117 protein-coding genes, 3 tRNA genes and 1 pseudogene (2 of these 121 running past the window's edge) are annotated in these 110,149 nt (G+C 68.3%); 62 read left to right on the forward strand and 59 right to left on the reverse strand.

All coding sequences use genetic code 11. The features are described 5' to 3' along the window. The 3 genes in view from ACTMTI_RS24960 to ACTMTI_RS24970 are tightly spaced (at most 43 nt apart) and all read left to right on the forward strand, a layout consistent with a single transcriptional unit that may run on beyond the window. A protein-coding gene (locus tag ACTMTI_RS24960; RefSeq protein ID WP_441122924.1) for an ArsO family NAD(P)H-dependent flavin-containing monooxygenase crosses the window boundary here: on the forward strand, positions 1–595 show its 3' portion. The gene continues 452 nt to the left of window position 1, outside the view; 595 of the gene's 1,047 nt are visible here — the last part of the coding sequence; the start codon falls outside the window, past its left edge; it ends in the stop codon at positions 593–595. 43 nt (positions 596–638) lie between these two features. Next, a complete protein-coding gene (locus tag ACTMTI_RS24965) occupies positions 639–950 on the forward strand; it encodes a hypothetical protein (RefSeq protein ID WP_441122925.1) in 312 nt (103 codons plus the stop codon). Further along, a complete protein-coding gene (locus tag ACTMTI_RS24970) occupies positions 947–1,396 on the forward strand; it encodes a MerR family transcriptional regulator (protein ID WP_441122926.1) in 450 nt (149 codons plus the stop codon). The genes ACTMTI_RS24965 and ACTMTI_RS24970 overlap by 4 nt, the downstream gene beginning before the upstream one ends. A gap of 182 nt (positions 1,397–1,578) precedes the next feature. Here the strand turns inward: ACTMTI_RS24970 and ACTMTI_RS24975 are convergent, their stop codons facing one another. The 6 genes from ACTMTI_RS24975 to ACTMTI_RS25000 all read right to left on the reverse strand — a co-directional run bounded on the left by ACTMTI_RS24975 (position 1,579) and on the right by ACTMTI_RS25000 (position 4,799). After that, on the reverse strand, positions 1,579–1,977 hold the full coding sequence (locus tag ACTMTI_RS24975) for an arsenate reductase ArsC (RefSeq protein WP_441122927.1): 399 nt from the start codon (positions 1,975–1,977) through the stop codon (positions 1,579–1,581). A 140-nt stretch (positions 1,978–2,117) separates the two neighbouring features. Continuing rightward, entirely contained in the window at positions 2,118–2,798 is a 681-nt protein-coding gene (locus ACTMTI_RS24980) for an arsenate reductase/protein-tyrosine-phosphatase family protein (RefSeq protein ID WP_441122928.1), read from the reverse strand. Positions 2,799–2,846: 48 nt separating this feature from the next. Then, a complete protein-coding gene (locus ACTMTI_RS24985) occupies positions 2,847–3,560 on the reverse strand; it encodes an MIP/aquaporin family protein (protein ID WP_441122929.1) in 714 nt (237 codons plus the stop codon). Continuing rightward, entirely contained in the window at positions 3,557–3,940 is a 384-nt protein-coding gene (locus ACTMTI_RS24990) for an ArsR/SmtB family transcription factor (protein WP_441122930.1), read from the reverse strand. Before ACTMTI_RS24990 ends, ACTMTI_RS24985 begins: the two co-directional genes overlap by 4 nt. Before the next feature lie 250 nt (positions 3,941–4,190). Continuing rightward, positions 4,191–4,424: a hypothetical protein gene (locus ACTMTI_RS24995; protein WP_441122931.1), complete on the reverse strand. Its 234-nt coding sequence runs from the start codon at positions 4,422–4,424 to the stop codon at positions 4,191–4,193. A 48-nt stretch (positions 4,425–4,472) separates the two neighbouring features. Next, a complete protein-coding gene (locus tag ACTMTI_RS25000; protein ID WP_441122932.1) occupies positions 4,473–4,799 on the reverse strand; it encodes a hypothetical protein in 327 nt (108 codons plus the stop codon). Between the two features lie 478 nt (positions 4,800–5,277). Between ACTMTI_RS25000 and ACTMTI_RS25005 the strand changes: the two genes are divergently transcribed. The 3 genes from ACTMTI_RS25005 to ACTMTI_RS25015 all read left to right on the forward strand — a co-directional run bounded on the left by ACTMTI_RS25005 (position 5,278) and on the right by ACTMTI_RS25015 (position 8,308). Beyond that, positions 5,278–5,901, forward strand: coding sequence for a DUF2975 domain-containing protein (locus ACTMTI_RS25005; protein ID WP_441122933.1), 624 nt, complete (start codon positions 5,278–5,280; stop codon positions 5,899–5,901). Continuing rightward, positions 5,901–6,134: a helix-turn-helix domain-containing protein gene (locus ACTMTI_RS25010; RefSeq protein ID WP_441122934.1), complete on the forward strand. Its 234-nt coding sequence runs from the start codon at positions 5,901–5,903 to the stop codon at positions 6,132–6,134. Before ACTMTI_RS25005 ends, ACTMTI_RS25010 begins: the two co-directional genes overlap by 1 nt. Positions 6,135–6,556: 422 nt before the next feature. Continuing rightward, complete coding sequence (locus ACTMTI_RS25015) at positions 6,557–8,308, forward strand: S1 family peptidase (RefSeq protein ID WP_441122935.1); 1,752 nt, start codon at positions 6,557–6,559, stop codon at positions 8,306–8,308. Positions 8,309–8,458: 150 nt separating this feature from the next. On the opposite strand, the gene ACTMTI_RS25020 is transcribed toward ACTMTI_RS25015, so the two are convergent. The 3 genes and pseudogenes from ACTMTI_RS25020 to ACTMTI_RS25030 all read right to left on the reverse strand — a co-directional run bounded on the left by ACTMTI_RS25020 (position 8,459) and on the right by ACTMTI_RS25030 (position 10,249). Further along, positions 8,459–9,337, reverse strand: coding sequence for a DUF72 domain-containing protein (locus ACTMTI_RS25020; RefSeq protein WP_441122936.1), 879 nt, complete (start codon positions 9,335–9,337; stop codon positions 8,459–8,461). A gap of 51 nt (positions 9,338–9,388) precedes the next feature. Continuing rightward, positions 9,389–9,667: pseudogene (locus ACTMTI_RS25025) on the reverse strand (GNAT family N-acetyltransferase); the annotation flags it as partial. Positions 9,668–9,742: 75 nt separating this feature from the next. Further along, the gene (locus ACTMTI_RS25030) at positions 9,743–10,249 is read right to left on the reverse strand and encodes an NUDIX hydrolase (RefSeq protein WP_441122937.1); all 507 of its coding nucleotides are present in this window, start codon (positions 10,247–10,249) and stop codon (positions 9,743–9,745) included. 130 nt (positions 10,250–10,379) lie between these two features. Between ACTMTI_RS25030 and ACTMTI_RS25035 the strand changes: the two genes are divergently transcribed. Continuing rightward, entirely contained in the window at positions 10,380–11,456 is a 1,077-nt protein-coding gene (locus tag ACTMTI_RS25035) for a calcium:proton antiporter (protein WP_441122938.1), read from the forward strand. On the opposite strand, the gene ACTMTI_RS25040 is transcribed toward ACTMTI_RS25035, so the two are convergent. Next, positions 11,457–12,203 (reverse strand): ABC transporter permease, encoded by a 747-nt coding sequence (locus ACTMTI_RS25040; RefSeq protein ID WP_441122939.1) that lies wholly within the window; start codon positions 12,201–12,203, stop codon positions 11,457–11,459. It lies immediately after the preceding gene. Beyond that, on the reverse strand, positions 12,184–13,125 hold the full coding sequence (locus tag ACTMTI_RS25045) for an ATP-binding cassette domain-containing protein (RefSeq protein WP_441122940.1): 942 nt from the start codon (positions 13,123–13,125) through the stop codon (positions 12,184–12,186). Before ACTMTI_RS25045 ends, ACTMTI_RS25040 begins: the two co-directional genes overlap by 20 nt. 530 nt (positions 13,126–13,655) lie before the next feature. Between ACTMTI_RS25045 and ACTMTI_RS25050 the strand changes: the two genes are divergently transcribed. The 4 genes from ACTMTI_RS25050 (at position 13,656) to ACTMTI_RS25065 (ending at position 15,651) form a co-directional block, all read left to right on the forward strand. Next, positions 13,656–14,660: a GH25 family lysozyme gene (locus ACTMTI_RS25050; protein WP_441122941.1), complete on the forward strand. Its 1,005-nt coding sequence runs from the start codon at positions 13,656–13,658 to the stop codon at positions 14,658–14,660. 44 nt (positions 14,661–14,704) lie between these two features. Continuing rightward, on the forward strand, positions 14,705–15,229 hold the full coding sequence (locus tag ACTMTI_RS25055) for a C40 family peptidase (RefSeq protein ID WP_441122942.1): 525 nt from the start codon (positions 14,705–14,707) through the stop codon (positions 15,227–15,229). Positions 15,230–15,308: 79 nt separating this feature from the next. After that, entirely contained in the window at positions 15,309–15,539 is a 231-nt protein-coding gene (locus tag ACTMTI_RS25060) for a transposase (RefSeq protein ID WP_441122943.1), read from the forward strand. Positions 15,540–15,578: 39 nt separating this feature from the next. Then, positions 15,579–15,651: transfer RNA gene (locus ACTMTI_RS25065), tRNA-Thr, on the forward strand. 342 nt (positions 15,652–15,993) lie between these two features. Here the strand turns inward: ACTMTI_RS25065 and ACTMTI_RS25070 are convergent. Both ACTMTI_RS25070 and ACTMTI_RS25075 read right to left on the reverse strand, forming a co-directional pair. After that, the gene (locus ACTMTI_RS25070) at positions 15,994–17,832 is read right to left on the reverse strand and encodes a nucleotide-binding protein (RefSeq protein ID WP_441122944.1); all 1,839 of its coding nucleotides are present in this window, start codon (positions 17,830–17,832) and stop codon (positions 15,994–15,996) included. Positions 17,833–18,165: 333 nt separating this feature from the next. After that, positions 18,166–18,663, reverse strand: a complete 498-nt coding sequence (locus tag ACTMTI_RS25075; protein WP_441122945.1) for a hypothetical protein — start codon at positions 18,661–18,663, stop codon at positions 18,166–18,168. 409 nt (positions 18,664–19,072) lie between these two features. Between ACTMTI_RS25075 and ACTMTI_RS25080 the strand changes: the two genes are divergently transcribed. The 12 genes from ACTMTI_RS25080 (at position 19,073) to ACTMTI_RS25135 (ending at position 27,767) form a co-directional block, all read left to right on the forward strand. Continuing rightward, positions 19,073–19,987 carry a hypothetical protein gene (locus ACTMTI_RS25080; protein WP_441122946.1) on the forward strand — a complete coding sequence of 305 codons (915 nt, stop codon included), beginning with the start codon at positions 19,073–19,075 and terminating at the stop codon, positions 19,985–19,987. Positions 19,988–20,087: 100 nt separating this feature from the next. Continuing rightward, entirely contained in the window at positions 20,088–21,122 is a 1,035-nt protein-coding gene (locus ACTMTI_RS25085) for a hypothetical protein (protein ID WP_441122947.1), read from the forward strand. A 60-nt stretch (positions 21,123–21,182) separates the two neighbouring features. Then, positions 21,183–22,097, forward strand: coding sequence for a methyltransferase domain-containing protein (locus tag ACTMTI_RS25090; RefSeq protein ID WP_441122948.1), 915 nt, complete (start codon positions 21,183–21,185; stop codon positions 22,095–22,097). A 12-nt stretch (positions 22,098–22,109) separates the two neighbouring features. Next, a complete protein-coding gene (locus tag ACTMTI_RS25095) occupies positions 22,110–22,607 on the forward strand; it encodes a DinB family protein (protein ID WP_441122949.1) in 498 nt (165 codons plus the stop codon). A 212-nt stretch (positions 22,608–22,819) separates the two neighbouring features. Further along, positions 22,820–22,893: transfer RNA gene (locus tag ACTMTI_RS25100), tRNA-Met, on the forward strand. Positions 22,894–22,963: 70 nt separating this feature from the next. Continuing rightward, positions 22,964–23,128 (forward strand): 50S ribosomal protein L33, encoded by a 165-nt coding sequence (gene rpmG / locus ACTMTI_RS25105; RefSeq protein WP_019632658.1) that lies wholly within the window; start codon positions 22,964–22,966, stop codon positions 23,126–23,128. 328 nt (positions 23,129–23,456) lie between these two features. Continuing rightward, positions 23,457–23,906, forward strand: a complete 450-nt coding sequence (locus ACTMTI_RS25110) for a MaoC family dehydratase N-terminal domain-containing protein (RefSeq protein WP_441122950.1) — start codon at positions 23,457–23,459, stop codon at positions 23,904–23,906. Further along, positions 23,906–24,334 (forward strand): MaoC family dehydratase, encoded by a 429-nt coding sequence (locus ACTMTI_RS25115; RefSeq protein ID WP_441122951.1) that lies wholly within the window; start codon positions 23,906–23,908, stop codon positions 24,332–24,334. Before ACTMTI_RS25110 ends, ACTMTI_RS25115 begins: the two co-directional genes overlap by 1 nt. A gap of 118 nt (positions 24,335–24,452) precedes the next feature. After that, entirely contained in the window at positions 24,453–25,475 is a 1,023-nt protein-coding gene (locus tag ACTMTI_RS25120; RefSeq protein WP_441122952.1) for a hypothetical protein, read from the forward strand. An 11-nt stretch (positions 25,476–25,486) separates the two neighbouring features. Next, positions 25,487–26,524: a UDP-N-acetylmuramate dehydrogenase gene (locus ACTMTI_RS25125; RefSeq protein ID WP_441122953.1), complete on the forward strand. Its 1,038-nt coding sequence runs from the start codon at positions 25,487–25,489 to the stop codon at positions 26,522–26,524. Between the two features lie 272 nt (positions 26,525–26,796). Beyond that, complete coding sequence (locus ACTMTI_RS25130) at positions 26,797–27,363, forward strand: TMEM165/GDT1 family protein (RefSeq protein WP_441122954.1); 567 nt, start codon at positions 26,797–26,799, stop codon at positions 27,361–27,363. A gap of 47 nt (positions 27,364–27,410) precedes the next feature. Continuing rightward, positions 27,411–27,767, forward strand: coding sequence for an arsenate reductase family protein (locus tag ACTMTI_RS25135; protein ID WP_441122955.1), 357 nt, complete (start codon positions 27,411–27,413; stop codon positions 27,765–27,767). An 11-nt stretch (positions 27,768–27,778) separates the two neighbouring features. Here the strand turns inward: ACTMTI_RS25135 and ACTMTI_RS25140 are convergent, their stop codons facing one another. Together ACTMTI_RS25140 and ACTMTI_RS25145 are read right to left on the reverse strand one after the other, a co-directional pair. Further along, positions 27,779–30,628 carry an ATP-binding protein gene (locus ACTMTI_RS25140; RefSeq protein ID WP_441122956.1) on the reverse strand — a complete coding sequence of 950 codons (2,850 nt, stop codon included), beginning with the start codon at positions 30,626–30,628 and terminating at the stop codon, positions 27,779–27,781. Positions 30,629–30,737: 109 nt separating this feature from the next. Further along, positions 30,738–30,884, reverse strand: coding sequence for a hypothetical protein (locus ACTMTI_RS25145; RefSeq protein WP_441122957.1), 147 nt, complete (start codon positions 30,882–30,884; stop codon positions 30,738–30,740). A gap of 198 nt (positions 30,885–31,082) precedes the next feature. Here ACTMTI_RS25145 and deoC point away from each other — a divergent pair, with 198 nt between their 5' ends. The 4 genes from deoC to ACTMTI_RS25165 are packed head-to-tail and all read left to right on the forward strand — an operon-like array spanning position 31,083 to position 34,465. Next, the gene (gene deoC / locus ACTMTI_RS25150) at positions 31,083–32,012 is read left to right on the forward strand and encodes a deoxyribose-phosphate aldolase (protein ID WP_441122958.1); all 930 of its coding nucleotides are present in this window, start codon (positions 31,083–31,085) and stop codon (positions 32,010–32,012) included. A gap of 3 nt (positions 32,013–32,015) precedes the next feature. Next, positions 32,016–33,440, forward strand: coding sequence for an aldehyde dehydrogenase family protein (locus tag ACTMTI_RS25155; RefSeq protein WP_441122959.1), 1,425 nt, complete (start codon positions 32,016–32,018; stop codon positions 33,438–33,440). Next, on the forward strand, positions 33,433–33,627 hold the full coding sequence (locus tag ACTMTI_RS25160; protein WP_441122960.1) for a hypothetical protein: 195 nt from the start codon (positions 33,433–33,435) through the stop codon (positions 33,625–33,627). Before ACTMTI_RS25155 ends, ACTMTI_RS25160 begins: the two co-directional genes overlap by 8 nt. Then, the gene (locus tag ACTMTI_RS25165) at positions 33,620–34,465 is read left to right on the forward strand and encodes an aldehyde dehydrogenase family protein (protein WP_441122961.1); all 846 of its coding nucleotides are present in this window, start codon (positions 33,620–33,622) and stop codon (positions 34,463–34,465) included. Before ACTMTI_RS25160 ends, ACTMTI_RS25165 begins: the two co-directional genes overlap by 8 nt. 14 nt (positions 34,466–34,479) lie before the next feature. On the opposite strand, the gene ACTMTI_RS25170 is transcribed toward ACTMTI_RS25165, so the two are convergent. Beyond that, positions 34,480–35,919 (reverse strand): amidase, encoded by a 1,440-nt coding sequence (locus ACTMTI_RS25170; protein ID WP_441122962.1) that lies wholly within the window; start codon positions 35,917–35,919, stop codon positions 34,480–34,482. 52 nt (positions 35,920–35,971) lie between these two features. Between ACTMTI_RS25170 and ACTMTI_RS25175 the strand changes: the two genes are divergently transcribed. Beyond that, positions 35,972–37,156: a threonine synthase gene (locus ACTMTI_RS25175; RefSeq protein ID WP_441122963.1), complete on the forward strand. Its 1,185-nt coding sequence runs from the start codon at positions 35,972–35,974 to the stop codon at positions 37,154–37,156. On the opposite strand, the gene ACTMTI_RS25180 is transcribed toward ACTMTI_RS25175, so the two are convergent. The 4 genes from ACTMTI_RS25180 to ACTMTI_RS25195 form a co-directional block, all read right to left on the reverse strand. Next, positions 37,153–37,824, reverse strand: coding sequence for a hypothetical protein (locus ACTMTI_RS25180; protein ID WP_441122964.1), 672 nt, complete (start codon positions 37,822–37,824; stop codon positions 37,153–37,155). The genes ACTMTI_RS25175 and ACTMTI_RS25180 overlap by 4 nt on opposite strands. After that, on the reverse strand, positions 37,821–40,259 hold the full coding sequence (gene hrpB, locus ACTMTI_RS25185; protein WP_441122965.1) for an ATP-dependent helicase HrpB: 2,439 nt from the start codon (positions 40,257–40,259) through the stop codon (positions 37,821–37,823). The genes ACTMTI_RS25180 and hrpB overlap by 4 nt, the downstream gene beginning before the upstream one ends. A gap of 198 nt (positions 40,260–40,457) precedes the next feature. Next, a complete protein-coding gene (locus tag ACTMTI_RS25190; protein WP_441122966.1) occupies positions 40,458–41,846 on the reverse strand; it encodes a pectate lyase family protein in 1,389 nt (462 codons plus the stop codon). Positions 41,847–42,302: 456 nt separating this feature from the next. Next, positions 42,303–42,665, reverse strand: coding sequence for an ArsR/SmtB family transcription factor (locus ACTMTI_RS25195; protein ID WP_441122967.1), 363 nt, complete (start codon positions 42,663–42,665; stop codon positions 42,303–42,305). 87 nt (positions 42,666–42,752) lie between these two features. Here ACTMTI_RS25195 and ACTMTI_RS25200 point away from each other — a divergent pair, with 87 nt between their 5' ends. Further along, positions 42,753–43,901 carry an MFS transporter gene (locus ACTMTI_RS25200; protein WP_441122968.1) on the forward strand — a complete coding sequence of 383 codons (1,149 nt, stop codon included), beginning with the start codon at positions 42,753–42,755 and terminating at the stop codon, positions 43,899–43,901. Positions 43,902–43,909: 8 nt separating this feature from the next. Here ACTMTI_RS25200 and ACTMTI_RS25205 read toward each other — a convergent pair whose 3' ends face one another. Next, positions 43,910–44,434 (reverse strand): helix-turn-helix transcriptional regulator, encoded by a 525-nt coding sequence (locus tag ACTMTI_RS25205; protein WP_441122969.1) that lies wholly within the window; start codon positions 44,432–44,434, stop codon positions 43,910–43,912. A 91-nt stretch (positions 44,435–44,525) separates the two neighbouring features. Here ACTMTI_RS25205 and ACTMTI_RS25210 point away from each other — a divergent pair, with 91 nt between their 5' ends. Continuing rightward, positions 44,526–45,797, forward strand: a complete 1,272-nt coding sequence (locus tag ACTMTI_RS25210; protein ID WP_441122970.1) for a serine hydrolase — start codon at positions 44,526–44,528, stop codon at positions 45,795–45,797. A gap of 80 nt (positions 45,798–45,877) precedes the next feature. After that, positions 45,878–46,558 (forward strand): hypothetical protein, encoded by a 681-nt coding sequence (locus ACTMTI_RS25215; RefSeq protein WP_441122971.1) that lies wholly within the window; start codon positions 45,878–45,880, stop codon positions 46,556–46,558. On the opposite strand, the gene ACTMTI_RS25220 is transcribed toward ACTMTI_RS25215, so the two are convergent. Together ACTMTI_RS25220 and ACTMTI_RS25225 are read right to left on the reverse strand one after the other, a co-directional pair. Further along, a complete protein-coding gene (locus tag ACTMTI_RS25220; protein WP_441122972.1) occupies positions 46,550–47,380 on the reverse strand; it encodes an undecaprenyl-diphosphate phosphatase in 831 nt (276 codons plus the stop codon). The genes ACTMTI_RS25215 and ACTMTI_RS25220 overlap by 9 nt on opposite strands. A 39-nt stretch (positions 47,381–47,419) precedes the next feature. Then, on the reverse strand, positions 47,420–48,124 hold the full coding sequence (locus ACTMTI_RS25225; RefSeq protein ID WP_441122973.1) for a MurR/RpiR family transcriptional regulator: 705 nt from the start codon (positions 48,122–48,124) through the stop codon (positions 47,420–47,422). 1,772 nt (positions 48,125–49,896) lie between these two features. Between ACTMTI_RS25225 and ACTMTI_RS25230 the strand changes: the two genes are divergently transcribed. Then, a complete protein-coding gene (locus ACTMTI_RS25230; RefSeq protein WP_441122974.1) occupies positions 49,897–50,088 on the forward strand; it encodes an ATP-binding cassette domain-containing protein in 192 nt (63 codons plus the stop codon). Positions 50,089–50,100: 12 nt separating this feature from the next. On the opposite strand, the gene ACTMTI_RS25235 is transcribed toward ACTMTI_RS25230, so the two are convergent. After that, positions 50,101–50,910, reverse strand: a complete 810-nt coding sequence (locus ACTMTI_RS25235; protein WP_441122975.1) for an NmrA family NAD(P)-binding protein — start codon at positions 50,908–50,910, stop codon at positions 50,101–50,103. A 74-nt stretch (positions 50,911–50,984) separates the two neighbouring features. Between ACTMTI_RS25235 and ACTMTI_RS25240 the strand changes: the two genes are divergently transcribed. The 7 genes from ACTMTI_RS25240 (at position 50,985) to lipB (ending at position 57,124) form a co-directional block, all read left to right on the forward strand. Then, positions 50,985–51,917, forward strand: coding sequence for an AraC family transcriptional regulator (locus tag ACTMTI_RS25240; RefSeq protein ID WP_441122976.1), 933 nt, complete (start codon positions 50,985–50,987; stop codon positions 51,915–51,917). After that, positions 51,914–52,423 (forward strand): HAD domain-containing protein, encoded by a 510-nt coding sequence (locus tag ACTMTI_RS25245; RefSeq protein ID WP_441122977.1) that lies wholly within the window; start codon positions 51,914–51,916, stop codon positions 52,421–52,423. The genes ACTMTI_RS25240 and ACTMTI_RS25245 overlap by 4 nt, the downstream gene beginning before the upstream one ends. A gap of 60 nt (positions 52,424–52,483) precedes the next feature. Continuing rightward, positions 52,484–52,675, forward strand: a complete 192-nt coding sequence (locus ACTMTI_RS25250) for a PspC domain-containing protein (protein WP_441122978.1) — start codon at positions 52,484–52,486, stop codon at positions 52,673–52,675. 983 nt (positions 52,676–53,658) lie between these two features. Next, the gene (locus tag ACTMTI_RS25255; protein WP_441122979.1) at positions 53,659–54,912 is read left to right on the forward strand and encodes an AAA family ATPase; all 1,254 of its coding nucleotides are present in this window, start codon (positions 53,659–53,661) and stop codon (positions 54,910–54,912) included. Beyond that, on the forward strand, positions 54,912–55,625 hold the full coding sequence (locus tag ACTMTI_RS25260) for an RloB family protein (RefSeq protein ID WP_441122980.1): 714 nt from the start codon (positions 54,912–54,914) through the stop codon (positions 55,623–55,625). Before ACTMTI_RS25255 ends, ACTMTI_RS25260 begins: the two co-directional genes overlap by 1 nt. 133 nt (positions 55,626–55,758) lie before the next feature. Further along, positions 55,759–56,424, forward strand: coding sequence for a class I SAM-dependent DNA methyltransferase (locus tag ACTMTI_RS25265; protein WP_441122981.1), 666 nt, complete (start codon positions 55,759–55,761; stop codon positions 56,422–56,424). A 64-nt stretch (positions 56,425–56,488) separates the two neighbouring features. After that, a complete protein-coding gene (gene lipB / locus ACTMTI_RS25270; RefSeq protein ID WP_441122982.1) occupies positions 56,489–57,124 on the forward strand; it encodes a lipoyl(octanoyl) transferase LipB in 636 nt (211 codons plus the stop codon). A gap of 48 nt (positions 57,125–57,172) precedes the next feature. Here the strand turns inward: lipB and ACTMTI_RS25275 are convergent, their stop codons facing one another. Both ACTMTI_RS25275 and ACTMTI_RS25280 read right to left on the reverse strand, forming a co-directional pair. Further along, positions 57,173–58,723, reverse strand: a complete 1,551-nt coding sequence (locus tag ACTMTI_RS25275) for an amino acid permease (RefSeq protein WP_441122983.1) — start codon at positions 58,721–58,723, stop codon at positions 57,173–57,175. Positions 58,724–58,860: 137 nt separating this feature from the next. Next, positions 58,861–59,406, reverse strand: a complete 546-nt coding sequence (locus ACTMTI_RS25280; RefSeq protein ID WP_441122984.1) for a type 1 glutamine amidotransferase domain-containing protein — start codon at positions 59,404–59,406, stop codon at positions 58,861–58,863. A gap of 116 nt (positions 59,407–59,522) precedes the next feature. Between ACTMTI_RS25280 and ACTMTI_RS25285 the strand changes: the two genes are divergently transcribed. After that, entirely contained in the window at positions 59,523–59,786 is a 264-nt protein-coding gene (locus ACTMTI_RS25285) for a heavy-metal-associated domain-containing protein (protein ID WP_441122985.1), read from the forward strand. A gap of 99 nt (positions 59,787–59,885) precedes the next feature. Here the strand turns inward: ACTMTI_RS25285 and ACTMTI_RS25290 are convergent, their stop codons facing one another. Further along, positions 59,886–60,248 (reverse strand): DUF2809 domain-containing protein, encoded by a 363-nt coding sequence (locus ACTMTI_RS25290; protein WP_441122986.1) that lies wholly within the window; start codon positions 60,246–60,248, stop codon positions 59,886–59,888. A 146-nt stretch (positions 60,249–60,394) separates the two neighbouring features. Here ACTMTI_RS25290 and ACTMTI_RS25295 point away from each other — a divergent pair, with 146 nt between their 5' ends. The 5 genes from ACTMTI_RS25295 (at position 60,395) to ACTMTI_RS25315 (ending at position 66,182) form a co-directional block, all read left to right on the forward strand. Next, the gene (locus ACTMTI_RS25295; RefSeq protein ID WP_441122987.1) at positions 60,395–62,209 is read left to right on the forward strand and encodes an ABC transporter substrate-binding protein; all 1,815 of its coding nucleotides are present in this window, start codon (positions 60,395–60,397) and stop codon (positions 62,207–62,209) included. Further along, entirely contained in the window at positions 62,206–63,261 is a 1,056-nt protein-coding gene (locus ACTMTI_RS25300) for an ABC transporter permease (RefSeq protein WP_441122988.1), read from the forward strand. The genes ACTMTI_RS25295 and ACTMTI_RS25300 overlap by 4 nt, the downstream gene beginning before the upstream one ends. Further along, a complete protein-coding gene (locus ACTMTI_RS25305; protein ID WP_441122989.1) occupies positions 63,258–64,139 on the forward strand; it encodes an ABC transporter permease in 882 nt (293 codons plus the stop codon). The genes ACTMTI_RS25300 and ACTMTI_RS25305 overlap by 4 nt, the downstream gene beginning before the upstream one ends. Positions 64,140–64,206: 67 nt before the next feature. Beyond that, positions 64,207–65,181 (forward strand): ABC transporter ATP-binding protein, encoded by a 975-nt coding sequence (locus ACTMTI_RS25310; protein ID WP_441122990.1) that lies wholly within the window; start codon positions 64,207–64,209, stop codon positions 65,179–65,181. Next, on the forward strand, positions 65,178–66,182 hold the full coding sequence (locus ACTMTI_RS25315) for an ABC transporter ATP-binding protein (RefSeq protein ID WP_441122991.1): 1,005 nt from the start codon (positions 65,178–65,180) through the stop codon (positions 66,180–66,182). The genes ACTMTI_RS25310 and ACTMTI_RS25315 overlap by 4 nt, the downstream gene beginning before the upstream one ends. A 7-nt stretch (positions 66,183–66,189) precedes the next feature. On the opposite strand, the gene ACTMTI_RS25320 is transcribed toward ACTMTI_RS25315, so the two are convergent. Genes ACTMTI_RS25320 through ACTMTI_RS25330 form a run of 3 tightly spaced genes read right to left on the reverse strand, consistent with a single transcriptional unit; the run spans position 66,190 to position 68,104 of the window. After that, complete coding sequence (locus ACTMTI_RS25320) at positions 66,190–66,834, reverse strand: response regulator (protein WP_441122992.1); 645 nt, start codon at positions 66,832–66,834, stop codon at positions 66,190–66,192. Continuing rightward, positions 66,831–67,019 carry a hypothetical protein gene (locus ACTMTI_RS25325; RefSeq protein WP_441122993.1) on the reverse strand — a complete coding sequence of 63 codons (189 nt, stop codon included), beginning with the start codon at positions 67,017–67,019 and terminating at the stop codon, positions 66,831–66,833. The genes ACTMTI_RS25320 and ACTMTI_RS25325 overlap by 4 nt, the downstream gene beginning before the upstream one ends. Then, complete coding sequence (locus tag ACTMTI_RS25330; protein ID WP_441122994.1) at positions 67,016–68,104, reverse strand: sensor histidine kinase; 1,089 nt, start codon at positions 68,102–68,104, stop codon at positions 67,016–67,018. The genes ACTMTI_RS25325 and ACTMTI_RS25330 overlap by 4 nt, the downstream gene beginning before the upstream one ends. Before the next feature lie 110 nt (positions 68,105–68,214). Between ACTMTI_RS25330 and ACTMTI_RS25335 the strand changes: the two genes are divergently transcribed. After that, positions 68,215–69,261: an alpha/beta hydrolase family protein gene (locus ACTMTI_RS25335; protein WP_441122995.1), complete on the forward strand. Its 1,047-nt coding sequence runs from the start codon at positions 68,215–68,217 to the stop codon at positions 69,259–69,261. Here ACTMTI_RS25335 and ACTMTI_RS25340 read toward each other — a convergent pair. From ACTMTI_RS25340 to ACTMTI_RS25355, 4 genes are all read right to left on the reverse strand, one after another. Beyond that, positions 69,252–70,076: an NmrA family NAD(P)-binding protein gene (locus ACTMTI_RS25340; protein WP_441122996.1), complete on the reverse strand. Its 825-nt coding sequence runs from the start codon at positions 70,074–70,076 to the stop codon at positions 69,252–69,254. The two genes, ACTMTI_RS25335 and ACTMTI_RS25340, sit on opposite strands and share 10 nt — an antisense overlap. Before the next feature lie 224 nt (positions 70,077–70,300). Continuing rightward, positions 70,301–70,939 carry a maleylpyruvate isomerase N-terminal domain-containing protein gene (locus ACTMTI_RS25345; protein ID WP_441122997.1) on the reverse strand — a complete coding sequence of 213 codons (639 nt, stop codon included), beginning with the start codon at positions 70,937–70,939 and terminating at the stop codon, positions 70,301–70,303. Positions 70,940–70,958: 19 nt separating this feature from the next. Beyond that, a complete protein-coding gene (locus tag ACTMTI_RS25350) occupies positions 70,959–71,273 on the reverse strand; it encodes a DMT family transporter (protein WP_441122998.1) in 315 nt (104 codons plus the stop codon). Continuing rightward, the gene (locus ACTMTI_RS25355; protein ID WP_441122999.1) at positions 71,270–71,896 is read right to left on the reverse strand and encodes an FMN-dependent NADH-azoreductase; all 627 of its coding nucleotides are present in this window, start codon (positions 71,894–71,896) and stop codon (positions 71,270–71,272) included. The genes ACTMTI_RS25350 and ACTMTI_RS25355 overlap by 4 nt, the downstream gene beginning before the upstream one ends. A gap of 71 nt (positions 71,897–71,967) precedes the next feature. Between ACTMTI_RS25355 and ACTMTI_RS25360 the strand changes: the two genes are divergently transcribed. Further along, the gene (locus ACTMTI_RS25360) at positions 71,968–72,528 is read left to right on the forward strand and encodes a TetR/AcrR family transcriptional regulator (protein WP_441123000.1); all 561 of its coding nucleotides are present in this window, start codon (positions 71,968–71,970) and stop codon (positions 72,526–72,528) included. A gap of 24 nt (positions 72,529–72,552) precedes the next feature. Here the strand turns inward: ACTMTI_RS25360 and ACTMTI_RS25365 are convergent, their stop codons facing one another. Continuing rightward, a complete protein-coding gene (locus ACTMTI_RS25365; RefSeq protein ID WP_441123001.1) occupies positions 72,553–73,284 on the reverse strand; it encodes a nucleotidyltransferase in 732 nt (243 codons plus the stop codon). Between the two features lie 10 nt (positions 73,285–73,294). Here ACTMTI_RS25365 and ACTMTI_RS25370 point away from each other — a divergent pair, with 10 nt between their 5' ends. Then, a complete protein-coding gene (locus tag ACTMTI_RS25370) occupies positions 73,295–74,062 on the forward strand; it encodes an SDR family oxidoreductase (RefSeq protein WP_441123002.1) in 768 nt (255 codons plus the stop codon). Positions 74,063–74,078: 16 nt separating this feature from the next. On the opposite strand, the gene ACTMTI_RS25375 is transcribed toward ACTMTI_RS25370, so the two are convergent. Continuing rightward, positions 74,079–75,017 carry a ribose-phosphate diphosphokinase gene (locus ACTMTI_RS25375; RefSeq protein WP_441123003.1) on the reverse strand — a complete coding sequence of 313 codons (939 nt, stop codon included), beginning with the start codon at positions 75,015–75,017 and terminating at the stop codon, positions 74,079–74,081. Positions 75,018–75,050: 33 nt separating this feature from the next. Further along, positions 75,051–75,689, reverse strand: a complete 639-nt coding sequence (locus ACTMTI_RS25380) for an HAD family hydrolase (protein ID WP_441123004.1) — start codon at positions 75,687–75,689, stop codon at positions 75,051–75,053. 117 nt (positions 75,690–75,806) lie between these two features. Here ACTMTI_RS25380 and ACTMTI_RS25385 point away from each other — a divergent pair, with 117 nt between their 5' ends. Continuing rightward, positions 75,807–77,594, forward strand: a complete 1,788-nt coding sequence (locus ACTMTI_RS25385) for an alkyl/aryl-sulfatase (protein WP_441123005.1) — start codon at positions 75,807–75,809, stop codon at positions 77,592–77,594. A 98-nt stretch (positions 77,595–77,692) separates the two neighbouring features. Here the strand turns inward: ACTMTI_RS25385 and ACTMTI_RS25390 are convergent, their stop codons facing one another. From ACTMTI_RS25390 to ACTMTI_RS25400, 3 genes are all read right to left on the reverse strand, one after another. Continuing rightward, positions 77,693–78,172 (reverse strand): hypothetical protein, encoded by a 480-nt coding sequence (locus ACTMTI_RS25390; protein ID WP_441123006.1) that lies wholly within the window; start codon positions 78,170–78,172, stop codon positions 77,693–77,695. 135 nt (positions 78,173–78,307) lie between these two features. Continuing rightward, positions 78,308–79,291 carry an NAD-dependent epimerase/dehydratase family protein gene (locus tag ACTMTI_RS25395; RefSeq protein ID WP_441123007.1) on the reverse strand — a complete coding sequence of 328 codons (984 nt, stop codon included), beginning with the start codon at positions 79,289–79,291 and terminating at the stop codon, positions 78,308–78,310. Positions 79,292–79,430: 139 nt separating this feature from the next. Further along, positions 79,431–79,601 carry a hypothetical protein gene (locus ACTMTI_RS25400; protein WP_441123008.1) on the reverse strand — a complete coding sequence of 57 codons (171 nt, stop codon included), beginning with the start codon at positions 79,599–79,601 and terminating at the stop codon, positions 79,431–79,433. Positions 79,602–79,846: 245 nt separating this feature from the next. On the opposite strand from ACTMTI_RS25400, the gene ACTMTI_RS25405 reads away from it, so the two are divergent. Further along, entirely contained in the window at positions 79,847–81,169 is a 1,323-nt protein-coding gene (locus ACTMTI_RS25405) for a sensor histidine kinase (RefSeq protein ID WP_441123009.1), read from the forward strand. 10 nt (positions 81,170–81,179) lie between these two features. Continuing rightward, positions 81,180–81,485, forward strand: coding sequence for a pyrophosphatase (locus tag ACTMTI_RS25410; protein WP_441123010.1), 306 nt, complete (start codon positions 81,180–81,182; stop codon positions 81,483–81,485). A 258-nt stretch (positions 81,486–81,743) separates the two neighbouring features. On the opposite strand, the gene ACTMTI_RS25415 is transcribed toward ACTMTI_RS25410, so the two are convergent. Beyond that, a complete protein-coding gene (locus tag ACTMTI_RS25415; RefSeq protein WP_441123011.1) occupies positions 81,744–83,528 on the reverse strand; it encodes a bifunctional metallophosphatase/5'-nucleotidase in 1,785 nt (594 codons plus the stop codon). Between the two features lie 108 nt (positions 83,529–83,636). Here ACTMTI_RS25415 and mshD point away from each other — a divergent pair, with 108 nt between their 5' ends. Continuing rightward, entirely contained in the window at positions 83,637–84,542 is a 906-nt protein-coding gene (gene mshD / locus ACTMTI_RS25420; RefSeq protein ID WP_441123012.1) for a mycothiol synthase, read from the forward strand. Between the two features lie 4 nt (positions 84,543–84,546). Here the strand turns inward: mshD and ACTMTI_RS25425 are convergent, their stop codons facing one another. From ACTMTI_RS25425 to dcd, 3 genes are all read right to left on the reverse strand, one after another. Beyond that, a complete protein-coding gene (locus ACTMTI_RS25425; protein ID WP_441123013.1) occupies positions 84,547–85,551 on the reverse strand; it encodes an anion permease in 1,005 nt (334 codons plus the stop codon). Between the two features lie 5 nt (positions 85,552–85,556). Next, entirely contained in the window at positions 85,557–86,174 is a 618-nt protein-coding gene (locus ACTMTI_RS25430; protein WP_090931583.1) for a DUF47 domain-containing protein, read from the reverse strand. A gap of 250 nt (positions 86,175–86,424) precedes the next feature. Next, entirely contained in the window at positions 86,425–87,000 is a 576-nt protein-coding gene (gene dcd / locus ACTMTI_RS25435) for a dCTP deaminase (protein ID WP_441123014.1), read from the reverse strand. 98 nt (positions 87,001–87,098) lie between these two features. On the opposite strand from dcd, the gene ACTMTI_RS25440 reads away from it, so the two are divergent. Both ACTMTI_RS25440 and ACTMTI_RS25445 read left to right on the forward strand, forming a co-directional pair. After that, a tRNA-Gly gene (locus ACTMTI_RS25440) sits at positions 87,099–87,169 on the forward strand. A gap of 104 nt (positions 87,170–87,273) precedes the next feature. Next, positions 87,274–87,582, forward strand: coding sequence for a DUF6980 family protein (locus tag ACTMTI_RS25445; RefSeq protein ID WP_441123015.1), 309 nt, complete (start codon positions 87,274–87,276; stop codon positions 87,580–87,582). Between the two features lie 27 nt (positions 87,583–87,609). Here ACTMTI_RS25445 and ACTMTI_RS25450 read toward each other — a convergent pair whose 3' ends face one another. From ACTMTI_RS25450 to ACTMTI_RS25480, 7 genes are all read right to left on the reverse strand, one after another. Next, positions 87,610–88,968 (reverse strand): tyrosine-type recombinase/integrase, encoded by a 1,359-nt coding sequence (locus ACTMTI_RS25450; RefSeq protein WP_441123016.1) that lies wholly within the window; start codon positions 88,966–88,968, stop codon positions 87,610–87,612. After that, positions 88,968–89,174: a helix-turn-helix domain-containing protein gene (locus ACTMTI_RS25455; protein WP_441123017.1), complete on the reverse strand. Its 207-nt coding sequence runs from the start codon at positions 89,172–89,174 to the stop codon at positions 88,968–88,970. The genes ACTMTI_RS25450 and ACTMTI_RS25455 overlap by 1 nt, the downstream gene beginning before the upstream one ends. Positions 89,175–89,186: 12 nt before the next feature. Next, a complete protein-coding gene (locus tag ACTMTI_RS25460; protein ID WP_441123155.1) occupies positions 89,187–90,728 on the reverse strand; it encodes a replication initiator in 1,542 nt (513 codons plus the stop codon). Positions 90,729–90,906: 178 nt separating this feature from the next. Then, positions 90,907–92,316: an FtsK/SpoIIIE domain-containing protein gene (locus ACTMTI_RS25465; RefSeq protein ID WP_441123018.1), complete on the reverse strand. Its 1,410-nt coding sequence runs from the start codon at positions 92,314–92,316 to the stop codon at positions 90,907–90,909. A gap of 89 nt (positions 92,317–92,405) precedes the next feature. Further along, positions 92,406–92,708, reverse strand: coding sequence for a hypothetical protein (locus ACTMTI_RS25470; RefSeq protein ID WP_127939421.1), 303 nt, complete (start codon positions 92,706–92,708; stop codon positions 92,406–92,408). After that, entirely contained in the window at positions 92,705–92,980 is a 276-nt protein-coding gene (locus tag ACTMTI_RS25475) for a hypothetical protein (RefSeq protein WP_441123019.1), read from the reverse strand. Before ACTMTI_RS25475 ends, ACTMTI_RS25470 begins: the two co-directional genes overlap by 4 nt. Beyond that, entirely contained in the window at positions 92,980–93,390 is a 411-nt protein-coding gene (locus ACTMTI_RS25480) for a plasmid replication, integration and excision activator (protein WP_441123020.1), read from the reverse strand. Before ACTMTI_RS25480 ends, ACTMTI_RS25475 begins: the two co-directional genes overlap by 1 nt. 168 nt (positions 93,391–93,558) lie before the next feature. Between ACTMTI_RS25480 and ACTMTI_RS25485 the strand changes: the two genes are divergently transcribed. Further along, positions 93,559–94,014 carry a hypothetical protein gene (locus tag ACTMTI_RS25485; protein WP_441123021.1) on the forward strand — a complete coding sequence of 152 codons (456 nt, stop codon included), beginning with the start codon at positions 93,559–93,561 and terminating at the stop codon, positions 94,012–94,014. 6 nt (positions 94,015–94,020) lie between these two features. On the opposite strand, the gene ACTMTI_RS25490 is transcribed toward ACTMTI_RS25485, so the two are convergent. Then, complete coding sequence (locus ACTMTI_RS25490; protein ID WP_441123022.1) at positions 94,021–94,752, reverse strand: GntR family transcriptional regulator; 732 nt, start codon at positions 94,750–94,752, stop codon at positions 94,021–94,023. A gap of 689 nt (positions 94,753–95,441) precedes the next feature. Here ACTMTI_RS25490 and ACTMTI_RS25495 point away from each other — a divergent pair. The 4 genes from ACTMTI_RS25495 to ACTMTI_RS25510 all read left to right on the forward strand — a co-directional run bounded on the left by ACTMTI_RS25495 (position 95,442) and on the right by ACTMTI_RS25510 (position 99,176). After that, positions 95,442–96,413, forward strand: a complete 972-nt coding sequence (locus tag ACTMTI_RS25495; protein WP_441123023.1) for a DUF5919 domain-containing protein — start codon at positions 95,442–95,444, stop codon at positions 96,411–96,413. Beyond that, on the forward strand, positions 96,410–97,234 hold the full coding sequence (locus ACTMTI_RS25500) for an inositol monophosphatase family protein (protein WP_441123024.1): 825 nt from the start codon (positions 96,410–96,412) through the stop codon (positions 97,232–97,234). The genes ACTMTI_RS25495 and ACTMTI_RS25500 overlap by 4 nt, the downstream gene beginning before the upstream one ends. Positions 97,235–97,611: 377 nt before the next feature. After that, positions 97,612–98,121, forward strand: coding sequence for a hypothetical protein (locus ACTMTI_RS25505; RefSeq protein ID WP_441123025.1), 510 nt, complete (start codon positions 97,612–97,614; stop codon positions 98,119–98,121). 179 nt (positions 98,122–98,300) lie between these two features. Then, on the forward strand, positions 98,301–99,176 hold the full coding sequence (locus ACTMTI_RS25510) for an Imm10 family immunity protein (protein WP_441123026.1): 876 nt from the start codon (positions 98,301–98,303) through the stop codon (positions 99,174–99,176). A gap of 720 nt (positions 99,177–99,896) precedes the next feature. On the opposite strand, the gene ACTMTI_RS25515 is transcribed toward ACTMTI_RS25510, so the two are convergent. From ACTMTI_RS25515 to ACTMTI_RS25540, 6 genes are all read right to left on the reverse strand, one after another. Then, positions 99,897–100,400: a hypothetical protein gene (locus ACTMTI_RS25515; RefSeq protein WP_441123027.1), complete on the reverse strand. Its 504-nt coding sequence runs from the start codon at positions 100,398–100,400 to the stop codon at positions 99,897–99,899. 299 nt (positions 100,401–100,699) lie between these two features. Next, complete coding sequence (locus tag ACTMTI_RS25520) at positions 100,700–100,858, reverse strand: hypothetical protein (RefSeq protein WP_441123028.1); 159 nt, start codon at positions 100,856–100,858, stop codon at positions 100,700–100,702. Between the two features lie 84 nt (positions 100,859–100,942). Continuing rightward, positions 100,943–101,809, reverse strand: coding sequence for a site-specific integrase (locus ACTMTI_RS25525; RefSeq protein ID WP_441123156.1), 867 nt, complete (start codon positions 101,807–101,809; stop codon positions 100,943–100,945). 101 nt (positions 101,810–101,910) lie between these two features. After that, positions 101,911–102,486 carry a GNAT family N-acetyltransferase gene (locus ACTMTI_RS25530; protein WP_441123029.1) on the reverse strand — a complete coding sequence of 192 codons (576 nt, stop codon included), beginning with the start codon at positions 102,484–102,486 and terminating at the stop codon, positions 101,911–101,913. Positions 102,487–103,132: 646 nt separating this feature from the next. Next, positions 103,133–104,137, reverse strand: a complete 1,005-nt coding sequence (locus ACTMTI_RS25535; RefSeq protein ID WP_441123030.1) for a CU044_5270 family protein — start codon at positions 104,135–104,137, stop codon at positions 103,133–103,135. Continuing rightward, positions 104,134–104,799, reverse strand: coding sequence for an RNA polymerase sigma factor (locus tag ACTMTI_RS25540; protein WP_441123031.1), 666 nt, complete (start codon positions 104,797–104,799; stop codon positions 104,134–104,136). Before ACTMTI_RS25540 ends, ACTMTI_RS25535 begins: the two co-directional genes overlap by 4 nt. A 232-nt stretch (positions 104,800–105,031) precedes the next feature. On the opposite strand from ACTMTI_RS25540, the gene ACTMTI_RS25545 reads away from it, so the two are divergent. After that, complete coding sequence (locus ACTMTI_RS25545; RefSeq protein ID WP_441123032.1) at positions 105,032–105,721, forward strand: flavoprotein; 690 nt, start codon at positions 105,032–105,034, stop codon at positions 105,719–105,721. After that, positions 105,687–106,211 (forward strand): GNAT family N-acetyltransferase, encoded by a 525-nt coding sequence (locus tag ACTMTI_RS25550; protein ID WP_441123033.1) that lies wholly within the window; start codon positions 105,687–105,689, stop codon positions 106,209–106,211. Before ACTMTI_RS25545 ends, ACTMTI_RS25550 begins: the two co-directional genes overlap by 35 nt. A gap of 1,349 nt (positions 106,212–107,560) precedes the next feature. On the opposite strand, the gene ACTMTI_RS25555 is transcribed toward ACTMTI_RS25550, so the two are convergent. After that, the gene (locus tag ACTMTI_RS25555) at positions 107,561–109,084 is read right to left on the reverse strand and encodes a leucine-rich repeat domain-containing protein (protein ID WP_441123034.1); all 1,524 of its coding nucleotides are present in this window, start codon (positions 109,082–109,084) and stop codon (positions 107,561–107,563) included. Between the two features lie 948 nt (positions 109,085–110,032). Between ACTMTI_RS25555 and ACTMTI_RS25560 the strand changes: the two genes are divergently transcribed. Continuing rightward, on the forward strand, positions 110,033–110,149 hold the start of the coding sequence (locus tag ACTMTI_RS25560; protein WP_441123035.1) for a hypothetical protein. 246 nt of this gene lie beyond the right edge of the window; only the first 117 of its 363 coding nucleotides appear in the window; its start codon is at positions 110,033–110,035; its stop codon lies off the right edge, out of view.

The raw sequence follows: 110,149 nt of genomic DNA on the forward strand, positions 1-110,149 counted from the left end.
CCACACCGTCGGCTACCGCGGCCCCGAGCCGTTCCACGGCCGACGCGTCGTGATCGTCGGCGGCGCCAACTCCGCCGCGCAGATCCTGGCCGAGGTCTCCACCGTCGCCGACACCACCTGGGTCACGCTGCGCCCGCCCCGCCTGCTGCCCGACGAGCTCGACGGGCGGGCGCTGTTCGCGCTGGCCACCCGCCGGACCCAGGGCGGGGACGGCATCGGCGACCTGGGCGACATCGTCGCCGTCCCACCCGTCCGCGAGGCCCGCGACCGCGGCGTGCTGAAGGCCGAGCCCATGTTCCGCCGGATCACCCGCGACGGCGTAGCCTGGCCCGACGGCACCAGCCTGGCCTGCGACGCCATCATCTGGTGCACCGGCTTCCGCCCCGCCCTCGGCCACCTGGCCCCGTTACGCCTGCGCGGCCCGGGCGGCCTCCTCCCGGTCGAGGGCACCCGCGCCATCGGCGAGCCCCGCCTGTACCTGCTCGGCTACGGCGACTGGACCGGCTCGGCCTCCGCCACCCTGATCGGCGCCGGCCGCACGGCTAGAGACACCGTCGCAGAGATCATGCGATCAGGGCTTGCATCCGGTACCTAGGTACAGCCTTACCGTCGAAGCAGGTCCACACAAGGAGGCACCGATGAACTGGGTCCCCGAAGACTGCACGCTTCCGACAGCGGAGCAGCCCCTGCGCGTCGCCGAGTTCGACGCGCTGTTCACCGAGGCGCTGCGCGGCGTCGAGCGGATCGACAATACGCACCTGCGGCTGCGCCTGGACGGAGCCGACCACGTCGAGCGCACGGCACGCGAGCTGACCGCCCGCGAGACATCATGCTGCTCCTTCTTCACCTTCACCTTCGACCGCACAGCAGAAGACCTCACCCTCGACGTGCAGGTCCCACCCGCGCACGCCGCGGTGCTCGATGGCCTGGTGGCACGGACGGCGTCATGAGCAGGAGCTGGCTGCGCACCAGCGAGGTCGCCGCGGCAGCAGGGGTGAACAACCAGACCCTGCGCTACTACCACCGGCGAGGTCTGCTGGCTGAGCCGGTGCGCAGCTCCGGCGGTCACCGGCTCTATCCACGCGAAGTTGTCACCGTTCTGCGTGTCATCAAGGCGGCCCAGCGGCTCGGCTTCACCCTGGAAGAGGTCGCGGAAGTGATCGACGCCGGTGCCCATCGCCACGGCCGGCGCGATCACGGGCTGCAGGCGCGCGCGGCGGCCAAGCTTACGGAGGTCGAGCAGAAGATCGCCGACCTGCAGACCATCCGCGAAACGCTGCTCGCGGCGGTCGATGCGGGCTGTGACGACCTGAGCGTCTGCGCCTCCAGCCCCTGTTGCCCCCTGCCGCTCGCCGATCTCGCGGAGAGCGCGGTCGACCATGAGGCCACCGCGTAAGAAGGCCGCCGGGCCCGCTTGATCAGACGGTCGTAGTCCAGACGCTGCCCGGAGTCGGTGGTGACGGTGCGCTCGGCAGGCTCGATGGTCACGGCTCGCTCGCCGAGCCGCAGGCTGAGGCCGGTCGCTTTCAGGTCGTCCTGAGTGCGGTGCGCGAGGTCGTACGCATGGAGGGTTCCCTCCTAGCCCAGTTCCTTGATCAGTTTCTCGATGCGGGCGCGGATCTCGTCGCGGATCGGGCGGACGGCCTCGATGCCCTGCCCGGCGGGGTCGTCGAGCTTCCAGTCCTCATACCGCTTGCCGGGGAAGATGGGGCAGGCGTCACCGCACCCCATGGTGATCACCACGTCGGAGGCCTCGACCGCGTCGACGGTGAGGATCTTGGGCTGCTCGGCGGTGATGTCGATGCCGACCTCGCGCATCGCCTCGATCGCGACCGGGTTGACCTGGTCGGCGGGCGCTGAGCCCGCGGAGCGGACCTCGATCCGGTCTCCCGCCAGATGGGCCAGCCAGCCGGCGGCCATCTGGGACCGGCCGGCGTTGTGGACGCAGACGAACAGGACGCTGGGCTTGTCGCTCACGCGGAGGACTCCTTCTCTTGCTGGTTCGGTCTTCAGGTTGCGGGGACGTTGAGTTCGTCGAGCAGCCGGCGGGTGGCGGTGAGCAGGGCGTGCTGCTGGTCGACGGACAGGTCCGGGTGGCGGTGGGCCTGCGGCATGGCTTATTCCTCGGGGGGATGGATGGCGGGTGCCAGCCGTTGGACGCGGTCTGCCAGGTCGGTGTAGGCGCGTTCGAAGGCCTCGTCGCTGCCGGTGCGTACCGGGTCCGGGATGGACCAGTGCAGCCGGTCGACGTCGGCGAGCTGCTCGTGAGCGGCGTCACAGACGGCCACGACCAGGTCGTCGGGGTGCAGTGTTTGATCCACGTGGCGGGTCGCGGCGTGGCCGAGGTCCAGGCCGTGGCGCGTGGCCAAGGCGAGGGCGCGGGGGTGGATTCCCGGTGCGGGCTGGGTGCCGGCCGAGGTGGCCGGCACGGCGCTGGTACGGCTCCACAGGGCGGCGGCCAGCTGGGAGCGGACGGCGTTGTGGGTGCAGACGAACACGATGCGGGGAGCAGGACGGGCCGCGGCGGGCACCAGGCCGGACAGCGATCGCGGGACGAGGCGCAGATAGGTGCGCCTGCGGTCGCCTTCTGACCGGCGGCGCTCGACGACGCCCGCCTCCTGCAGCAGTTTCAGGTGGTGGGCGAGCAGGTTAGTGGGCAGGCCGAGCACTCGGCCGAGCTCGCCCGGGGAGGCGTCGCCCAGCAGCAGCCGGTCCACGATGGCCAGGCGGCCCGGGTCTCCGAGCGCCGCGTGCACCTGAGCCCGGGTCCCCAGCGTGGAAGACCCGTCAATGTTCATTGAGTCAAGAATTATTGAGCTATCTGGTGGCGTCAAGTGGCCCGGTGCTCAGGGCGCGTCTTGATGGGGTACGACCGGCTCTGCGGTTCCCGGTGCAGGACGGCCGAACAGGCCGTGCACCAGCACCATCCCGATAACGCCGCCGACCGATTGCGCCGCGATGAAGCCGGGCAGCGAGGCCGGCGCGATGCCGGCGAAGGTGTCGGAGAAGGCCCGGCCGATGGTGACGGCGGGGTTGGCGAAGCTGGTGGAGGAGGTGAACCAGTAGGCCGCCCCGATGTAGCCGCCCACCGCCAGCGGGGCGGCGGCCGTGCGACCCGATCGGGTCAGGCAGAAGATCACCAGCACCAGGCCGGCGGTCGCGACCACCTCGCCCAGCCACAGATGCGGACTCGATCGCTGCGTGCCCGACCAGGCGATCACGGGCTTGTCGAACATCGCGTTGGCCAGGACCGCGCCGCCGATGGCCCCCAGCACCTGGGCGGCGACGTAGCCGCCGAGCTCGCTGCCGGACAGGCCTTGCCCGCTCTGGCGTCCCTGCCACCAGTCGGCCAGCGACACCACCGGGTTGAAGTGGGCACCGGAAACCGGACCCAGCACGACGATGAGGACGGCCAGGCCGAAGACGGTGGCGGTGGAGTTCTCCAGCAACTGAAGGCCCACATCGCGCGGGGACAGCGTCTGGGCCATGATGCCCGACCCCACCACCACCGTCACCAGCAGCGCGGTGCCGAGGAACTCGGCCAGCAGCCGGCGCTTCACCGATCCGCCTCAGCGGCCGCCTCCGCAGCAGCCTCCACGGGTGCCGCCGCGGGTGCCGCCAGTAGCGCCGACAACTCGGCGAGCCTTTCGGGCACGATCCGGTAGTACACCCAGGATGCCCGCCGCTCGCTGGTCAGTAGGCCGACGTCTTTGAGCACCTTGAGATGGTGGCTGATCGTTGGCTGGGCCAGCTCGAAACTCGCCGTCAGATCGCACACGCACGCCTCACCGCCCTGGTGGCTGGCCACGATCGACACGATGCGCAGCCGTACCGGATCGCCCAGCGCCTTGAACACCCGCGCCAGCCCCGCCGCCTGATCCTCGCTCAGCGGCTCGCGGGCCAGCGGCGAGCAGCAGTCCAGGACCCCCAACATATCCATAGGTGTCAATATTCACGCCCATGGATATCAGCAGGGACACGCCCTGATGAACCTCGGGTGGACAACGACGCCACGAACCCCGCCTGCTGTGTTCGCCGGACCATCCCGCTGCGGTGACGATTCCCTGCGCCGGGCGTGGAGCCGGATCGGCTCCCGCGGCTAGCCGGTGGTCAGTCGCATCCGGCACAGCGGGGCTCGCGAGGCCGTGTGGGCGGTGGTGTGCTCGTGCTCACGGTCGCATGCCGCCCAGCTACGGGCAGGAAACGCGGTCGACTTTCCAACCAAGGAAGTTCGGGACCAGATAGGTGTCGTAATGACGGCCGTCCCTGATTTCAGAACTGACGTATCGACCGCCGAACGGAGCCAGATCCGGGCAATAAGGCCCTTCGGTGCTCAGCGTCTGCGCGTGGGCGGCGTTTGCGGACACGATCAGGGTGATGAAAAGTGTTCCGATCGCGGAGCCGATTAGGCGTCTGGCCTTCATTTCCGAGCCTTTCCCTTGGAGTTCGAATATTTCATGGTGTGACGGTCGCTAGCGAGTGCCGGTCGCCGACGGGCTGCGAAGGACGTAGAGATTCCCGTACAGGAACAACACGTCGGCGTGTCGGCGCAGCACGTCATGACAGACATACGACGCCCACAGGCCTGCTTGAACCCCTCTTTGTCCTTCGTCCTCGCACCATTGGCCGCCGCCGAGGAAGGATTTTTCGTAGACGTATCCGGGTGGCGGTTCCCAAGCGGACACCGATGTCTGACGGTCGCCGGCCGTATCCATCGCGGCGCCGGCGGCGTGGCTTGATGCCGTCACGCCGGCGATGGAGGCGGCAAGGACGGCGAGAAATTTGCTAAGTTTGCGCACGGCTTTTCTCCTCTTTCAAGGAAGCAGATTTCTCTTTCCCCCGGAAGGTGTTGGATCTGCCTGAGATCGACTGTTGCATGCCGAAATATAAAAGTCCATGGAATGACAGGATGGTGGCAGGATTATGGCAGGATGATGCAGGTTTTCGCCGGGGTGATCGTCATCCCATTGTTTGAGCGATTCGCCGCTCTCGACGCGGTCGGTCCGTTACGAACTGCTCAGATTCCTGCCGGATGCCGAGATCGTGTTCGTGGCAGCGAGTCCAGTCCGGTGCGACCGCGGGACGGGTTCGTGACCTGTATCGGGACGACAGGGGCGGGGGTGGGGCGCCCTTGACGCCTTATCGTTTATCGGTACTATCGATCAACGATAACATCGATGAACGATGCGGAGCTGCACTATGTCTCTCGACAGATCCACCCCTCTGAGATGGACGGCGATCACCGTCCGTGTCGTCCTGGTCCTGTTCGCAGCAGTGATGATCTACGAGATCGGGCGCGCGGCCCTGACCGGCGGAGTGAACGCATGGGGCTCCCTCGGCACCCAAAGCCTGGTCTGTGCGCCCTCACCGGGTATCTCCCGCGTAGAGGGCAACATCACCGAGGATCCCGAACGCCTGAAGGCCGTGAAAGCGAGAGGGGACGTCGGCTACGACCACTACCCCGTGAACAAGGGGACCGAGTTCGCCCATCCGATGCCCCAGCTCTGCAAGGACGATTCCAGCTTCGCAACGCAACTGCTGTATCAGTCCGCACGCTTCGCCACCTCACTGGTACTACTTGTCGCGCTCTTCCTGCTCGACCGGCTGATCAGGGGCGCACGGCGGGAAAGTGGTTTCGATGAGGTGGTCGTCCACAGGCTGTGGTTCCTCGGCGTGTTCCTTGGCGCGGGCACGCTTGCGTCGTCGCTCTACACGACTGTTGTAGAGACCGGCCTGGCCCAGTCGATGGTGGCCGGCGCCATCAGGAATTTGTGGGAGATGGCCCTGGCCGGCTGGACGATCCCGTGGGCGTACCTGATCGCCGGGCTCGGGCTCGTGGTGATGGCAAAGGTCGTCCGCGTCGGCGCGCACATGCGCGAGGAACTCGAAGGAACCGTCTGATGGCCCCTGTGGAAAACCCCGAGCACGCCATCGAGGTGCACCTCGACCGGCTGCTCGAAGAGCGTGGCATGACGCTGGTCGAACTGGCCGACAAGGTCGGCATCACCAACGTGAACCTGTCGATCCTCAAGAACAACCGCGCCAAGGCGATCCGGTTCTCCACGCTGAGCAAGATCTGCGAAGTCCTCGGCTGCCAGCCCGGCGACCTGCTGTCCTTCACACCCCGCTCCTAGCGAGATGACGCGTGGCGCGCAGGCCCTGGAGAAATGGGGAGATCGTCGCCTGCGCCGGCGAGGACGGCGTCTTGCGCCTGGCCCCGAGCCCTTCCCCCGCACCCTCTGCCACGTGCCGTGAAGGGGAGAAGAGCGTTTCTCGGAACGCCGTCGGGCCGCAGGGCCCAGCAGGTCCGCCCGGTCCTGGGGCCGGTGAGACCTACCGGTCCGTCGCCAGAGGGGGCGCCTGACGGCGACGCGCGTTTCCAAGGTCACCTATTCCTCCAAAGCTAGTAGCATCCCCTCAGCGGCGCCCGCCGACAGTCTCGTACGGCGCGTTGGGGACCGGCTCGGCCCGGGCGCCCCCAAGTCGGCTCCAAGCCACCCACAAGAGCCGGCCTTCACCATTTCCGACTGTGAGCGGAAAATTTAGGAATAGGTTCATGAAGATCGCCGCAGCCGCGGCGGTTGTCATGGCGGTCATGCTGCCCGCGCTACCGGCTGCGGCTGACGAAGCGCCCGATGAGCGGCCCGACGTGCCTGTCGGCACGTGGCTGGCCGCGCGTACCCAGCCCGCGGTCCAGCTGACCAGCTTCACCTACACCGCCACGGTCTCGGTGCCGTCCAACGCGATCGACGAGGCCGCGTACAACCAGCTCATCCAGCGGGGCGCCGCCGCCGTGGCGGCCGGCAAGATCTCCTCGGACGAGCGCAGCATCGCCAAGTGGGTGTTCCAGGAGATCGCGGCCAACGTGGACACCTACGTCTCCGAGGCCACCCCACAGCGTACGGTCGAGGCCGAGGTCGGCGGCATGTGCACCGGCTGGTGGATCACTCCTGACGGGTACATGGTCACCGGAGCGCACTGCGTCCAGGTCGGCGAGACCGAGCTCAGTCAACTGTTCGCGCAGCAGGCGCTGAAGAAGTTCAACGAGCAGGACGCCAAGGAGATCATCAGCGGCCTGGGTGACCTCAGCAACGACGAGGAGATCCTCAAGCTCGCGCAGCAGATCTACGTCACGTTCAACACCAGCCACATGAAGATCGGCAACCTGAAGCAGAGCCTGTCGGTGATGCAGAGCCTGCCGGGTGGTGGCGTGGACAAGACCGCCAAGGCGGTCCCGGCCGAGCTGGTGTCGGTGGGCGAGAGCTACCCCGGCAAGGACTTCGCGCTGCTCAAGGTCAACGGCCAGCAGAACCTGCCGACCTTGCCGCTCGGCGACGACTCCGACGTGCGTACCGGTGACACGCTGTACATCAGCGGCTTCCCTGGCCTGGTCACCAACACGCCGTTCTTCAGCCTGGAGTCGAAGCTGGAGCCGGCGCTGACCGAGGGCCCGTACAACGCCAAGCGCACCACGCAGAGCGGCGTGCCGTACATCCAGACGCAGGCGCCCTCCTACAAGGGCAACTCTGGTGGCCCGGTGTTCAGCAAGGACGGCAAGGTCATCGGCATGCTGATCGCCGGCACGGTGAGCGAGACCGGAGAGGCCTCGGAGAGCGAGAGCTTCGTCCTGCCGGTGGGCATCATCAAGGAGAAGCTCGGCGAGAAGAACATCAAGCCCGCCCAGGCCCTCACGACGACCCGGTACAACGAGGCGCTCAACGACTTCTTCCGGAACTACTACGAGGACGCGCTGCCGAAGTTCCGCGAGGTTCAGGCACTGTTCCCGAACCACCCGTACGTGGCCAAGTACATCAGTGACACCCAGCAGGCGATCTCCGCGGGCAAGGACGAGTCGCCCAAGTCGATCCTGCTGTGGGTGCTGATCGGGGGCGGCGTGCTGGTCGTCATCGTGATCATCGCGGTCGTGGTCAAGGTCGTCGGCAAACGTCGGCGCTCCCGCCCCCAGCCGCCCTACGGCTCGCCCTCGCCCGGCGGCGGGTACGGCGCGGTGCCGCCGCCTCCGTGGCAGCAGCTCCCGGCGGGCCAGGCCCAGGTGTCGCCTCCGGTGCAGCCGGCGCACGGGGCGTACGGACAGGGCGGCTACGGGCCTGGCGGATACGCCGCCGGTGCCGGTGGCTACGGAGCCGCGCCGCACGGATCGGCCCCGCACAACGTCAATGGGCAGTACGGAGCCGGTCAGTACGGTGCCGCGCCCCCGCATGGCCAGGCTCAGCAGCCCCTGGGGGACCAGACCCGCGCCGTCCGCTACGGCCAGTTCACGCCTCCGCCGGAGGGCCAGTCCCGCTAGAGCCGGTCCTTAGGATCTGCGGATAGTGGGTGGCAGGTTGTCACGCTCAACGGTGTCGATCGGTGGCGCGGCGCGCCACCGATCTCGGCCGGCGGCCGGCGGTGGGACTGCGGGCCGCCCGCCGCGCGACATGCCTGCGGTTCCAGGGCGTCACTCGAGCGGGATCAGGCGGGCCAGCTGCGCGGCGTTGACCTGCGCGTAGTCGCGGTAGCAGTTGTTCATGAGGATGTGCGTCGTGTCGGCGTCCTCGGCCAGCCGCCGTAGTTTGGGCGCCCACTCCCGCAGTTCCTCCTCGTTGTAGAGATAGCCGAACCGCTCGTGGATGTCCTTGCTGGTCCATTTCGCCGAATGGCCATGAAATCGCACCACGGCGAGGTCCGCGGTGACGGCGAGCACGGGCGGGATGGAGTCGGGGTAGCCCTGCGGCATGTCCACACTCACGTACGGCAGTCCGTACGAGGTGAGGAAATCCAGCGTCTCGGCCTGGTTCTCCTCGCTCATCCAGGTGTGGTTGCGGAACTCGACGCAGATCCGCAGTGGAGCGCAGCGCGCCTTGCAATCCAGGATGTACTGCTTGTTGCGCTTACCGATCGGAAACCACCGCGGAAACTGGAAGAAGATCGCTCCCAGCCTGCCCGAGTCGTGCAACGGCGCCAACGCCGCGAGGAAACGGTCCCACACCTGCTCGGCCAGCTGTGGGTCCACGTCGCGGAGGTAGAGGTTCTTCTTGGTGTCTCCGAGTCGTTCGCGCAGGTCCTTGTACAGCGCCGCAGGCTTGGTCGGATGCTGGGTCAGTAGCGAGAACGCCTTGATGTCGAAGGTGAATCCCGCGGGTGTGCGGTCACGCCAGAGTGAGACCGTGCTTTCCGCGGGGGGCGAGTAGTAGGACGAATCCACCTCGACCACCGCGAACTGGCTCGCGTAGTAGGCCAGCCTCTCTTGCGCGGACGTGGCCTCGTCGGGATACCACCCGGACGCCAGCAGGGTTTTGTCGGTCCACGAAGCGGTCCCCACCAGGATGCGGCCCATGTCCGGACCTGTACCCGAACCATTGCCGTCGAGACGCGGCCTTCCGGCTCGTCAGAGCGGTTGTTCGAGGAATCGCTTCATCGGTGCGAACCCGGCCGCCTCATAGAAGGCCAGTGCCTCGGTGTTGAAATCCCAGACGTCGGTGATGAAACGGCGGCATCCCGCTTCGCGGCCCGCCGCTCGGACTGCCTCCAGGAGCGACGTTCCCGCGCCGCGGCGGGTGGCTTCGGGGTCGATCGCGATTTGATCGAGGACGATGAAGGAGTCCTCGTGGAGGATCGTGCTCTCAGTGCGGTGCGTGATCGTCGCGAGCGCGTATCCGACCGCGTGTCCATCGTTTTCGTCCGATGTTCAAGATCTTATCGAGTAAGGGGCGTGGCAGGCCAGTGCCCCTTCAGCGCCGATCTACTGCGGGCCCAGCAGCGCGAGCCACGTACGGTCCCCGCACACGCGGGCGATCTCCTCGTACGGGAGCCAATCCGCGTGCGTGCTCTCCGAACCGGCCGGCGGGCGCGTCGGAGCGCCTGGGCCCGGCAGGACCCCGCGGAACATCGCCATGTACGTCAACGGCGCGTAGCGGTAGTCGGCGGGCGGGGAGTCCAGGAGTTCGATGCGCTGCCAGGCGAAGACGGACAGGGCTGAGGCGGGCAGGCGTAGTCCGGTTTCTTCGTAGAGCTCCCGGACTGCGGCGTCGATCGCGCTCTCGCCGGGGTCAAGGTGGCCGCCCGGGATGTCCCAGCCGCGACCCTCCCGGTCCACGCAGGTCATGAGCGTCCTGCCGAGCCCGTCCGAGACGAACACGAACGCCGACGTGGTCCGATCCAAGGGCGGGAGGGTACGGGAGAGGAAGACGTCCAGACGGTGCGCCACAGGGATCCAGGGCACGGTGCTCGTCGTGACCAGTTGCGTCATAGGTAACTCTCATTCGCGCCTAAAAGGGATGTCAAGGCATGATCAAGGGTGAAGCCCTTGTTGTCCACTCAAGAAGACCTTGTCATCCAGTGAAGGATGAGGCAGCACCCTGTATATGATCCGTAACGCTTTGACGTCATGGCAAGTATCCCTTCCCGTACTGGCGATGGCCGGGCTGGCCTTCTCCTGGGGCCGCGAGCTCCCGGCCGCGCCGGCGATCATCCTGGCCCTGCTGCTGGCCGGCGCGGTGCTGGCCGCCGTGCACCACGCCGAGGTGATCGCGCATCGCGTGGGGGAGCCGTTCGGCTCCCTGGTGCTGGCCGTCGCGGTGACGGTGATCGAGGTGGCGCTCATCGTCAGCCTCATGATCTCCGGAGGCGAGCAGACGGGAACGCTGGCCCGCGACACGGTGTTCGCGGCGGTGATGATCACCTGCAACGGGATCGTGGGGTTGTCACTGCTCACCGTCACGCTGAAGCGGCGGATCGCGGAGTTCAACGCCGAGGGGACGGGCAAGGCCCTGGCCACGGTGGCCACGCTGAGCACGCTGAGCCTGGTGCTGCCCACGTTCACGACCAGCGCGCGCGGACCGGCGTTCTCGCCCGCGCAGCTCGCCTTCGCGGCAGTGGTCTCGCTCGCGCTCTACGGCTTGTTCGTGGTCACGCAGACGGTGCGGCACCGCGACTACTTCCTGCCGGTCGCCAGGGACGGCGCGTCGATCGCCGCCGAGGAGCACGCCCCGCGGCCTTCCGGGCGCACGGCGCTGGTCAGCCTCGGGCTGCTGCTGGTGGCGCTCGTGGCGGTGGTCGGCCTGGCCAAGGTGGAGTCACCGGTGATCGAGCTGATGGTGTCGTCGGCCGGGTTGCCGCACGCCGTCGTCGGCGTCATCATCGCGCTGCTGGTGCTGCTGCCCGAGACCATCGCCGCCGTCCGCGCGGCCCGGCGCGACCAGGTGCAGATCAGCCTCAACCTGGCGCTGGGGTCGGCGATGGCCAGCATCGGGCTGACCATCCCGGCCATCGCGGTGGCGTCGATCTGGCTCGACGGACCGCTGCTCCTCGGGCTCGGCGGCACGCACCTGGTGCTGCTGACCCTGACGGTCGTCGTCTCGACGCTCACCGTCGTGCCCGGCCGCGCGACGCTCATGCAGAGCGGAGTGCACCTGGTGCTGTTCGCCGCCTTCTTGTTCCTGGCGATCAATCCCTGATCAGACGACGCCCTGGCGCATCGCCCGGTTGCCCATATACAGGCCGACCGCGGCGATCACGCAGGCGGACGCGGTGCCGTACAGGATCGAGGGGTTGGCGAGGTCGCCGGCGAAGAGGGCGCGCTGGGCGTCGACGATGTACGTCACCGGGTTGAACTGTCCGATCGTGCGCAGCCACCCCGGAGCGGTCTCCAGCGGGAGCAGCACGCCCGACAGGAGCAGCAGGGGGAACATGATCGACTGGCTGACGATGTAGAACAGGGTGCCGGCGGGGGCCGACTTGATGGCCAGCACGAACGAGAGCGCGCCCAGGCCGACCCCGAAGACGACCAGCTGGGCCAGGCCCGCCAGCACGCCCGCCGCGTACAGCTCGAAGCCCAGCGGAAGCGCCGCCAAGACGATCAGCACGGACTGGACCAGCAGCACGATCATCGTCTTCATGGCCTTGCCCACCAGCATCGCCGTCCGGTTGAGCGGCGTGACCAGCATGCGCTCCATCGAACCGCCGATCAGCTCCACGAGCAGCGTGTAGCCGGCCCCCATGGGGCCGGTCAGGCACATCATGACGAGGATCCCGGGCACGAACCACTGCCACGACGAGCCGACCGCCCCGTCCAGCAGTGCCCCGAACAGGAACAGGAACAGCAGCGGCTGTCCCATCTCGAAGATCAGCTCGACGGGATTGCGCAGGGCGGGTTTGAACTCCCGGGAGAAAACGGTGGCGGTGTCACGCAGGAATGTCGTCATCGGCGAGGCTTCTTCCGGTAAGAGCGAGGAACACGTCATCGAGGGTGGGGCGGGCGGTTTCGGCGGTGGCGACCTTGATGCCGGCGCCGTCCAGGATCCTGAGGTAGTCGGGCAGCGCGGCGGCGGCGTTGGAGACCCGCAGGCGCACGGTCGTGCCCGTCGCGGTCCCGTCGCCGATCTCAGCGGCTCCGCGCGCCTGCTCCTCCGTGCCGGTGGTGATCATGATGTGGTCGCCGGCGAGGTCGTTCTTGAGCTGCTCGGAGGTGCCGTCGGCGATGATCTCCCCGTTGTCGATGATCACCACCCGCTCGGCCATGCTGTCGGCTTCCTCCAGGTAGTGGGTGGTGAGGAACAGTGTCGTCCCGTACGTCTCCCGCAGCCGGAGGATGTGCGCCCAGATCTCGGCGCGGCTCTTCGGATCCAGGCCGGTCGAGGGCTCGTCGAGGAACAGCAGGTCGGGGCGGTGTACGAGGCCGAGGGCGATGTCGAGACGGCGGCGCTGGCCGCCTGAGAGGTTGCCGGGCGCCCGCTTGGCCAGCGGTTTCAGGTCCAGCAGCTCGAGTAGTTCGTCGGCGCGGGCCGCCGCCTCCTTGGCGTGCAGGCCATAGCACCGGCCCTGGGTGACCAGCTCGTCGCGGACCAGGAAGTTCTCGCCCGCGCTGTTGCGCTGGCCGACGTAGCCGATGCGGGCGCGTACGCCTGCCGGGTTCCTGGCCACGTCGTGGCCCGCCACCAAGGCGGTGCCGGAGGTGGGCGGCAGGAGGGTCGTGAGCATGCGCAGGGTGGTGGACTTGCCCGCGCCGTTGGGGCCCAGGAAGGCCACGAGCTGGCCGGCTTCGACGTCGAGGTCGATGCCGCGGACGGCCTCGACGGTCTCCTTTTTGATGGTGAACACTCGGGTGAGCGCCCGGGCGTGGATCATGGTGGCTCCTGCGGGCATGGCGAAGAAACCCCAGGTCAGGGGCTCGATTGAGGATCGAGTTCAGTTTGGCCAGGAAAAACGGGGTTTGGCAAACGCGAATGTGACGTTCATGAACCGCCCCCACCTGCGGAAACATCGTTTCCAGCGACAGTTGACGATGGCGATTTTTGGGGTTCTGAAGTGCGGTTTCTCGGGCATTAGTAAGAAATTTCGGTAGGCCGTTTCGCGAAGGCCCCGCACGCTGGGCGCGGCGGCGGGGGAGAGCCTGTGGACGCTGCCGGCCAGGGCCGGGCGCGGTGCGGTGCTGGAGAGTCCGTGGCCGGCGCCGCTGCGGCCGGTCGTCGTCGCGGGGGCTCGCGCGGGCGGGGATACAGGTGGGAGAGGACGCGCGGGCGGGGACGCGCGCCGGCGGGAGTGGGTGGCGACGGCGGAGCCGTTGAGACTGGGTCGGTCTTTTGACTGGATACCACGAAATCGGTGGATATTTCGGGACTTGCGGAATTGCGTGAGGCTCCGCAATGATCTCGGTCGTGAAACGTCTGTTGTTATTTTCGTTAATCGCGCTTGTCGGGATGGGCGGAGTGGCCGAGGCGGCCGACGGTGTCCCGGGTGTCGATGTCAGTAACTGGACCGGCGACATCGACTGGGAAGGCGTGGCCTCAGGGGGCGGGAAGTTCGCGTTCGTCCAGGCCACCGAGGGAACGAACTACCGCAACCCACGTTTTGACGCCCAGCATGGCGGCGCTGCGGCTGCCGGGCTGGTTCGCGGGGCATATCACTTCGCGCAACCACACGAATCTGACGGGGCAGCACAGGCCGAGTATTTCGTGCAGAACGGCGGCAACTGGATCAGCGACGGCCAGACCCTGCCGGGAGTGCTGGATGTCGAGGACAACCCGTACAAGGACAAGAACGGCAAGAACTCTTGTTACGACCTGTCCACTGAAGACATGGTCACCTGGATCAAGGACTTCACGAAGCGGTACCGCCAGCGGACCGGCCGGCACGCGATCATCTACACCACCACGAGCTGGTGGCAGACCTGCACCGGAAACTCGGACAAGTTCAAGTCCAACCCGCTTTGGATAGCCCGCTGGGGCAGCGATCCGGGAGAGCTGCCGAAGAGCTGGGAGAAGCACACGTTCTGGCAGTCGGCGGACAAGGGGCCGCTGGTCGGGGGCGGGAACGCGTTCAACGGCTCGGAGGCCGAGCTCAAGTCGCTGGCCAACCCGCCGGCCGAGGTGTCGGTCTCGGGCGCGGCCAAGAGCAGGAAGACCTACACCGTCACCGTCTCGAACACCGGCCCTCACCCCGTGACGAACGTCAAGGTCTCCGGGCGGGCGTTCGGCGGGCAGCGGGTGGTCAAGGCGCCCGGGTGCAAGTTCAGCGGCACCGCGGTGCTCTGCACGATCGGGGAGCTGGCGCGCGGGAAGAAAATGACGTACACGTTCACCACCAAGCCCAGCAAGACGAGGGGCACGGTCGGCGTGAAGGTCACTGTCGGCTCGGTGAAACTCACCCTCAAAGCCGGATAAGGCAGGATAAATCCCAGGGCCCAGACGTTCGAGGGGGCAACGGGATGAAGCGGCGGTTAGCCGTGGCGGCAGCGCTGATCCTGCTGGTCGCCACGGCTTCCATACCGCTCGAGACGCGGATGCTGCCGCTCATCGTCCGGATCGCGTATGAGGTCGAGCAGCGCGGCATCGCGTACTCGTGGGGCGGCGGCCACGCGGCCGAACCGGGGCCGTCGAAGGGCACCTGCAAGGGCTATCACGGCCGGATCAAGCCCTGCCCGGCCGCCAGGACACGCGGGCTCGACTGCTCGGGGTTGGCCAGATGGGTGTACGCGCTGGCGCACGGAACCGACGTGCTGGGACCAGGGAACACCAACGATCACGTACGGCGGATGCGCAGGGTCGATTCGGCACCCTTACCCGGCGATCTGGTGTTCTTCGGAAAGATCACAAAGAAGGCCGTCAAGACCCATCACGTGGGCATCTACCTGGGGAACGGCAAGATGATGAACGCGCCCGAGACCGGGGCAGTGGTGCGCGTGGACGACATCGCCCGGTTGAAGGACCTCGCGGGCTTCTACCGGCTGTGAACACCTACCGATCCGGTATGGCCTGTAACGCCTGTGGCGTGGCGAAAATTGAGAGACCCGAAGGCTACTGTGTGCCGCTATGGAAAGGCGATGGGTGGGCCTCGACGGCTACGAGGTCGTGGGCGCTGTGCGGGGCGGGCGGCAGGTGCTGCGGGTGCGCAGGCACGGATGGTTGATCGCCGACTGTTCCTCCGTCGCGGAGGTGGCCAGGCACGTCGATCTGGCCGATCTGTGCGAGGTGATCGGGCTCCCCGCGCGGCGCGACACGGAGAAGATCGAAAGGGCCGGAACGAGTTCGCATCATCGTTGAGTGCCGTGTATGGTTACACCTGTCCGCAGCAACGGACAGGCCCCTATAGCTCAGTCGGCAGAGCGTCTCCATGGTAAGGAGAAGGTCAACGGTTCGATTCCGTTTGGGGGCTCTTAGCTTGAGCAGGTCTAACGCCCGACTCCATAGATTTGGAGCCGGGCTTTTCTCGTATCGGCCTCGCCCGTCAAATCTCCGCCACGGCGCCCCTGGGACTCCCTCCTGGGGGTAGGCGCCGCTCATGAGGTTCGGCAACTGGGACGTCAGGGTCCTCGGCGGCTGGATGGGCTGCCTGACGATGATCGTCATATCGATCCTGCTGTCGATCGTGCTGACGATCGTCATCAACCTGATCCTGTGACGGGCATCCTCTCTCGGATGAAACGGCCCAGGGAGCCCCTTGTGATCAAGGGACTCCCCGGTTGACCTGAGAGAGCCGACGCCGGCCGTACCGCATTCAGGATTGCGAACCGGCGAAGCCGTCACCCACGGAGGCAGCCAGGAGGAGGAACGAATCCCGGGTCCGGGGCTGCAGCCTTTCGAGGTCGATCTCCGCGCCCTCTTCGAGGTGGAGATCGTAGGGCACGCGGATCACGGCGCGGCAGCGGGCCGCGAAGTGGGCCTCCAACTGGTCGAGGTCCACGGGCGACTTCGCCCGGGGACGGACATTGCACAGCACCACTGTGGCGGAGCGGACCAGCTTCTCGTGGTGATGGGTCACCAGCCAGTCCAGCGTCGCGGAGGTGGCGCGGGCGCAGTCCACGGCCGGAGAGGTGACCAGGACGAGCTGGTCGGCGAGGTTGAGGACACCGGACATGGCCGAGTGGAGCAGACCGGTACCGCAGTCGGTGATGGAGATCGAGTAGAAGTTCTCGAGGACGCCGGACACCGCCTCGTAGTCGGCCGCGGTGAATGCCTCGGACACCGACGGATCGCGGTCGGAGGCGAGGATCTCCAGGCGGGACGGCGCCTGCGAGGTGAAGGCGCGCATGTCGACGTAGCGCGTGATCCGGTCGCGCTCGTTGAGCAGGTCGCGAACCGTCGCGGCCGTCTCGAGCTGGATCTTGTCCGAAAGGGTCCCGCGGTCGGGATTCGCGTCGATGGCGATGACCCGGTCGCCGCGGACCTCGGCAAGGGTGGCGCCGAGGCAGGCCGTGGTCGTGGTCTTCCCTACACCGCCCTTGAGGCTGAGCACGGCGACGCGGTGGTGTCCCTTGGCGGCCGGGGTACGGGCGCGGGCGACCAACTCACGGTGACGACGCATCTCGAGGGACTCACGCGGCTTGATCAACCCCCCTGACATTTTGTAGATCAGTTTGCGCCAGCCATGGCTGGGCACGTTGCGGCGGTTCCCGAGCAGCGATACGGCGTCGAGACCGTCGGGGCCAGGCGCTTTCCGCCGGGAGGCAGCGCTGAAGCTTGGCCGTGGGGCCGACTCGTGGCGCGCATGGGACGGTTCCCGCACCGACTCGGCAGCGTCGCCGCCCTGCTCGGAAGAGGTTTCGTGCTCCGGAGCGTAAGACGTCTCCTGCTCGGATGCGGAAGACGTCTCCTGCTCGGGCGCCGAAGGCGCGGTGCCGTTGCCGTTCGAAGCGACGGGCGCCTCCTCCCCGAGAGTCGGCTGCGAAGCCATGTCGTCTGTCTCCTCCTCGGAAACCGGCTCAGATGCCTCGTCGGCCGTGATCGGCTCGGTGTCCTCGACGGCCACCTGGACGCTGTTCTGTTCAGCGGTGCCGTCGGGACTGCCGTGCGTGATCCGGTCACCGTCATCGTCGGCACCGTCGGGTGCGGACTCGTCGACCTCTGTGGTCGAGGGCTGGACCGGAGCGAGATCAGAGTCGGCCCGCGTGGCGGAGCGATCCGCGACCTTGACCGCGGTGTGCGGCTGCTCGAGGGGCTCTGCGTACGCCTTGACGACGTTGGACTGGATGGACTCGGTCGAACCGTCCGTCGTGCCGCCGTCGGTCTCGGCTGGCTCCTTGAGAGGGCGCGGTTTGAGCGCGACCCCGATCAGATCCGTGGAACTGGTGATCGGGAACATTTGGGAGGGGAGGTACTTGTACAGATGCGATAGTGGAATCTCCTGCTTGGCGCCGGGGAGGGTTCCTTCTACACCATCGAACAGCGGGCGCAAATCTTCGGGAGAGTTCAGGGGGAAAGTGAGCTTCCGCATCGCCAGCTTGGTGAACTGTGCCGCAGTCTCGAGTCCCGGAACGAGGCGAACCGCTTCCAAAAGAAGATGATAATCTTCCTTTCCGAGTTGGCTCTCGTCATGCCGATCTTCTTGGTCAGCCATGTTTATATTTCCTTTCCGTGCTTCGGGCCCGCTCCATCGGCTCAGTATTCATTGCCTGCACGAGTTCGAAACATAAGTAAGCTCCCGCTGTTCGGCCGTCGGGCCAAGGGCCGCCGCATTTGGAGTCGCATACCTGAAGATCCCCAAGGGCCCTCGGCTCCTTCGGTTTTGGCGATTTCCTCAGCATTTATTCCGCAGTGCGCGTAGGTTACGCAGCGTGCCGGGTCAAGCCATCTTCAAGTTTCTCGATAATTCACGAGCAGGCCGCGGGCGCCTCTTGCCGCTGGGTTTCGCTATTTTCCGGCCGGTGCCTGGAATGGTGAGTGCCGCCGGTCAATGGCGCGCCACCAGGTACTTGAGCGCGATGATTGCCAGCCCCAGTACGAGGTTGGCAACCGCGAAAACGATCACGACCCGCACGGAGGAACGCGCCGTGACGGCGGCCGCGACGGCCCAGGCGACCTGGTTCGCCACCGCGACGATCATTGCCGCCCAGGTGGCTATTACGTCGGACATGCCCAGGACCGAGGCGAAGGCGGCGGCTGCGGCGGGTGGGAACGAGGCCTGGGCGACCGGCCACTCCTGCCGGCCGGCTACGCGCAGTCGCCGCCAGGTCAGGGGATGGGTTCCACGGCTCACGACCCTGGCGTAGACGTGGGCGAGCCAGAACACCACACCCGTGGAGAGCAACACGACCACGAGGTCCCCCGCCGAGAGCGGCGTGCCGTCCACCGCGCTGCCGGCCACCACGGAGGCGGCCAGCAGCGAACCGTACACGGCTCCCGCGAACTCGGCCCGCTCTGGGTATCCGTTCGTGTCACGCACGTTCATGGCAGCAGTGTCGTCGGGTCCCGCCGGCTCGAGCGGTCGGCGTGCGGGAGGATGTCTAGTTTTGGGCTGTTCGAGAAGATCGCCAAGCTTGGCGCCCCCATCTGCGGAGGCGCTGCTGCACGTCTACATCGTCGTGCTGGAGATGTTCCTCTGGCGCGCACCGCTGGGAAGCGAAACCTTGGGAGGAGCAGAACCGGTGCTCCATGAGAAGATCGAGCATGATCGGTCTGCCAGGTTCGGCCCGTCGCGGTCTCCACGCCTCCGCGACGGCTACCCTCGTGATGCTCATGTCGCGTTCGCAGGTGCTCACCAGTCTCCTGCCGCGCGCTGTCCCGGTCGCGTGCTGAGCATGCGCGGCGAGCAGGACACGAGGCCGATCCCCTGGGAACCGGGCGCCGCGGATCGGAGTGTGGATCAACGCGAGAACCCGCCGTTCGCCCCGGACGTGACCAGTGTCGGGCAGCTCGCCGGTTTGCGGCCGCGCCGCCGTCCCCGCGACGGGGGCGAGGTGCCTGGGGCCGACGTCGAGGTGGTCGACGCCCTGGATCTGCTGACCCGGCGTACGGTGCTCGCCTGGTTGCACGACAGGCCCTCCGTGCTCGCGCGGCAGACCAGCCTGCAGGTCCTGGCCTCGTTCCTGCGCTGGCTCCACACCATCGAGCCGGCGCTGGAGCCGCTCGCGGTCACCGGCGCCCATCTGGACGCCTACTGCTATGCCGCGCTTACCGGCGGCCTCAAAGGCGGGCGCTCGCCGGGCAAGCCCCTGGCGCCGGCGACGGTGGCCAAGAAACGCGCAGTTCTGTCCTCCTTCTATGCCTTCGCCGGGCGATGCGGCGTCGTACGGCACGACCGGCTCGCCGCCTCGCAGGCGGCCAAGAACGGGCGCGCGCTCACCCGGGAGGAACGGCGGCTGCTCCGGCAGGGCATCGCCCGCCTGGCCGCCGAGGGGCGACCGGCCGAGGCGGCCGCCGTCGCGCTGCTGGACGCCACCGGCACCTCATCGGAGGCGCTGGCCGGCCTGACCGCCCAGGACCTGCACATCGTGGGTGGCTGGCCCGCCATCATCACCGTGCATCACGACCGGGACGACATCGTCGCCTTCCCGGTCCCCGCGCTGGCCCGCCCCTTACTGCGTACGCTGTGCTCGAGCCGCCCCGCTGGAGAGCCGCTGATCAGGCGGGCCGACGGTCACCCCGTGGACCTCGAATGGCTCAGGGCCGCGCTCACGGACGCCGCCCTCGCCGGCGGGATCCCTGAGCGGCGGGCGAAGCTGCTGCACCCGCACCTGATGCGCGCCACGCCCGCCGCCGAACTTCCCCGCTGAAGACCGGACATGACACGCACCACGGGGCGGTCAGCTCATTTGTCAGGGCGACGCCCACTGTTCATAAGCGGGTAGCAACGGCCCCATAGGTTCTGATCTCATGAAATTTGATGACAGATCGCTTGTCACCCGGCGTTCCTTGCTCGGCGGCGCGCTCTCCGCGGCGGGCCTCACCGTTCTGGGCGGCACCGCCGCCCGGGCCGCGGATCGGCCGAGAGCGCCCCGCGTACTGATCGCCACGAATGAGCCATGGGGCACCTACCACGTCGCCCCGCTGCTTTCCGAGGCGCGGCGCCTCGGATGGGAAGTGGTCCAACTGGTGCCCGATCTGTCCGGGATCAAGCCAGGTGACCCGGTCCCGGTGGCGACTCCGGACCGCATTTCCGAAGCCGATCTGCTCGTGGTGACGGGCGCGGGCGACTGGCCGGCGGACTGCGCTGCGCGGCTGCCCCGCCTGCCGATGATCGCCAGCTCTCTGGCGTACCAGCTTCCCGTCGAGGCGCCCCGTGCGGCGGAGTTCCGGGGGCGGCTGAGGGCGATCACGGCGTCCTCGCCCGCCGAGGCGAAGGTGTTCGACGACTACCTGGGCACGCGCCATCCGATCACGGTCGTGGGCTCCCCGCAAACCGATGCCCTGCCCCGGTACGCTCCCGAGCCCGGCACGGTCCTGGTGGTCACGAGCGTGACCAAATCCAGCCAAACCGGCGGCTCGGCTCCGGGCACCGAACTGCTCCTGGCCGCCGCCGAGCGGCTCGCGCAGGCCGGTAAGCACATCCTGGTCGGGTTGCACCCGCGGGAAGATCGCTCGCTGTGGGAGCGGTACGAGATCAGCTCCGTCCCGACAGTCCAGGCGTCGGCCCGGGCCGAGGCCGCCATCGGCATCCCGGGCACGGTCTTCCCCGTCGTCGCCGCCGTCGGCGTGCCCCTGGTGGGATGTACGGACCCGCGCCTGCAGATCCCCGGCTACCTGGTGAGCGTCTGCTCGCACACGATCACCGATGCGGACGAAGCGGTGACCGCCGTGACGCAGGCCAAGCCGGCCTCGCGCGAGGTGCTCTACGAGGCGGTAGGCCCCATCGGAGGGTCGGCCCGCAGGCTGCTCAAGGTGTGGCGGAAGGCAGGCATCCGGGTCTGAGCCGCTTGCGGGGGGCTAATTCGATGGCGTTCCTGCCGGTGTGTCGTTAGCGTGACACCGATGATCCACGAGAACCCGCTGGCCTACGCGCTCGGCGTCGAAGGCATCGCCTTGTTGCGGTCCTTTACCGGGGAGTACGGCCGCGAGTTCGTCGAGGCGCGCATCGCCGAGATCCGCAAGCTGCTCGAAGACGAGTCGCTGGCGAACGCGGCGGTGGAGGTCGCCCGCGTGGACACGGTCGAGGGCTATCGGATCTGGTCGGAGACGTACGACGGTCCCAACTCGGCGTTCGACATCGACGGGCCCATCGTCGCGGAGATCGTCGACGCGTTGCCGGTGGGTGACGCCCTGGACGCCGCCTGCGGGACCGGCCGGCTGGCGGCGCTCCTGGCGGGGTGCGGCCACCGGGTCCGCGGTGTGGACAGCTCGCCCGACATGCTGACGCGGGCCCGCCGACGGGTGCCGGACGGCGAGTTCCACCTCGGCGACCTGCATCGCCTGCCGCTGCCCGACGACGCCGTGGACCTGGTCGTCTGCTCTCTGGCGCTGGCGCACGTTCCCGCGCTCGATCCGGTGCTGGCCGAGTTCGCCCGGGTGCTGCGCCCGGGCGGACACGTGGTGATCTCCGACATTCACCCATCAAGGGTGGAGCGAGGTGTGATCCCGCCCGTACGCCGGCTCGACGGGCAACCGGCACGGGTGGCCACCTACCGCCACCTGATCGGGGATTACGTACGGGCCGCCATCCGAGCGGGGCTGCAGGTGCGGCGCTGCGAGGAACCCCTCATGCCGACGGTGGAACTACCCCAGCCGCCGTCGGCAACGCCGGGCCCCTGGCACCTATGGCCGTGGTCCCTGGCCGACCTGGTGCCCGAGGCGGCGCGAGCGGCCGACGCCGGCCTGCCGGCGATGGTCATCTGGGATTTCCAGCTGACCGAGCCGCCCAGTGTCCATGCCCACGAACCCCACAACTGAAGGATCGCTCACATGGATCGCGAGACACCGCCTCAAGTGGCGGGAGAGACTGCGACGTTGGCCGCCTACCTCGACTTCCACCGCGCCACGCTGGCACTCAAGTGCTCCGGCCTGAGCGACGACGACCTTCGCGAACGCGCGGTGCCCCCGTCGACGCTCTCGCTGCTCGGGCTCGTACGCCATCTCACCGAGGTCGAGCGCGGCTGGTTCGGCAACGCTGTCGGCGGCCTGGGGCTTCCCCCGCTGTACTTCAGCGACGCCAACCCCGACGGAGACTTCGACGACGTCGATGCCGCCGCCGTGGAGGAGTCGTTGGACATGTGGCGGCGGACCGTCGAGCAGTCACGGGAGATCATCGCCGGGCGCTCCCCGGATGACACCGGCACGCGTGGCGACGGATCGGCGGTGACGGTCCGGTGGGTGCTGCTGCACGTGATCGAGGAGTACGCCCGCCACAACGGCCATGCCGACCTGCTCCGCCAGCGAATCGACGGCGCGACCGGCGAGTGACCACCTTCTCCCGTCTTTCCGCGCAGGTGGGGGGCCTGTGCGGCGCCGCCGTTGGCGGCCGGGGCCGATCGCTGCTAGGCTCATCGGCTGTTTCGATTTCAGGGGGCGGGGGTTCCTGAGGCATAATGATGGCACCCCACCCGAGCAGGTGAGTTACGAATGTGCTCCCAGCTTCGGGTATCCTCTACTGGCCGGGTCATTACCGGCTCAAAGGCGGAGTAGCTCAGTCAGGCAGAGCAAACGGCTCATAATCGTTGTGTCGCCGGTTCAAGTCCGGCCTCCGCTACTGCCCCACCCCAGGTCAACGGCCTGGGTACGGGCATGTCCATGTCCCGAACGTAGAAAGGCACTCCCAAGTGGCTGCCACCGACGTTAGGCCGAAGATCACGCTGGCCTGCCAGGAGTGCAAGCACCGCAACTACATCACGCGGAAGAACCGGCGCAACGACCCGGATCGGCTTGAGCTGAAGAAGTACTGCCCCAACTGCCGCTGCCACCGCGCGCACCGCGAGACGCGATAGCTCTCCGGGTAGCTTCTTCACCCCTCCTCATCACATAACCGGCGTCCCTCGTTTGGGCGCCGGTTAGTCGTGTCCCCCTGTGTTTTCACTTTTACGCGTTGCCGTGGCCTGCCACCCGCCGACGCCGGCTTGCGTCTGTCCAGGAAACGGCCGCTGACCGGTCAGTGGCGCACCGCCGTTACGGAGCGCACGCTCGGCCGGTCGCGTGGTGAATCCGGCACCTCGGCCGGGGCGGAAAAGCAGGCGCGCAAAAAGATGACCATCACTGCGGACAGCCGAACGTTGCTCTGTTAGCGTCGGCCCCAGCACGAGATGCGAGGGAGCATTGATGGCCTTGAACCGTGACTTTGTGGGCAGGACCTACCCGCCCGGCGCCCCCTACGAGGTCAGCCGCGTGAAGATCAAAGAGTTCGCGGCCGCGATCGGTGACAGCAACCCGGTCTACCGCGACAAGGAGGCCGCCCAGGCGGCCGGCTACCCCGATGTGATCGCGCCGCCCACCTTCCCCATCGTGTTCGGTCTGGAGAGCGGCGGTGAGGCGCTGCTCGATCCCGAGCTGGGTCTGAACTTCGCCATGGTGGTCCATGGCGAGCAGCGCTTCGAGTACGTGCGCCCGATCTACGCCGGCGACGAGCTGATCTCGACCGCGACGATCACCGACATCCGCACCGCCGGGCGCAACGAACTGCTGACGGTACGCAACGACGTCACGACCGTCGCGGGCGAGCCGGTCTGTGTCACCTACAACACGATCGTCGAGCGCGGAGGGGCAGGCTGATGGCCGCCACGGTGAAATACGACGAGGTCGAGGTCGGGCAGGAGATCCCGGCCGTGGACTACAACGTGCGCAGGATCGACCTGGTGAAGTACGCCGGGGCCTCCGGGGACTTCAACCAGATCCACTGGAACGAGCGGTTCGCCAAGATGGTCGGGTTGCCCGATGTGATCGCGCATGGGATGTACACCATGGCGCAGGCCGGGCGGTTCGTCACGGACTGGGCGGGAGATCCCGGAGCGGTGGTCGACTTCGGGGTGCGGTTCTCGTCGATGGTGGTCGTGCCCGATGACGATCAGGGTGCCACGATCACGGTCAGCGGGGTCGTGGAGGAGAAGCTCGAGGACAAGCGGGTGGTCGTCGCGTTGACGGCCAGGTCGGACGAGGCGAAGGTGCTGTCCAAGGCGCGGGCGGTGGTTCAGCTGTCCTGACTACGCCGGCCGCCGACGGGTCCTTATATGTGGTGATATGTCGAGCGGCTCGGGTACCCGTGTGCGTATGAATGCGCGACAGCTATGGCCCACGGTACGGTCGATCCCCGTTTCCGCCGTGACGGATGCCAAGCCTCCAGGGCATCTGCGGCCGGCTCGGCTGGAGCAGGTGGCGGGCACCTCGGGGACGGGACGTGACACGACGGGCGGCGCGGCAACCGGTGCGGGCACGGGCGGTGCGGCGAGGCCGGCTCGCGAGGACGGCATGGCGACCGGGGTCGGCACGGCGGGGGCCAAGCCGCAGGGCGCGCACGCGCGCGCCAACCCCGCCGCCGAGCTGGGCTTCTCCGGGGACCCCCACCAGCGCGGCGACCCGGGCGACAGCATGCTGCACGCCCAGCGCGTGTGGGACGCCTCCCTGGCCACGAACCGCCTCGACGACGCCGGCGTGAACGTCGAGCGGCAGCGCGTCGAGACCAGGGACGTCACCGCCGCAGTCGGCCTGCTCGTCGACGGCTGGCCGGGCGACGTACGCGACTGCGTGCAGTCGGTGATGGACCACACCGACGCGACGGTGCTCGCGCTCGACCTGGGCAACATCGACGGTGCCGGTGACGTGCTGGCCGACCTGGCGGAGCGGTATCCGGAGCGGATCACGGTCTGGCACGTGGCCGAGGCGCCGCATTGGCGAGAGGGCACGGCGACGTGGGGCGAGAGCCGTACCAAGCTGCTGCGGCTGGACGAGTCGGACGTGCACGTGCTGATGGACACGTCCATCGCGCTGCGCGGCGACGCGCTGACGCCGCTGGTCGCGGCCATCGCGGAAGGAGCGGTCGCCGCCGGGTGGAGGGGCATGGAGCCGTCCGACGGGCGCCCGGCGGGGCCGGGCCGGGTACGGGCACTGACCGGCGAGCTCATGGCGGTGCGCAGGTCGGCGGCGCTCGGCGCGCTTCCCGAGGACGCCAACTACGGCCGCAACGCCGATCTGGAGCTCTCGCTCGGCCTGCGCGGCGAGCTGGTGGTGCCCGATGGGTCGCTGCCGGTGGAACGGCTGAGCGCCCATGAGGTCTCACCCGGCTATCAGGAACGCGAGTCGCGGCACAACTATGACGGGGTGCTTCGCATGCTGCACGCCTCATAAGCTTGTTGCCCATGGAAATGCTCGCGCCGTATACCACGCTGCGCCTGGGCGGGCCCGCCCGCGAATTCGCCGAAGCGACCACGGCGGAGCAGCTCGTGTCCTTGATCGCCGAGGCTGACAGCAATGCGGTCCCGACGCTGCTGCTCGGCGGGGGCAGCAACGTCGTGGTGGCCGACGAGGGGTTCGACGGGCTCGTCGTCAAAGTCGCGACCCGGGGTGTGGCCGTCTCGCGGGACGGCGACGAGGTGCTGGTCACGGTCGAGGCGGGCGAGGACTGGGACCCCCTGGTCGCGCGCGCGGTCGCGGAGGGCTGGGCGGGCATCGAGTGCATGTCCGGCATTCCCGGGCAGGTCGGCTCGACGCCCATCCAGAACGTCGGCGCTTACGGCCAGGAGGTCGCCCAGACGATCAGGTGCGTCCGGGCCTACGATCGCCGCACCAGGCACGTGGTCGACGTGGAGGCGCGGCAGTGTGGGTTCTCCTACCGGAGCAGCGCTTTCAAGCATGATCTGGCGCGGTATGTGGTGCTGGCGGTGACGTACGCGCTGGACGTTTCCGATATGTCGGGGCCGGTGGCGTACCAGGAGCTGGCCGGAAGGCTGGGGGCCGAGCTCGGTGGCCGCGTGCCGCTGGCGCAGGCCCGTGAGGCCGTCCTGGGGCTGCGGCGCGGCAAGGGCATGGTGCTCGATCCGGACGATCCCGACACGCGTAGCGCCGGCTCGTTCTTCACCAACCCGATCCTCACGGCCGAGGAGGCGGCGGAGCTGGCGCACCGGGCTCCCGATCACCCGCGCTGGGAGATGCCCGACGGGTCCCTCAAGGTGCCCGCTGCGTGGTTGATCGAACAGGCGGGCTTCCCGAAGGGGTACGAACGCGGACCCGTACGCATCTCGACCAAACACACCCTCGCCCTGACCAACCCCACAGGCGCCGCCGCCACGGCCGACCTGCTGGCGCTGGCGCGGGAGGTGCGCGACGGGGTCCGCGAGAAGTTCGGCGTCACGCTGGTCAACGAGCCCGTACTGGTCGGCTGCGCCCTCGACGACTAGACCCCGTCGCGACCTCCGGCCGGCCCATGGCGCGGCGCTCCCGGAACACGTGCCCGGTCCAGGCTGTTATGGTGGATTGGAATACCGAAGGGGAGTAGTCCCAATCGCGTGATCGACATACTGGCGTGCTTGCGCGCCCGGTCACGCGGGCCTTGACGGGCGGACGAGACCTTCGGCCTGGCAGCCATCTGACAAAGTCGCTGCCGGGCCGAAGCCATGCCCGAAAGCTCCCCGGGTTCCTGCTTGCGGTCCGGTCGCGCGGAAGAGGACCGTTGCAAGCGTTCTGGATCAGTCTCGGTGTCATTTTCGTGGCAGAGCTCGGCGACAAGAGCCAGCTCATGGCGATGACCTTCGCCACCCGTTTCAAGGTCTGGCCCGTGCTCCTGGGCATCACGATCGCCACGACGGTCGTGCATCTGCTCAGCGTGGCCGCGGGCGGCCTGATCGGTGACGCACTGCCGACGACGGCGATCTCGATCGTGGCCGGGCTGGCCTTTCTCGGATTCGCCGCATGGACGCTGCGCGGGGACGAGCTGACCGAGGAGGAGTCACGCAAGGCCGAGCGCGTCACCAGGAGCGCTCTGATCGCGGTGACCACGGCCTTCTTCCTGAGCGAGCTGGGCGACAAGACGATGCTGGCCACCATCACGCTGGCGACGCAGCACGGCTGGGTCGGCACCTGGATCGGCTCGACGGTCGGCATGGTCGCGGCCGACGCTCTGGCCATCCTCGTGGGCCGCCTGCTGGGCAGGCACCTGCCGGAGAAGGTCATCCGGTACGGCGCCGCGGCGGCGTTCGCGATCTTCGGTGTGGTGTTACTGGCCGAGGCGCTCGTCTAGCGGCCGCATGTCGAGAGTGGTCCGGATCGTGGTCCACCATCAGAGGCATGGAAATCTGGATCAACCCCGACTGCTCCAAGTGCCGCTCGGCGCTGTCGATCCTGGACGCCGAGTCCGCTTCGTACACCGTGCGGCGCTACCTCGAAGATCCTCCTGCCGAGGGCGAGCTCCGCGACGTCCTCGGCAGGCTGGGCCTGGAGCCGTGGGACATCACCAGGACCGGTGAGAAGGCGGCGGCCGAACTCGGAATGGACGGCTGGCCCCGCGACGCGCGTTCCCGGGACCGCTGGATTACCGCGCTTGCCCGGCATCCGATCCTGATCCAGCGACCGATCATCACCGCTGACGACGGATCCACCGTGGTCGGCCGGACTGAGGATGCCGTGCGCTCGGTGCTCCCGTAAGCCCGGCTGAGCTACCGGGAGAGGAGCGAAAGCCGGTGTGCGGCCGCGGCGGCCTCGCCGCGCGTCGTGACTCCGAGCTTGGCCAGGATGTTGGACACGTGCACGCTCACCGTCTTGGCCGAGATGAACAGCTCGGCGGCGATGTCCCGGTTGGTTCTGCCCTGGGTGACCAGCCGCAGCACCTCCAGCTCGCGCGGCGTGAGAAGCTCCGACTGCTCCTGCTGGACGCCGCCCACCCGGCGCGACAGGGCCTCGATCTCGTCCACCAGCGGGGTCGCCCGCAGCGCCTGGGCGAGCGGCAGCGCCACCTTGAGCCGGGCCGCCGCCCCCTCACGGTCGCCGCTCCGCGCCGCCGCGGCCGCTGCCCGCAGCAGGGCCTTGGCCTGGTTGTGCGGGCGCTTGAGCCGCTCCCAGGCGGCCGCGGCGGCGTCGAAGTCGCCGGTGTACGACAGCCGGTACGCCTCCACAACCGGCCCGATGACCGACAGCTCGGCCGCCACTTCGGCGGCGTGCGCGCGTACCGCCGCGGCGCGTTCCGGCTCGGCGTCCTCGGCGGCGTCGCAGATCGTCCGCAGCAGGGCGAGCAGCCGCCACCCCAGCATGGCCTTGCTCGACTGGCGGGGCCGCGCGAGCACCTGCTCAGCCACCTTGAGCGCGGCGCCCGGCTCGCCCCGGAGCAGGTGCCAGCCGATGCGCAGGCGCGCGTTGCTGGTGATGTCCTGGACGAACTCCTCCGGCCGGTCCTTGAGCACCCCGACCTCCGACAGGATGCTCTCGACCAGTTGCAGCTCGCCCCTGGCCAGGGCGATGTCGGCGCGGACACGCAACAGGGCGTACCTGTTGCGCAGGGCGGGACCGTGGCTGAGCGCGCCCTCGACGATCTCGACGGCCTCGTCCCAGCGGCCCAGCGACTCCAGCGCCTCGGCCCAGTTGTTCTTGATGAACAGGCCGCTGCCGCGCAGCCTGCCGTACTTCTTGGCGATCTCCCAACCCTGCTCCGACATCTGCACAGCCTCGTCCGCGCGGCCCATGTCGATCAGCGCGTCGATGGTGTTGCCGATGGCCCTGGTCATCACCCGGCCTGAGCCCTCCTGGCGGCCGAGCTCCAGCGCCTGCTCGTTGACCACGATCGTGGACTCCAGTTCGCCGTTGAGCGAGTGGCCGAGCGCGAGGTTCATCAGCAGGTCGGCCTCGAGGCACCGGTCGCCGAGCTCTCTGACCAGGCGCAGGCCCTCGGCGATGAGCTCGCTCGCCTCGGCGATCTCGCCGCGCAGCATGAGGTGGCGGCTCAGCGTGGTGATGACCTCGGCCCGGTCCTGCGTGTGCTCGGGGACGAGCCGCAGGGCGTGCCTGAGTTCCTCGATGACGCCCATCTGGCCCTTGGAGTTCTTGAACGCCACCCGCCGCACGATCAGCTGCGCCACGCGGCCGGGCTCCCTGGTCTCGTCCAGTTCGGACAGGGCGGCCTTGACGAACTTCATGCCCTTGTCCACGTCATGGACGGCGTTCGCGGCCTCGGAGGCCCGTTCCAGCACGGCGGTGTGGTCGGCGCCGATGCGCTCGGCCGCGTCGGGCACCCGGTCCCAGAGCATGAGGACACGTTCGAGCAGCGGCACGGCCTCGGTGTAGGCGAACGTTGTGAAAGACTTCTGCGCGGCCTCCCACGCGGAGATCAGCGCCCAGAGGTCGTTGCGGGCGCCGTACCAGTGGTGGGCCAGCTCGACCGGGGCGCGGCCCATCGGGACCAGCGTGCGGTCCTTGGAGATCTCCTCGGCGTATCGGGCGTGCAGGCGCTGGTGCTCGCCGGGCAGCAGCTCCTCGTGCACGGCCTCGCGGATCAGGGAGTGCCGGAAGACGTACGCGCGGTTGTCGGCCACCTGAAGGACGTTGCCCGCGATGGCGGGGCGCAGTGCGGTCTCCAGCTCGACGTCGGACAGGCCGCTCACGGCGGCCAGCAGCGCGTGGCCGACCCGGATGCCGCCGGCCGCGGCGATGCGCAGCACGCGCTGGGTCTCCTCGGGCAGCCGTTCGACGGCGCTGAGGATCAGGTCCTGCATGGACTCGGGGAACCCGCAGACCTCGCCGCTCTCCAGCATGGCCTCGACGAACAGCGGGATGCCCTCGCTGCGCTCGTAGACCTGCTCGACGCTGGCGTATTCGGGGACCCGGCCGAGGATCCCGGTCATCTGCTGGGCGACCTCGTCCCTCGACAGGCGCGGCAGGTCCAGCCGGTGCACGCCGTGCACCCGGCCCAGCTCGGCCAGCACCGGCCGGAGCGGATGCTGGCGGTGCAGATCGTCGGAGCGATAGGTCATGACGATCAGCACCTGCGGGATGTGCAGGTTGCGGCTGAGGAAGGCGATGAGGTCGCGGCTCGACCGGTCGGCCCAATGGATGTCCTCGATGAGGAGGACGGTGGGGCGGCTGTCGGCGAGCCGTTCGAGCAGAGTGAGGACCTGCTCGAAGAGCCGGGCGCGCCCCGTGTCGGTCTCGCCGTCGCCGCTGGGCTCGCCGAACTCGGGCAGCAGCCGGGCGAGATCGCGCTCGGCGCCCTCCGGCAGCAGCGCGGCGACCGCGGCCGGTCCTTGCTCCCTGACGAGCTGCCGGAGCACCGCGGTGAAGGGCGCGTAGGCCAGACCTTCGGTGGACAGCTCCACGCAGCCGCCGAACAGCACGTGGGCGCCGTCTGCGGCGCAGCGTTCGGCGAAGAGCTGCACGAGCCTGGTCTTGCCGACTCCGGCTTCGCCTCCGAGCAGGACCGCCGTCACCGTGCCTTTTCGTGCCTCGTCGAAACTTTCAGAGAGAGCCGCCAGCTCCTCTTCCCGCCCGACGAAGACGGGACTGACCGAACGTCCCCGCATGTCATCAAGCATGTCATGCCCCTCCATCGCTTTCGACGCTATTTAGGGGGTTATGGGGGCGCAGAGGCCCGGCCACGAGGGAGGATGTGGCCGGGCTCTCGTGGGGTGCTCATGCGGAACGGCGCTTGCCGAAGAAGGAACGGCGCTCGGACTTGTTGGTCCGCTCCGCCTCACGTACGCGCCGGTGCTCGGCCGCCGCCCTGCGCAGCTCGTTCGCGTGGTTCTTCATGAGCTCGTACTCGATCTCGGGACTCATCTCATGTCTCCTGACATGTCGTGCTTCTTCCTGACACCTTTAAGACTCGGGCTAAGGCCCGGTACGCCACATCGGGTGGATGCCTTATCTCTGGGCGCCGGAGGCGTGCGGCATCCCTAGGACCTGCGCCCCGACGGGCCTAAGGTGGTCAGTTTGGAGGGTGAGGCACTGGTCGGCGATGCTGTGAAGGTGTCAACTATGACGACTTCGCTCGCGGACGTCGCTGCCTCAGGCGCGACACTGCGGGCATTCCTGCACGGCTTGCCCGGGGTGGACCGGGTTGGCGCCGACCAGCGGGCGGCGACGCTCGGCACCCGATCCATCAAGACCACCGCCAAGGCCCAGGCCATCGACCTGGCGATCTCCATGGTCGATCTGACCACGCTGGAGGGCGCCGACACGGCCGGCAAGGTGCGCGCGATGTGCACGAAGGCCGTGCGCCCCGGCAGCGGCGCCCCCAAGGTCGCTGCCGTCTGCGTCTATCCCGATCTGGTCGCCGTGGCCGCCGAGGCAGTGCGCGGGTCGGGGGTGAAGGTGGCCTCGGTCGCCACCGCCTTCCCCAGCGGGCGCTCGTCGCTGGAGGTCAAAGTGAGCGACACCGCGCTCGCGGTCGCCGCCGGCGCGGACGAGATCGACATGGTGATCGATCGCGGCGCGTTCCTGTCCGGCGACTACCTGAAGGTCTTCGAGGAGATCGTGGCGGTCAAGGCCGCGTGCGGCCCCGCCCACCTGAAGGTGATCCTGGAGACCGGCGAGCTGGCGACCTACGACAACGTGCGGCGGGCCTCCTGGCTGGCGATGCTGGCGGGAGCCGACTTCATCAAGACCTCGACGGGCAAGGTGTCCCCCGCGGCGACGCTGCCGGTGACGCTGATCATGCTGGAGGCGGTGCGGGACTTCCGCGCCGCGACGGGGCGGCAGGTGGGCGTCAAGCCGGCCGGCGGGATCCGTACGACGAAGGATGCGATCAAGAATTTGGTGCTGGTCAACGAGACCGCCGGGGACGACTGGCTGACGCCCGACTGGTTCAGGCTCGGCGCGTCCTCGCTGCTCAACGACCTGCTGATGCAGCGGCAGAAGCTGGCCACCGGACGGTACGCCGGCCCCGACTACTTCACTCTGGACTAGCCGATGCCGATCTTCGAGTACGCACCCGCGCCCGAGTCACGCGATGTCGTCGACATCAAGCCGTCGTACGGGCTGTTCATCAACGGCGAGTTCACCGACGGCTCGGGCGAGTCGTTCAAGACGATCAATCCGGCGACCGAGGAGCCGCTGGCCGAGGTCGCGACCGCGTCGTCCGACGACGTGGACCGCGCCGTGCAGGCCGCGCGCAAGGCGTTCGGGGTCTGGAGCGCGCTGCCCGGGGCCGAGCGGGCGAAATACCTGTTCCGCATCGCCCGCATCATCCAGGAGCGGGCCCGCGAGCTGGCCGTGCTGGAGTCGCTGGACAACGGCAAGCCGATCCGCGAGTCGCGTGACGTGGACCTGCCGCTGGTCGCGGCGCACTTCTTCTACTACGCGGGCTGGGCCGACAAGCTGGAATACGCCGGGTTCGGGACCAAACCCCTCGGTGTGGCCGGGCAGGTCATCCCGTGGAACTTCCCGCTGCTCATGCTGGCCTGGAAGATCGCGCCCGCGCTGGCCTGCGGCAACACGGTGGTGCTCAAGCCGGCCGAGACGACGCCGCTGACCGCGCTGCTGTTCGCCGACATCTGCCGGCAGGCCGACCTGCCGCCGGGCGTGGTCAACATCGTGACCGGCGCGGGGGAGACCGGCGCGGCCGTGGTCGCGCACCCCGACGTCAACAAGGTTGCCTTCACCGGCTCCACCGAGGTCGGCCGGATCATCGCCCGCACCGTGGCGGGCACCGGCAAGAAGCTGACCCTGGAGCTGGGCGGCAAGGCGGCGAACATCGTGTTCGAGGACGCCGCCATCGACCAGGCCGTCGAGGGCATCGTCAACGGCATCTTCTTCAACCAGGGCCACGTCTGCTGCGCGGGCTCCCGGCTGCTGGTGCAGGAGTCGATCCAGGAAGAGCTGCTGGAGGCGCTCAAGCGCCGGATGGGCACGCTGCGCGTGGGCGACCCGCTGGACAAGAACACCGACATCGGCGCGATCAACTCCGCCGACCAGCTGGCGAAGATCCGCGAGCTGTCCGAGATCGGGGAGTCGGAGGGCGCCGAGCGCTGGTCGCCCGCGTGCGAGCTGCCCGAGCGCGGCTTCTGGTTCCCGCCGACGGTCTTCACCGGGGTCGCGCAGTCGCACACCATCGCCAGGGACGAGATCTTCGGCCCGGTGCTGTCCGTGCTGACCTTCCGCACCCCGGCCGAGGCCGTCGAGAAGGCCAACAACACGCCGTACGGGCTGTCGGCCGGGATCTGGACCGAGAAGGGCTCGCGCATCCTGTGGATGGCCGACAAGCTGCGGGCCGGGGTCGTCTGGGCCAACACGTTCAACAAGTTCGACCCGACCTCTCCCTTCGGCGGCTACAAGGAGTCCGGGTACGGCCGCGAGGGCGGGCTGCTGGGGCTGGAGGCGTACCTTGATGTGTGAGCACCGCCGCGCCCGTCGCGCGAAGCGGCGCGCGCAGGCCACCCGCGGCCACGACTTCGCCCGCGCCGGCCGGCCCGTCCGCACCGGCTGGTACGCCCACCGCTGCGGCGTGAGCCGGTGCGGCCAGGTCTTCGTGCCGGTCCAGATGTCGCAGGAGTCCACGTGGAGAGGGCGGGGCGATGAGTAGGTTGTCCGTCAGAAAGACCTACAAGCTCTACATCGGAGGGGCGTTCCCGCGCTCTGAGAGTGGGAGGTCCTACCCCGTGACCTCGGCCAAGGGCGACCTCCTCGCCAACGCCTCGCGAGCCTCGCGCAAGGACGCCCGCGACGCCGTGGTGGCCGCGCGCAAGGCGTTCCCCGGCTGGTCCGGGGCCACCCCCTACAACCGGGGGCAGATCCTCTACCGGGTCGCCGAAATGCTGGAGGGCCGTCGCGCCCAGTTCGCGGAGGAGCTGGGAGGCGGCAAGAAGGCGGCGCTGGAGGCGGTGGACGCCACGGTCGACCGGCTGGTCTGGTACGCGGGGTGGTCCGACAAGATCGCCTCGGTGCGCGGGGCGGCCAATCCGGTGGCGGGACCGTACTTCAACCTGTCCTCGCCCGAGCCGACCGGCGTGGTCGCCATCGTCGCCCCCGCCGATCCGCTGCTCGGGCTGGTGTCGGTGGTCGCGCCGGTGATCGTCACCGGCAACACGTGCGTGGTGGTGGCCTCCGAGCCGTCGCCGCTCGCCGCGATCACGCTGGCGGAGGTGCTGGCCACCTCCGACCTGCCCGGCGGGGTCGTGAACATCCTCACCGGGCAGCAGGCCGAGCTGGCTCCCTGGCTGGCGGCGCACATGGACGTCAACGGCCTGGACCTGACCGGGGTGGCGGACGCCGACCTGGCACTGCGGTGCGAGCAGGCGGCGGCGGAAAACCTCAAACGCGTGCTGCGGCCCGCGCGCGAGGACTGGGGCGCCGACCCCGGGATCACGCGGATGACGCGCTTCCTGGAGACCAAGACGGTCTGGCATCCGGTCGGGGTCTGAGCCCTTGGGGGTTCTCAGTGGTAGCCGGGCGGCCTCACGAGCGGGTGGGCCGCCTGGAGCTGCGCCGCCAGGCCGAGCAGGTGCGGCTCGCCGCCGGGCGGGGCGACGATCTGGACCCCGATCGGCAGCGCGCTGGAGTGCGTGGCGATGGGGACGGTGACCGCGGGCCAGCCGCACATGTTCCAGGGGCCGGCGGCGGGGGCGAACCTGACGTTGGCCACGACGTTGCGGAGGAACCCTCGGTCGCCCATGCGCTCGGCCCTGGGCGGGATGGTGCTCAGCACCGGCAGGACCAGTACGTCCGCGTCACCCAGCCACTGGTCGGCCCCGTAAGCGCTCCAGCGCTCGCGCCCGCGCACGCCGTCCAGCCGCAGCGCGGCCAGCGCCCGCCCAGCTCGGGCCAGCGACCTCGTACGGTGCTCCAGCCGCCGCCGGTCCAGGCCCTCCGCCGACGCGGCGGACCTGACGAGCCAGGTCGCGATCGTGGCGGGGCCGAGCCAGGCAGGCAACCGGTGCGTGCGCTCGACCACCGTGTGCCCGGCCACGCGCAACGTCTCCGCCGCCGCGCGTACCGCGGCCTGAAACTCCCTGTCCACCGGCAGGCCGACGGGCAGCGGCTGAGCGACGTACGCCACCCGCAGGTCGAACGGCTCCGGGCTGTCCTGCGGCGGCTGCGGCTCCCACACCTCGTCGTCGTCCGCCCACACCGAGCGCAGCATCGACGGCCGCGGCTCGACCCGCTGGCCGCCACGCCAGGCCTCCGCCAGCGCCGGGTCGGCGGCCAGCACGGACAGCACCAGCGCCAGGTCGGACGCGGACGTGGCCAGCGGGCCGTTCTCGGTCAGCCGGTCCCAGTCGTCGGCGGGCGGCGGCACCAGGCCGGTGCCCGGCTTGATGGCCAGCACGCCGCAGGCCGCGGCCGGGATGCGCAGCGAGCCCAGGCCGTCGTTGCCGAGCGCGATCGGCACCATGCCCGCCGCCACCGCCGCCGCGCTGCCCGATGACGAGCCGCCGGCCGTACGCGACGGGTTCCAGGGGTTGCGCACGATGCCGTACGCGCTGTCGCCGAACGCGGCCAGCCCCAGCTCCGGCAGGTTGGTCAGGCCGACGATCACCGCGCCGGCCGCCCGCAGGCGCGCGACCGTCTCGTGGTCCTCGGGCGCGGGCACGTCGGCGGTCCCGGCGGATCCCCCGCGCATGGCCTCGCCCGCCACCTCCAGGTTGTCCTTGACGGCCACGGGGACGCCCGCGAGTGGCAGCTCCGCCAGGTCGCGGCGTTTCCCCAGAGCCTGCGCCTCCTCCACAGCCTGCTGCCTGACCAGCCGGAACGCGCCTATCTGGGGATCGCGCGCGGAGATGACGTGAAGGTGCTCCTCGACGACGGTCGTGGCCGAGACATCGCCGTGCCGGACGGCGGCGGCGATTTCGATGGCGGTCCTGCCTGCCCACAACATGTCTAGAGTGTGCAGCTTTTCGCACGTCGTGGCGAGAGTAGGGTGGGAACGCATGAACCGCACGTCCCTCGCCGTCGGCCAGCGCTCGATCGGCGACCCCTCGGCCGCGTTCCCGCTCTTCCCGCCGTTGACGCGGGGATGCCCCAAGACCAGCACCGACGAGATCGCCTACCCGTTGGAAGTCGTGTACGACTACGCGCGGGTGGACACGCGGCTCTTCGACCAGGAGCCCGGGACCGACATCGCGCGATGGTCGCCGCTGCTGCCGCCCCTGGAGGCGCCCACGCTGGGGGAGGGCGGGACGCCGCTGGTGGAGTTCGACGGGATCCACGTCAAGGATGAGTCACGGAACCCGACCTGGTCGCACAAGGACCGGCTGAACCGGGTCACGGTCAGTGCCGCCGTCGCCGCGGGCGCGCCCGGCGTGGTCGTGGCCTCGTCCGGCAACCATGGGGCGTCGGCCGCCGCGTATGCCGCGCGGGCGGGGCTGCCCGCGATCGTGCTGACCTCGGCAGAGTCGCCGCCGGCCGTGCAGGCGTTCGCCCGTGCGTACGGGGCCCGCGTCGTGTCCGTGCCGGTCGAGACGCGGTGGCCACTGCTGCGGGAGGTCGTGGACCGGCTCGGCTACCACCCGGTCAGCAACCAGACCGTCACACACACCGGGCACCCGTTCGGGCCCGAGGGGTACAAGACGATCGCGTACGAGCTGTTCCTGCAGCTGGGGAAAGTCCCGGCGGCGGTCTTCGCGCCCACCGGCTACGCCGAGCTGCTCTATGGGGTGTGGAAGGGCTTCACGGAGCTGCGGCTGCTCGGGCTGGCCGCCTCCACGCCGCAGATGTTCTCCTGCGAGACGGCCGCGGGCGGGCCGCACGCGCGGGCGCTGGCCACCGGCGTGCCGGCCGCGATCGTCGAGCCCCGCGAACTGGGGCACAGCGACGCGTACAGCATCGCGGCGCCGGTCGGTGGGCACCGGGGCGTGCGGGCCGTGCGGGAGAGCGGCGGAGAGGCGGTGCTGGTGACGGACGAGGAGATGCGGCGGGCTCAGCGGGACCTGGCACGACAGGGCCTGTGGCAGGAGTTGTCGGGCACGGCGGGGCTCGCCGGGTACCGGCGGCTGCGGCGCGACTTCGACGGGCCGGTCGTCTGCATCGCCACGTCCAGCGGCTTCAAGGACGTGGGGGTCGGCACGGAGACGTTCCGCCCGCTGGCGAACCCGACCCTGGAGGACCTGCTCTAGCCCTTGATCCACACCCGGAGCGGGCCTGCCGTGGTGAAGCCGTGCTGCACGGCGTCGTTCGGGTCGCTCTCGTAACCGACCAGCGGGCGGCCGGGGAAGAGCCGCGCCGCCATGGTCACGGTGCCCGCCCAGGAGGAGTCCAGGTCGCAGCCGGAGGCGTACACGTTGGAGACCCCGACGACCTGGTCGCGCGGGGTGAGCACGGAGCCGCAGACGATGTCGCCCTCGATCCGGCCGCAGAGGATCGTCACCTCGCCGAGGAGCGCGGGCAGGAACAGGCCGGTCATGCCGCCGGCGAAGCACGCCTGCTCCCAGCCGGCCAGCGTGGCGGCGTCGCGTACGACCTCCCAGGAGATCGGGGCGCGCGACGGTCGCGTACCCGGCGCCGGGTGGTGGATCCATTGGGCCTCGAAGAGGACGTCGAAGCCGGGCAGGTCGAGGGTGGCGAAGCTGTCCTTGACGGAGGCGCCGGAGTCCGTGTCGATGTGGTCGAGGACGTCCGCTGCCGTCGCGTCGGGGGTGAGGGTGACGGCGTCCGGGTAGAGAACCGGCGTTCTGGCGGGGTTGGTCCAGGCCCGCTGGGTGAAGGCGCCGGGGAGGCCGTGCGCGCGGCACATGGCGTCGCACCACTCGGCGTTGTCGCGGGCGGCCAGGGCGCTGATGCTCATCGACGGGTCCGATTCGTGGGCGTGGCGGTCAGGGGGTCTTCCGGCCAGGGGTGCTTGGGGTAGCGGCCGCGTAGTTCCGCACGTACGGAACGGTAGCCCTCGCGCCAGAACGACGCCAGATCCGCGGTGACCGCCACCGGGCGGCCGGCCGGTGAGAGCAGGTGCACCAGCACGGGCACGCCCGCGATCTTCGGCGTCTCCTGCCAGCCGAACAGCTCCTGCAGCTTCACCGCCAGCACCGGCTGCTCGCCCGAGTAGTCCACGCGGATGTGGGAGCCGCTCGGCACCTCGATGCGCTCGGGGGCCGTCGTCTCCAGGCGTTCGCTCCACGGGATCAGGCGTCTCAGCGCCTGCGCCACGTCGATGCGCTCCAGGTCGGCGCGGCGGCGGGCCCTGGAGAGCTCGGGTTCGAGCCACTGGTCGGCCAGGTCGATGAGCGAGTCCATCGAGGGCCACGGGTGGCCGATCGCGCGGTGGCAGAAGGCCAGGCGGTCCTTGAGGTCCTTGGCCTGTTTCGTCCAGGTCAGGAGGTCTTCCGTGCGGAGGCCGTACAAGATGGCCGGGCGGACGTCGGCGTCCTTGAGCGGGGTCGACGACAGCTCGATGGCGCCCAGGCGCTCGACCGTGCGGGCGGACACGTCGCCGCGGCGTTCACCTGGTGGGACGCGCCACTCGACCTCGTCCTCGGTGGTCGCGGGGTGGGCCAGCCTGGCGATGTCCTCGTCGATCACCACCGCCTGCCTGATGCGGGCCGACGCCGATCCGGTGGGGCGGTCGGCGACCGCGATGGCCAGCCATCGCGCGGTCTGCAGCTTGGAGCCCTCGGCGAGCTGCGCCTGGGTGCCGGACGCCATGAGGTAACCGCCGCCGCGACGGCGCGCCACCCGCTCCGGGAACGCCAGCGCCACCGCCATCCCGGCCAGGGCATCGTCCAGCGCCCTTGGTCCATCCGGGGCGTTGTCCAGCGCTCTCCGCCCGGCCGGGGTGTCGCCGGGCGCCCTTGGCCCGGCAGAGGCGTCGGCCGCCGTCCTGCGCAGGCGCTGGACCTCCTGGCGCCAGCGGGCGGCGAAGCCGGTGCCGCCGCGGCGGGCCGTGCGCCAGATCTCCACGAGGTCGTCGCCCGCGTCACGCGGTAGCTGCTCGGACAGGAGGGCCACCACCTCAGCGGCGCGCGGGCCGAGGTTGAGCAGCGCCCGGGCCAGTCGAGGGTGCACGCCGGCGAGCGCCATCCGCCGCCCGCGCTCGGTCACATGGACGCCGTCGAGCGCGCCGAGCGCCTCCAGGGTGCGCGTGGCAGCGGACATCGCGGCGGCCGGCGGCGGGTCCAGCAGCGCGAGCCCGGAGGCGTCCGGCGCGCCCCAGCAGGCCGCCTGCAACGCGAACCCGGTCAGGTCGGCGAGCGCGATCTCCGGGCGCGGGTGGTCGGCGAGGCGTTCGTGCTCGGCCGTCGCCCAGCACCGGTACACCGTGCCCGCCGCCTCCCGTCCGGCCCGCCCCGCGCGCTGGCCGGCCGCGGCCTTCGAGACCCGGACCGTGGTGAGGGAGCCGAGGCCGCGGGCGTGGTCGGTACGCGGCTCGCGCGCCAGTCCCGAGTCCACGACCACCCGGACGCCGGGAACGGTCAGGCTCGACTCGGCGACCGAGGTGGCCAGGACCACCCTGCGAGCCGAGCCGGGCGCCAGGACGGCGTCCTGGACGTGGGCCGGGGCCTGGCCGTGGACCTGGAGGACTGCCACGCCGTCCAGCATCCCGGCCACCTTGGCGATCTCGCCCACGCCCGGCAGGAAGCACAGCACGTCGCCGTCGCGTTCGGCCAGCGCCCGCCGCACCACCGCGGCCACGTGGGACAGGAACGCAGGATCGACGCGCAGTCCGTGCGGCGGGGCGACGGGGCGCGGTGGCGGCGCCCACACCGTTTCCACTGGGTACGTGGCGCCGGTCGCCGCCACCACGGGGCCGCCGAGCAGGCGGGACCACGGCGCGGCGTCGGCGGTCGCGGAGGTCGCGATGAGGCGCAGGTCGGGCCGCAGCGTGTCGCGCACGTCGAGCAGGAACGCCAGCGCCGTGTCCGCGTCCAGGTGCCGCTCGTGGCACTCGTCCAGCATGACCGCGTCCACCCCGGCCAGCTCCTGGTCCCGCTGGAGCCGCTGGAGCAGCACACCGGTCGTGACGACCTCGACCATGCGGTTCGCGCCCGCGTGGCGCTCACCGCGGATGGTGTAGCTCACGCCCATCCGGCGGGCCGCCGCGCGCACCGCCAGCCGCCGCGGCTCGGCCACCAGCACCCGCATGCCGGTCGCGGCCAGCGCCAGCGGCACGACCGTGGTCTTGCCGGTGCCGGGCGGGGCGGTCAGGACCGCGGCGCCGTGCCCCTCCAGCGTGGCGAGCAGCTCCGGCAGGACATGGTGGATGGGCAGCGCGTCAGAGTCGTTCATGGGCGCTAGCAGTCTAGGCGCCTACCGTATGGAGCGCTTGAGAGGGAGCCCTGCGAGTGGCGGCGAGCGGCCGGGGACGCCGTCCAGCGCACCTCCGGCGGCCCCGGATGGCACGGACCTACCGCGCGAAGTCGTGGCGGCCGGCGACCGACTGGTGCTGGTCGCAGGCCGCCACCTGTACCTCACGCGGGGGCGCTGTTACAGCTTGCCGGCGCCCGCACCCGCCGTGACGGAGGACTTCACGGTGCCGACATTCTCCGCGGTGTAGCCGTACGGGAGTGCGGCCACGGAGCCATTGGTTTCACACGGCCCGGAGTTGGTCAGCGAGTTGTCGCGCGCCACCAACCGGCCGGGATCGGAGTCCCCGTACCCGCTCCTCGACCAGCACGCCTGCTGGACATTTTCGAAGACGTTGGCTTCGACGAGCAGTCCGGCGTCCATAACCGAGGCGATGGCGTAGGAGGAGGTGTTGTTGTTGATATTCGAGTAGTAGTTGTTGAACACGTGGACCGTCTCACCGAAACGCACCCGCGGGCTGCGCTCGAAGGTCCGGTCGAACCAGTTGTGGTGGTAGGTGACCCGTAGGTGGCTCCGGTCTTCACTGGCGTTGCTGTCGGAGTGGCCGACCAGTGAGTTCTTCCAGTGATTGCGGAAAATGTTCCACGACACAGTGATGTAGTCGGCGCCGTGGGTGATGTCCAGCATGCCGTCGTAGTAGTCCGGGTCGCTCTCGATGGTGCTGGAGAGGGTGTTGCGGTCGATCCACACATGGGTGGCGTTCTCGATCTGGATCGCGTCGTTACCGGGTACGCCGCGGATGTTCATGTTCTGGATGACCACATTGGCCGGGTGCATGTCCTCGATGTTGAGGGTGGTCGCGGAGACACCCGAGTTCGCGCCGACGCCCCGGATCGTCTTGTTGGCCGAGATCTCGACGGTGCCCGAGCCGCTGAGCATGCCGTTGACCAGGATGGTCCTGGCCCCTGCGGCCTGTGCCTGGGTCCGGAAATCGGCGAAGGTGCTCACGGTGATCGTGGGTCCACCCGCACCACCGGTCGTGCCACCGCTTTCTGTGGCCCAGCCGATGATTCCCCCCGGTGGCGGGGGTGGTGTGCCGCCCACTTCGACGTCGATGTAGTCGATGTTGGGCAGGCCGTTCGAGGTGGTCGGGTTGAACCGGATGGTGTTGCTCCCCGCGTTCACCGACACGGTAAGCGTCTTGGTGACCCAGGTGTTCCATGCGCCGGTGGCCTCGTACGAGACGCTTTGGGCGGTGGAGCCGTTGACGATCAGGTCGGCGGACCGGGCACCCGTGGCCCCGTTGGCGAACCGGACGCCTAGCGTCGCCGTCCCGGCTGCGCCGGCGTTGACGGTGAACTGGGCGAAGGCGCCGGTGGCGTTGTTGCCGTTGCAGAAGCCACTACCCGAGTACCCGGACCAGTTGCTGTCGATAGTGCCGCTGCAGACCGCGGGGGAGTTCTCCGCCTCATACCGCGTCGGCGCGGCATGCGCGGCGGGTTGTGACAGTACGACGAACACGCCGGCTAACAGGCCCGCGCAGGCGAGGACGGATTTCAGGCGCATCATCCTTCTCCAATGGTGTCGGTACGGCGGCGCTGGCATATTTTTTCAGCGCCAAGACGGCCGCGTACGAGATCGCCTTCGGTGTCCCTGCCCGGGCAAAGCATGGAAACATCGATGAAACCAAAGCCACACTAGGAAAGCGCTTTCCCCGAGTCAATACGGGCTCTGCTCGGCAAATCGGTTGGAAGGCGTCGCCGCTGGTCAGGGGTCAACAGGCCGGTCAGCTGCCGGTGAAACTTTCATTACTTGCGATCTGTCGCTGAGGTTTGGTTGTACGTCCAGAAGAGCGAGGCTGAAGCCGTTGGGGCACAAAAAGGCTCAGTCACTGAGAAGGCGGCCTCAACGTCGATCGGTGCGCAACACGGCTTCTTGAGCTGATTCTCGATATCGGCTCTCTCGTTGCGCGGCTCCGGTGATGGAAGTGGCGAAGCATCGCAAGTCGGGCTGTTCCGAAGCTGATCAGGCGGACGGGGCAGTCGGCTGATCAGCGGGGGCTGCCGCCGGAGCGCTGGTCGTGAGGGCCGCCAGCAGGATCGAGTCCAGCAGGCCGGGGAAGCGGCGGTCCAGGTCGTCGCGGCGCAGGCTCATGTATTTCAGCCTGCCTTCCTGCTTCGTGACGACCACGCCCGCCTCACGCAGCGTCCGGTAGTGGTGCGAGGCGGTCGACTTGTGCACCCCGAGGTCGTCACCGGCGACGGTGCACGTCAACTCGCCGCATGCGGCCAGGCGCGCCACGATCTGCAGCCGGACGGGGTCGGACAGCGCCCGCAGGACCTCGGTGAGCTCGATGTCCTCGGTGGCCGGGTGCGGTAGCAGGCGCATGGCTGAAACCCTACCTCCGTTTTATGGTTTGACAACAATCCAACTATACGACAGTTTGATGGGTGTCCAACTTTTTCTGGGGGTTCCATGGGTTCACGGCTCTACCCGCTGGCTGTCGGCAATTTCGCGATCGGTACGGGCATGTTCGTGACCGCCGGGTTGCTCCCGCCCATCTCGGCGGACCTGGGGATCTCCCAGTCGGCCGCCGGGCAGCTCATGACGGTGTTCGCGCTGGCCTACGCCGTGCTGTCGCCGCTGCTCGCGGCCCTGACCGCGCGCCTGCCGCGCAAGCGGTTGCTGCTGCTGGCCATGGGCGTGTTCGTGCTCGGGAACGCCTTGACCGCGCTCGCGCCGACGTACCCGCTGATGCTGGCCACCCGGATCATCGCCGCGGCGGGTGCGGCCATGTTCACGCCGACCGCGTCCGGCGTGGCGAACGCGCTGACCGTGCCGGAGCGTCGTGGGCGCGCGCTGGCGCTGGTGATGGGTGGGCTGAGTGTCGCGTCGGCGATCGGTGTGCCGCTCGGCACCTTGCTGGGCACGGCCTCCGGCTGGCGGGCCACGCTCTGGCTGGTGACCGGGCTCGGGGTGATCGGGCTCGTCGGGGTGGCGGCCATCGTGCCGGAGCTCAGGATCCCCTCGGCGGGGCGCCTCAAGGAGCGCTTGACGCCGCTCGCCGACCGCCGGGTGATGGCGGTGCTCGTCACGCAGTTGCTGATGTTCGCGGCCGGCTTCACCGCGTACACCTATATCGGGTCGCTGTTCGATCTGCCGCTGGCCGCCGTGTTGTGGGCATGGGGGCTCGGCGGCATCGTCGGCAACCAGCTCGGCGGGCGCCTGACCGACGCGTACGGCCCCCGCAGGATGATCCTGGCCGGCCTGGCCGCCTCCACGGTGTTCCTGGCCCTCATCCCCGTCGCGAACCTGGCACTGCCCGTCGCGCTGGTGTGGGCCTTCCTGTGGGGCGTGCTCGGCTGGCTGGTGGCGCCCGCGCAGCAGTTCAGGACCGTCGCGGTGGTGCCGGACAACGTGCCGATCGGGCTGGGGCTGCTGTCGTCCGCGCAGTACCTCGGGCTGTTCGTGGCCGGGCTGTCCGGCGGCGCGGCCCTCGACTGGTACGGCAGGGCGGGCGTGATCGTGCTGGCCACCGCCTTCGGGCTGGTCGCGCTGCTGTTCACGCTGGCCACCTATCGCGGCGCGGCGGCCCCCTCCAGGGAGAGCGTGCCCGTGAGGTAGCCCGGTGGCTACCGCTCCAGCAGGCGCTGGAGGTCGTCCAGCAGTTTCGCGTCGGCGGCCAGGTGCGCCTCGGCGTTCTCGAAGAGGGCGTCGGCCAGTGGCGACATCCCCGCCTTCGCCACGCGCCCGGCGGCGATGACCGCGCGCCGGGCCTCCAGGGCCCGGGACGAGGCCGCCACCAGGTCACGGGCCTCGCCAGAGGCCAGCAGCGCGTGCCAGCGCAGCGCCAGGGCGAAGTCGGACCTGGTGGAGTGCGGGGGCGCGGACAGGGCCTTGCGGAGCAAGTCGCGCAGCGTGCGGCGGCCCTCGGGCGTGATCGCGTAGACGCGGCGCAGCCGGTCGCCGGTGCGCTCCTCGGCGTGGGTCTCCGCCAGTCCTTCGGCCTCCAGCTTGGCCAGGGCGTGGTAGACGGACCCCGGCTTCACGTCGGTCCACTGCTCCAGCGCGCCGTCCGTGACGAGCTGGTTGATCTCGTATCCGTGCCGCGGCCCCTCGTTGAGCAGGCCCAGGACGAGCAACCGGGTCGACGACACTTCGATACCTCCGCTGGATAGTCAAGCTTGACCATATCAGGCGCCTCATGCTCTGATAGTCAAACTCGAATAGTCAAAATGGAGGTATTCGATGTCATTCCTCTCGCGCCGGATGGCCGCGCTGGTCGGGGCGTACGCGGAGCTGGGCAGGTTCAGCGGTGCGGTGCTGGTCGCGCGCGGCGACCGGCAGCTCTTCAAGAAGGGGTACGGCCGTGCCAACCACGAGCACGACGTGCCCAACTCGCCGGCGACCGCATTCCGGATCGGCTCGCAGACCAAGACGTTCACCGCGATCGCGATCCTGCAGCTCCAGGAGCGGGGCAGGCTCCGCGTCGGCGACCCGCTCGCCCGCCACCTGCCCGGCTATCCGCGCGGCGCGGACATCACGCTGCACCACCTGCTGACCAACACCTCCGGCATCCCCGACTACGTCACGGCGGAGGGCTTCACCCGCGTCATGGGGACACCCCGCACGCGGCGGCAGCTCATCGACGGCTTCAAGGACCGGCCGCCGCTGTTCGAGCCGGGCGAGCGGATGAGCTACAGCAACTCCGGATGGGTACTGCTGGGCGAGGTGATCGAGCGGCTGTCCGGCCAGACGTACGGCGACTACCTGCGCGAGCACGTCTTCGCGCCCGCGTCCATGGATCGCACCGGCGTGGCCGACGGGACGCGGCTGGTCAAGGGGCATGCCGACGGCTACATGGCCGTCGAAGGCGAGGTCATCCGCACCCCGTACCTGGACAACTCCAACCAGGACGCCGCGGGTGCCCTGCACTCGACGGTCGAGGACCTGCACCGCTGGAACCGCGGGCTGCCCCGCCTGCTGCGTCCCGGATCGCTCGCGGAGCTGGTGAGGCCGCACGTGCAAGCCGACGGGACCGCGTACGGCTACGGCTGCGCGGTCAGCGGGGACCGCGTCGAGAGCGCGGGCGGGACCATCGGATTCGTCAGCGTCTCGGCCCACTACCGGCGCGACGACCTCTTCGTGACCGTGCTGTCGAACGTCGAGAACGCCGCCTTCTCCGAGATCGAGACCGCGCTGGCGGCGATCGCCCGCGGCGAGCCGTACGAGCTGCCGAGCCGGCGCGTCTTCGTCACCGTGGACCCGGCCGTCTACGACCGGTACGTGGGCCGCTACACCATGCGGTACGCCGGCCGCACCTCCACGATGGACGTCACCCGCGACGGCGACCGGCTGATGGCCGAGGTGCACGGGCTGGCCAGGACCGAGCTGCGGCCCCTGTCCGAGACAAGGTTCTTCGCCAGGATGAAAGGCGAGGTCGAGCTGGAGTTCCTGGCGAGCGGCGAGGTCGCGCTCAACTGGGCCGGACGCGACGTCACCGCCCGCCCCGCCGCCTGATCTTCTCCGTCTCCCAGGGGACGTCCGGTCGTTCCACAGGCGGACGACCGCGGGCGCGCGTGCCGCCTACCGTCGGCGGCATGTTGAACGACCAGGTGACCTTCCGCCGCGTCGCGGCCGGCACCCTCCTCATCGCAGCCCCCCTGTTCCAGGCCGTGGCCGTCCTCATCGACCCAGGCACCTGGGGCGACGACAGGGAGGCGGTCAGCTACGGCGACAACCCCGCACTCGCGCAGGCCCAATCGGCGCTCTACCACTGGAGCTGGCTGCTGATGGCCGTCGCGGCCCTCGGCCTGGTGCACCTGACCAGGCGCAAGGCCACCAGGCTCGGCCACGTCGCGGGCGCGGCGACGGTGGTCGGCTACATCTCCTCCTCCGCCCTGCTGATGGCCGACCCCGTCGAGTGGTGGCTGGGCCGGCATTACCCGCCGGCTCAGGCGCAGAAGATCCTCGACGAGATGATGAACCTGCCGGGGGTCGTCATCGGCTTCCAGATGCCGTGGATGTTCTTCGCGATTCTCGGCCTGCCGCTGCTGACCGTGGCCGTGTGGCGGGCCGGGTTCGTCGGCTGGTGGGTGCCGCTCCTCGTCTTCGTCGGCTACGTCGCCTCGTTCCCGATCCCGTACGGGCCGCTGACCGTGGTGTTCTGGATCCTGCCCGTCATCGGGCTGGGCTGGACCGGTCTGAAGATCCTCAAGATGGGCGACGAGGCGTGGGCGGCCTACTATCCGGCGCGCGACCGGGAGCCCGTCTCAGCCTAGAGGCGGGATCCAGTCCAAGGTGACCGCGAGGATGACGAAGAACCCGAGGGCGATCCGGTAGATGACGAAACCGGTGAACCGGTGGGTGCTGATGTAACGCAGGAACCAGGCCACGGCCAGATAGCCGACGATGAACGAGATGATCGTGGCCAGGATCGTCGGCCCCCACGCGGGGGCCGGGCCGTTGCCGATCTCGCTCAGCTCCAGCAGGCCCGAGGCCAGAACGGCCGGGATGGCCAGCAGGAACGAGTATTTGGCGGCGTCCTCGCGGCGGTAGTCGAGCAGCAGGCCCGCCGTGACGGTGCCGCCCGAGCGGGACACGCCGGGGATCAGGGCGAGCGACTGGGCGAAGCCGTAGACGATGGCGTGCGTGAAGCTGAGGTGCTTTTCCAGCGTGAGCTTGTTGCGGGCGGTGTGGTCGGCGAACCACAGGATGATCGCGAAGACGATCAGCGTGGTGCCCACCACGCGCAGGTCGCGGAAGACGGTCTCGATCTGGTCCTTCAGCACCAGGCCGAGCACGCCGATGGGGAGCGTGCCGACGATGACGTACCAGCCCATGCGGGCCGCCCAGTGGCTGCGTAGCTCCTTGACGAACAGCGAGCGGGTCCAGGTGGAGATGATCTCCCAGATCTCCTTGCGGAAGTAGATCAACACGGCCGTCTCCGTGCCGAGCTGGATGACCGCCGTGAACGCGGCCCCCGGGTCCTGCCAGCCGGCGAAAGCGGAGACCACCCGGATGTGGGCGCTGGAGGAGATCGGCAGGAACTCCGTGAGCCCCTGGACCAACCCCAGAACCACCGCTTCTAGCCAGCCGATCACGACGACACCTTTCAGAACGGGCAAGTGACGAGGGTGAGGCTAGCGGAAACGGGAACCCAGGAGTTGCTCGCGTAGCGCGTTGAGCTGGTGGGAGTGCTCGACCGAGCGCGTCTCGTCGAGCGAGTCGAGCGCCAGCAACAGGGCGTCGGCCACGATGATGCCGGTCAGCGGCTCGGCCGTGATGCCCGTGGGCGTGTGAGGAGCGGCCAGGACCGCGTCCACGCGCTCGGCGAACTCGCCGCCCAGCTCGTCGGAGATCAGCACGATGCCCGCGCCCACCGCGTGGGCCCGGTCGATCAGCACGGTGATCTCCTTCAACCGGCGGCCCGGCTGGAAGATCACCAGCACCTCGCCGTGGCCCAGCCAGAGCAGGTCGTCGGCCAGCGCGAAGCCGGTCGCCGCGGTGGCGCGGGCCCGGTGGCCGCGGCGGCCCAGCTTGAGCGCCAGGTGCCGGGCGGCCGGGTCTGACGCGCCCGCGCCGAACACGAGCACCCCCGGAGCGTTGACCAGCAGCTCGACCGCCTTCTTGAACGCCTCGGGGTTGAGCAGCCGCCGGCAGTGGTCGACGCGCTCACGCGCCTCGTCGAAGACCCGCTCCCAGATGGCCGGCAGGTCCTGGCCGACGTGGCTGATGCGCTGCCGCAGGCGTACGTCCGGAGCCACCGCCGAGGTGAACTCGGCCGCGAGCGCCCGCTTCAACCCCGGCAGGCCGCCGAAGCCCAGCCGCTGCATGGTGCGCACCACGGTGGCGTTGCTGGTGCCCGTCGCGGTGATGCCCCGACAGGCGCGCGTTCGCGCTTGCCCGGCGTGCGCGTGCTTCCAAGGTGGCCAGGTCTTCCAGATAGATGACCGTCGCCCCAGCCGCGGAGGCCTGGTCGACCGCCCAGCGTGCCGCCGACCAGGCCAGCGCGTGGTTCAGGTTCCGGATGCGCGCGCACAAACGCCCGTGTTCCACGTCGATCCTCTGGCAGGCCGCGCTCAGCTGCGGGAAGCGGGGATCGGCGGACGTGATCCCCGCCGGGAGCCTTTCCAGGTGCTGGTGCTTGACGGCCAGGTGCTCACGCTCGGCCCGCAGCCGGTGCAGCTTGGCAGAGATACCGCTGGCGTCGTAGGTCAGCGGCCGCCCGTCGCAGATCACCCGGCCATCGGCCAAACGTGCTGCCGCACCGGTTAGCAGCGTGTTGACGCCCCAATCGAATCCGCACCCGATCACATGACCGGTCGCGCGCGCGAACGCGACCGGGATCTCAAACGGCAGATCGACACGCACCCGGCCCTTTTTCACCCGCAACGTCGGGGTGCACAACTTCGCTTCCGGCGGCACGGTCGGCGGCAACGCCACCGGCATCACGTGCCAGGCCCAGTCCCTACTCGAGGCAGGAGCTTCTACCAGGGGAAGCCGCACCCGCAACCGGGCGCCGCAGCTGCCGACGCGGACTAGGCTGACCAGTTGCTTGTCGGCCGCCGCCAGCACGACCTGCGCCGCAACCTTCGGGGGCTCCTCCAATTCCGTGAGATCGGCCGGGAGCACGTCATGCTCGCTGAGATACGCGCGGACCTGCCGGTCCGGTTGCGGATCTCCGCCGAGGTCACCCCGTCCGGCAGTAGCTTACGTAGCGCCTCCCATTCGGCGCTGGTCCGCGCACGCGGATTCTGCGGCCACGTCGCCACGATCGCCTCCACCAGCAGGCGTCGGTGCAGCGCCATCCGCAAAGTACGAGCGGCCTGCTCCTCCGCACACCGCAACACCCGATCGCAGACGTACACGCCCGAGGCGGGGATCACACCCCAGCCCAGCCGCCGGATGGCCATCCATCCCTTGACGGCAACGCGCGCCCGTCCGGCCCGGTCCTGGATGTCAGCGCATCCGATTCCGCCGCATTCCATCGGTCAGTGACGACGCGGGCGGTGAGGTCTCGCGCCAGGCCGGTCAACCATGCCACCCGCTGCGCCAGGAGCGTATGAGGAACGACTTCGCCGGTTTTCTCCACACTGGCGCCATGGGCGGTGCAGGTCGCGGTCGAGGTGAGTTTACTCATTCACCGCCCCCCGGTTTGGATGCCGCATCGAGCCGCTTATGCGCCGCCAACAGCCGTTTGCGTACATCTTGATCAGCCTCAGAACCGGCAACACCACATGCGTGCGCTCGTCCAGGCGTAATCCGTACCGATCGGGCGCTGGGCGCTTGGTGAAACGGGGGGAAGCCCACTGGTTGGCCCCTGCGCTCGCTGGTGCGGGGATTGTGCCAGCTGGCCAGAGCCCTCGTTTGACGTGCTGTCGGATCCAGAGCGAAGCGGTACGTGTGCACGATCTGCACCCCACCACCACCCAACTCTCACGCTAAGTGTCCTTAACGCTACCATCGGTTTGCACCTTCGAGTAGAACGTTTGGGCGATACGCAGTCGCCTACTGCGACGCCGCGCTGTCCACATGCTGTGGACGTCTGTGGGGAGTGGCAGCCCTCGCCTGTGACCGTATCGGGTGACTCGGCCGCCTGCCGGCTGCTGGAGGTCTGATGCTCGCCGTACACGATCTGTGCAAGTCCTTCCACGGTACGGCCGCCGCCGCGGACGTCTCGTTCGAGCTGCGTTCCGGCTCCCTTGGCCTGGTGGGCGAGCCGGGGTCGGGGAAGACCACGATCGCCCGCATACTCGTCGGCCTCGTCACCCCCGACACCCGTGTGGCCGAATCCCGCGGCCGGCTCTGACCACCCTGGCGATCATCGCGCCCAGACCGGGGCGTTGGCCCTGGCGAAGTCGGCGAAGTCGCGGGCCGGGCGGCCGAGGGCCTGCCGCACGCCGTCGGTCACGCTCGCGTTGCGGCCGTCGAGGATCTCGGTGAACAGCAGGGACAGGCCCTCCGCCTCCTCCCGGGGCACTCCATGCGTGACGGCCCCGTCGATGTATTCCTCCGCCGGCACGCGGACGAACTGGATCCGCCTGCCGGTGGCCTTCGACAGCTCGTCCGCCACCTGTGCGAACGTCAGCAGCCTCGGGCCCGTCAGCTCGTACAGCTTGCCCACGTGCCCGTCCTCGCTGAGCGCGGCTGCGGCCACGTCGGCGATGTCGTCCACGTCCACGAACGGCTCGGGCACGTCCGGGGCGGGCAACGCGATGACCCCCTCGCGCACCGGCTCGGCGATGAAGCCCTCGGTGAAGTTCTGCATGAACCAGCTGCAGCGCACGATCGTCCACTCCACGCCGGACTCCTGCACGGTGCGCTCGCTCGCCTGAGCCTCCGGCTCGCCCCGGCCCGACAACAGGACCAGACGCCGGACGCCGCTCTTGACGGCCAGCTCGGTGAACGCCTTCACGTCGTCATACGCGGCCGGGAAGGCCAGGTCGGGGTAGTAGGACACATATACGGCCGAGACGCCGTCGAGGGCCTGCGGCCACGTGGAGCGGTCTTCCCAGGCGAAGGCCGGTACGGACGAGCGGGATCCGATCCGCACGGGCAGGCCCAGCGCGGTGAGCCGGTCGGCCACGCGGCGGCCGGTCTTGCCCGTGCCGCCCAGAATCAAAGTTGTCATGTACCTAGTAAGCCGCCATACCCATAAGACTCTCCATAGTTGAAAAGCCCAATCGCATATGCGATCGTCTAGCAATGGATCAGCTCGCGGCTTTGCTCGACGGCCCGCGGGCTCGTGGCGCCTTCCTGCTCCGCTGCATCCTGGACCCGCCCTGGTCGATGCGCATCCAGGACGAAGCCCCGCTGGCGGTGACGGCTGTGGTGCGCGGGAAGGCATGGGTGGTGCTCGACGAGGGCGAGCCCGTACGCCTGCTGCCGGGCGACGTCGCGATCAACCGGGGGCCGGAGCCGTACATCGTGGCCGACGATCCCGGCACCGAGCCGCAGATCGTCATCCACCCCGGCCAGCACTGCACCACGCTCGACGGCGAGTCGCTCTACCAGGCCATGGACCTGGGCGTGCGGACGTGGGGCAACGACCTCGACGGCGAGACCGTGCTGCTGACCGGCGTCTACAGCATGCAGGGGGAGGTCAGCAGGCGGCTGCTCGAGGCGCTGCCCCCGCTGCTCGTCCAGCCGGGCGGCCCGATCATCTCGCTGCTCGGCACGGAGATCGTCAAGGACGAGCCGGGGCAGGAGGCCGTCCTGGACCGGCTGCTCGACCTGCTGCTCATCGCGGTGCTGCGGGCGTGGTTCGCCACGTATGAGGCGCCGGCGTGGTATCGCGCCATGAGCGATCCCATCGTCGGCAAGGCCATGCGGATGCTGCACAACAACCCCGCACACCCGTGGACGGTCGCCGCCCTGGCCGCCGAGGTGGGCGTCTCCCGGGCGTCGCTGGCCAGGCGCTTCACCGAACTGGTCGGCGAGCCGCCGATGGCCTTCCTCACCGACTGGCGCCTGGCACTGGCCGCCGACCTGCTGCGCGAGCCCGACGCCACGGTGGGGTCGGTGGCCAGGAAGGTCGGGTACGGCAGCCCGTTCGCCCTCAGCGCGGCCTTCAAACGGGTGCGGGGGGTGAGCCCGCAGGAATACCGGGCCGGAGCCGTAGCGGGGGCCGCGATGTGAAACCTCTGCTGCTGCTCGACGTGGACGGCGTGCTCAACCCCATGGGACGGCCCACCCCGGACTACCGGCGCTACCGGTGCACGATCGGCGACGATGTCTACACCGTCCACCTCAACCCCAGGCACGGCCGCAGGCTCCTCGACCTGGCCCAGCTGACCGGCGCCGAGCTGGTCTGGGCCACCACCTGGGAACAGCACGCCAACGAGTGGATCGCCCCCAGGATCGGCCTGCCCGCGCTCCCCGTCATCCCCATGAACCCGGACACACCACCGAGCGAGCACGGCGAGCTGTTCAAGACCCCGCACGTGGCGGCGTACGCGGGGCGGCGGCCGTTCGTCTGGTTCGATGACCAGGTGTGGGCGGAGGACGAGGACTATCTCAGGGTGCATCAGGGACTTGCCGATTTCCTCCTCATCCACGTGGACCCGAACAGGGGACTGACCAGCCGTCATCTGGGCATGGCACATGAATGGCTGACCCTTACAGGGTTTTCTCAGGGTTCCTGACGGGAGTCCAGCGGCCTGGCTGTTCGTTTTCCAGATAGGTCGTAACTCACGGAGGACATCATGTACCGCTCACGAGAGCACAGGATCATCGCCGGCGTCTGCGGCGGTCTCGCCGACAAGATGGGCCTGCCGCCCACCCTCGTCCGGATCCTCTGGCTGCTCCTGTCCCTGATCCCGGGGCCGCTGTGGGTCGTCTACGTCGTCATGTGGATCCTCATCCCGGAGGAGCCGAAGGGCTACCGCGCGGCGTAGGTTCCCAGGCCCACCCGCTGCCCGTCTGGGTGGTGTGCCGCCCGGTACCCACCCGACCGGTTGCCCCAGCGCCTTTCGTCACCTTGTTGAAGCCAGCCGCTTGCTGGTGGACCGCCCCATACACCGCCTCGTGACGGCCCTGCCCGAGCATGCGCGGCACAGGCACCCGGGTACCGGCGAAGAGATCCACTGCCAGAAAGCCGACGTCGTGCGAGGAGTACCGATTGATGTCGCAACATCAGGTTCCCAGGGTCCCTGCGGAACCGTGGGCCTGGGGCACGTAGCTCAATTCGGCGATCGGCCGGATGCCGTGGGATTCAGGCATCGCCTGAGCAGCGCCTTCCTCGACGCCGTGTCGCATCATGGGTGCTGTGATCGAGGAGCGTCTCACCGGCGGCAACAACGCACGGGAAGTGGTGCGGGTCGGCGCCACCGTGCTTCCAGCAGGGCCTGCCGGTGGCCTTCATCGACTGGTCCTCCAGCCGCTCCGGCAACCGGCTTGACGACCTGGGCTATATGACATGGACCTGGTGCATCCGGTCTCAAGGCCGAGTGCCGATCAGCCGGCAAGCCCAGCATCTGCGCGAGCTACGCGACGGCTACGGGACCGTTGACCCCGAACAACTTCTGGACGCGATGCTGCGAAGGCAAACCGCCATCGCGGACGCGGAGACAGCCAACCTCAGCAACCCCAAGCTCAGCCCCACTCGCCGTCGCCACACCCGAACAGCCATCGCCTGGGGCCATCGCCGACCGCGATCTCATTCACCGTAACCGGACGCTGTTGCTACGCGCACTCCGGTGATGCGGACTTCCATGCACCCGGCCTCGTATGTGCCTGGTCGGATGACTCATCCGTGACTGCTGTGCCCGTCGCCTGTTGAGCGCCAAAGTGAACGCCGTACCGGCGGCCTGGCTTGTACGTAGATAATCTTCATGGATCGCTCTAAGATGGAGCAGTAAACCCGATTTGAAGGCTTGCGATGTTGCTTCGCTTCAGAGGTGCCAACCATAGATCATTTCGTGATGAGTTCGAGGTATGGCTGGCCGCCAGCAAGTTCAACCAGGGGGCGCGGCGTCCTGCCGGTCTCGCGGAGGACTCCGAGCTGGCCTACCTGCCTACGACGGCGATCTACGGCTCCAATGCGTCCGGCAAGTCGAACGTCCTGCATGCCATCCGGTGGATGCGGCAGGCCGTTCTCAACTCCGTCCATGGCTGGTCCACTCTGGATGGCGTTCCCCGTGAGCCCTACGAACTCGACCCGGCGGCCCGTGCGGACGCCTCGCTCTTCGAGGTGGACATCGTGCTCAACGGCGACCGGTACGTTTACGGCTTCGAAGTCTCCGACGAGCAGGTCGAGACCGAATGGCTGCATGCGTACCCAGGTGGGCAGGCCCGCAGGCAGGTGTGGTTCGAACGCGATGCCGACTCCGACGATCTGTTCGCCTTTCCCGGCGAGGGGCTGAAGGGGCCAAAGGAAAGCCTTGTCTCGCAGACACGGCCCAACGCCCTTTTCCTGACGGTCGCGGCGGCCTTCAACCAGCCCCATCTCAAGCCGATCCATGACTGGTTCAGGCACAACCTGTGGTGGATCAGCCCGGGCCGCGACTTCGAGGAACGTCAGAGCTTCACGCGGAAGATGCTCGACGATCCTCGGCAGCGAGAACGGATCATCGGACTGCTCAAGATTGCGGATCTGGGCGTCGTGGGAACTGAGATCGACACGTTGACCGGTGAGCTGCGGCTCCTGCATCAAGGGCCCAACGGTCCTGTTCCGTTGAGCTATGAACGGCAGGAGTCTATGGGGACGCGGTCGTGGTTCGCCTTCATCGGGCCACTTCTCACTGCCCTCGACCGCGGGGCGGCCCTCCTCGTCGACGAACTCGACACCAGCCTGCACCCCCTGTTCGCCGCCGACGTCCTGCGGCTTTTCCAGGACCCGGCGGCCAATCCGAACAACGCGCAACTTGTGTGCACGGTCCATGACGCGAGCCTGCTGGGTCGTACGCACCTCTTCCAGCCCCTGGAACGCGACCAGGTGCGCATCACCGTCAAGAACCGGGACGGCATATCCGAGATCTACCCGCTGACCGATGCCCGCCCCCGCAAGAGCGAGGCTCTCGACCGCAACTACCTCGCGGGCGCCTATGGCGGTGTGCCGACACTGACTGTCGGGGAGATCGCCGAGACGCTTGCCGGGCCGCTCGCCGACCCCGCGATGGAGGTGCCCCACTGATGGCCAAGCGGGGGGCGCCCGGTGGAGACTCGGCTCCGCATCCAGGGCGAGGCGGCCCTAGAAAGAACAAAGTCCTGATCGTCGTCTGCGAAGGCCAGACCGAGCGGAGCTACTTCCATCGTCTCAACCACCGCTATGGAGCCGAGCACAACTTTCAGATCCAGCTCACCCCGCGCAAGGTCACCGAAGGGCAGCAGTTCAACGGCTATAAGCCTGTCCCAGCGGTCCGAGAGGCGATCCGGCTCAAGAAGACCACCAAAGGGATCAAGAACACCCAGTTTTGGACGGTGTTCGACCGTGATGAGAACGACGACATCTACGAGGCATTTCGCCTCGCCCGCCAGAACGACATCAACATCGCGTTCTCCCATCCGCACTTCGAGCTCTGGCTCTGGCTCCACTTCGCGTCGTGCCCGCCCGGCCGGCTCGGCGGAGACCGTACGGTGACTCCGGCGAAACTCCGAAAGACCAGGGAGTTCGAAGACTTCGAAAAGCTCCTCGAGCCGCGCCACTTCGAGGAGCTGATCAAGTGTGGCCGGCAGGCGAATGCGGTCCGGCTGGCCCGACGTCTCGTGGACGACTGCCCGAGCGGGCGCTGCGCCCCACCATCAGAGCCGGGCGCGGCCGGACATGCCGCCAGCTGTGACATCCTCCTGCGTGACCCGTCCACCGACGTCTACCGGATCCTCGAGGTTCTTGGGATCGTCTCATAATGCGGACGTCGCCCGCTCACCCGGTCCGTCAGCTGGTGCTGTTTATACGCCCGCTGCCTCTCAGCCGAGATCGTCCTGCGAGCCACGCGATCTCGGTGCCCAGCTCGGCCCGGTAGGTCTAAGGTCCTCTACCGTGATCGAACCGGACTTCCTGCGTACCACCCGCGCGTCCTACGACGCCGTGGCCGCCGACTACGCTCAACGTTTCCACGACGAACTGGCGACCAAGCCGCTGGACCGAGCGCTGCTGGCCGCCTTCGCCGAACTCGTGCGCGCCGCCGATGACCGGCCGGTCGCCGACCTCGGCTGCGGCCATGGCCACGTGACGGCCCGTCTGCAGGCTCTGGGACTGGACGCGTTCGGGATCGATCTGTCGCCCCGGATGGTCGCGCTGGCCCGGCAGTCGCATCCGGGACTGCGTTTCGACGAAGGGTCGATGACGGCGCTGGACCTGCCGGACGGTGGTCTCGGCGGCATCGTGGCCCTGTACTCGATCATCCACATTCCGGAGGAACGGCTGCCGGCGGTGTTCGCCGAGTTCTACCGGGTGCTGGCTCCCGGCGGCCACGCGCTGCTGGCCTTCCAGGTGGGCGATGAGCAGGTACGCAGGACGGAGGCGTTCGGGCACCAGATCTGCCTTGATCATTACTTGCGGCCGCCGGATCGCATCGCCGAGTTGTTGAGCCGGAACGGGCTGGTCGAAGTCGCCCGGATGCTGCGCGAGCGTGACGAGAGGGACGAGAGAGTCCCGCGGGCCTACTTGCTGGCCCGCAAACCCGCCGATGTCAGCTCATCGTGACGCGCCCCGCGCAACCGCCGCAGCCTGGGCGCCGGCTTTCCCGGGGGCGGCTTATCCTCGAAGCATGAGGGCAAGGCCGCTGACACTCGTTCAGGACGATCTCGTCGACTACGACACGGCGATGGAGCGCATGACCGACCTCGTCGGGCAGCGCCAGCGGGACGCGCGGCCGGACACGCTGTGGCTGCTCAGCCACCCGTCCGTTTACACCGTCGGGCGTCGCACGCCGATGACCCATCTGCCCGACCCCACACGGGGCATCCCCGTCATGGAGACGAGGCGCGGCGGGCAGCTCACCTACCACGGGCCGGGGCAGCTCGTCGGCTACCTGATCGTCAAGCTGGACGAGGACCAGGGCATCGTCGACTACGTGCGCGAGGTGGAGCTGCGGCTGGTGGAGGCGCTGGGCAAGCTGGGCCTGCCCGCTGAACGGCGCGACACACCGCCGGGGTCCGAGCTGCTGACCGGCGTGTGGACCGCCGAGACCGGGCGCAAGATCGTCTCGATCGGGATGCGGCAGAGCCGGGGCGTGACCAGCCACGGGTTCGCGCTCAACGTGGACGGCGATCTGTCTCCCTGGAACTGGGCGGTCGCCTGCGGGATGCCGGACGTGGACATGACCTCGATCAAGCGCGAGCTGGGGTCCGCCTCCATGGATGAGGTACGGACGGTCGTGGCGGCCGCCTTCGAGGCTTCCTGACGGGTACGTGGGCACGGCCTGCGGGAAGCCGTACCCACGTACAGTGCGTCAAGCGGTCGGGACCTCGTCGGCCTGGTCGGCCTCGTCGATCGTGCGGCGGGGACCGGTGAACCAGTGCTTGGCCGACAGGGTCCACCACAGGCCGATGCCGATCAGCACGAGCCCCACCGCGATCGGCGCATAGTTGACCGCCGTCCAGGTGAAGTCCTTGTTGCCCGGGACGCCGGCGGGGGAGAACGGCATGATGAAGTAGATCGAGACGATCACGATCTCGATGCTGGCGATCCAGCACAAGACCCGATATTTCCCGCCAAGGGTCCACGGGCCAGGCTCGAAGCGGTCTCCCATCCGCAAACGCAGCCAGATCGGGATGAGGAACGCCAGGTAGAGCCCGATGACCGCGATCGACACGACGGCGTAGAACGCGACCGGCGTGGTCAGCCCGGGAGGGGCGTACAGCGCGGGCAGGGTGATCAGGGCGGCCACCACGCAGCCGGCGATGATCGCGTTCACCGGGGTGCGGTTCCGGTCGATCTTGGACCACAGCCGCCAGCCGGGCACCCCGCCGTCGCGCGAGAACGCGTACGTCATCCGCGACATCGACGTCACGCAGCTCATCCCGCAGAAGAACTGGCCGATCGTGGAGATCGCGAAGATCGCCGTGGCCAGCGGGGAGGAGAGCGCGGTCTCGAAGATGGCCCCGACGAAGCCGGCCTGTTTGTTGATCTCGTCCACGTTAGTGGCGGCGAACAGGAACGACAGCAGCAGGATCCAGCCGCCGATCGCCGAGTAGAAGATCGACTGCCACAGGCCGCGGGCGGCGGACGTGGCCGCGCCCTGCGTCTCCTCCGATACGTGCGCGCAGGCGTCGTAGCCGGTGATCGTGTACTGGGTGAGCAGGAAGCCGAGCGGCAGCACGTACAGCCAGAAGGGGAGCCCGTCGGAGCCGTCACCGAAGCCGGAGTTGTTGTTCGTGCCGAAGAAGACGAAGTCGGCCGACTGGTGCGCGGTGGGGGCGAAGATCAGGATGGCGACGATGATCGCGGCACCCGCGACGTGCCACCAGACGGAGACGTTCTGCAGCACCGAGATCAGCTTGTGGCTGTAGATGTTGATCAGGGCGTGCAGCGCGAGGATGATCACGAACAACAGGAACGCCCGAGGGAGCGTGGCCTCCCACGCGCCGCCGGTCAGCCGGTTGAGGGTGATGTTGAGGAACGTCGCGCAGCCGTAGTCGACGGACGCGGTGACGGCGATGAGGCCGATGAGGTTGAGCCAGCCGGTGAACCAGCCGTGGATCGGCTTGCCCATCTTGGCGGCCCACCAGTAGATGCCGCCCGCCGTCGGGTACGCCGACACCAGCTCTGACATGCAGAAACCGATGATCAGGATGAACGCGGAGATCAGCGGCCAGCCCCACGAGATGGCGATGGGGCCGCCGTTGTTCCAGGCCTGCCCGAAGGTGGTGAAACAGCCGGCGAGGATGGAGATGATGGAGAAGGAGATGGCGAAATTCGAGAAACCACTCCAGGTGCGGGCCAGCTCCTGCTTGTAGCCGAGCTCGGCCAGTCGCCTGGAATCCTCTTCAGTTGAACTCATTGAGGTCTCCCTGGGGGCGAGCGGAGAACGCTCTATTTGGTCTACATCTAGACCATTTCCGCCCCAGGGACAAGGTGTTACAGGTGAGTTTCGATGTGGTCATGGAAACCCGTGGCCCGCAGGCCACGGGTGGGACGTCACTGGCCGAGCGCGTCGGTCGCCGCCTGGCAGAAGGCCTTCAGATCGTCCGGCTTGCGGCTGGTCACCAGCGTGCTGGGCCCCGCGGTGTCCACGACGACCTCCTGGTCCACCCAGTTCGCGCCGGCGTTGCGCAGGTCGGTCTGGAGGCTGGGCCAGGACGTCAGCGTACGTCCGCGCACCACGTCGGCCTCGACCAGGGTCCAGGGCGCGTGGCAGATCGCGGCGACCGGCTTGCCCGCGTCGAAGAAGGCGCGGACGAACCGTACGGCCTGCGGCACCATGCGCAGGCGGTCGGGGTTCGCGACACCCCCAGGGAGTACGAGACCGTCGAACGCGGCCGGATCGGCGGTGTCCACGGTGTCGTCCACGGCGAACGTGTCGGCCTTGTCCAGGTGGTGGAACGCCTGGATCTGGCCGGGATCGGTGGAGACGAGCACGGGCGTGCCGCCTGCCTGCTTGACCGCCTTCCACGGCTCTGTGAGCTCCACTTGCTCCACTCCCTCAGGAGCGACCAGGAACGCGATGGTCTTGCCGTTCAGCATGTGAACTCCCCCTTGGGCTGTGTTTCCCGTCCCCTATCCGGCAGGGTCGGATGTATGCGTTGTTACCCCTAGGGGGTATATTGGTGCCATCAAGAGTACGAGAGTGAGGAGCGATCATGACTGTCACGACGTACCAGGTTGAGGGCATGACCTGCGGCCACTGCGTCAGCTCCGTGACCGCCGAGGTCGGCAAGGTGGCCGGGGTGAGCGAGGTCGAGGTGGACCTGACGTCCGGGGCGGTGACCGTGACGAGCGCGGCGCCGCTCGACCGCGAGTTGGTCGAGGCGGCCGTGACCGAGGCCGGCTATGAGCTGGCGGGCAAGGTCGAGCTCCTGCCCCAGGCCGGCGGGTCGTGCTGCGGGACGGGCGGCTGCCACTGAGCCCTTGGGGTCTCCGCCGGCTTGGTGGCGGGCCGGTGGAGGCCGATCAGCGCGTAGCCCATGAAGACGAAGCCCGCGACCGCGGCCGGCGCATCCCGGTCACCTGACTGGCGGCCGGGTCGCCACGACCGCGTGAACGGCCCAGGCGGCGCCGGCGCCCACGGCGTACCAGAGCAGATCGGGCGGGTTGAACGTGCTGCCCAGCACCGGCCGTAGAATCGCGGGGATCCCGGCGAGCTGGGCGAACTCGATCGCCCAGCTCAGCCCGGCCGCCACCAGCGCGGCCGCCCATGGGCGGACCCGCGGTGCGGCGAGCACGACGATCGTGTAGATCAGGACGGTGTAGAGCGCGTCCCCCGCGTATTTCGGCACCGGGCCGTCCCACAGCAGCCGGACGCCCAGCCCGGCGGCGACGGTCAGGGCGGCGACGAGGGCGACGGGCAGGCGGGGCACGCGGGGCACCCGCTCACGGTAGCCCCAAGGGGACTGAAAATTTACACCGCCAAAGGAAACGAAGATGAAACAATTTTCCGCAGCGCGTTGACACCGCGTCTCCATATGGTTTGCCTTTCTCTACACAGGAACCCCCGCCTGAAGGTGAGGCACTTATGAGGAAATGGTTCGCGCGCCTGGCGATGCTCGGCGTAGCGCTCTTAGTTACAGGTCAGGGCGCCACTGCTGCCCTGGCTCAGGACCCTGCGGCGGGGAAGAAGATCGTACGCGTCGGCGCGACGCAGGCGATGGACTCGATGAACCCGTTCTTGGCCGTCCGCCTGGTCTCGACGTCGGTCCACCGCTGGATGTACGGCTATCTCACGGTCCCCGACTCCAAGACGCTCCAGCCCAGCCCCGACCTGGCCGAGTCGTGGACCACGTCCGAGGACGGGCTCACCTGGACGTTCAAGATCCGCGCCGCCAAATGGTCCGACGGCAAGCCGATCACGGCCGACGACGCCGCCTGGACGTTCAACAAGATGATGACGGACGAGGCCGCCAAGACAGCCAACGGCCCGGCGGTGGAGAACTTCGAGAGCGTCACGGCCAGCGGCCAGGACCTGACGATCAAGCTCAAGGCCCCGCAGGCGTCCATGCTGGACAACCCGGTCCCGATCATGCCGAAGCATGTCTGGGAGTCGGTCACGGACATGGCCAACTACGACGCCGAGAAGTACCCGTCGGTGAGCAGCGGTCCGTACATCGCGGTCGAACACAAGAAGGACCAGCACGTCAAGCTGCAGGCCAACCCGAACTACTGGCGCGGCAAGCCCAAGATCGACGAGCTGCAGGTCATCTTCTACGACAACCCCCAGGCCGCGATCGCCGGCCTGAAGAAGGGTGACATCGACCTGATCGGCCGCCTGCAGCCGCCCGAGTTCGAGGCCATCCAGAACGACCCGAACATCGAGGCGTGGAACACGCAGGGCCGGCGCGCGACCTACCTGCAGATCAACCACGGCGCCACCACCACGGACGACAAGCCCGTCGGTGACGGCCACCCGGCGCTGAAGGACGTCAAGGTCCGCCAGGCGCTGCACTACGCCATCGACAAGCAGAAGCTGGTCGCCGAGGTCCAGAACGGCCTGGCCAAGCCGGCCGACGGCTCGATCGTGCCGCCGATGTACAAGGACTTCTTCTGGGAGGCCACCGGCGACACCAAGGTCACCTACGACCCCGCCAAGGCCAACCAGATCCTCGACGACGCCGGCTACAAGAAGGGCGCTGACGGCGTCCGCACGATGCCCGACGGCAAGCGCAAGCTGGAGTTCCGCTTCAGCATCCACACCGACACGCCGATCGAGGACAAGCTCGCCGAATACCTGACCGGCTTCTTCAAGGAGATCGGCATCACGCTGACCACCAAGAAGGTCGACTCCAGCAAGTTCAGCGAGGAGACCGGCGTCACCGCGCTGTTCGACATCGCGATCAGCGGCTGGTCGGTCAACCCCGACCCCGAAGAGGTCATGGCCACGCACCTGTGCAGCCGCAGGCCGGCTCCGGGCGGCGAGGGCGGCGGCACCGAGTCGTTCTTCTGCGACGACACCTTCGAGAAGCTCTACCAGGAGCAGTTGAAGGAGCTCGACCGGCCCAAGCGCGCCGAGCTTCTCAAGCAGATGCAGGAGCGGCTCTACACCCAGGCCCCGGTCATCGCCATCTACTACCCGAACGACCTCGAGGGCTACCGCAAGGACCGGATCACCAGCATCACCCCGATCCCCGAGGACAAGGGCCTGCTGTACGGCGGCAGCGGCTACTGGCCGTTCTACACCGTGGACGTCAAGGCCACGGCGGCGAGCGGCGGCGCGGCCGGCGGCGGCTCCAACACCGGTCTGATCGCCGGTATCGTCGGTGGCGTGGTGGTCGTCGGGCTGGCGGCCTTCCTCCTGACCAGGCGGCGCAAGAGCGTCGCGGACGAGCGCGAATGACAACACCGCTTGAAGCAGCAGAGCCCGCCGCCGTCCAGGCGGCGGGCCCTGGTGACGAGCGCCCCACCTACCGAGGCACGCTGCGATACGCGCTGTCGAAGGCCGGTGGGGCGTTGTTCAGCATCGCCATGGTGGTCGTCGGCACGTTCTTCGTGTTCCGGCTGCTGCCCGGCGACCCGGTGCGCAACCTCGCGCAGGGCCGCAACATGACCCCGGCCCAGCTCGACCTCGAACGCCGCCGGCTCGGCCTGGACAAGCCGCTGATCGACCAGTTCTTCGACTTCGTCGGCGACACGCTCAGGCTCGACCTGGGCACGTCCTACGAGTACAAGCGGCCGGTGCTCGACCTGATCGGCGAGCGGATCGGCCCGACGCTGCTGCTGGCGGGCACGGGCCTGGTCATCGCGGTCAGTCTCGGCATCTGGCAGGGCACGCGGGCCGGGTGGCGGCACGGCAGCCGGTTCGACCGCATCTCCACCGGCGCGTCGCTGGTGCTGTGGTCGGTGCCGACGTTCTGGCTCGGGCTGCTGCTGATGATGGTGTTCGGCGTCGGCATCGGGCCGATCCCCGGCATCTTCCCGTTCCGCGGCATCGAGAGCGTGGACGCGCCCGACGGATTCGCCTATGTGCTGGACGTGGCCTCCCACATGGTGCTGCCGTGCCTGACGCTGGTGGCCGTGGTCTACGCGCAATACCTCCTCGTCATGCGGTCGTCGCTGCTGGAGGAGGTCAGCCAGGACTACGTCACCGTGGCCCGCGCCAAGGGCCTGCGCGACGACGACGTGCGGCGCCGGCACGCGGTGCCCAACGCCCTGCTGCCCACGGTGACGCTGGTCTTCATGCGCATCGGCTTCGTGGTCGGCGGCGCGGTCACCGTTGAAACGATCTATACCTGGCCAGGCCTGGGCCAGCTGTTTTACGAGGCGGTCAGAGTGCCTGACTTCACGCTCATGCAGGGCACGTTCATGCTGATCACCGTGGCGGTGATCCTCATGAACACGCTGGCCGATGTGGTCTACCACGTGCTCGACCCGAGGGTGAGGTCGGCATGACGAATCTTGCCGCGGCCCGCAGGCGGCTCGCACTGAGCCGCTTCTGGTTCGAGTTCCGGCATCACCGGACCGGGATGATCGGCTTGGTGACCCTCGTCGTCGCCGTGGTCCTCGCGCTGATCGCGCCGCTGTTCATCGACGAGAACGTGACCAGCGTCATCAGTGGCACCGGGACCCGGTGGGCGCCGCCGAGCCTGAGTGAGCCGTTCGGCACCGACGAGTCGGGCCGCTCGATCCTGCTGATGGTGTGGTGGGGCTCGCGCACGTCGCTGCTGATCGGCTTCCTCGCCGCGCTGCTCAGCATCGTGATCGGGCTGGTCGTCGGTGTTGCCGCCGGGCACTTCCGCGGCTGGTTCGGCGGTGCCCTCATGCGCGTCACCGACTGGTTCCTGGTGCTCCCGTCCCTGGTCACGGCGCTGGTGCTGGCCGCCATTCTGGGCGGCAGCACGTTCACGATCATCATGGCCATCGGGATCACGACGTGGCCGTCGACCGCGCGCCTGATCAGGGCGCAGACGCTCGCCGTCGAGGCGAGGCCCTACATCGAGCGGTCGAAGGCGCTCGGCGGCGGCCACTGGCACATCACCACCAGGCACGTGCTGCCGAACGTGGCGCCGCTGCTGCTGGCCAGCACCACGCTGGAGGTGGCCAGCGCGATCGTCACCGAGTCCACGCTGGCCTTCCTCGGCGCGAGCGCGAACAAGACCTCCTGGGGCACCATGCTGCGCTATTCCTACGACTTCGGCGCGGCCACCCAGGGCGCCTGGTGGTACATCCTCATCCCCGGCCTGGCCATCCTCGCCGTCGTCATGGCGTTCACCCTGGTGGGGCGGGCGCTGGAGGCCGTGCTCAACCCCAGGCTCAGGAGGGCGTCGTGAGCGAGCGAAGCGAGAGAACAATCAGACACAGCAGTCAAAGACTCATGCGGGCGACGGAGTCGGCCGCATGAGTCTGCTCGAACTCGACGACGTGTCGGTGACGTACCGCATTGCCTCGGGCGAGGTGCCCGCTGTGCGTGGTGTGTCGCTGACCCTGGACTCCGGAGCGGCACTCGGAGTCGCCGGCGAGTCGGGATCCGGCAAGTCGACGCTGGCCATGGCGCTGCTCCGGCTTCTGCCGCGGGACGCGCGCGTCGGCGGCCGGATCCTGCTCGACGGCGAGGACGTCCTCACCATGAAGTGGGGCCGCCTGCGGGCGGTGCGCTGGGCCGAGGCCTCGATCGTGTTCCAGGGCGCCCAGCACGGGCTCAACCCGGTACGCAGGATCGGGGACCAGATCGCCGAGCCGCTGCTCGTCCACAACCTGGCCAAGCCGGACGGCGCCCGCAAGCGCGTCGCCGAGCTGCTCGAACAGGTCGGCCTGCCGGCCTGGCGGGCCCGCAGCTACCCGCACGAGCTGTCCGGCGGGCAGCGGCAGCGCGTGATGATCGCGATGGCGCTGGCCTGCTCGCCCCGGCTGATCATCGCCGACGAGCCGACCACCGCACTCGACGTGATGGTCCAGGCCCAGGTGCTGACATTGATCAAGGAGCTGGTCGCCGAGCACGACATCTCGCTGATCATGATCTCGCACGACCTGTCGGTGCTCGCCGACGTGTGCGGGCAGCTCGCCGTCATGTACGCCGGCCGCGTCGTCGAGCACGGCCCGTCGCACGAGGTGTTCCACGACGCCAAGCACCCCTACAGCCGGGCGCTGGCGGCGGCGTTCCCGACGGTGGGCGACCCGGTCTCGCGGCTGGCGCCCAAGGGGCTCGGCGGCGATCCGCCCGACCCGATGCAGCTCCCGACCGGCTGCTCGTTCCACCCGCGCTGCCCGGTCGCGCTGGAGGAATGCGCGAGCCTGGACATGGAGCTGTGGCCGGCCGGCCCGGGCCGTAATGCCGCTTGCGTGCACGTACGGGCGAAGGAGGAGGTCTCATGACCGAGACGCAGACCGCCGCCGAGGCCGTCTCGACGACCCGGCCGACCCTGCTGGAGGCCCGCGACCTGCACGTGGAGTTCGCCTCGCGCGGGCGCCGCGCCCGCGCCGTGGACGGCGTGAACCTCGCCATCGGCGAGGGCGAGATCGTGGCGCTGGTGGGCGAGTCCGGGTGCGGCAAGACCACGCTGGCCCGCACGCTGCTCGGCCTCGAACGCCCCACCTCCGGTGAGGTCCGGTACGGCGGCGCCGCCCTGGACTACCGCTCCAAAGCGCTCAAGGCCTACCGCAGGCAGGTGCAGCTCGTCCTGCAGGACCCGATGGGCTCGCTCAACCCCCGGCAAACGGTGTACGAGGCCGTCGCCGAGGGCCCGCGCATCCACGGCATGCCGGACGAGCGGGAGGTCGTGGCCACGGCCCTGTCCAGAGCGGGGCTGCGGCCGCCGGACCGGTTCTTCCTGCGCTACCCGCACGAGCTGTCCGGCGGGCAGCGGCAGCGCGTGGTGATCGCCGGCGCGCTGGCGCTGAACCCGAAGGTGCTGGTCGCCGACGAGCCGGTGGCCTCGCTCGACGCCTCCGTGCGCGGCGAGATCCTGGCGCTGCTGCTCAAGCTCCGGGAAGAGCTGGGCCTGTCGGCGCTGGTCGTCACCCATGACCTGGGGTTGGCCTGGAACATCGCGGACCGGGTGGCCGTGATGTACCTGGGCAGGATCGTCGAGTCCGGACCTGTCGAGCAGGTGCTGACCGCGCCGCGGCATCCGTACACGCAGGCGCTGATGTCGGTGCTGCCCGAGTCCCCGGAGCGGGTGGTGCTGACCGGCGAGCCGCCGGACCCGACGAGGATCCCCGGCGGGTGCCGCTTCCACGCCCGCTGCCAGGTGCTGGCTTCCGGGCGGGCGGCCGAGGCCGGGGTGGACGGCAAGTGCCGCGCGGAGCCGCTGACCATCCTGCCCGCGGTGCCCGAGGCACAGGCGGCCTGCTATTACGCGGACGCCGTGGGCTGACCCGGCGTCAGCCCAGGTCGGCGTCGTGGACCAGGATGGCGGCCTGGACCCGGTTGGCCAGGCCCAGCTTGGCCAGCACGCGGCTGACGTGCGCCTTCACCGTGGCCTCCGTCAGGCGTAGCTCGCGGCCGATGGCGGCGTTGGACAGGCCGCGGGCCAGCGCCCTGATCACCTCCTCCTCGCGGCCGGTGAGCCCGGCCAGCTGCCTGCGGGCGGCCTCGGCCCGGGAAGGGGCGCGGTCGGCGTACGAGGCGATCAGGCGCTTGGTCACCGAGGGGGAGAGCATGGCCTGGCCGCCGGCGACGGTGCGGACGGCGGCGGCCAGCTCCCTCGGCGGGGTGTCCTTGAGCAGGAACCCGACCGCGCCCAGCCGCAGCGCCTCGTGCACGTACTCGTCGAGGTCGAACGTCGTCAGCATGATCAGCTTCGGCATGCCGGGCCCGGCCAGCAGGCGGGCGGCGGCAAGGCCGTCCATGCCCGGCATGCGCACGTCCATCAGCACGACCTCGGGCCGCAGCCGCGCCACGGCGGACACGGCCTCGGCGCCGTCGCGAGCCTCGCCGACGACCACGATGTCGCCCGCGGCCTCCAGAATCAGCCGCAGCCCGGACCGCACGAGCTCCTCGTCGTCCACGACGAGCACCCGGATCACACGCACCTCCGATCGCCGGACGTGCCGGCCACACCGGTCGCGCCGGCCACACCGGGTGTGGCGACCACGACGGACGTGCCGGACGTGCCGGACGTGCCGGACGTGCCGGACGTGCCGGGCGTGCTGGCCACGCCGGGCGTGCTGGCCACGCCGGGCGTGCCGATCACCCCGAGTTCGCTGATCATGCCGGGATCCGGGCGCGCACCAGGAAGCCGCCGCCGTCCTGGGCGCTGGTGCGTAGCGTGCCGCCGAGCAGTTCGACCCGCTCCCGCAGCCCCACCAGGCCCCAGCCGGCGCCGGGCAGCCTCTCCGGCGGCGACCCGGGCGCCTGGTTGCGCACCTCGACCTCCAGTTCGCCGGGCCCGTAGCGGATGCGCACGTCCGTGCCGGCGTCTCCCGCGTGCTTGTGCACGTTGGTGAGCGCCTCCTGGATCACCCGGTACGCGGTCCGCTCCACAGTCGGCTCCACCGTCCGCGCCTCGCCTTCGTCGTGCCGGGTCACCGTGATGCCCAGGGCGCGGGACTGGTCGAGCAGCCGGTCGAGGTCGCTGAGCGTGGGCGGCGGCTGGAGCACCGCGTCCGCCTCGGGCGACCGCAGCACGCCGAGAACGTCACGCAGGTCGGCCAGCGCCTCCCGCCCGATCCCGCCGATCATGGCGGCCGCCTGAGCCGTCTCGTCGTCGGCCGCCCGCACCTCCAGCGCTCCCGCGTGCAGCACCATCAGCGAGACCCGGTGCGCCACCACGTCGTGCATCTCCCTGGCGATCCTGGCCCGCTCCTGAACTCTGGCCTGCTCGGCCCGCATGACCTGCTCGCGTTGCGCCGCCGCCAGGCCCTCATGCCGGGCGCGTACCCAGAGGCCGAGGGCGAGCGGCAGCGCGATCACGGCCAGCGCCATCAGCAGGGCATTGCCGAGGGTCGCGGTCGCCATCTCGTGCAGGCCGTTCTGCCACTCGCCGACCAGCGCGGAGACCCCGCACACCGCCACGCTGCCGCCGAGGTAGGCCGCGATGCGGCGCCTGTCCAGCGTGCGGCCCGCGTAGTAGGAGGCCAGCATCAGCGGCGGCCACATCACCAGCCACGCGTACGTGACGGCCCCCACCACGGCCAGCGGCCACCAGGACCGCCGCGCCCACCAGGCGGCCGCGCCCGCGACGGCGGCGACCGCGATCAGCACCGGGAGCGGCAGACTCGACGGCACCCCCGCCTGCCCGTGCACCACGGGCAGCGAGAGCGCGAACATCCCCGCGCCGAGCAGAACGAACCGCATGGGTCACAGCGTATGGGCCGGGCCGGAAATGCCTTTACGACGAAAGTAGTAAGAGCCGATCGACGATCGGGGCGTACGCCCGGCCGCCCCCGGCCGCCAGCGTAGAAGCCATGCTCAAGATTCTCGCCACGTCATTGATCGTGCTCGCCACACCGGCGGCACCGGCCACCGACCTCGCCCTGCCGCAGCCGACCGGCCCCAAACCCATCGGCACGACCACCCTGCACCTGACCGATGCGAGCCGTCCCGACCCGTGGAACCCTGAGGCGGACCAGCGGGAGCTCATGGTCTCGCTCTGGTACCCGGCTCGCAAGGCTGTCGAGAAGCGGGCGCCGTACATGACCCCGCAGGAGTCGGCCGCGGTCCTGAAGAGCTTCGAGAACGTGCCCCCGGACGCGCTCACCAAGGTCAGGACGTACGCCGGGCTCGATGCGCCCGCGCGGAAGGGCCGCCACCCGCTGGTGGTCATGTCGCCCGGGTTCTCCTTCCCGCGCGCCACCCTGACCTCGCTCGCCGAGGACCTGGCCAGCAGGGGCTACCTGGTGGCGGCGGTGGAGCACACCTACGAGTCGGTCGGGACCACGTTCCCCGACGGCCGGACCACCACCTGCCTGGCCTGCGTGAAGGGCCAGGACGGCGCGAAGGTCGCGGCGAGCCGGGTGAAGGACGTGCGGTTCGTGCTCGACGAGTTGTCCAAGGGCCGCTGGGGCAAGGCGATCGACCGGTCGAAGATCGCCATGGTGGGCCACTCGATGGGCGGCAACAGCGCCGCCCAGACCATGCTCGCCGATCCCCGGGTGAAGGCCGGCGTCAACCTGGACGGCACGTTCAAGCCGATCGTCGAGCCCCTGAAGCGCCCGTTCATGCTGATCGGGGCGCCGCGGACGCACACGCCCGAGGGCACCGACGACTCGTGGAAGCAGTCCTGGGCCAACCTCAAGGGCCCGAAGCGCTGGATCACGGTGGCGGGGACGGACCACTCAGCGTTCGTCGACTACGCCGTAATCAGGCCCAAGCTCGGCATCCCCGCTCAGGAGATGGACGGCGCGCGGGCGCTGGCGATCACGCGCGCCCACCTCACCGCCTTCCTCGACCGGCACCTGCTGGACAGGCGGACGCCGGTCGAGGACTTCCCCGAGGTCACCGATCACGACTGAAAGGCGGCGGCGTTCTCCGTGGCCCACTGAGCGAAGCTGCGCGCGTCCCGGCCGGTGATCTCCTTTACGGTCGGGACCAAGGTGTAGCCGACCTCCGGCGTGTTGCCGAGCGCGTCGACGAGGAACTCGATGGTCTCCTCGCCCATGCCGTCGCCGCGCCACTTGGCCCGCGCCTCGTCCACGGTCAGCTCCACAAATCGCACGTCCACGCCGATGGCCGCGCTCAGGATCGCGACCTTCTCCTTGAGCGTGATCACCTCCGGGCCGCTGATCGTGAGCGTCCTGCCGCCGTGTCCCCCCTTGACCAGCACCGTCGCGGCCACGGCGGCGATGTCGCGCTCGTGCACCAGTGCGCTCAGCCGGTCGCCGAACGGCTCCTTGATGACGCCTTCCGTCTTGATCGTCTGCGCCCACCAGCGCAGCGTGTTGGACATGAACTCGACCGGCTCGAGCAGCGTCCACTCGATGTCCGTGGCGGCCAGAGCCTGCTCCAGCTCACCCTCCGCGCGCCCGCCGAGCACCGTGACCCGTCGCACGCCCGCCTCGGCGGCCAGCTTCACCAGGCCCGCGCCGTCCGGCAGGGGCGTGTAGTCGTCGCCCGCGAAGTTGATGAAGTGCGCGGCCTCGACGCCGTCGAAGACGCCGGCCAGCGAGTCGAGCTGGGCGAGGTCTCCGGCGACGACCTCGACGCCCTCGGGCAGGCCGGCCTTCGCGGGGTTCCTGGTCAGGGCCCGCACCTGCTGCCCGGCGGCGAGGAGCTCCTCGACGACGAGACGGCCGACGGTCCCGGTGGCACCGGTGACGAGGAAGGTCATGGCGAACCCAATCTGTTCGGAACGGAACGTTCTGCTCTTACTCTATCAGAACGGAACGCTTCATTCCATATGAAACGTGAGCATGATGGCGTTCGCGGCGCGGTGAATGGGTCGGCGAGGCGCAGTACGCCGCGTCCCCACGGACACGACGCGCGCCCGGCTGGGGTTCGCCGAGTTGTTCGAGGGGCATCGAGCCGGGGGAGCGGCCCCGGGCGCGACCTCTCCTAGAAGGCGCTTATCGTGGCGGGGGCGCGCTCAGCCCGGCTCAGGGTGCGGATGACCGCCGTCGCCCCGTGCCGGTGCACGGCCAGCCGCGCCAGGAGTTCGACCACGGGATCGATCACCGACTCCGGCAGAGCAGGCGTCTCGATGCCCACGCTGGCGGCCAGGTCGTCGGAGTGCACGACCAGCTCCACCAGCCGGGTCAGCAGCAGGTCGTCCAGAGTGAGGGACCACTCGGCCCACGGCAGCCGGATGACCCGGTCCGCAGGCTCGGCGGGCAGCACGACGGTCAGCTCGTCGAGCAGCGCCTGCGTGCGCTCCACCAGTGCCGCCGGGCCGTCGGCGGCGGCCGCCTCCCCGCCCCGCCGGACGTACACGTTGCTCTCGTGGTCCAGCCCCGCCTGCACCCACGGCGAGCGCGAATAGTGCTCGATGAGCTCGATCGGCTCCTGGGCCTCGGCGTCCAGCGCGAGCGCGTCGCGCACCCGGACGAGCTGGAGCGCTAGATGGCCGGCCAGCCCCGCGACGCTGAACTCCGTGAGCGCGCTCGGCTTGTCCCATGCCGCGGCCACGGCCGGATCGCCCAGCAGCGCCACCGCCGACGCCGCGGCCACCAGATAGGACTGCCTGCTCTCCCCCATTTGCCGCCCTTCTCCTGGTTCAGGTGGTAACACGCGCCAACACTATCCCGCCGACAATCAGCGCGAGCGCCGCCATCCTGCCTACGGAGACGGGGTCGTCGTTGAGCGCGATGCCCAAGCTGATCGCGCCGACGGCGCCGATGCCGGTGAAGACCGCGTACGCGGTGCCGACCGGCAGCGTGTTCATGGCCTGCGACAGCAGCCAGACGGCCGCGGCCATCAGGAGCAGGCACACCAGCGTGGGCACCGGCCGGGTGAAGTTGTGCGTCGGCTTGATGCTCTGCGACCAGGCCACCTCGACGAGGCCGGCCAGGACCAGGATCAGCCAGTTCATCGGGCCACCTCCTTGAGCGCCGCCGCCAGGGACTCCTCGTGCCGGTCGCGCAGGTGCGCCAGCGCCGGGTCGAGTCGGGCGTTGACCAGTTCCGCGTGGATGAACGTCACGTCCTCCGCCTGGAAGTGGCCCTTGAAGAAGTCGCGCAGGTAGCGCTCCTGGTGGTCGTACGGCTCGCGGGGCGTGCCGGGTCCGTACGCGCCGCCGCGCGCGCTGGTCACCACGAACGAGCGGCCTTCGAGCGACATCTTGGGGAAGGTGATCTGGTCGAGCCAGGCCTTCAGCGACGAGGGGATCGAGTAGTTGTACATCGGCGCGCCGATCAGGATCACCTCGGCCGCCACCACCTCGTCGAGCAGCGGCTCCACGACCGCCCACGCCTCGCGCTGGGCGGGTGTGCGTACCGCCTCCCGATAGCGCGAAATATCCATTATCTCCTGCTCCAGGATGAAATCGCATATCTCCGTCCACGCCTCGCCGATGTGTGGCACGGGCCGCGCGGCCAGGTCGCGGTAGACGTACCGAGCCTCCGGGTGGGCCGCGCGCCAGGTGGCGGCGTAGCTGCCCGACAGCTTCCGCGAGAACGACGCGCGGCGCGCGCTGGCGTCCAGATGTAGCAGCATGATCTCTCCTTAAGTGGACACATTGTCCGGTTCAATATAACCGGACAGTGCGTCCAGATACAATTCCGGTCATGGAGAGAGCCGACGCCGCGCGCAACCGCGCCAGGATCCTGGAGGCCGCCGCCCTGCTCTTCGCGGAAAAGCCGCCGCAGGACGTGACGATGGACGACATCGCCAAAAAGGCGGGGGTGGGCCGGGGCACGCTCTACCGCCGCTACCCCGACCGGGCCTCGATCGCCGTCGCACTGCTCGACAAGCACGAGCGGGAGCTGCAGGAGCGGCTGCTACGCGGCGAGCCCCCGCTCGGCCCTGGAGCGCCGCCCGGCGAGCGGCTGGCCGCCTTCTACGCCGCCATGGTGCGGCTGCTGGAGGATCACTCGCACCTCGTGCTCGGCTCGGAGGTGGGCCGCTCGCGCTTCGAGACCGGCGCGTACGGCTTCTGGCGCGCCCACGTGCGCGCGCTCCTCGTCGCCGCCGGCACGCCGGGCCGGGACGGGCTGGTCGACGTCCTGCTCGCGCCCCTGGCCCCCGAGGTGTACGGCTATCAGCGCGCGGTGCTCGGCCTGACCCCGCGGCAGATCACCGAGGCGCTGTCCAAGCTGACGGTGATCCTCGGCCCGGAACCGGGCTGACCTGCGGGTGCTCGATGGCGGCGCTTAGGCGAGGGCCTTCGTGATCGCGGACCTGATGAACGCACGAGCCAGCTTGGCCCTCCTGAACCGGCTCAGCACCGGCGCGGGGGTGCCGTACCTGCGGGCCCGCACGTCGGCCACCACGATCGCGGGCGCGCCCAGCTCGCCCAGCACGTCGAGGGCCTCCCGCTTACTGATCAGCCGCCCGTCCCGCAGCGTGACCGTGGCCCTGGCGACCGTCACCATGCCCAGGTCCACCCAGATGTTCTGCAGCCAGCGCCGCCGCCCGCGCGTCCTGTCCAGCCAGAAGTCCCGCAGGTCCACCCGTACGAACTCGGCCAGCTCTTGATCCGACACCGGCGGCAGCAGTCCGGCAGGCGGCGGCCCGTACAGCTCCAGGGCCTGCGTGTGCAGTTCGCGCCGCGTCACGGCGGTGACGGGACGACGGAAGATGCGCTCGTGCGCCCAGGTCACGTGCTCGATCGCCGGGTCGGCGAGCTCCTGCCTGGCCATGTAGGAGCAGTGCAGCAGGTCGGCCATCGGCAGGTCGATGGCCCGGTGCACGGCTTTGAGCCGCCGCCACTGCTCCATCGTGATGGGCTCCTCGACGACCGCGATGAGGTCCAGGTCGCTGCGGCCCGGCTGGTAGTCGTCGGCGGTCGCGAGCGATCCGTGTGCCCATAACGCGACCAGTGGGACTGTCGGCTCCACTGCTTCCAGAAAATGCCCTAGCAGGCGGTCGGTCGCTGCGTGCATGATGGCAACTATGATCGATGCACGCCCGGCTGGAAAGGTCGCCTTGATCACCGGCGTCGGACGCACCGTCGGCATCGGCGCGGGGATCGCCATGCGACTGGCCGCTTCGGGCTGGGACATCGCCTTCACCTACTGGACCCCCTACGACGAGCGCATGTCCTGGGGCGTCGAGGGCGGGGCGAGCGATGCGATCGAAAAAGCCCTCGCGGAGCAGGGCGCGGCCACGGTCGCGATCGAGGCGGACCTCGCCGACGTGGCCGCCCCCGCCCAGATCTTCGACGCGGCGGAGCGGGCGCTGGGCAACGTCACCGCCCTGGTGATGTGTCACTGCGAGTCGGTCGACTCGGGCCTGCTCGACACCACGGTGGAGAGCTTCGACCGGCACTTCGCGGTGAACGCGCGGGCCACCTGGCTGCTGATCCGCGAGTACGGGCGACGCTTCCACGGCGCTCCAGGGACCGGCCGGATCATCGGCCTCACCAGCGACCACACCGTCGGCAATCTGCCCTACGGCGCCAGCAAGGCCGCATTGGACCGCATCACCCTGGCCGCCACCCACGAACTCGCCCACCTCGGGATCAGCGCCAACGTGATCAATCCCGGCCCGGTGGACACCGGTTGGATGTCGGACGAGGTGCGGGAGAGCTGCCTCCGTCAGACGCCGCTCAGCCGGCTCGGCACGCCGCAGGACACCGCTCATCTCGTCGATTTCCTGTGCTCGCCGCAGGGGCAGTGGATCAACGGCCAACTGCTCATGAGCAACGGCGGTTTCGCCTAGGGACCCGGCATCGTGCTCAGGGTGTACCGAACAGGGCGCTCACCGACTCGCCGTCGTGGATCCGGCGCATCGCTTCGGCCAGAGCGGGCGCGATCGACAGCACCGTGAGCTTGTCGCTGGGCTTGGGCGAGGGCACGGTGTTGGTGCAGACGATCTCCTCGACCTCGGGCAGCGCGCTCAGCCGCTCGATCGCCCCGCTCGCGAAGAGCCCGTGCGTGCAGGCCACCCGCACCGAGCGAACGCCGCGGTCCCGCAGCCGGTCGAGCAGTTCGATGACGGTGCTGCCCTTGGCGATCTCGTCGTCCAGGATGATCACGTCTTTGCCGGTCACCTCGCCGATGACCGAGCTGATCACCACGCGGTCGTCGCTGAAGCGCTGCTTGGCGCCCATCGCGACGCCGGTGCCGAGCAGGCGGGCGAAGTGCGCGGCCTCCTTGGCGTTGCCGAGGTCGGGGGAGACGACGACCGTGTTCGTCAGGTCGTACTGGCGGAAGTGCGCGGCCATCTCGCGCAGCGCGTGCAGATGGTCGACGGGCACGCTGAAGAAGCCGTGCACCTGCGGTGAGTGCAGCGTCATCGCCAGCACCCGGTTGGCGCCCGCGGTCACCATCAGGTCGGCCACCAGCCGCGCGCCGATGGAGATGCGCGGCTCGTCCTTTTTGTCTGATCTGGCATATGCGTAGTGCGGAAGCACAACGGTGGTCCTGGCGGCGGAGGCGCCGCGGGCCGCGTCGAGCATGAGCAGCAGCTCGACCAGGTGCTCCTGCACGGGCGGCACCAGGGGCTGGATGAGGAACACGTCACGCTCGCGGCAGTTGGCCTGCAACTGCACCTCGAGAACGTCGTTGGCGAACCGGTTGAGCCGGACCGGGTGCAGAGGAGTGCCCAGGTGGGCGCAGATCTCCTCGGCCAGTTCGGGGTGGGCGCTACCGCTGAAAACCGTGATGTCTCGCACGATTCCCAAAGCATAGCCAGGGGGTGCGCACGTTCACGAGATCAGGTCGGGCGTGAGCGCGTCGAGCCCCGGCAGCACCCGCCAGGCCAGTGCGAGGGCGTCCGGCGCGGGCGGGTAGCGGGGGTGCGGTACGGCGATCACGCGCATCCCGGCCGCGTGCGCGGACCGCAGCCCGTTGCTGGAATCCTCGACCGCCACGCACCCCTGCGGATCCAGCGACATCCGCCGCGCCGCCTCCAGATATCCGTCGGGCGCCGGCTTGCCCCGGGCGACCTCCTCGGTCGAGACCGTGGCCGCGAAGCACTCCTTCAGCTCGGCCGCGTCCAGCACCACGTCGATCAACCGGCGCGGGGACGAGCTGGCCAGCCCCAGCGCGACCTGCCCGGACAGGCGCCGCACCGCCTCCACCGCGCCCGGCATCAACGGCACCTCGTCGCGGTAGCGCGCGGCCATCTGGTCCACCACGTCACGGGCGATCTCGCCGGGCGGCATCCCCACTCCCAGCTCGTGCAGGTACGCGGCCCATTCGGCGGTGCTCATGCCCATGAGCCTGGTCTGGGTGTCCGGCTGCCACGTGCCGCCGTGCTCGGCCACGAACGCGCGCCGTACCTCCTCCCACACCGGCTCGGAATCGACCAGCACGCCGTCGAGGTCGAACACGCACGCTTCCACGGGCAGCTCCCATCCAGTAGGGCCAACATCATCGCATGTCCTTATTGCCCGAGATTCATCCTTCTTAGGGACGTTTGTTGGGCTACTCGGGGCTGATTCCCGGGCATGCGGCTTGGCATGGCAGACCTTCCATTCCATGACAGGGGCGACTTCGAGGACGCGAACCGTGGGTTCATCGCCAAGCTGAGCCCGGCGGTGGTCACGACCGCGGACGGCCGGGTCATCTGGGACAACGACTCCTACGACTTCCTCCACCAGGAGTGTCCCAAGACGGCCCACCCCAGCCTCTGGCGGCAGGCCCAGCTCTGCGCCAAGCAGGGCCTGTACGCGGTCGCCGACGGCATCTACCAGGTACGCGGCCTGGACCTGTCGAACATGACGCTGATCGAGGGTGACAACGGCGTCATCGTGATCGACCCGCTGATCTCCACGGAGTGCGCCGCCGCCGCGCTGAAGCTGTACCGCGCCCACCGCGGCGAGCGCCCCGTCACCGGCGTGATCTACACCCACTCCCACGCCGACCACTTCGGCGGCGTACGCGGCGTCACCCGCGGCGGTGTGCCCATCCTGGCCCCCGCCGGATTCCTGGAGCACGCGGTGTCGGAGTACGTCTACGCAGGCCCGGCCATGACCCGCCGCGCCGTCTACCTGTACGGCTCCGCGCTGTCCCGCTCACCCGAGGGCCAGATCGGCTGCGGCCTCGGCCTGACCGTCTCCACGGGCACCCTGTCGCTCATCCCGCCCACGATCGAGATCACCAGGACCGGCCAGGAGGAGACGGTCGACGGCGTACCGATGGTCTTCCAGCTCACCCCAGGCGCTGAGATGATCTTCTTCTTCCCCGGCCGCGCCGCGCTGTGCCTGGCCGAGAGCGCCACCCACAACCAGCACAACGTCCTCTCGCTGCGCGGCGCCACGGTCCGCGACGCCCGAGCCTGGGCGCGGCATCTGAACGAGGCCCTTTCCCTGTTCGCCGACCGGGCCGAGGTCGCCTTCGCCGCCCACCACTGGCCCACGTGGGGCCGCGACAGCATCGTCAGCTTTCTCAGCCAGCAGCGCGACATGTACGCCTACCTGCACGACCAGACGCTGCGCCTGCTCAACAAGGGCCTGACGGGGGCCGAGATCGCCGAGGCCGTGCAACTGCCGCCCGCACTGGAGCGGGCCTGGCACGCGCGCGGCTACTGCGGCTCTACGAGCCACAACGTCAAGGCCATCTACCAGCGCTACCTGGGCTGGTTCGACGGCAACCCGGCTCATCTGTGGGAGCACCCGCCGCGGGAGAGCGCGGTCCGCTACGTCGAGTGCCTGGGCGGCGGCTCGGCCGTGGTCGCGTTCGCCCGGCGCTACATACAGGAGAACGACCTGCGCTTCGCCGCCCAACTGCTCAACCACGCCGTCTTCGCCGACGAGGGCAACAAGGAGGCCCGGGACCTGCTCGCCGAGGTCTACACCAGGCTCGGCCACGGCGCCGAGAACGCCACCTGGCGCAACTTCTACCTCATGGGCGCCCTGGAGCTGGCGGACGGCATCGTGCCCGCCACCATGGACACCGCCTCGGCCGACCTGTTCGCCGCGCTGACCGTGGAGCAGATCTTCGACTCGCTGGCCGTCCGCGTCGACGGCCCCAAGGCCTGGAACGAGCGGCTGTCGATCGACTGGCACCTGACCGACCTGCGGGAGCGGCATCGTACGACGCTGTCCAACGGCGCGCTGATCCATCAGATGAACCCGAAGGACGATTCCGCCGACCTCACGCTTCGCCTGACGAAGGCCCAGCTCGCCGGCCTGCTCGCGGGCAAGGGCGTCGAAGGGGTGGAGCGCGAGGGGGACACGGCGGTGCTGCGGCGGCTGGTCGCGGTGTTGGACCGGCCGGTGCCCGACTTCGCCATCGTGACGGCCTGACCGTCGCTTGCCCGTCCGCGACCTCGGCGCGCCGCCGCAGCCAGGCAAGCGGGCGGTCAGCCTCAGCCAGGGGCGGTCAGCCGCAGCCAGGCCTGCGGTCAGCCTCGGCCAGGCGGGCGGTCAGCCTCGGCCGTCAGCGCGCGGCAGGCCAGCGCCAGCAGCGTGACCACCACGGCCGCGACGGCAGGCCCCACCACCAGTGGCACCGTCAGCCCGCCCGCGTGCCAGGCCGCCGCCGCGATCGCCGCCGAGGTCAGCACCGCCACCCCGAACATGGCCCCCCACAGCGGCAGCACGTGCAGGTACGCGAACAGCAGCGGGAACGCCAGCCACACGAACGCCGGCGCTGCCACGGCCAGCACCACCCAGCCCGCCGTCACCAGAGCCAGCCACACGCGCCCCGGCACCGGCCGGCCCTCGACCGCCGGGCCGGCCCCGTACAAGAGCCCGAGCAGCACGCCACCGAAGGCCACGGCCACGCGATCCTCGCCCAGCACGCCGGCCACGGCGACCAGCAGCAGCCCGCAGGCCGTGACCAGCACCGCGGACCGCAGCAGTCGCAACGGAAAGTGCATCATTACTGACCAACAGTAATCGAACGTGGCTTTGGAGCGAAGGACGTCGGACGGCCCGCCGCGAGAGCGCGGTGATCAGGGAGCCATTGCGAAGATGATCCCGCCCACCCTTCCGCGAGGCCGGACAAGAACGCCCGCTCAGGCCTCCAGCAATGTGGCCTCCACCGCCGGATCGAGCCCGACCCGCGGCCGATCCTGGCGCATCGGAGCCACACCGCCGATGCTCCGCAGCCACGCCCACGTGTCGGCGACCGTCTCCGCCAAGGGACGCAGCCGCAGCCCCGCCGCCACGGCCTTGGTCACGTCACCTCCGTGCATGAAGGCGTGGTCCGCGCCCACCAGCCAGATCGGCAGCTCCGTCCACGGCGCGACGCCCGCCGCGAGCAGCGTCTCCGCTTCGACCCAGCGCAGCTCGGCCGCGGCCCCGGTCACCGTGACGCAGGTCTCCAGCAGCTCCCGCATCGTCACGAACCCCGGAGGGCTCACCACGTTGTAGGCCCCGCCGAGCCCGCGCTCGGCCGCCCGCAGGCACCACAAGGCCAGGTCGCGTGCGTCGACGTACTGCAACCCGAGGTCGCCTGGCCCGGGCGCGAGCACCGGGCCGCCGCGCGCGATCCGGCTCAGCCACCACGGCAGCCGCCCGATGTTCTCGTAGGGTCCGAGGATCGTCCCGGCCCGCGCCAGCAGCGCCCGATCTCCGAACGCGGCGACCACCCCCAGCTCGGCTCCCGCCTTGTTCCTGGCGTAGTCGGAAGCGTCGCGCTCGTCGGCGGACGACTCGACGAGCGGCGCGCTCTCGTCCGCGCCGAAGGGCACCGGGTCGGCGTAGACGGACCTGCTGGAGACGTAGACGTAGTGACCCGCCCGCCCGGCCAGCAGCGACGCGGACTCCGTGACCGCGGCCGGCGCCCACGACCAGGTGTCGACCACCACGTCCCACTCGCCGCGCTCGAGCGCCGCCAGCCCGCCCGGCGCCGACCGGTCACCGCGTAACGCCGTCACCCCGGCGGGCGGCACGTGGCTGCCCCGGTTGAACACCGTCACGTCCCACCCGAGGCCCAGCGCCTCCTCGACGACCGCCCGGCCCACGAACTCTGTCCCACCCAGCACCAGAACCCTCATGCGCCTACTCTGGCCGACCCGCCCGCAAGCCGGAAGCCGTGCACGCCCGCAGCGGAATCGCCATGGGCGAAAGCCGTACCCGCGCGCCGCGAGGAACTGCGGCCGATCCTGGTCGAGCGGCTGGCCACGCGGGGCGCGGTCAGAACTCGCACCCGCCCGGATCGGCCACATCGTCGTCGTACTCGGGAGGAGGCGCCACGGCACCCCCCGGCGCCTGTGAGCCTTCGGGCTCGCCCGGGACCCGCACGGTGAGCCCGCGCACACCGCGAGGCCAGACGTCGGCGATCACCTCGACCCGCCACCACACCACCTAGACACCCCCTCTACGGCCTGTCTCGCACCCGATCCTGGGACGAAAAAGATGTACGGAGCGTGGCGAACCGCCCCTCTTGGAAGCCTGCTTACCGAATCGCGATCACGTATAGGTCCAGATCAACGGCCATGCTGTTGCGGTGGCTCTCCATGGGTACGTGTCACAGTCAGTGACACGGGAGTCGGATGGTGAATCGGTTTGTTCCGCGCTCGATCCGAGCGCGCCTGACCATGCTCGCGATCTTGATCGCGGCCCTGGTCTTCACCGCCACGTCCACCATCACGCTCATCACCGTGCCGGGCAATATGCGCGGCCTCGTACAAGCCAGGGTAGAGCTGGCCGTCCGCAGGGTCGCCATCCAGGCCCACGCGGGACATCTGCCTCCCGAACTGGAGACGCCGGTACACGTCCACCTCCTGCAGGTGGTCTCCGCGGACGGCAAGGTGCTCGCCGCCTCTCCCGCACTGCGCGGAGCGCCGCCCATGACGACCTTCCGCGTCAGCATGCCGGAGAAGATCCAGGTCACCGAGCGCAGGCTGCCGCGCATCCGGAACGACGAGGAGTACCTCGTCATGGCCCTGATGGTGTACACGTCCGACGGCCCCGTCACGGTGTACGGCGCGGCCTCGCTCGCCGAGGTCAACCGGGCGCTCGCCTGGCTCTACCTCCTGGTGTTCCTCGGCACCCCGCTGGTGCTGTTGATCGTCGGGACCACGACCTGGGCGGTGGTCGGGTTCGCCCTGCGCCCCGTCGAGCGCATCCGCGCGGAACTGGCCGAGATCACCGGCCGGGATCTCAGCAGGCGCGTACCCGTACCCGACACCGGCGACGAGATCTCCGGCCTGGCCGCCACCACGAACGACACCCTCGACCGCCTCGAACGCTCGGCCGAGACCCAGCGACGCTTCGTCGCCGACGCCTCGCACGAGCTCCGCAGCCCCATCTCGGCGATGCGCGCCCAACTGGAGGTGGCCAACGCATACCCGGACGAGACGGACTGGCCGGCCACGGGCGCCCGCGCCCTGGCCGCCGCCGACCGCCTCGCCGGCATCATCGACGAGCTGCTGATGCTGGCCAGGCTGGACGCCGGCGCGGTCACGCAGCGCCGCGTGGTGGACATCTGCCACATGGCGGAAGAACAAGTACGCCGCCGCGAGGGCGCCCGGGTCCCCATCCTCCTCGACCCCTGCGAGCCGGCCCCGGTCCACGGCTCGCCCGTGCAGCTCGACCGCCTCCTGACCAACCTCCTGGACAACGCCACCAGGCACGCCGCCACCAGGGTCGAGTTCTCGGTCGTGGTGGAGGGCGACCGGGTGGTGGTGACGGTGACGGACGACGGCAGTGGCATCCCGCCGCAGGACAGAGAGCGGGTCTTCGAGCGCTTCACCCGCCTGGAGGAGGCCCGCGCCAAGGACAAGGGCGGCAGCGGCCTCGGCCTGCCCCTCTCCCGCGAGATCGCCGCGGCCCACAACGGCACCCTCGCGATCGCCGACTACTCACCCGGCGCCCGCTTCGTCGTCGAGCTCCCGCTGTACGAGGGGGAGAGCGGAACTCCCCGGCCGTAGACTTCGCCGGATGGACCTGCGGCAGCTCTCGGACGAGATCGAATCCGTCTCCACCCGGTACGCGGACGCTCTCGGGATCGAACGGGACGACATCTGGTTCCTGCTGAAGTTGCAGGAGGAGATCGGCGAGCTGACCCAGGCGTTCCTGATGCGCACGGGGCGCGCCAGGACCAAAGGGCTGACGTCGGACGAGCTCGAGGCCGGCTTCCGTGCGGAGCTGGCCGACGTACTGTGCCACGTGGTCCTCCTGGCCCGCCATCACGGCGTGGATCTGGAGGCCGAGATCCAGCGCAAGTGGCTCAGCCGGCAGGCGTAGCGGCGCGTCTATGGGGATCGTATGGAACTCCCGGCACATCGTTGATCATGCGATCCAGGAGAGGCGATCACAGAAAGTTGGAGTCATCGCTTTGGATCTCCTGCGCCGGCCACAGCGCAGGAGTCACACTGGTCCCTACGGCCACCACGTGCTCCTTTGCTCTTGAACGATGCCCTCCAAGGATCACGTGCTGGCCGCCACCGAGACGCGACCCCGCGATGGGTCCGTCCCGTGGCAGGGACGGACCCGGAAGCGAAGCTAGTCGACCACGGTGATGCGGCCGGTGGCGGGCGGGGCGACGGGGTTGTTCTTGCCGAGGTGGTCGACGAAGGCGTCGATGTCCAGCGGCCCACTCCACAGATCCGTTCCGTCGCGGAAGGCGAGGAACGCGTCACCGCCGCCCACCAGGAAGTTGTTCGCCGCGATCCGGACGGCCTGCGTGTCCGTCACAGGCACCCCGTCGATCTTCATGTCCGACACCTTGGAACCCCAGGGGGCGCTCTTGCTGTAGGTGTAGGTGAAGTTCGCGGACGGCTGCAGGATCTTGGTGAACGCCTGGTTGTTCGGCCCGCCGGTGAACTGCTGCTCCAGCAGCGTCTTCAGCTGTGCGCCGGTCAGCGTGACGACCTGCATGAGGTTGTTGAACGGCTGCACGGTGAACGCCTCGCCGTACGTGACCACGCCGTCGCCCTCGTTGGCCGGGGAGTTCGGGTACGTCAGCGGAGCCCGTACGCCGCCCGGGTTCATCAGCGCGATCTGGGCGTTGCCGCCGGTCTTCGTGGCGGCGAGCTGGGCGTCGGCGATGAGGTTGCCGAGAGGGGACTCGCCGGAGGGGACGGCCGTATTCGTGATCTCGGCGGTGATGGTGCCGACCGTCTTGTTGGCGACGGAGGCGACACGGTCCTTCCAGACATCGACGAAGTCGTCGATGTCGGGATCCGGGTCGACCGTACGCGTCACGACGTGGTTGTCCGCCACGACCGATGCGCGGTCGATGTCCAGGGTCCGGGTGTTCACGTTCAGGTCCACCTGCGTGATGACCCGGCCGAACGAGCCGCCCTGCGAGTAGAGACGGTCATTGCCCGCAGGGTCCTTGACCTTGCACAGGTACGCCTGGTGCGAATGGCCGCTGAGCACCACGTCGATCTCGGGGTCCACCTGCGTGGCGATGCGGTTGCCCGCCCCCGGGACGGCGCTGCACGCGTCGGGCGACTGGCCGGCGGTCACCTGGTCGCCCTCGTGCACGAGCACGACCTGCGCCTTGACGCCCACCAGTTTGAGGATCTTGGAGGCGACGTTCGCGGCCTTGACCTCGTCCACGAACTTGAGGTCCTTGATGCCCTCGCTCGTGACGATGCTCGGCGTGGTCTGGGTGACGAGCCCGATGAACCCGATGGGCACGCCGTTCATCCACTTGACGCTGACCGGCGGCAGCGCGGGCACGCCCCAGTCCGACAGCAACTGCTTGACCTGCGGCTGCTGGGCGCCGAAGGCGGCGAGCGCGTCGGTCTTCTCGTTCGGGTTCTTGAAAAGGACGTTCGCGCCCACGTAGTCGAACTGCGCGCCCTTCCACTCGCCGGCCGGCGAGCAGCCGTCGACCGGGTGGCAGCCGCCCTTCATGATCCGCTGCAGCTCGTCGTACCCCTCGTCGAACTCGTGGTTGCCCACCGCGGCCACCTTGAGCCCCAGCTTGCCCATGAACTCGACGGACGGCTCGTCGTGGTACGCCGCCGAGATCAGCGGTGTCGCCCCGATGAGGTCGCCCTGGGCCACGGCGATGGTGTTCTGGTCGGCCAGGGCCTTCATGTGCGTGGCGATGTACACCGCGCCGCCGGCTTCCACCGTGTGGCCGTGCTCGTCCACCATGCGGCCGGAGGAACCGCTCGGGGGCTCGAGGTTGCCGTGGAAGTCGTTGAGTGCGAGCAGCCGTACGGGCACCGTCCGGGGTGCTTTGCTCGCGTTCGCCGGGAGAGTAGCGAGCGCGACCGCACCCGAGGCGACGGCTCCGGCCAGCGCCAGCCGGAGGAAGGAACGAGACGTCATGGCCTAAGACGTTACGGGTGGAATCTATGCGGCCAATGGCGCAAAGGTAACGATTTGCCGGGCCCGCGCATGGCGGTATTTGCCAGCCATCCGCTTAGAGTTCGTTCTGTGAGCGCGCACGTGAAGATCAGGGAACGGCTCGATGATGGTGAGATCGCCGAGGTGCTCGGCCTGGTGGAGGCGGCGACGGAGGCCGACGGCGTCCGCCCGCTCAACGAGCATGTCATGCTCCACCTCAACTACGGCGGCGACCCGCAGGCCCGCTCGCTCCTGCTCCATAGCGGCGACGCCCTGGCGGGGTACGCCCACGTCGACCCCACGGACGAGGTCGAAGGTCCGAGCGTGGAGCTGGTCATCCATCCGGCCCATCGCCGCCAGGGCCACGGCACGCGGCTGCTGAGAGCCGTACTCGAGCTGACCGATGGCAGGTCGCGGCTGTGGGCGCACGGTGATCATGCGGGCGCCGGAGCGCTGGCGGCGGCGTTCGGCTTCGAGCGCGTACGTTCGCTCTGGCAGATGCGCCGCTCCCTGTCCGCCCCGCTCGACCCGTTCGCCCTCCCCGATGGGACGCGGCTGCGGACGTTCGTGCCCGGTCAGGACGAGGAGGCGTGGCTGAAGGTCAACGCCGCGGCCTTCGCCCACCACCCCGAGCAGGGCGCGTGGACGATGGACGACCTGCTGCGGCGCGAGCAGGAGCCCTGGTTCGACCCGGAGGGGTTCTTCCTGGCGGACCGGGACGGAAAGCTCGCGGGCTTCCACTGGACGAAGATCCACGGCTCGTCCGAGCACGGCCACGAGCCGCTCGGCGAGGTGTACGTCGTCGGCATCGACCCCGGTCAGCAGGGCACCGGCCTGGGCAAGGCGCTCACCCTGGCCGGTCTGAGCCATTTGCGCTCGCGCGGCCTCGCCCAGGCGATGCTGTACGTGGACGAGGCCAACACGGCGGCGATCAGGTTGTACGAGTCCCTGGGCTTCGCCCGCTGGGACGTGGACGTGATGTACGCGGTCGCATAGGGGGCTATTCGATGATCGCGTGCAGGATGAAGTAGGAGACGGCGGCCACCAGGGCGGCGGCCGGGATGGTCAGGATCCAGGCGGTCACGATGTTGCCGGCCACGCCCCACCGCACGGCGCTGAGCCGCTTGGTCGCGCCGACACCCATGATCGCCGAAGTGATCGTGTGCGTGGTGGAGATGGGCGCCCCGAACCCGATGGCGGCCGCGTACAGCACGGTCGCCGCCGCCGACTCCGCGGCGAAGCCCTGCGGCGGGTCGAGGGCGATGATGCGCCGGCCCAGCGTACGCATGATGCGCCAGCCGCCGGCGTACGTGCCCAGGGAGATCGCACCCGCGGCGGACAGGATGACCCACTGCGGGATGGGATCGCTCGGGGAGGCGAAGCCGCCGACGGTGAGGGCCAGGAAGATCACACCCATGGTCTTCTGCGCGTCCTGCAGTCCGTGCCCGAGCGCCATGGCGGCGGCCGAGATGGTCTGCGAGTAGCGGAAGCCGCGGTTGGTCTTGCCCGGCTGGCTGTTGCGGAAGATCCAATAAATTGCGATCATGATCCCGGCTGCGAGGCTGAACCCCATCAGCGGTGACAGGATCATCGGGATGACGACCTTCTCGAAGACGCCATCCCAGTGCACCACGCTGGCCGAGGCCAGCGCCGCGCCCACCAGACCGCCGATGAGCGCGTGACTGGAAGAGGAGGGCAGGCCGAAATACCAGGTGATCAGGTTCCAGACGATCGCGCCGATGAGCGCCGAGGCCACGATGACCAGGCCATGTGAGCCGTCCGGAGCGTCGATGATGCCTTTGCCGACCGTCTGGGCGACCTGGGTGCCCAGGTGGGCGCCGATGAAGTTCATCGCCGCGGCCATGAACAACGCGGCCCTGGGGGTGAGGGCCCGGGTCGAGACAGAGGTCGCGATGGCGTTCGCCGCGTCGTGGAACCCGTTGGTGTAGTCGAAGGCCAAGGCGATGACGACCACGCCGATGACGAGGGCGAGCGTGAGGTCCACTGGTCCTAGCTTTCCTTGACCGCGATCGACTCGACCGTGTTGGCCACGTGCTCGAAGGCGTCGGCCGCCTCCTCAAGGGCGTCGACGACCTCCTTCATCTTCATGACCGTGAGGGCGTCGTATTCGCCGCTGAACAGCTTGGCCAGCAGCCTCCTGTAGACCTGGTCGCCTTGGTTCTCCAGGCGGTTGACCTCGATCCAGTATTCGTTGAGGTTCTTCATCGACCGCAGCCGCGGCATGGCCTCCGCGGTCAGCTCGGCCGCCCGCTCGAGCACCTCGACCTGGCGGACGACGTCCTTGGGCAGATGGTCGATCTGGTAGAGGACGATGAGGTCGGAGGCTGCCTCCATGGCGTCCATCACGTCGTCGAGGTTCGACGCGAGGCGGTAGATGTCCTCGCGGTCGAACGGAGTGATGAAGCTCTCATTGAGCCGGTTCATGATCGCGTGGGTGCGTTCGTCACCGGCGTGCTCGCAAGCGCGCATCTTCTCGGCCAGGGCCTCCCTGTCGGAGCCCTCGCTGATGATCTCTACCAGCAAGCGTGATGCCGTGACCAGGTTGTTCGCCGAGTCGGCGAACAGGTCGTAGTAGCTGTCCTCACGTGGCGTGAGACGCAGGCGCACGTCGTTCTCCAGATGTGCGGGGATGGTCCGTGGAAGAGGGTACGGCCTACCAGGCGAAATGCGAACTTCATGTTCCCTTCGCCTACTGGCTACCCGCCGTTTGTTGTGCAACACCGGACTTTGGGGGAATTACGGCTCTTTTCTGGCTCTTGTTCCAGCTCAACCTGCCCTCGACGCCAGCGCGCACACCCGGCCGTCGCAGTTCCAGCAGTACCGATGTTCCCTGCTGTTCATCTACTGTTCATCTTGCTCAGATCTTCGTACGGTGAAAGTTCTGGAACGACCTGGACGGCGTGGGCCCACGCTGCCCTTGGTAGCGCGACCCGTACTTGTCCGAGCCGTAGGGGTGCTCGGCCGGCGAACTGAGCCTGAACACGCACAACTGCCCGATCTTCATCCCCGGCCAGAGTTTGATCGGCAACGTCGCCACATTGGACAACTCCAGCGTCACATGCCCGCTGAACCCAGGATCGATGAACCCGGCCGTCGAGTGCGTCAACAACCCGAGCCGCCCGAGCGAGCTCTTGCCCTCCAGCCGGGAGGCCAGATCGTCGGGCAGCGTGATCACCTCGTACGTGGAGGCCAGCACGAACTCGCCCGGGTGCAAGATGAACGGCTCTTCGCCGCTCGGCTCCACCAACCGCGTAAGATCCACCTGCTCCACCGACGGGTCGATGTGGGGGTAGCGGTGGTTCTCGAACACCCGAAAGAACCGGTCAAGCCGTACGTCGATGCTGGAGGGCTGGATCATGTCGCTGTCGAAAGGGTCGAGCGCGAGCCGGCCGGCGTCGATCTCGGCGAGGATGTCGCGGTCAGATAGCAGCACGCAGAGCAACTTACCGTCCGGCTGGAAACAGTGGGGTGCCGGGATTGCTGTTGTGGGCCAAGTTTCCGGTACAGTAGGGGCGCGACTTCGGGTCGTACGCGGGTGTAGTTCAATGGCAGAACATCAGCTTCCCAAGCTGACAGCGCGGGTTCGATTCCCGTCACCCGCTCTCATAGCGAAAGCCCAGGTAGACCGGTGGATTCGGTACCTGGGCTTTGACATGTCTAAGGTTATTGATCTCCGCGTGCCATTAGCGTGCCATTAGGTGGAGAGGTGTCCTTGGTCGAGCACTGCTGCGAGTCGATGGTTCGCCAGGTGACTTGGAAGTGCGATCAGCATCCGGACCCGTCCGACTGTCCCGACATGCTCATCAGGTTCAATGAGCAGTTCGTCGAGTACGGCTTGCTCATCCACGATGGCGGCAGCTCCTCCATCATCATCTCGTTCTGTCCCTGGTGTGGGACACGCCTCCCCGAATCTCAGCGGGACCGGCGGTTCGATGCGCTCGAAGCACTGGGGATCGAGCCGGGAGATGACGAGATACCGGTCGAATATCAAGATGGACGCTGGCTGCAGTCCTGATCTCGTAAGGCGCGAAGCGGGTCTCATTCACCTCACCGCCATCAGGGCGGCCGGGCCGTCGTCGTCATCCGTGGCGCTCTGGTCGTTGTCTTCTCTCTTCTGGTGCCCGATGAGGTGCTTGTCGATCGCTTCCGTGATCAGCTTGTCGGCTCCCCGGACAGCGTGCTGATAGATCATCGCGGCTCTGACGTTGTCGTGTCCCATGCGCGCCATGAGGTCCTTGAGCCCTGCGCCGGAGTCGGCCGCGATCATGTTGCCCGTGTGACGGAGATCATGGAAGTGCAACCCCGGAACACCGATGGCCCTCACGGCCTCCATCCATCCGGCCAGCTTGTTGAACCCGCTGCGACGCATCGGGCCGCCCTTGATCCCGGTGAAGATCAGTGCTCCCTCGTCGGGCTTCACATACAGCCGCAGGTGCTCCTTGAGAGCCGGGATGATCGCTTGCGGGATGCCGACGATCCGCTTGCCCGCCTTGGACTTGGGCGGACCAAGGACAAGCTCACCTGTGGAGCGTTCCAAATAGGCCAGGCGCACGCGGACCGTTCCCGCGTCGATGTCGAGATCGGCTCTTGTGAGCGCGGTGATCTCGCCCCACCGCAGGCTCGCGAAGGTGGCCAGCAGGACGAAGGCCCGGTAACGGCGATCGTGTGTGCAGTCGGCCTGTCCGGTGTCGATCATCCGCCATAGGGGTCGCTCGGCTTCAGCCCGCGTCGGGAAGACCTCCGGATAGGTACGCATCTCGCCGTGCCTCTGGAAGCGCACCCGGTATCCCTCACCCCTCTTGAGACCCCGGATGCTCCCCACCGGGCGACGTCCAACCTTGTCCGCCAGCTCAAAGACCTGACCCACGGAGAGAACCGGTCGCTCTTCGGCATGCTCGTCGCCGGCCCCGCGGATGCGGCACGGGTTGCGCGAGATGATCCGATCGTCCTCGGCAGCGGTCATCAGCACCGCACGCAGCAGCCGGTACGCCTTGGCCGCCATGCTCACCGAGACGCCCTTGCCGAGCAGATCCGCCCGCCACTGCCGAATCATCGCCGTCGAGAGCTTCCCGAGGGGGACGTTGCCGAGATACGGCGTGATGTGCTTCTTGAGCAGCCAGCGGTACAGATCGACCGTCCTGGGGCGAAGACCGGGACGCTGATCGATCCAGATTGCCGAATACTCTGCGAGCTTGATCTTGGCCCGCTCAGGGTCGGTCCACGTCCCGGCGAGGATCCGCCCCTCGATCAGTGTGAGCGCTCGATCGGCGTCGCCCTTGCGCTCGTAGGTCTCCTCACCGGTCCTGATGCGCCCGTCCGGCCCCGGGTAGCGAATCTGGAACCGGCCCGAGGGCAGCTTGCGGATATTGCCGAAACGGCGGTGGTTGTCCTTGTTCGCCATCAGGCGGCCCTCCCGGTTGCGTCGAAGGTCGTCAGGGGCGTGACGGTGCCCGCGACGACGAAGGCGATCAGAGCTGACTCACGGATGCGGACGTGCCGCCCGACCTTGACGAACTCGATGCGGCGTTCGGCGATCAGTCGGCGGACGAAGCGAACCGAGGTGTGCAGCAACTCGGCCGCTTCCGGGACGGTGAACAGTTGGTCCAAGATCTCCTCCTCTCAGGCTGCCTGCGGATTTGCCGAAAGACTTTGTTCTTCGAGCTGTCTCAGGTGGGCACGCCATCGCCGGCGTTCGGCGATGGATCGCAGGAGCCGGACACCGATCGGTGCGAGATCGGGATCGCCTGGTCTGACTGGCTGCCAGACGTAGCGATGCGGGTCTGTGGGCTCGTCGGCCTGGCCGAGCGCTTCCAGAACCCAGGTACGGCGGTCCTGTTTGTGCTCGGCGAGTGTCTTGTTGCTCCACTTGCGGGAGACGAGGACACGACGACCGGCGTAGCCGAGGTGGTCCGGCTTGTGGGCCTTGGACCGACAGCGGCCAGGAGACATCCCGGCCTTGGCGTTCTTGGGCTGCACGCCGTAACGCAGCCAGTTCGGACAGGTCGGCGAGCACGGCTCGTAACGCAGGGCATCGACGAAGCGAGCCGCGTGCTCCCGCTGCGCCTGACCGTCCAAGGTCTCGCCGAGGCTCTTCGTGAGGTACTTGGACAGGTACCGGATGCACTGGTCAGCGTCCGGCGACCCGGCGAGCACGCCCTTGACGTCCACCTGGTCGCCGAAGCGGATCACGTGCATTGGCTCGTCGCCGAGTTGGTCGAGGGCTTCGTCCCAGGTGGGCAGGACCTCTCCCGTGTCGGGGTCCAAGTAGGCGATGCCGTCGTTCCAGACGGGCAGGTGCTCGCCCTCGAAACGAGCTTCGTCAGCCTGGGGCCACCAGACTTGGTGATAGGTGGCCGCCGCTATCTGCTTCATCTCGGCGCGCGGCAGGGTGCCCCGGATAGCCATGTGCAGGTGCGGCGCGAGCCGCTTCTGAGGCTCCACGGTGGCGAAGTACTGCACGTCATAGCCCGCCACCCGGCGAAGGTTCTGCACGAACCGGTCCACGAGCTTGGAGAAGTGCAGCGCGTCACGGGCTGCTCGAACATAGTCGTACGTGTCTGGATCGACGGGAGCGCCATTCATGACCTTGCCGTAGCTCGGCAGGGTGAGCGTGACGAACAGCGAAGGCCGGTAGGTCCTGCCATCCGCCGCCTCGAAGGTCCGCCCCAGCGTCGTGCTGGCCATCTTCCGCTTGGGCAGGTCGGGCGCGTCCTGGCGGCGCTTGGTCGAACGGACCCGCTTGGACCCTGTACGACCGAGCACGTTGCCGCGCATCCCGGCCTCGTTGATCTCGATGTCGAGCCCGGTGAGCACGGCGTCCAAGTCGGAGGTGTCGCCGCCGGCCTTTTCCTCCTCGTCGCGCTTGGCCTGCATATCGGCCCGGAACTCCACGAGCCAGCGCTGTCCGTCGGTCGGCTCGTCGGGCGTGATGATCGGCTCCTCATCGAGGTGCCAGCCCTCCCGGCACTGCGCCATACGGAGTTGCCGGTTGCGGTTGGCACACGGAGGACACTTGCTCTCCAGCGGTGAGCCGCACGGGACATCGACGACCTCTGACTTGCCGGTGGTCATGTCGATCCGCTTGAGCGCCACAGGCCGTATGCAGACGCCGTGAAGCTTGGCAATCTCCTCGGCCACGTCGCGAGCGAGCGGTTGAGCCATGCGGACAGCGCGCGGAGTCTTGCGGTCGGTCAACGGACCTCCTCTCCGATCTCGGGGAACGTGAGCGCGGTTTGTCCGCACTCGGAGCACTCGACCAGGCCACGCAGTGAGTCGAGCCAGAGGACATTGAGAGCGCCACAGAGAGAGCAGCGCAGGCCGTCGAGGAAGTGAGCCAGCGTCATCGGACCTCACCGACCATCGCGCGGATGTCGTCGTCGGAGACGTACGCGGCACGGACGCGAATCGGATCGGGACTGGTCTCCAGCCGCACGTATCCGACGCCCGCGCCTCGCTCCGGACGAGGAGAGATGCGGTCGGCCAGCGCGCCGCGATCCCTCGCCCCGTCACCGAGCACCATGTCCACTTGCTCCGACTCGTCGAGCCGCAGAGCGATCTTGTCTGGGAAGAGGTTACGGATGTTCATGACCTCCTTGCGAGGGTCCTGCAGGGCCGCCAGGACGCCCACGCCGACCGCTCGTCCCTGAGTGGTCAGCGTCGCTAGGGCAGCGGAGATGCGCTGCCTGAGCTGCTTGTCGGACTGGTACGCGGTCAGGAACGCCACCTCGTCGACCACTACCAGGACGAAGGGATCATCGAGCGTCGGCGTGTGAGAACGCTGAACGCCAGCGAAGCGAGCCGCCCGCTTCTGCATGACGCTCACGGCCTCGTCCAACAGGGCAGCGCAGTCAGCAGGATCAGCCGCGTACCGGCCGTTGAAGAGCGGCCTGCCGTACGACAGCTCCATCAGCTTCGGATCGAGCGCCCAAACCTCCACCAGGCCCGCCCGCATGGCCGGCAAGAGCCCGCGGATCGCTGACCAGATGATCGAGCCCTTGCCCGCCCCTGTGGCACCGGCGACCAGAACGTGAGTCCCATGTAGCCGGAGCCGCCAGGGTGAGCCGTCCTCCTGCTTGCCGATCTCGATCGGCCCCACAGTCGGTATGTCTGGGACAGGAAGTGCCGGTATGGGTGTGGCCAGTGGATCACGGCGTGGAAAGGTCAGCACGAGCCGGCCGGACTTGGCCACCGAGACCCGGCACGTCTCCGAGCCGAAGCCATGGGAAAGGTTCTCGATCCTGTCGGCCCAGTCCTTGACCGCCTGACCGTCGAGCATGCGGACGGCGACCTGATCGGACCACGAGTCGCACGTGACCTTGACCAGCCGCGGAATGTACTCCCGTCCACGTATGCACCGAGCCAGGCCGGAGACGGTCATGACTGGCCGCCAGCGTCGCCGGTAGATCCAGTACCAGCGAACGAAGGCGACCAGCCGCCAGCCGACGCATCGCACGAACCGCGGCCTGTCGAGGAACGCCCAGACGCCCAGGCCGAGCAGTGCAGGCATGACGACCAGCAAAGCGACGCGCCAGCCGTACGCCCAGCAAAGTGCACCGGGAACGGCGGTGACGGCCATCGCCACGGGATGCCGCCAGACGAGACGCCCGAGTCCGGCGACGAACCGGGCAACGAAGATGGTGAGGGTGATGATGGCCGGGGTCTGGACCACGGCCGGTTTGAAGACCACCGCCGTGTCAGGGGTGGTGGAGACGATGCGGTGCGGCTCATCGCCGGGCATCCTCTTGAACATTAGGGTGAAGTCCTTCCGAAACATGTCGCGTGTGTGAGGAAGATCGAGGGGCCGCCGGAAGTTGCCGCTTCCTGCGGCCCCGCTGAACATCAGGCCGCCTCGCCAGCGGTGGCCTTGGCCGACTGCTCGGAGTGCAGCCGCTCGCAGTCGGCCAGGTAGCGAGCGGCGGCGTTGAAGATCTCGCGAGCCACGGTGAGGTCGTCGTCGGTCACCGGCCCAACGGTGGAGACGGTGACCGAGGCGTCCGAGGTCTCCAGGTCGAAGCAGGGCTTGCCGCTGTCCCCCAGCCAGGCGCGCGCCCGCAACTGCGCCGAGTTGAACGCGACGCTGATCCGGGACGGCTGATCGGGGCGTATGGAGACCGTGACGTAGGTGTACGGGCTGAGCGTCATCGACCCGCCACCCCCAGCCCGTTCGGGAGCCCGTGGAACATGCGCTCCACCGCACCGGCGAACATGGCGGCCTCGCGTGCCAGGCTCCGAGCGAACTCAACGTCGTCGAGCGTGATGTGATCGTTCGCCGACGTGGTGACGAGCACCTGAGTGCCGCCGAAGACCAGCCCCAAGACCGGCGAGCGCTGCGGATACGGATGGTTGCGAACGTCAGCGCCCTGACCGACCTTGAGGTTGATCGTGCTGGCCGGACGAGCCTTGGGCCGCCCCATCACGCCCCGTCCTTAGCGGCGGCCGTCTTGCCAGCAGGGCGAGGAGCCCGCATCTCGCGAACCTTGATGGAGTACGCCAGCCTCCCGGCCTGGTTGACGTACGGCGTGACGGTCATGTGGTCGAACTCGACCGGCGTGAACGGCAGCCCCGCCATGGGAGCCGGAGGCACGGGCTGCACCGGGTTGAGGATCTTGACGGAGACGGTCTTCTGAGCGGCCTTGAGCGACGGGTCGGCGTCCATGACGCTGACCTGCCAGACGAGCTCTCCGCTCTGCTTGTCGCGGGACTGGACGAAGCGCCCGTTGGTCGAGGCGTCGAAGTCCTTGACGGGCTCGACCTCGCCGACGATGTAGCAGCCGTGAGGGAAGACCATGTCGAACGTGACGGGGACGGGACCTTGCAGTGCCATGAGGCTTGCTCCTAAGTCGTATTGTCGCTAACTCGTCTTGTCGAGTTGCTATGAAGCTACCCCAGTTTCGAGCACTCGACAACACGAGTTAGCGAATTAATTGAAGGGTGTCAGCTCAATGACCAGGCAAACGGGAGATTGTCGTACAAGGTGGCTACGGTTCGGGGCGTGACGTACCCCGATGTCATCCCGATTTCATATGAGCCCGACTATCACACCGACCGCATCGGCCTGTGGCGCGACGGTCAGTTCCTCGGCGGGGTCGTGGCTGCCTTTCGGGAAGGCTACTCAAGAACAGAGGACTGGTTGTCCCATAAGCGGTGGTATGCCGTGCTTCACCGCTTTAGCGCTGACGGACACTACCTAGACTCGCGCATCGAATGCACCGGAGCCGACGACAGGCACAGGGAGTCGGTAGACGCCGCGGACCAGCGACTGAGCGAATGGCTCGCCGAACTGCCCGACCTTGAGTTCGGCGACATCGCCATCCGTCCGTTTCGGTTGGAGTTCGATGGCGTGGTCTTCGGATTGATTCTGGAAAATCACGAAGGTTACGAGTGCGCGGAGCTCTATCCCAATAACATCGGCTTCTATGCGCCCTGGGACGGTCACTACGACACCTGATCGTCCCTACAGCGAGTAGGAATCCTCAAGTTCGTGAAGATCGCCCGGCATCACTAGATCAACGACCATCACGGGCCGTCCGCCCCCGTTGAACACGCTCGCCAGCACTCCCAGGACGGGAGTGGTCTTGCGTATCCCAAGGAACTTGGCCTCTTCGGCCGAAGGATGACGGGCACTCAGTCGCTCGACGACATGCTGGAGCTTGAGGCCCTTCCTTGTCTGGAGATGCTGCCTGATGCCGGCCGTGAGCGGCTCCACCTCGCCGAGTTGCGTGTCGTCGGCCTGATGAGCCGGACACCAGACCGTGACCAGATCAGTTGGCCGTTGATCGTCGCGGAACAGGACGCGGCGTCGTACCACAGGAGATCCTTCTGGCACGTCGAGGAGCTTCCCGACTGGAGCAGTCGCCGTCAGGGGCCCTGCGTCAACGACCGAGCAGTTTTCGTCGGCCTCCACTCGATCCAGCACGGCCCGTCCAGGCCGGCCGCTCTGTTCGGCGGAGACAGGCGGGGCCGCCTTCACGAAGGATCCCCTGCCATGCTCGCGCTCGATGACTCCACGGAGTTGGAGCACTTGGAGCGCTCTTACGACGGTTGGACGGCTTACCCTGAACTCGCGGACAAGTTGCGTCTCCGAAGGCAGCAGGGAGCCTGGAGGATAGGTCCCGTCTGCGATCTTCTGCCTGATCGCCTGAACGATCTGGGCATACTTCGGTGGGGCGAACTCTTCAGACGACATGACGACCATCCAACAACTCGACTTGTCGTAAAGCCTAGTTCGAGTCGAGCTGTCTGTCTTCCCCCCGGGAAGAGGAAGCGGGACAGACGGACTGGTGGGGGCTACCTGACTGCGCTACAGGAGCCCCCACCGCCCAAGACACGACGGCATGAGTACCCGGTGTTGATCAGGCCGCCGCGCCTCGCTTATCGGGCCTGCCCCTCCAGGAGTGCGTTCCAGACGCTGTGCGCCTGTCCCAATCGCCACCGATACGTCTCGTGGACCTCAGTCACGCCGTTGACGAGCCGTGTCCGCCGAATGTAGGCAAGACCGGCTGCGTGGCGCAGTTCGTACACGGTGTTCTCGCACTCGCATGTCCAGGCGAACGCGCGGTAGCGCTCTTCGCCCCTGTAGGGCTCTCGCCAGACGAGGCGCATGTGATCTGGCCTGGCAGGGGCCACGTGAGGGCTCAGGCAGTTGGTACGCACGATCACGACTGCGCTCCAACCGTGCCGGTCCCGTCGCACCGCCAGCAAGCGTCCTTGTGTCGCTCGCCGGAGTCAGCGTCGCCGGACTTCTCGGTCGCCACCACGATCCGGCGAAGGCTCACGTACTTCCAGCCCCGCCCCGAGCAGGAGTCGCATCGCGCAGTCATGCAACGAGGATTGCCCGGGGACCTGTCACGTCTCGATCGCCCGCGAGTACCGTCTGTGATCGGCTCGTCTCTTTTCGTCTCCTCTTTGTCTCGTCCGCGCTCGTCGCTGTCGCTAACCTGGGCCTATATGGCACCCCAGCCCGAGGCGCGGATCATGACTGACCAGCCGATCCTGTTGAAGGTCCTACTGACGCAACGCTACTGGCAGACCTACAGCACGTTCTGTAAGGAGTACGACAAGGCGGCCAAAAAGGTGGACCCGTCGTTGCAGGGCGGTTGGCCGAGCCGTGCTCAGCTCCATCGCTGGCTGTCCGGCGAGCTCAAGGGCCTGCCGTACTCCGGCCACTGTCGCGTCTTGGAGGCGATGTTCCCGGGCAGGTCGGCCCACGAGCTGTTCTCCACGAACGCTGTCGAAGTGCGCACGCCGAGGACAGAGCCGGAAACCGCCAGAAGTGCCGGCCCCGAGACCCAAGCCTGCGCCCTGCCGCAGATGGCCGACGTAACCGCCGTCTTCAGCAGCCGAGCCGCCTTCTCATCCGCCTATCCCGCATCGACTCTGTTCGACAGCGCGAAGGAGATCAACGCGGCGGGCTTGTCGCTCAACGTGCTTTGCCAGGGCTACCCCGATCACCAGCTCAGGCGCCTGCTGGACTCAGGCACTCGGATCCGCTGTCTCTTCCTCGACCCGAAGGGCCAAGCGATCCGCGCCCGCGAAGGAGAAGAGGGTTACACCGACAGCACGCTGACGACACTCACGGCGCTCAACATCACCATGTTGACCAGGCTCCGTGCCCGGCTCGACACCGCATCCGCTCAACGCCTCGAACTGCACCTCTACGACGAGACGATCCGGTTCAACCTCCTCATCGTGGACCGGGCACTCTGCGTGATGCAGCCCTACCTGCCACAAGCCCGCGGAGTCGACTCCCCAACGTTCGTGATCAGAGACAACACCGCCGCCGAAGGCCTGTTTCCCGTGTTCGACCAGGTGTTCACCGAGATGTGGGAGCGGAGCAAACCCGTATGACTATCGACGCCCGAACTCTTCTCCCCATCGCCGAACACGCAGCTTCGATAGCCAGCGAGATCATCAGATCGAAGGCTCCCGGCGTCGTCACCGCCAAGGGCGACCGCGATATGGCGACCGAGGTCGACTACGCCGTAGAACACGCCGTACGCGAATTCCTGTCCCGGGAAACACCCGAGATCGGATTCCTCGGCGAAGAGGAAGGCATCAGCCACGCCGGTGACGGCCTGATGTGGGCACTCGACCCGGTAGACGGGACAGCCAACTTCCTACACGGCATCCCCCTCTGCGGCGTCTCCCTCGGCCTGGTCGACAAGGACATGCCCACCCTCGGAGTCATCGAGCTGCCAATCCTCGGCATCCGCTACACCGCCGCAGAAGGAACAGGCGCCCAAGCCAACGGCTCCGCCATCCGGGCAAGCGACGCCCGAGACTTGGAGTCCGCCATCGTCGCCCTCGGCGACTATGCAGTGGGCGAGAACGCCCAAGAGCGGAACCGACCCCGCTTCGCCCTAACGCGCGAGCTCGCCGCCCGTGTTCAACGCATACGGATGTTCGGCTCAGCCGCAATCGACCTGGCTTGGGTCGCGGAAGGCAAGCTCGACGCCAACATCATGCTCAGCAACAACCCATGGGACACCGCCGCCGGCGTCGTCATCGCCCGCGAAGCCGGAGCCACCGTGGTCGACATCGACGGCAGCCCGCACAGCATGACCGCCCACGCGACCATCGCCGCAAGCCCCAAGCTCGTAGCCGACCTCATCGAACTCATCGCAGAGGCCCGCAAAGCGGCGAGACACAGCGAGCGCACTGCCGAATAGCTCTTGTAGGTATCAAGCGGCGGCGCGACGCGCCGCCGTACAGCGGCCCGTTGCTTGCCCGCCGCCCGGGCGTGCGGCCTGGGGGCCGGTCCCGGGCGGCGGCAGCACGGGCCGCCGCACCGACCGTGGCGCCCGCCGCACCGAGCAAGCTCGCCGACCCCAGCGTCACGCCGCCGCACGAATGCAGCCCTACGATCGCCACGTGTGGGCCGGCCTCCGATGGTGGCTGGGGGCGATCGACGATCCGGTGCTTCGTTCCTCAGCACCGGCTCACCGGATGTGCAGTCGCCTGCCCGTACTTCCGACCGCGTTCCCAGGCCCGTAATCTGCCATCGGCCGGGAACACGATCATCCCCCTCATCGACAGGAGTGCCCGCATGAGCGCCATGTGTGACTATTACCGCGCTCCCGATCGCGCCACAGCCACCGTGCGGCCGACCACTGTACGGGACCGCAGCAAACCCCTTCGCGGCGTTCCGGTGTTCGATGTTGTGGAAATCACCTGGGTCGACCCCAGCGGCTCTCTGGGCAGCCTCGTGGCCGCCATCAAAAACGTTCCCTTCTCAGATGATTTCGTCGAGACGGTCACCCTGTACCCTCCGCCCGAAGGGGCACCGCAGACCGAAGGAGAATGGCTGGCCCTTCCGGAGGACTCGCCTTACCTCGACGGACCACAAATCGATGAATTACCGGTGACCGCACGTGATGCGCTCGCCCAGGTCGATGACTCCCGCCTGCTCGAAGTGGCCCGGCGTTGGACGATGGAGCCCCTCTGCCCCTTCCGCGAGGTTGACGACCTGTTGGACCTGGTCCAGGAGCTTGTCGCCCTTGCGAGGCGAGCCAAGGAGAGCAATGAACTGCTCTACTGCTGGTGGATCCCGGATTAGACACCCACACCCGCCCATCGACCCGGGACAAGCCGAGCAGGCCAGGGCGAGGTGTGCGCTTGGAGTGCACCCCCTGACCGGACGTAGCCACCCCGAAGGACACCCAATAGGCTCCTGTCCTTGTTCGCTCGATGAAAGGCACGGTGAGCATGACGTCCCACCGCGTGCATGAGCTTTGCATGGAGATCGGGCGGGCCGTGAAGGCCGGTGCCCCGGATGGCTGGCAACATGTCCATGTCCATCGTTGCCAGCTCGGCACCTTCAGCACAACCGAGATCAGTTATGAGATGGCGGACGGGACTCGGCAGACTCAGCACATCGAGGGTCTCGACGACCTTTTCCACCAGTTGAAGGTGGCCGCGTACAAGCCAGGCGAGGGGACATGGTTCGTCTGCCAGCTCGATTACAGCCCGCGCGGGAAGTCGTACAACTCCATGGAGCACACTTTCGCCCTTGAGTGGCCTTTCGCCCAGGACGTCGAGGTGCCTGCTTGGGCCTACATGGAGGAACTGACCATGTTCCCGCGCAGGCCGGATCTCACTCCGCCGTGGATGACCGCAGCGTGGCCCGAAGGCGTGCCCCTGCCCGAAACCGGGTCTTTCCCGCCCTTGACCGCCGGCGCCGACGAAGAAAGCGACCTGACGTGGCCACCCCTCAGCGACATGGTGGTGCGGGCCGTCGGCTGGGACGACGACTCGGAGACGGTCGCATTCGGCCTGGCCGAGTACGAGGACGGCACCGGGAAGGCCTTGATCTTCATGATGTCCGCGGAGGAGCCGGACGAGCAGGAGATCGGACTGGGCATGGACACGTACTGCATCGTGCGGGAGGACCAGAGCGGTACCACCTACGGCGGCGTGACCCACTGCGATCTCGCTTACGGGCGCCTGACGCTTCACTTCACCGAGAAGGCCGCGCACGAGCTAGGTGTGGAGCCGGTTCTCCGGATCGACCTCCAGGTCGATGACGACAGCGTCGAACTTCTCCGAGACAGCCTGCGAGCGATCTTGCTGTCTGGTCACCACGACCAGCGTCCTCACTCCTTACATCTCTGATCGCCGTGCAATTAGCGTGCAATTAGACAGGGTGACGAGGGGACAACCACGGTCACTCACGACTGGTCCGAAGCCCAGGTCAGCGCCCCCACGAGCCGTGATCGGTGCAGTTCCCAAGCTGACAGCGCGGGTTCGATTCCCGTCACCCGCTCCAGTGTTCTTGTAACAGTGTTCAGCCCCCACTCAGCGACGATCACTCGGGGCTTGAGTCGTTAAGGAGTTCGGTCTCGACGAGGCCATCCAGCACCCGATGGAGTTTCGCGTCGGTGGTCAGCAGCGGAATCTCTCGATCGAACACGCGCGCCTTCCCGGAGACGGGCCAGCTCCTCGTCGACGCCCGTCACACCGCGCATCCGCTCCTGAACCCGCTCCATAATGGCCAGCGCTCGCTCACGGCGACTAGCCGTCTCAAGGTTCTCGCGGACAAGTGCGAGAACTGGCTGGACGCGGTCCTCTGGAAGCCGATCGACCAGAGCATGCAGCTCTTCACGCATCGCGCTCATGCTCGCATTCTACGCCTCGCCCATGCTCGCCTCCCTGGCTATTTATGCAGGGCGACGCAGACTGGTGGCCGTGCTCGTTGCGTGTCCGTTCGCAGAGCGATCTACGGAGACTCAAGGGGACTCACGGTCACTCGACCGGCATACGCCCAGGTCAGCGGTTCCCTGGCTCAGGGGCCATGATCGCGAAAGAGTTCGGACAGTACAGGTTCGATTCCCGTCACTCGTCGCTGAACACGCCCGGATCAATCGGATCAACCACTAGCACCACCCGATCAGCCTCGACATCGAACCCGAGAGCCGGATGATCGGGGGATCCCTCCGGAGTCATCAGCACAGACTTCCCGAGACGCTGTCCGATCAAGCGGAGGACATGCACCAGGACGTCCAACCGCTCCTGCCCTTGCAGTTCTCTGAGGTCGACGTCGAAGTCAATCGACTCAGCCTGATACACCCGGAAAATCATCAGGACATCGGGGACCGGCCAGACTCTCAGCTCAGGCGTGGCGTCGGCGGATGCAGCGGCGACCAAGTCTGCAGCCGAAGGAAGCTCCATCGGCTCGCCGCTCAGCGAGTAGGCGTACTGCCAACCCTGCGACTGAACGAGATCAAGCAGCACCTGCCAGTCCTCGACAGTCGTTCCTTCTACGACCACGTCAGGCAACGTTCCATTGGCATCGGGATCAAAGAGGGACTTCACGTCATCCCACAGCAGGTCAGGCACAGCACTCATCATCCATCCCGCAGGAACTCCCTCCGGCGAGGTACCCAGCTCCGGGTCACCGGCTGATCGTCGGGCCATTAACCAAGGTGACGAGCGGTCAACCACGGTCACTCACGACCTCACCGACTCCCCTGCGACCAGCAATCCCCTGATACAGGGATCGTGATCGATGCAGTTCCCAAGCTGACAGCGCGGGTTCGATTCCCGTCACCCGCTCTCAGTATGAAAAGCCAGGTCAGGGATGGATTTCCGACCTGGCTTTGATCGTTTCCAGGGTGCTGTTCGATCTTCCGCGCCCGTTACGTGCCCGATCCGTCTGGATCTTGTTCGTCGGGCTCGGGCTCGTCGGGCTTCAGGGCTTCCTCGGCGAGCTTGCCGAGAGCGCCGGCGACGGCCCGGTCTCGCTCCATCGCGGTGTGCTGGTAGATCAAAGCGGCGCAGGGGGACGAGTGGCCCATGCGGGTAATCAGGTCCCGGAGAGTCGCGCCGGACTGCGCAGCGAGGGTGTTTCCGTGTGTCGGAGATCATGAAAGTGGAACCCGCTAAGCTTCGCTTTCTTGAGCTCTGCCGTCCAGACGCGGGTGAAATTCGCGCGCCGGAGCCTGGCACCCTTGGGGCCGACGAAGACGTGTCCGTGCCCGCCCTGTTCGGCGTACGTCTCCATGCACTCGCAGGTCCGACAGGAGCGTCGCCGGAATGCTCACGATGCGCTTGCCCGCTTCGGACTTGGGAGGGCCGATGGTGACCGAGCCGTCCTTGAGTTCGGTCGTGGTCCCGACGACGCGGATCGTCCCGGCCTTCAGGTCCACATTCTTCCGCTGGAGAGCGGCCAGTTCGCCCCACCGCAGGCTTGCGAAGGTGGCGAGCAGGATCAGCATCCGGAACCGCGGCTCGATGGCATCGGCCAGCGTGAAGACCTGCTTCATGGTCAGTACGGGCCGCTCGGGTGAATCCTCCTTGCCCGCCTTCTTGATCGTGCAGGGGTTGGACTTGATCAGACCGTCCTCTAGCGCCGTGTTGAAGATGGCCTTCAGGAGCCGGTACGCCTTGGCCACGGTGACCGGTCCAACGCCGCCGTCGAGGAGCTGCTTGCGCCACTTCCGGATGTGCGCCACCTTGATCTCGCTCATGGCGCAGTTGCCGAAAGTCGGAACGAGGTGAATGCGGAGAAGACCCTCGTAGAGCTGAACCGTCTTCGGCCGCAGCCCTGCACGCTCATCGATCCATGCCGTGCCGTACTCCTTGAAGCTGACCTTGCCAAGGCGGCGGCGCGGCGCGCCGCCGTACCCCCGGCCCTCCCCCCGCCCGCCGTCCGGGCATGCGGCCTGGGGGCCGGTCCCGGACGGTGGCGGGACACCGGGCCGGGCGCCGTACGCCGTCCCGTCGCACAGACCGTGCGCGCCGACCACGGTTGCCGCGCCGCCCAACAAATGCAGCCCTCACGATCGCCACTGCACGGTTGGCCGCCCGTACGTGCCTGGGGGCGATCGACGGTCCGTGGCTTCGTTCCTCAGCCCCGGCCCACCGGTTTTCGTGGCTGGTCTGTTCGGCCCGGCAGGTTCGCCGCGTAGATCCAATCGAGGCCGTCCTCTCCGCTTTCGTCGAGGTGTTCCGCCCGGGACAGGCCAGCATGGACCGCCACGCGTTGGGAGGCGACGTTGGCTGGCCTGACGCGGGCGATTAGCGGGAGGTCGGGGACGGTTTTGGATGCCCAGGTGGTGACCGCGGTTGCGGCCTCGCTGGCGTAGCCGTGGCCCCATGCTGAGACAGCGAAGCGGTAGAAGAGGTTGAGGACCTTCATACCGTGCAGTTCCATAGGCTTAATTCCGCAGAAGCCCAGTTGCTGGGCACTACCGTGGCGTTGGACGACCCAGTATCCGTATCCATAGCTCTGCCATTGGTTGTTCCAGCGTTGATAGAGCTGTTCTGCCTCGTCGAGCTGGGCGAGCGCGTCGGATGGATTGTGCAGGCTGGTTCGGGGGTCCTTGTGAATCGCGAAGATCGCATCAATATCGGCTCCGGTCGGGGGCCGCAGCACCAACCGGGCGGTCCTCAGCTCTACGCCTGTCGGGATCAGGTCGCTCATAAGCAGATCGTAGAGCTCAGAACTGACGGCAACGTTGACGGCAGCAGCACCGACCAACGGCTGATGATCTCTGACTTCCAAGCGGACGGCGCGGTTCGATTCCCGTCATCTGCTTCACAAGAGACCCAGGTCGGGAACATGATCAAACTCCGACCGTCGTCGTTTCCACACTTGTTGTCGCTGGCGCGCGACATGCGTGGTCAAGTCTCTATCCTGCGCTGTGTCGGGCCATTAAGAGGGGTGACGAGGGGTCAACGACGGTCACACAGGATCAGCGCTCTGCTCCAGCTCAGTGCCTGATCATTCCGTTGAGTGTCGAACTGAGGCAAGCGCACATAGGTCAGCACCTAAGGGCAGGACTGTTCGCACCGTGTCTCATGCTCCGGCCACATGGCGATAGGGCCCAGACTCGACTGCGGCACGCTGGTTGCGTGCCCGTTGCGTGCCCGTCCGTAGAGTGATCAGTGGGAAGTCACGGGGACTCACGGTCGCTCGACCGGCATATGCCCAGGTCAGCGTTTCCCTGATAAGAGGCCATGATCTTGGAAGGCTGCCGTTCCCAAGCTGACAGCCCGGGTTTGATTCCCGTTACCCGCTCCACGCTAAAGCCCAGGGCAGGGAACGAGTCCGCCCTGGGCTTTTGGAGTTACGGAAGGTCACCCGCACGGTCGACGATGCCACGGGCTGTCTGTGCCCACGCGATGATCACATCGCCTTCGGCGTACTGGCCCTTGAAGGAATGAGAAGTCCGCTTACCGCCCCCGATGAAGATCTCCCGACCTCCGAGGTAAGCGTGGCTGTTCGGGTCCACGATGATCTCGTGGCGCGTTCCGTCGGCCCTGTCCAGATAGATTCCGACGCCTTCCCGGTCCGCCAGATCCCGTACCTTCTCCTCGACCCCGACGCCCTCCAGCTTGGACGCAACGGTGTAGAGGGCAGCACGCAGGCGAGGCGGAGGAGCACCCTCCTGAAGGATCATCTGCACCTGCTGGAACAGCGTCAGGCTCTCCGGCAGGTCAGGGCGATCCTCACCGTCCTTTCGCAGACGTTCCATCAGGGCGTCCGGGTCCAGAGGAAGAGAGCGCAGGTAGGCGGGGTCCCATCGGGGGACCTTGGGGTCCTTGCCGGCGGTGGCGACGACGACGCGGTCAGCGCCGATGGGGGGAACGCCCTTGTCTGTGTTCCCGTGGCTTTGACGCCGTGCCGTCTTCGTGCCGTCACCTTTCTGCCAGCGTTCGTAGGTCTGTGTCTTGCCCGCCCCTGGCATGCTCTCCCCGTCGGAGACGTACGTAAGCGACTTGGTGTAGAGCCACTGGTCGGCACGGGGGTAGGCGTCCGTCGCCTTCGCAGCCGCCGCCGTGGCTCGTTCTGCCAGGCGTTCTGCGCTAGCCACCGAAGCCCACGCAGGAGCAGTGGCGGTTCCCTTCCTCACACCGGCGCCGTCGGAACCCTGCACGACCGTGACGCCGAGGGCGATCGTGAGACCGAGGGCACCGACACCTACCAGGCGCAGCATTGTGGGTCGGGGCCGGCGAGTGGGGGACGCGGGATTCATCGCGGCGAGCAGTCGCTCCCGGGCGGCGTGCAGGGTGGCGGGGTCGCTCTGTCGCACTTCCGAGCGCAGGTCCTGGATCAGGTCTAGGTCATTCATGAGGTTTCCTCGCTCGCATCGGTCGGGTTGCTACCGCCCAGCGCTCTGGCGACCTTGCGACGGGCACGCGACAGGCGCGAACGCACCGTGCCGATGGGCACGTCTAATGCCTGTGCCGTTTCCTCATAGGTCAGGTCGCCCCAGGCGATCAGTAGCAGCACGTCACGCTCACCACGCCCCAGCTTCGCTAATGCGTCGGCGATCCGCTTCCGGGTAGCCGAGGCGGAGATCCTAGCGACCACCTGCTCGTCGAACGCCACCGCGACAGGGTCCTCACCGGTACGGGCCAATGCCCGGTAACCCCGCACCTCCGCACGCCGGTGACTGCCGATGACGTTCGTGATGATGCCGTACAGCCAGGGCAGCGCCTCCCTGCGGTTGAAGTCGTACCTGCGCCGTTTTTCGAAAGCCCTGGTGAACGTCTCGGCCACCACGTCTTCCGCATGTTCGGGACCAAGACGCCGGACGACGTAGCGGTGCAGCTCAGCGGCATGCCGATCGAAGAGTTCCGCAAAGCATTCGGGAGTGCGCAGTGATGCTTCGATGATTGATGAGTCGTCTCGCGGATCTTTCTGCCAGGCGTCGCCAGGTATCGGTGCCGGCACCGCCGTGGACATTGGAGGGTCCGCCAAGACGATCTCCTGTTCCAGAATGGTTGTCACAACGGTACTTAGCCGAAGGGCCAGCCGAAGTTCCCACCGGAAAGCGGAGGCAGAGGCCAGTAGCCGGTTGCCAAGCTGCCAGCGCGGGTTCGATCCCCGTAACCCGCTCTCACTAAGAAAAGCCAGATCAGGGGTGGATTGCCGACCTGGTTTGATCGTGCCTGGACCTGTTGTCGATCGTCCGTGCAATTAGCGTGCAATTAGCCCACGGGAACCAGCACGCCCGCCGCGCGTGACCCAACCCGGCAAGCTCCTCTACATCATCGTCTGCGCCGCAGGACCAGCCCCCGACGTCGGCCGCCTCGTCACCCTCGCCCAAGACGCCGGCTGGACCGTCCAGATCATCGCCACCCCGCCTGCACTCGACTTCATCGACGTTGCCGAGTTGGAGAAGCAGACCGGCCGCCCAGTCCGCAGCCAGTACCGCAAACCCCATGAACTCAAGTCCCCCCGAGCCGACGCCATCATCGTCACCCCAGCCCCCTACAACACCATCAACAAGTTCGCCCAAGGCATCGCCGACACCTACGCGCTCGGCCTTCGCTCCGAAGCCCCAGGACTCGGCATCCCCGTCGTCATCCTGCCCTTCGTCAACACCGCCCTGGCCTCACGCGACCCGTTCCAACGCAGCGTCGACCGACTCCGCGCCGAAGGCGTACACGTCCTCCTCGGCCCGGCCAGTTCGAACCACACCCACCAAGCTCCGGCGCCGAACGGATCGACAGCTATCCCTGGGCACTGGCATTGGAGAACTTGCTTAGGTATCAAGGGCGGCGCTCCGCGCCGTCACGCGGCCCCCAGGCCGCACGCTGCGCGTGCGGCCTGGGGCCGTTCTCGCCCGCGCTCGGGCCGCGGCTCTCATTCTGCGTGCACCCATACTTCAGATCATGGAACTGACCACACCTCGGCTGCTGCTGCGTGAATTCCGCGCCAGTGACCACGCAGCCGTTCACGCGTTCGCCAGCGACCCAGAGGTGACCCGCTACACCGACTGGGGGCCTAACAGCCTGCATGACACCACGGCCTTCCTCGCTGAGGTGGCACGGGATGCCCACGACCTTCACCGATGCCGGTTCACGCTCGCCGTCGTCGGACGCGAGCATGACATGCCTATCGGATCAACAGAGCTACGGATCACCAGCGCCTCCCACCAGCGCGGAGAGATGGGCTATGTCTTACACCGCCAATGGTGGGGAAGGGGATACGCAAGTGAAGTCGCCCGGGCCCTTCTTCGCTGGGGCCACCAAGAGCTCGGCTTGCACAAAATCTCTGCCACATGCGATCCCGACAACGCCGCCTCCGCCCGAGTCCTAAGCAAGATCGGCATGCGACGCGAAGGCCATCTACACGAACACCTGTATGTCCGAGGGCAGTGGCGAGACCGTCTGCTCTTTGCGGCACTGGCCCCATAGCTCCAAGTCAACACCCGCTCCGATGCGAGGCCGGCCAGCTATGGCACCACGCGACACGCCGCCCGCCCTCCGTCCTGGCACTGCGGCCTGGGGGCCGATCCCGGACGGCGGCGGGGCACGAGGCCGGGCACCGCACGCCCGCCGCGCAGTACCAACTGAACGCTCCAGAACTTGGGCGGTCCCAGCACCCGCTCGCCCGCAGAGCGCTCGACGAAGGTCACCCGGACGCGGACCGTAAGGCCTTGAGATCTATTGAGCAGCCAGCGATAGAGATCGACAGTTCAAGGGCGGCGCTCCGCGCCGCCACGCGGCCCGAGCACGGCCACACGCTGCGCGTGCGGCCTGGGGGCCGTTCTCGCGCGCGCCGCGCTCGGGCCGCGCCCGATGTGAAGGGCGGCACTCTTACGAAACGTCATGCCACCCTCCATCGCGTGCCCGCCCGTAGCTGGAACGCATCGCCTCAAGCCGGGATCGTACTGCGTCATCACGATGCCCGCGTGATTCGTCTTCAGCTCGTGAAAATGCACTGGCCAGGCACTGTCGTGCAGCACCTTGGCGAACGCGCGTGAGTGCTCCACGTCCACCAGTTCGTCATTAACCCCATGTAGGAGCCAGAAAGGAACGGGGTCCAGGTCTCCGCGCACTACTGCTTCAAGCGGCGCCTTCGCGGACGGGGGAGTCGACCGGCCATAGCGTGTTGCCAGACAGGCCACTGCCGAAGGCCGCCAACCATTGGCAGCCGAAGCATCTACAGCGATTCCCGATGCAGCTTTAGCCCCCCGTGACCAACCCGCCAGAAGCACGCGATGTGGATCTCCACCGAACTCTTCAGCCTGTCCCAACACGAAGGCGATCGACGCCAACAGATGAGCCCGTCCCCGCCCGGGGCATCAGGGCGCCAATCGGGCACAAACACCGCCACGCCGAGTTCCGCCGTGGCCCGCGCCAATGGCTCCAGGACGGTCCGTCGGCTTGCGAGGTGCGGGCGACCCACTGCCAGATCGCCGCGATGCTGTCGCTGCCGACCCCGAGCGTCGCGCACGCGGCCAACGTCAAGATGACCACCAGCGGATGCCGCAGTCCGCAGGCCCAGCGGCGATCGGGCACGGCCGCCAACCGGCGCATCAACGCCCGATTCCACCATGATCGGATCGGCCTCCAGCTCGACTTCCCACAATGCCAGGTCGGCGAGCTGGTCAAGAGTAGGGACGAGACGAGAGCTGGCCAGGGAAGATGGGGACACGAGCGCAACTCCTGCGACGATCTTCGGATTCGAGACCTGAGAGATCAGCAGAAGTCGCGCTCTTTTGTACTCCACCTGGCCAAACGCTCAACGTCGCCATACCGCATCAGGAGGCGTCCTGGCGTCCCCTGAGCGCGCGGTCGACCTCGGCGCTCCAGCGGGCCTTCCACTCCTCGTCGAGCCCGATGCTTCGGAACGGGGCCCGGCCACGCAGGCCCGCCGGGTCGAGGCCGGGGGAGTGGTGGCTCGCTATGAGCATCTCCAGCTTCGGCAGCTCCGCGACGCTGCCGAGGTCGGCCAGGGAGGGCGCGTACAGCGCGAACAGGCTCTCCAGGCACGGGAGTTCGTGGCCCGTGCCGAGGGTACGCAGCTTGGGGCACTCGCTCGCGGAGAGGTAGTCCAGTGCGGGCAGCGGCGGCAGCCCTGCGAGGGTGGTCAGCTCCGGGCATTTGTCGATGCTGAGCTTGATCAGCGCTTCGCAGCGCGGGATCGGCGAGGCGTCCCTGAGCTGCGGGAGGTTGATGAGGTTCAGCGACTCCAGCCTCGGCAGGGTGCCCAGCACGCTCAGATCCCGAAGCCCGGGGCAGTCCCTGAGATAGACGTACTCGATCTCCGACAGCCCCTCGATGCCGTCGATCGAGGTGAGCTGTGCGGAGCCGTGCAGCCCGAAGAACGTCAGTCCGGTGGCGCCGGAGACGGCGCTGACGTCGAGCAGCCCAGTGCAACCGTAGAGGTTGATTCGGCGGAGTCGGGGGTGGCTGCCGAGGCCGTGCAGCGAGGTCAGCCGAGTGCAGCCACCCAGGTTCAGCGCGGTGAGGTGCGGCATGTGCGCAAGGCCCTCGAGAAACTCCAGCTCGGCGCACTCCGAGGCGTCCAGCTCGGTGAGACCGGTGAGGCTCGCGAGCGCCGCGAAGTCGCGGACGGACGTCCTGCTGACGCTGAGGGAGCGCAGGTTCGACAGCGCCTTGAGTGCGCCGAGGTCGCTCACGCCTGGGCAGTTGTCGAGGACCAGCTTCTCCAGGCCGGTGAGCGCGGCGAGCGGTCCGAGGTCGGTGAGGTCGCGGCAGCCGCTCAGCACCAGGGTAGTGAGGCCCGTCAGCCCGGTGAGCGGCGTCAGGTCATGGACGGCGCTGTTGTGCAGGTTGAGGGTGCGTAGCCCGGTCAGTGTGGTGAGCGGGCCGATGTCGCTGAGGCTCTTGGAACCCTCCAGGTCCAGCTCCACGAGGCCGGTGAGCGCGGCGACTCCGCCGAGCTCGGTCAGATCCTTGTGCTGGAATACGCGCAGCGTGCGCAGCGACGTCAGGTGCCGGATGCCGCAGTCCAGGGTGAGCTTCCTACCGAGCTCGAACTCGGTGCGGCCCTCGCGCGCGAAGGCGGGCGCGACGAGCAGCCGCGCGAAAGCGTCGCGGTCGGCCGCGTCACGCCACGGCTTCAGCAGCTTCTCCGACTCCTGCGGTGCGAACTCGGTAAAACGCGCGGCCAGTTCGTACGCCTCCTGCGTCTCAGGGCCCTGGACGGCGGCGAGGTCACGGAAGGCACGCCGGGCGCGCGCGGCGGTCGGCGGTTTCTCATCTCCCAACAAGGCGTGATACGGGGCGAGTCGGGACGTCTCGTAGCTGCTGCTGGTCATTCCGGAACTGTAGCCAGCGGCGCTGACGATGCCCCACGAACGCCCTCACCCCGGCACGCCTGGCCATGCACACCGGCCCGCACCATCCAGTCGCCGACCTAACCCCTGACATGCCCCGCATTTTCCGGAGGATGTAGACACGAGCGCGGCTCCTGCGAGGATCTTCGGTTCAGGGCCAAGAAAGATCACCAGAAGTCGCGCTTCTTCGTCTCTCACCTGCCGAAACGCTCAACATCGCCATACCGGATCAGAACCTGAGAACGCCGGGGCCCTGGGAGAAGACCGGCCTGCTCGAGATTCATCGGCAATGGCTCCAGACATCTTGATCGCCGGTGTGCCCGCGGGGGGCACACCGGGTCACGTAGAGCCGATTCCCGTCAGAACCTGGTCAGAGAGTAGAAGCCTGCGGACCATTCACTTACGCCGTGAGTAGTCCACGATCACATTCAAGGGAAGCCGCCGAGGCTTCGCCGGAGCGCGGCCGGACGCGCGTGGAATTCGCGGCTAGCTCGACTTGCAACGCGTTGTCGAAGACCCTCGCATCACCAGCGTCAGCCCCTACACCAAGCGTCTATTCGTTCACATCTTCCGCATCACCGACCCTGCCCAGCTAGACACCGAGTTCATTGGCTGGGTCCGCGAAATGACGTTGGACGGGGGGCATCACCTGAGATGACTGACGTCGTACCCGAAACTCGGCCAGCGCTCCACCGATGGCGAGAGTCCCACAAGACGGTCGGCGATCGTGCTGACAAGGAAGCGGTCAGCGAGCCACCAGGGTTGCAATATGAGGGCGTTCACAACCGTTCAGAGTGGACCGCTCACGCCGTCTGACCTGCATCGAACGATTCGGAACGGCTCCGACTGGGCGAGGTTTGCGGCGGGACCCCGCGGCTCTCCCATGTGAGTGCCGGCCGTTGATCGAACCATGTGAAGTATCTTCACCGCATGAAGATCCCCGAGCTCGCTGACTTGATTTGGCTCTTTGAAGGCGAGCCGGAGCGCCAGCATGACGACCTGCACTGGCCGATTGGTCTCCACTCCTTTCACCTTGACCGAGGTGCG

The sequence above is a fragment of the Nonomuraea sp. H19 genome (genome assembly GCF_052068215.1).
GTDB lineage: Bacteria > Actinomycetota > Actinomycetes > Streptosporangiales > Streptosporangiaceae > Nonomuraea.

Coding starts and splice junctions, on each gene's coding strand:
- ACTMTI_RS24965 (WP_441122925.1), top strand. CDS start 639: ATGAACTGGGTCCCCGAAGACTGCACGCTTCCGACAGCGGAGCAGCCC.
- ACTMTI_RS24970 (WP_441122926.1), top strand. CDS start 947: ATGAGCAGGAGCTGGCTGCGCACCAGCGAGGTCGCCGCGGCAGCAGGG.
- ACTMTI_RS24980 (WP_441122928.1), bottom strand. CDS start 2,798: ATGAACATTGACGGGTCTTCCACGCTGGGGACCCGGGCTCAGGTGCAC.
- ACTMTI_RS24990 (WP_441122930.1), bottom strand. CDS start 3,940: ATGGATATGTTGGGGGTCCTGGACTGCTGCTCGCCGCTGGCCCGCGAG.
- ACTMTI_RS24995 (WP_441122931.1), bottom strand. CDS start 4,424: ATGAAGGCCAGACGCCTAATCGGCTCCGCGATCGGAACACTTTTCATC.
- ACTMTI_RS25005 (WP_441122933.1), top strand. CDS start 5,278: ATGATCTACGAGATCGGGCGCGCGGCCCTGACCGGCGGAGTGAACGCA.
- ACTMTI_RS25010 (WP_441122934.1), top strand. CDS start 5,901: ATGGCCCCTGTGGAAAACCCCGAGCACGCCATCGAGGTGCACCTCGAC.
- ACTMTI_RS25015 (WP_441122935.1), top strand. CDS start 6,557: ATGAAGATCGCCGCAGCCGCGGCGGTTGTCATGGCGGTCATGCTGCCC.
- ACTMTI_RS25020 (WP_441122936.1), bottom strand. CDS start 9,337: ATGGGCCGCATCCTGGTGGGGACCGCTTCGTGGACCGACAAAACCCTG.
- ACTMTI_RS25030 (WP_441122937.1), bottom strand. CDS start 10,249: ATGACGCAACTGGTCACGACGAGCACCGTGCCCTGGATCCCTGTGGCG.
- ACTMTI_RS25040 (WP_441122939.1), bottom strand. CDS start 12,203: ATGACGACATTCCTGCGTGACACCGCCACCGTTTTCTCCCGGGAGTTC.
- ACTMTI_RS25045 (WP_441122940.1), bottom strand. CDS start 13,125: ATGATCCACGCCCGGGCGCTCACCCGAGTGTTCACCATCAAAAAGGAG.
- ACTMTI_RS25055 (WP_441122942.1), top strand. CDS start 14,705: ATGAAGCGGCGGTTAGCCGTGGCGGCAGCGCTGATCCTGCTGGTCGCC.
- ACTMTI_RS25060 (WP_441122943.1), top strand. CDS start 15,309: ATGGAAAGGCGATGGGTGGGCCTCGACGGCTACGAGGTCGTGGGCGCT.
- ACTMTI_RS25070 (WP_441122944.1), bottom strand. CDS start 17,832: ATGGCTGACCAAGAAGATCGGCATGACGAGAGCCAACTCGGAAAGGAA.
- ACTMTI_RS25075 (WP_441122945.1), bottom strand. CDS start 18,663: ATGAACGTGCGTGACACGAACGGATACCCAGAGCGGGCCGAGTTCGCG.
- ACTMTI_RS25085 (WP_441122947.1), top strand. CDS start 20,088: ATGAAATTTGATGACAGATCGCTTGTCACCCGGCGTTCCTTGCTCGGC.
- ACTMTI_RS25090 (WP_441122948.1), top strand. CDS start 21,183: ATGATCCACGAGAACCCGCTGGCCTACGCGCTCGGCGTCGAAGGCATC.
- ACTMTI_RS25095 (WP_441122949.1), top strand. CDS start 22,110: ATGGATCGCGAGACACCGCCTCAAGTGGCGGGAGAGACTGCGACGTTG.
- ACTMTI_RS25110 (WP_441122950.1), top strand. CDS start 23,457: ATGGCCTTGAACCGTGACTTTGTGGGCAGGACCTACCCGCCCGGCGCC.
- ACTMTI_RS25115 (WP_441122951.1), top strand. CDS start 23,906: ATGGCCGCCACGGTGAAATACGACGAGGTCGAGGTCGGGCAGGAGATC.
- ACTMTI_RS25125 (WP_441122953.1), top strand. CDS start 25,487: ATGGAAATGCTCGCGCCGTATACCACGCTGCGCCTGGGCGGGCCCGCC.
- ACTMTI_RS25135 (WP_441122955.1), top strand. CDS start 27,411: ATGGAAATCTGGATCAACCCCGACTGCTCCAAGTGCCGCTCGGCGCTG.
- ACTMTI_RS25140 (WP_441122956.1), bottom strand. CDS start 30,628: ATGCGGGGACGTTCGGTCAGTCCCGTCTTCGTCGGGCGGGAAGAGGAG.
- ACTMTI_RS25145 (WP_441122957.1), bottom strand. CDS start 30,884: ATGAGTCCCGAGATCGAGTACGAGCTCATGAAGAACCACGCGAACGAG.
- deoC (WP_441122958.1), top strand. CDS start 31,083: ATGACGACTTCGCTCGCGGACGTCGCTGCCTCAGGCGCGACACTGCGG.
- ACTMTI_RS25155 (WP_441122959.1), top strand. CDS start 32,016: ATGCCGATCTTCGAGTACGCACCCGCGCCCGAGTCACGCGATGTCGTC.
- ACTMTI_RS25160 (WP_441122960.1), top strand. CDS start 33,433: ATGTGTGAGCACCGCCGCGCCCGTCGCGCGAAGCGGCGCGCGCAGGCC.
- ACTMTI_RS25165 (WP_441122961.1), top strand. CDS start 33,620: ATGAGTAGGTTGTCCGTCAGAAAGACCTACAAGCTCTACATCGGAGGG.
- ACTMTI_RS25170 (WP_441122962.1), bottom strand. CDS start 35,919: ATGTTGTGGGCAGGCAGGACCGCCATCGAAATCGCCGCCGCCGTCCGG.
- ACTMTI_RS25175 (WP_441122963.1), top strand. CDS start 35,972: ATGAACCGCACGTCCCTCGCCGTCGGCCAGCGCTCGATCGGCGACCCC.
- ACTMTI_RS25180 (WP_441122964.1), bottom strand. CDS start 37,824: ATGAGCATCAGCGCCCTGGCCGCCCGCGACAACGCCGAGTGGTGCGAC.
- hrpB (WP_441122965.1), bottom strand. CDS start 40,259: ATGAACGACTCTGACGCGCTGCCCATCCACCATGTCCTGCCGGAGCTG.
- ACTMTI_RS25190 (WP_441122966.1), bottom strand. CDS start 41,846: ATGATGCGCCTGAAATCCGTCCTCGCCTGCGCGGGCCTGTTAGCCGGC.
- ACTMTI_RS25195 (WP_441122967.1), bottom strand. CDS start 42,665: ATGCGCCTGCTACCGCACCCGGCCACCGAGGACATCGAGCTCACCGAG.
- ACTMTI_RS25200 (WP_441122968.1), top strand. CDS start 42,753: ATGGGTTCACGGCTCTACCCGCTGGCTGTCGGCAATTTCGCGATCGGT.
- ACTMTI_RS25210 (WP_441122970.1), top strand. CDS start 44,526: ATGTCATTCCTCTCGCGCCGGATGGCCGCGCTGGTCGGGGCGTACGCG.
- ACTMTI_RS25215 (WP_441122971.1), top strand. CDS start 45,878: ATGTTGAACGACCAGGTGACCTTCCGCCGCGTCGCGGCCGGCACCCTC.
- ACTMTI_RS25230 (WP_441122974.1), top strand. CDS start 49,897: ATGCTCGCCGTACACGATCTGTGCAAGTCCTTCCACGGTACGGCCGCC.
- ACTMTI_RS25235 (WP_441122975.1), bottom strand. CDS start 50,910: ATGACAACTTTGATTCTGGGCGGCACGGGCAAGACCGGCCGCCGCGTG.
- ACTMTI_RS25240 (WP_441122976.1), top strand. CDS start 50,985: ATGGATCAGCTCGCGGCTTTGCTCGACGGCCCGCGGGCTCGTGGCGCC.
- ACTMTI_RS25250 (WP_441122978.1), top strand. CDS start 52,484: ATGTACCGCTCACGAGAGCACAGGATCATCGCCGGCGTCTGCGGCGGT.
- ACTMTI_RS25255 (WP_441122979.1), top strand. CDS start 53,659: ATGTTGCTTCGCTTCAGAGGTGCCAACCATAGATCATTTCGTGATGAG.
- ACTMTI_RS25260 (WP_441122980.1), top strand. CDS start 54,912: ATGGCCAAGCGGGGGGCGCCCGGTGGAGACTCGGCTCCGCATCCAGGG.
- lipB (WP_441122982.1), top strand. CDS start 56,489: ATGAGGGCAAGGCCGCTGACACTCGTTCAGGACGATCTCGTCGACTAC.
- ACTMTI_RS25275 (WP_441122983.1), bottom strand. CDS start 58,723: ATGAGTTCAACTGAAGAGGATTCCAGGCGACTGGCCGAGCTCGGCTAC.
- ACTMTI_RS25280 (WP_441122984.1), bottom strand. CDS start 59,406: ATGCTGAACGGCAAGACCATCGCGTTCCTGGTCGCTCCTGAGGGAGTG.
- ACTMTI_RS25285 (WP_441122985.1), top strand. CDS start 59,523: ATGACTGTCACGACGTACCAGGTTGAGGGCATGACCTGCGGCCACTGC.
- ACTMTI_RS25295 (WP_441122987.1), top strand. CDS start 60,395: ATGAGGAAATGGTTCGCGCGCCTGGCGATGCTCGGCGTAGCGCTCTTA.
- ACTMTI_RS25300 (WP_441122988.1), top strand. CDS start 62,206: ATGACAACACCGCTTGAAGCAGCAGAGCCCGCCGCCGTCCAGGCGGCG.
- ACTMTI_RS25305 (WP_441122989.1), top strand. CDS start 63,258: ATGACGAATCTTGCCGCGGCCCGCAGGCGGCTCGCACTGAGCCGCTTC.
- ACTMTI_RS25310 (WP_441122990.1), top strand. CDS start 64,207: ATGAGTCTGCTCGAACTCGACGACGTGTCGGTGACGTACCGCATTGCC.
- ACTMTI_RS25315 (WP_441122991.1), top strand. CDS start 65,178: ATGACCGAGACGCAGACCGCCGCCGAGGCCGTCTCGACGACCCGGCCG.
- ACTMTI_RS25325 (WP_441122993.1), bottom strand. CDS start 67,019: ATGATCAGCGAACTCGGGGTGATCGGCACGCCCGGCGTGGCCAGCACG.
- ACTMTI_RS25330 (WP_441122994.1), bottom strand. CDS start 68,104: ATGCGGTTCGTTCTGCTCGGCGCGGGGATGTTCGCGCTCTCGCTGCCC.
- ACTMTI_RS25335 (WP_441122995.1), top strand. CDS start 68,215: ATGCTCAAGATTCTCGCCACGTCATTGATCGTGCTCGCCACACCGGCG.
- ACTMTI_RS25340 (WP_441122996.1), bottom strand. CDS start 70,076: ATGACCTTCCTCGTCACCGGTGCCACCGGGACCGTCGGCCGTCTCGTC.
- ACTMTI_RS25345 (WP_441122997.1), bottom strand. CDS start 70,939: ATGGGGGAGAGCAGGCAGTCCTATCTGGTGGCCGCGGCGTCGGCGGTG.
- ACTMTI_RS25350 (WP_441122998.1), bottom strand. CDS start 71,273: ATGAACTGGCTGATCCTGGTCCTGGCCGGCCTCGTCGAGGTGGCCTGG.
- ACTMTI_RS25355 (WP_441122999.1), bottom strand. CDS start 71,896: ATGCTGCTACATCTGGACGCCAGCGCGCGCCGCGCGTCGTTCTCGCGG.
- ACTMTI_RS25360 (WP_441123000.1), top strand. CDS start 71,968: ATGGAGAGAGCCGACGCCGCGCGCAACCGCGCCAGGATCCTGGAGGCC.
- ACTMTI_RS25365 (WP_441123001.1), bottom strand. CDS start 73,284: ATGCACGCAGCGACCGACCGCCTGCTAGGGCATTTTCTGGAAGCAGTG.
- ACTMTI_RS25370 (WP_441123002.1), top strand. CDS start 73,295: ATGATCGATGCACGCCCGGCTGGAAAGGTCGCCTTGATCACCGGCGTC.
- ACTMTI_RS25385 (WP_441123005.1), top strand. CDS start 75,807: ATGGCAGACCTTCCATTCCATGACAGGGGCGACTTCGAGGACGCGAAC.
- ACTMTI_RS25390 (WP_441123006.1), bottom strand. CDS start 78,172: ATGATGCACTTTCCGTTGCGACTGCTGCGGTCCGCGGTGCTGGTCACG.
- ACTMTI_RS25395 (WP_441123007.1), bottom strand. CDS start 79,291: ATGAGGGTTCTGGTGCTGGGTGGGACAGAGTTCGTGGGCCGGGCGGTC.
- ACTMTI_RS25410 (WP_441123010.1), top strand. CDS start 81,180: ATGGACCTGCGGCAGCTCTCGGACGAGATCGAATCCGTCTCCACCCGG.
- ACTMTI_RS25415 (WP_441123011.1), bottom strand. CDS start 83,528: ATGACGTCTCGTTCCTTCCTCCGGCTGGCGCTGGCCGGAGCCGTCGCC.
- ACTMTI_RS25450 (WP_441123016.1), bottom strand. CDS start 88,968: ATGGCGAACAAGGACAACCACCGCCGTTTCGGCAATATCCGCAAGCTG.
- ACTMTI_RS25460 (WP_441123155.1), bottom strand. CDS start 90,728: ATGGCTCAACCGCTCGCTCGCGACGTGGCCGAGGAGATTGCCAAGCTT.
- ACTMTI_RS25465 (WP_441123018.1), bottom strand. CDS start 92,316: ATGTTCAAGAGGATGCCCGGCGATGAGCCGCACCGCATCGTCTCCACC.
- ACTMTI_RS25470 (WP_127939421.1), bottom strand. CDS start 92,708: ATGACGCTCAGCCCGTACACCTACGTCACGGTCTCCATACGCCCCGAT.
- ACTMTI_RS25475 (WP_441123019.1), bottom strand. CDS start 92,980: ATGGGGCGGCCCAAGGCTCGTCCGGCCAGCACGATCAACCTCAAGGTC.
- ACTMTI_RS25480 (WP_441123020.1), bottom strand. CDS start 93,390: ATGGCACTGCAAGGTCCCGTCCCCGTCACGTTCGACATGGTCTTCCCT.
- ACTMTI_RS25490 (WP_441123022.1), bottom strand. CDS start 94,752: ATGTCGTCTGAAGAGTTCGCCCCACCGAAGTATGCCCAGATCGTTCAG.
- ACTMTI_RS25500 (WP_441123024.1), top strand. CDS start 96,410: ATGACTATCGACGCCCGAACTCTTCTCCCCATCGCCGAACACGCAGCT.
- ACTMTI_RS25505 (WP_441123025.1), top strand. CDS start 97,612: ATGAGCGCCATGTGTGACTATTACCGCGCTCCCGATCGCGCCACAGCC.
- ACTMTI_RS25510 (WP_441123026.1), top strand. CDS start 98,301: ATGGAGATCGGGCGGGCCGTGAAGGCCGGTGCCCCGGATGGCTGGCAA.
- ACTMTI_RS25520 (WP_441123028.1), bottom strand. CDS start 100,858: ATGGGCCACTCGTCCCCCTGCGCCGCTTTGATCTACCAGCACACCGCG.
- ACTMTI_RS25530 (WP_441123029.1), bottom strand. CDS start 102,486: ATGAGCGACCTGATCCCGACAGGCGTAGAGCTGAGGACCGCCCGGTTG.
- ACTMTI_RS25535 (WP_441123030.1), bottom strand. CDS start 104,137: ATGAATGACCTAGACCTGATCCAGGACCTGCGCTCGGAAGTGCGACAG.
- ACTMTI_RS25550 (WP_441123033.1), top strand. CDS start 105,687: ATGGAACTGACCACACCTCGGCTGCTGCTGCGTGAATTCCGCGCCAGT.
- ACTMTI_RS25555 (WP_441123034.1), bottom strand. CDS start 109,084: ATGACCAGCAGCAGCTACGAGACGTCCCGACTCGCCCCGTATCACGCC.